Source organism: Aquabacterium sp., from assembly GCF_030652515.1.
Taxonomy (GTDB): domain Bacteria; phylum Pseudomonadota; class Gammaproteobacteria; order Burkholderiales; family Burkholderiaceae_C; genus Aquabacterium.
In genome coordinates this window covers 1-115,343 of record NZ_JAUSAR010000067.1, presented here as the reverse complement: position 1 = coordinate 115,343, position 115,343 = coordinate 1, and the positions used below count along the sequence as shown (strand labels likewise).

103 protein-coding genes and 1 pseudogene (1 of these 104 running past the window's edge) are annotated in these 115,343 nt (G+C 61.8%); 58 read left to right on the top strand and 46 right to left on the bottom strand.

Going from position 1 to position 115,343, the window contains the following annotated elements; translation table 11 throughout:
* Both greA and Q7V20_RS08430 read left to right on the top strand, forming a co-directional pair.
* Positions 1–11, top strand: partial view of a transcription elongation factor GreA gene (gene greA, locus Q7V20_RS08435; RefSeq protein ID WP_304789119.1) — the 3' portion only. 466 nt of this gene lie to the left of the window's left edge; the window shows 11 of its 477 coding nt (coding positions 467–477); its start codon lies off the left edge, out of view; the stop codon is at positions 9–11.
* Positions 12–20: 9 nt separating this feature from the next.
* Positions 21–464, top strand: a complete 444-nt coding sequence (locus Q7V20_RS08430; RefSeq protein WP_304789116.1) for a DUF4149 domain-containing protein — start codon at positions 21–23, stop codon at positions 462–464.
* A gap of 10 nt (positions 465–474) precedes the next feature.
* Here Q7V20_RS08430 and yhbY read toward each other — a convergent pair whose 3' ends face one another.
* On the bottom strand, positions 475–942 hold the full coding sequence (gene yhbY, locus Q7V20_RS08425; protein ID WP_304789113.1) for a ribosome assembly RNA-binding protein YhbY: 468 nt from the start codon (positions 940–942) through the stop codon (positions 475–477).
* 17 nt (positions 943–959) lie between these two features.
* Between yhbY and Q7V20_RS08420 the strand changes: the two genes are divergently transcribed.
* From Q7V20_RS08420 to glmM, 4 genes are all read left to right on the top strand, one after another.
* The gene (locus tag Q7V20_RS08420; protein WP_304789111.1) at positions 960–1,634 is read left to right on the top strand and encodes an RlmE family RNA methyltransferase; all 675 of its coding nucleotides are present in this window, start codon (positions 960–962) and stop codon (positions 1,632–1,634) included.
* 215 nt (positions 1,635–1,849) lie between these two features.
* Positions 1,850–3,757, top strand: coding sequence for an ATP-dependent zinc metalloprotease FtsH (ftsH, locus tag Q7V20_RS08415; RefSeq protein WP_304789108.1), 1,908 nt, complete (start codon positions 1,850–1,852; stop codon positions 3,755–3,757).
* Positions 3,758–3,849: 92 nt separating this feature from the next.
* On the top strand, positions 3,850–4,746 hold the full coding sequence (gene folP / locus Q7V20_RS08410; protein WP_304789105.1) for a dihydropteroate synthase: 897 nt from the start codon (positions 3,850–3,852) through the stop codon (positions 4,744–4,746).
* Positions 4,743–6,074, top strand: coding sequence for a phosphoglucosamine mutase (glmM, locus tag Q7V20_RS08405; RefSeq protein ID WP_304789102.1), 1,332 nt, complete (start codon positions 4,743–4,745; stop codon positions 6,072–6,074). The genes folP and glmM overlap by 4 nt, the downstream gene beginning before the upstream one ends.
* Before the next feature lie 14 nt (positions 6,075–6,088).
* Here the strand turns inward: glmM and Q7V20_RS08400 are convergent, their stop codons facing one another.
* Positions 6,089–6,604, bottom strand: a complete 516-nt coding sequence (locus tag Q7V20_RS08400; RefSeq protein WP_304789099.1) for a fasciclin domain-containing protein — start codon at positions 6,602–6,604, stop codon at positions 6,089–6,091.
* A gap of 230 nt (positions 6,605–6,834) precedes the next feature.
* Here Q7V20_RS08400 and pstS point away from each other — a divergent pair, with 230 nt between their 5' ends.
* The 7 genes from pstS to phoR all read left to right on the top strand — a co-directional run bounded on the left by pstS (position 6,835) and on the right by phoR (position 13,500).
* Positions 6,835–7,869, top strand: coding sequence for a phosphate ABC transporter substrate-binding protein PstS (gene pstS / locus Q7V20_RS08395; protein ID WP_370652426.1), 1,035 nt, complete (start codon positions 6,835–6,837; stop codon positions 7,867–7,869).
* A 169-nt stretch (positions 7,870–8,038) separates the two neighbouring features.
* Positions 8,039–8,998: a phosphate ABC transporter permease subunit PstC gene (pstC, locus tag Q7V20_RS08390; protein ID WP_304789096.1), complete on the top strand. Its 960-nt coding sequence runs from the start codon at positions 8,039–8,041 to the stop codon at positions 8,996–8,998.
* Entirely contained in the window at positions 8,995–9,855 is an 861-nt protein-coding gene (gene pstA / locus Q7V20_RS08385) for a phosphate ABC transporter permease PstA (RefSeq protein ID WP_304789093.1), read from the top strand. Before pstC ends, pstA begins: the two co-directional genes overlap by 4 nt.
* A gap of 40 nt (positions 9,856–9,895) precedes the next feature.
* The gene (pstB, locus tag Q7V20_RS08380; protein WP_304789090.1) at positions 9,896–10,681 is read left to right on the top strand and encodes a phosphate ABC transporter ATP-binding protein PstB; all 786 of its coding nucleotides are present in this window, start codon (positions 9,896–9,898) and stop codon (positions 10,679–10,681) included.
* A gap of 45 nt (positions 10,682–10,726) precedes the next feature.
* A complete protein-coding gene (phoU, locus tag Q7V20_RS08375; RefSeq protein ID WP_304789087.1) occupies positions 10,727–11,434 on the top strand; it encodes a phosphate signaling complex protein PhoU in 708 nt (235 codons plus the stop codon).
* A gap of 21 nt (positions 11,435–11,455) precedes the next feature.
* A complete protein-coding gene (gene phoB / locus Q7V20_RS08370; protein WP_304789085.1) occupies positions 11,456–12,154 on the top strand; it encodes a phosphate regulon transcriptional regulator PhoB in 699 nt (232 codons plus the stop codon).
* Complete coding sequence (gene phoR / locus Q7V20_RS08365; RefSeq protein ID WP_304789083.1) at positions 12,154–13,500, top strand: phosphate regulon sensor histidine kinase PhoR; 1,347 nt, start codon at positions 12,154–12,156, stop codon at positions 13,498–13,500. Before phoB ends, phoR begins: the two co-directional genes overlap by 1 nt.
* Before the next feature lie 18 nt (positions 13,501–13,518).
* On the opposite strand, the gene Q7V20_RS08360 is transcribed toward phoR, so the two are convergent.
* The 4 genes from Q7V20_RS08360 to trxA form a co-directional block, all read right to left on the bottom strand.
* Positions 13,519–15,204 carry a hypothetical protein gene (locus tag Q7V20_RS08360; RefSeq protein WP_304789082.1) on the bottom strand — a complete coding sequence of 562 codons (1,686 nt, stop codon included), beginning with the start codon at positions 15,202–15,204 and terminating at the stop codon, positions 13,519–13,521.
* Between the two features lie 131 nt (positions 15,205–15,335).
* Entirely contained in the window at positions 15,336–15,590 is a 255-nt protein-coding gene (locus Q7V20_RS08355; protein WP_230181053.1) for a type B 50S ribosomal protein L31, read from the bottom strand.
* Between the two features lie 91 nt (positions 15,591–15,681).
* A complete protein-coding gene (gene rho / locus Q7V20_RS08350) occupies positions 15,682–16,944 on the bottom strand; it encodes a transcription termination factor Rho (protein ID WP_304789079.1) in 1,263 nt (420 codons plus the stop codon).
* 262 nt (positions 16,945–17,206) lie between these two features.
* A complete protein-coding gene (gene trxA / locus Q7V20_RS08345; RefSeq protein WP_230181051.1) occupies positions 17,207–17,536 on the bottom strand; it encodes a thioredoxin TrxA in 330 nt (109 codons plus the stop codon).
* 119 nt (positions 17,537–17,655) lie between these two features.
* Between trxA and Q7V20_RS08340 the strand changes: the two genes are divergently transcribed.
* The 3 genes from Q7V20_RS08340 to Q7V20_RS08330 all read left to right on the top strand — a co-directional run bounded on the left by Q7V20_RS08340 (position 17,656) and on the right by Q7V20_RS08330 (position 25,757).
* The gene (locus Q7V20_RS08340) at positions 17,656–20,574 is read left to right on the top strand and encodes a PD-(D/E)XK nuclease family protein (protein ID WP_304789077.1); all 2,919 of its coding nucleotides are present in this window, start codon (positions 17,656–17,658) and stop codon (positions 20,572–20,574) included.
* On the top strand, positions 20,571–23,888 hold the full coding sequence (locus Q7V20_RS08335) for an exodeoxyribonuclease V subunit beta (protein ID WP_304789075.1): 3,318 nt from the start codon (positions 20,571–20,573) through the stop codon (positions 23,886–23,888). The genes Q7V20_RS08340 and Q7V20_RS08335 overlap by 4 nt, the downstream gene beginning before the upstream one ends.
* Before the next feature lie 111 nt (positions 23,889–23,999).
* Positions 24,000–25,757 (top strand): HDOD domain-containing protein, encoded by a 1,758-nt coding sequence (locus Q7V20_RS08330; protein WP_304789073.1) that lies wholly within the window; start codon positions 24,000–24,002, stop codon positions 25,755–25,757.
* Here Q7V20_RS08330 and Q7V20_RS08325 read toward each other — a convergent pair.
* Positions 25,754–26,788 carry a quinone-dependent dihydroorotate dehydrogenase gene (locus Q7V20_RS08325; protein ID WP_304789071.1) on the bottom strand — a complete coding sequence of 345 codons (1,035 nt, stop codon included), beginning with the start codon at positions 26,786–26,788 and terminating at the stop codon, positions 25,754–25,756. The genes Q7V20_RS08330 and Q7V20_RS08325 overlap by 4 nt on opposite strands.
* A 154-nt stretch (positions 26,789–26,942) precedes the next feature.
* Between Q7V20_RS08325 and Q7V20_RS08320 the strand changes: the two genes are divergently transcribed.
* The 4 genes from Q7V20_RS08320 to Q7V20_RS08305 all read left to right on the top strand — a co-directional run bounded on the left by Q7V20_RS08320 (position 26,943) and on the right by Q7V20_RS08305 (position 31,514).
* Complete coding sequence (locus Q7V20_RS08320; protein WP_304789070.1) at positions 26,943–29,291, top strand: Tex family protein; 2,349 nt, start codon at positions 26,943–26,945, stop codon at positions 29,289–29,291.
* A gap of 377 nt (positions 29,292–29,668) precedes the next feature.
* Positions 29,669–30,487: a hypothetical protein gene (locus Q7V20_RS08315; RefSeq protein WP_304789068.1), complete on the top strand. Its 819-nt coding sequence runs from the start codon at positions 29,669–29,671 to the stop codon at positions 30,485–30,487.
* Positions 30,488–30,490: 3 nt separating this feature from the next.
* On the top strand, positions 30,491–31,018 hold the full coding sequence (locus Q7V20_RS08310) for a hypothetical protein (RefSeq protein WP_304789066.1): 528 nt from the start codon (positions 30,491–30,493) through the stop codon (positions 31,016–31,018).
* A 25-nt stretch (positions 31,019–31,043) separates the two neighbouring features.
* Positions 31,044–31,514: a calcium-binding protein gene (locus Q7V20_RS08305; RefSeq protein WP_304789064.1), complete on the top strand. Its 471-nt coding sequence runs from the start codon at positions 31,044–31,046 to the stop codon at positions 31,512–31,514.
* 127 nt (positions 31,515–31,641) lie between these two features.
* Here the strand turns inward: Q7V20_RS08305 and Q7V20_RS08300 are convergent, their stop codons facing one another.
* The gene (locus Q7V20_RS08300) at positions 31,642–32,262 is read right to left on the bottom strand and encodes a hypothetical protein (RefSeq protein WP_304789062.1); all 621 of its coding nucleotides are present in this window, start codon (positions 32,260–32,262) and stop codon (positions 31,642–31,644) included.
* Between Q7V20_RS08300 and Q7V20_RS08295 the strand changes: the two genes are divergently transcribed.
* From Q7V20_RS08295 to Q7V20_RS08280, 4 genes are read left to right on the top strand one after another with little or no spacing between them, the layout of a single operon-like run.
* Entirely contained in the window at positions 32,255–32,485 is a 231-nt protein-coding gene (locus Q7V20_RS08295; protein WP_304789060.1) for a hypothetical protein, read from the top strand. The genes Q7V20_RS08300 and Q7V20_RS08295 overlap by 8 nt on opposite strands.
* A gap of 48 nt (positions 32,486–32,533) precedes the next feature.
* Positions 32,534–33,334, top strand: coding sequence for a glutathione S-transferase family protein (locus Q7V20_RS08290; protein ID WP_304789059.1), 801 nt, complete (start codon positions 32,534–32,536; stop codon positions 33,332–33,334).
* 17 nt (positions 33,335–33,351) lie between these two features.
* Positions 33,352–34,422, top strand: a complete 1,071-nt coding sequence (locus Q7V20_RS08285; RefSeq protein ID WP_304789057.1) for a phospholipase — start codon at positions 33,352–33,354, stop codon at positions 34,420–34,422.
* A gap of 16 nt (positions 34,423–34,438) precedes the next feature.
* On the top strand, positions 34,439–35,773 hold the full coding sequence (locus tag Q7V20_RS08280) for a hemolysin family protein (protein WP_304789055.1): 1,335 nt from the start codon (positions 34,439–34,441) through the stop codon (positions 35,771–35,773).
* Here Q7V20_RS08280 and Q7V20_RS08275 read toward each other — a convergent pair.
* Positions 35,743–36,879 carry an iron-containing alcohol dehydrogenase gene (locus Q7V20_RS08275; protein ID WP_304789054.1) on the bottom strand — a complete coding sequence of 379 codons (1,137 nt, stop codon included), beginning with the start codon at positions 36,877–36,879 and terminating at the stop codon, positions 35,743–35,745. The two genes, Q7V20_RS08280 and Q7V20_RS08275, sit on opposite strands and share 31 nt — an antisense overlap.
* A 197-nt stretch (positions 36,880–37,076) precedes the next feature.
* Here Q7V20_RS08275 and Q7V20_RS08270 point away from each other — a divergent pair, with 197 nt between their 5' ends.
* The 6 genes from Q7V20_RS08270 (at position 37,077) to Q7V20_RS08245 (ending at position 44,461) form a co-directional block, all read left to right on the top strand.
* The gene (locus Q7V20_RS08270; protein ID WP_304789052.1) at positions 37,077–37,850 is read left to right on the top strand and encodes a TetR/AcrR family transcriptional regulator; all 774 of its coding nucleotides are present in this window, start codon (positions 37,077–37,079) and stop codon (positions 37,848–37,850) included.
* A gap of 133 nt (positions 37,851–37,983) precedes the next feature.
* Positions 37,984–39,393, top strand: coding sequence for a 3-oxoacyl-ACP reductase (locus Q7V20_RS08265; RefSeq protein ID WP_304789050.1), 1,410 nt, complete (start codon positions 37,984–37,986; stop codon positions 39,391–39,393).
* 13 nt (positions 39,394–39,406) lie between these two features.
* Positions 39,407–40,267: a MaoC/PaaZ C-terminal domain-containing protein gene (locus tag Q7V20_RS08260; protein ID WP_304789048.1), complete on the top strand. Its 861-nt coding sequence runs from the start codon at positions 39,407–39,409 to the stop codon at positions 40,265–40,267.
* Positions 40,268–40,326: 59 nt separating this feature from the next.
* A complete protein-coding gene (locus tag Q7V20_RS08255; RefSeq protein ID WP_304789046.1) occupies positions 40,327–41,616 on the top strand; it encodes an acetyl-CoA C-acetyltransferase in 1,290 nt (429 codons plus the stop codon).
* Between the two features lie 151 nt (positions 41,617–41,767).
* A complete protein-coding gene (locus tag Q7V20_RS08250) occupies positions 41,768–43,528 on the top strand; it encodes an AMP-binding protein (protein ID WP_304789044.1) in 1,761 nt (586 codons plus the stop codon).
* A 72-nt stretch (positions 43,529–43,600) separates the two neighbouring features.
* Entirely contained in the window at positions 43,601–44,461 is an 861-nt protein-coding gene (locus Q7V20_RS08245) for a YbgC/FadM family acyl-CoA thioesterase (protein WP_304789042.1), read from the top strand.
* Here the strand turns inward: Q7V20_RS08245 and Q7V20_RS08240 are convergent.
* The 3 genes from Q7V20_RS08240 to Q7V20_RS08230 all read right to left on the bottom strand — a co-directional run bounded on the left by Q7V20_RS08240 (position 44,451) and on the right by Q7V20_RS08230 (position 46,875).
* Positions 44,451–45,449, bottom strand: a complete 999-nt coding sequence (locus tag Q7V20_RS08240) for an NRDE family protein (protein WP_304789040.1) — start codon at positions 45,447–45,449, stop codon at positions 44,451–44,453. The two genes, Q7V20_RS08245 and Q7V20_RS08240, sit on opposite strands and share 11 nt — an antisense overlap.
* 15 nt (positions 45,450–45,464) lie before the next feature.
* Entirely contained in the window at positions 45,465–45,770 is a 306-nt protein-coding gene (locus Q7V20_RS08235) for a DUF4936 family protein (protein ID WP_304789038.1), read from the bottom strand.
* A 121-nt stretch (positions 45,771–45,891) separates the two neighbouring features.
* Positions 45,892–46,875: a folate-binding protein YgfZ gene (locus Q7V20_RS08230; protein ID WP_304789036.1), complete on the bottom strand. Its 984-nt coding sequence runs from the start codon at positions 46,873–46,875 to the stop codon at positions 45,892–45,894.
* A 106-nt stretch (positions 46,876–46,981) separates the two neighbouring features.
* Between Q7V20_RS08230 and mltG the strand changes: the two genes are divergently transcribed.
* The 6 genes from mltG to Q7V20_RS08200 all read left to right on the top strand — a co-directional run bounded on the left by mltG (position 46,982) and on the right by Q7V20_RS08200 (position 51,322).
* On the top strand, positions 46,982–47,974 hold the full coding sequence (gene mltG, locus Q7V20_RS08225; protein WP_304789034.1) for an endolytic transglycosylase MltG: 993 nt from the start codon (positions 46,982–46,984) through the stop codon (positions 47,972–47,974).
* Positions 47,971–48,582 carry a dTMP kinase gene (tmk, locus tag Q7V20_RS08220; RefSeq protein ID WP_304789032.1) on the top strand — a complete coding sequence of 204 codons (612 nt, stop codon included), beginning with the start codon at positions 47,971–47,973 and terminating at the stop codon, positions 48,580–48,582. The genes mltG and tmk overlap by 4 nt, the downstream gene beginning before the upstream one ends.
* Entirely contained in the window at positions 48,579–49,604 is a 1,026-nt protein-coding gene (locus Q7V20_RS08215; RefSeq protein ID WP_304789030.1) for a DNA polymerase III subunit delta', read from the top strand. The genes tmk and Q7V20_RS08215 overlap by 4 nt, the downstream gene beginning before the upstream one ends.
* Positions 49,605–49,743: 139 nt before the next feature.
* Positions 49,744–50,124, top strand: a complete 381-nt coding sequence (locus Q7V20_RS08210) for a PilZ domain-containing protein (protein WP_304789288.1) — start codon at positions 49,744–49,746, stop codon at positions 50,122–50,124.
* Positions 50,125–50,173: 49 nt separating this feature from the next.
* On the top strand, positions 50,174–50,971 hold the full coding sequence (locus tag Q7V20_RS08205; protein WP_304789028.1) for a TatD family hydrolase: 798 nt from the start codon (positions 50,174–50,176) through the stop codon (positions 50,969–50,971).
* Between the two features lie 126 nt (positions 50,972–51,097).
* A complete protein-coding gene (locus tag Q7V20_RS08200; protein WP_304789026.1) occupies positions 51,098–51,322 on the top strand; it encodes a hypothetical protein in 225 nt (74 codons plus the stop codon).
* Between the two features lie 20 nt (positions 51,323–51,342).
* Here Q7V20_RS08200 and Q7V20_RS08195 read toward each other — a convergent pair whose 3' ends face one another.
* From Q7V20_RS08195 to Q7V20_RS08180, 4 genes are read right to left on the bottom strand one after another with little or no spacing between them, the layout of a single operon-like run.
* Entirely contained in the window at positions 51,343–52,383 is a 1,041-nt protein-coding gene (locus tag Q7V20_RS08195; protein WP_304789024.1) for an amino acid ABC transporter permease, read from the bottom strand.
* Positions 52,380–53,234, bottom strand: coding sequence for an ABC transporter permease subunit (locus Q7V20_RS08190; RefSeq protein ID WP_304789022.1), 855 nt, complete (start codon positions 53,232–53,234; stop codon positions 52,380–52,382). The genes Q7V20_RS08195 and Q7V20_RS08190 overlap by 4 nt, the downstream gene beginning before the upstream one ends.
* A gap of 1 nt (position 53,235) precedes the next feature.
* On the bottom strand, positions 53,236–54,276 hold the full coding sequence (locus Q7V20_RS08185) for an amino acid ABC transporter substrate-binding protein (RefSeq protein ID WP_304789020.1): 1,041 nt from the start codon (positions 54,274–54,276) through the stop codon (positions 53,236–53,238).
* 9 nt (positions 54,277–54,285) lie between these two features.
* Positions 54,286–54,774 (bottom strand): pilin, encoded by a 489-nt coding sequence (locus tag Q7V20_RS08180; protein WP_304789018.1) that lies wholly within the window; start codon positions 54,772–54,774, stop codon positions 54,286–54,288.
* 237 nt (positions 54,775–55,011) lie between these two features.
* Here Q7V20_RS08180 and Q7V20_RS08175 point away from each other — a divergent pair, with 237 nt between their 5' ends.
* The 4 genes from Q7V20_RS08175 to Q7V20_RS08160 are packed head-to-tail and all read left to right on the top strand — an operon-like array spanning position 55,012 to position 61,025.
* On the top strand, positions 55,012–58,227 hold the full coding sequence (locus Q7V20_RS08175; RefSeq protein ID WP_304789016.1) for a hybrid sensor histidine kinase/response regulator: 3,216 nt from the start codon (positions 55,012–55,014) through the stop codon (positions 58,225–58,227).
* Entirely contained in the window at positions 58,214–59,311 is a 1,098-nt protein-coding gene (locus Q7V20_RS08170) for a two-component system response regulator (RefSeq protein WP_304789015.1), read from the top strand. The genes Q7V20_RS08175 and Q7V20_RS08170 overlap by 14 nt, the downstream gene beginning before the upstream one ends.
* A gap of 28 nt (positions 59,312–59,339) precedes the next feature.
* A complete protein-coding gene (locus tag Q7V20_RS08165) occupies positions 59,340–60,596 on the top strand; it encodes a hypothetical protein (protein WP_304789013.1) in 1,257 nt (418 codons plus the stop codon).
* A 9-nt stretch (positions 60,597–60,605) separates the two neighbouring features.
* Positions 60,606–61,025, top strand: coding sequence for a hypothetical protein (locus Q7V20_RS08160; protein ID WP_304789011.1), 420 nt, complete (start codon positions 60,606–60,608; stop codon positions 61,023–61,025).
* Positions 61,026–61,043: 18 nt separating this feature from the next.
* Here the strand turns inward: Q7V20_RS08160 and Q7V20_RS08155 are convergent, their stop codons facing one another.
* Positions 61,044–61,601, bottom strand: a complete 558-nt coding sequence (locus Q7V20_RS08155; protein ID WP_304789009.1) for a hypothetical protein — start codon at positions 61,599–61,601, stop codon at positions 61,044–61,046.
* 264 nt (positions 61,602–61,865) lie between these two features.
* Between Q7V20_RS08155 and Q7V20_RS08150 the strand changes: the two genes are divergently transcribed.
* Complete coding sequence (locus Q7V20_RS08150) at positions 61,866–62,564, top strand: alpha/beta fold hydrolase (RefSeq protein ID WP_304789007.1); 699 nt, start codon at positions 61,866–61,868, stop codon at positions 62,562–62,564.
* Here Q7V20_RS08150 and Q7V20_RS08145 read toward each other — a convergent pair.
* Both Q7V20_RS08145 and Q7V20_RS08140 read right to left on the bottom strand, forming a co-directional pair.
* On the bottom strand, positions 62,510–63,931 hold the full coding sequence (locus tag Q7V20_RS08145; protein ID WP_304789005.1) for a DUF1501 domain-containing protein: 1,422 nt from the start codon (positions 63,929–63,931) through the stop codon (positions 62,510–62,512). The genes Q7V20_RS08150 and Q7V20_RS08145 overlap by 55 nt on opposite strands.
* Positions 63,932–63,946: 15 nt before the next feature.
* Positions 63,947–65,722 carry a DUF1800 family protein gene (locus tag Q7V20_RS08140; protein ID WP_304789003.1) on the bottom strand — a complete coding sequence of 592 codons (1,776 nt, stop codon included), beginning with the start codon at positions 65,720–65,722 and terminating at the stop codon, positions 63,947–63,949.
* Positions 65,723–65,884: 162 nt separating this feature from the next.
* Between Q7V20_RS08140 and Q7V20_RS08135 the strand changes: the two genes are divergently transcribed.
* Positions 65,885–67,831, top strand: coding sequence for a methyl-accepting chemotaxis protein (locus tag Q7V20_RS08135; protein ID WP_304789001.1), 1,947 nt, complete (start codon positions 65,885–65,887; stop codon positions 67,829–67,831).
* A 47-nt stretch (positions 67,832–67,878) separates the two neighbouring features.
* On the opposite strand, the gene Q7V20_RS08130 is transcribed toward Q7V20_RS08135, so the two are convergent.
* From Q7V20_RS08130 to Q7V20_RS08100, 7 genes are all read right to left on the bottom strand, one after another.
* Positions 67,879–69,006 carry a BMP family ABC transporter substrate-binding protein gene (locus Q7V20_RS08130; protein WP_304788999.1) on the bottom strand — a complete coding sequence of 376 codons (1,128 nt, stop codon included), beginning with the start codon at positions 69,004–69,006 and terminating at the stop codon, positions 67,879–67,881.
* 57 nt (positions 69,007–69,063) lie between these two features.
* Positions 69,064–72,279, bottom strand: a complete 3,216-nt coding sequence (locus Q7V20_RS08125; RefSeq protein ID WP_304788997.1) for a type I restriction endonuclease subunit R — start codon at positions 72,277–72,279, stop codon at positions 69,064–69,066.
* A gap of 25 nt (positions 72,280–72,304) precedes the next feature.
* Entirely contained in the window at positions 72,305–73,276 is a 972-nt protein-coding gene (locus tag Q7V20_RS08120; RefSeq protein ID WP_304788995.1) for a restriction endonuclease, read from the bottom strand.
* A complete protein-coding gene (locus Q7V20_RS08115) occupies positions 73,273–74,898 on the bottom strand; it encodes a restriction endonuclease subunit S (protein ID WP_304788993.1) in 1,626 nt (541 codons plus the stop codon). The genes Q7V20_RS08120 and Q7V20_RS08115 overlap by 4 nt, the downstream gene beginning before the upstream one ends.
* Positions 74,895–75,299: a nucleotidyltransferase substrate binding protein gene (locus tag Q7V20_RS08110; RefSeq protein ID WP_304788991.1), complete on the bottom strand. Its 405-nt coding sequence runs from the start codon at positions 75,297–75,299 to the stop codon at positions 74,895–74,897. Before Q7V20_RS08110 ends, Q7V20_RS08115 begins: the two co-directional genes overlap by 4 nt.
* Positions 75,296–76,879 (bottom strand): class I SAM-dependent DNA methyltransferase, encoded by a 1,584-nt coding sequence (locus Q7V20_RS08105; RefSeq protein ID WP_304788989.1) that lies wholly within the window; start codon positions 76,877–76,879, stop codon positions 75,296–75,298. The genes Q7V20_RS08110 and Q7V20_RS08105 overlap by 4 nt, the downstream gene beginning before the upstream one ends.
* 451 nt (positions 76,880–77,330) lie before the next feature.
* A complete protein-coding gene (locus Q7V20_RS08100; RefSeq protein ID WP_304788987.1) occupies positions 77,331–78,011 on the bottom strand; it encodes a hypothetical protein in 681 nt (226 codons plus the stop codon).
* A 397-nt stretch (positions 78,012–78,408) separates the two neighbouring features.
* On the opposite strand from Q7V20_RS08100, the gene Q7V20_RS08095 reads away from it, so the two are divergent.
* Positions 78,409–79,686, top strand: coding sequence for a lipase family protein (locus tag Q7V20_RS08095; protein ID WP_304788985.1), 1,278 nt, complete (start codon positions 78,409–78,411; stop codon positions 79,684–79,686).
* Between the two features lie 61 nt (positions 79,687–79,747).
* Here Q7V20_RS08095 and Q7V20_RS08090 read toward each other — a convergent pair whose 3' ends face one another.
* From Q7V20_RS08090 to Q7V20_RS08025, 14 genes and pseudogenes are all read right to left on the bottom strand, one after another.
* On the bottom strand, positions 79,748–80,119 hold the full coding sequence (locus Q7V20_RS08090) for a response regulator (protein ID WP_304788983.1): 372 nt from the start codon (positions 80,117–80,119) through the stop codon (positions 79,748–79,750).
* On the bottom strand, positions 80,116–82,803 hold the full coding sequence (locus tag Q7V20_RS08085; RefSeq protein WP_304788981.1) for a PAS domain S-box protein: 2,688 nt from the start codon (positions 82,801–82,803) through the stop codon (positions 80,116–80,118). The genes Q7V20_RS08090 and Q7V20_RS08085 overlap by 4 nt, the downstream gene beginning before the upstream one ends.
* A gap of 153 nt (positions 82,804–82,956) precedes the next feature.
* Positions 82,957–84,324: an oxygen-independent coproporphyrinogen III oxidase gene (gene hemN, locus Q7V20_RS08080; RefSeq protein WP_304788979.1), complete on the bottom strand. Its 1,368-nt coding sequence runs from the start codon at positions 84,322–84,324 to the stop codon at positions 82,957–82,959.
* A gap of 9 nt (positions 84,325–84,333) precedes the next feature.
* Positions 84,334–85,818, bottom strand: a complete 1,485-nt coding sequence (gene ccoG / locus Q7V20_RS08075; RefSeq protein ID WP_304788977.1) for a cytochrome c oxidase accessory protein CcoG — start codon at positions 85,816–85,818, stop codon at positions 84,334–84,336.
* Positions 85,819–85,825: 7 nt separating this feature from the next.
* On the bottom strand, positions 85,826–86,749 hold the full coding sequence (gene ccoP / locus Q7V20_RS08070; RefSeq protein ID WP_304788975.1) for a cytochrome-c oxidase, cbb3-type subunit III: 924 nt from the start codon (positions 86,747–86,749) through the stop codon (positions 85,826–85,828).
* The gene (locus tag Q7V20_RS08065) at positions 86,746–86,895 is read right to left on the bottom strand and encodes a cbb3-type cytochrome c oxidase subunit 3 (protein ID WP_304788974.1); all 150 of its coding nucleotides are present in this window, start codon (positions 86,893–86,895) and stop codon (positions 86,746–86,748) included. Before Q7V20_RS08065 ends, ccoP begins: the two co-directional genes overlap by 4 nt.
* Before the next feature lie 14 nt (positions 86,896–86,909).
* Entirely contained in the window at positions 86,910–87,494 is a 585-nt protein-coding gene (ccoO, locus tag Q7V20_RS08060) for a cytochrome-c oxidase, cbb3-type subunit II (RefSeq protein WP_304789285.1), read from the bottom strand.
* Positions 87,495–87,536: 42 nt separating this feature from the next.
* Positions 87,537–88,958 (bottom strand): annotated as a pseudogene (gene ccoN, locus Q7V20_RS08055) (cytochrome-c oxidase, cbb3-type subunit I); the annotation flags it as partial.
* A 42-nt stretch (positions 88,959–89,000) separates the two neighbouring features.
* On the bottom strand, positions 89,001–89,156 hold the full coding sequence (locus tag Q7V20_RS08050; protein WP_304788972.1) for a hypothetical protein: 156 nt from the start codon (positions 89,154–89,156) through the stop codon (positions 89,001–89,003).
* Positions 89,153–89,836 carry a sulfite exporter TauE/SafE family protein gene (locus tag Q7V20_RS08045; protein ID WP_304788970.1) on the bottom strand — a complete coding sequence of 228 codons (684 nt, stop codon included), beginning with the start codon at positions 89,834–89,836 and terminating at the stop codon, positions 89,153–89,155. Before Q7V20_RS08045 ends, Q7V20_RS08050 begins: the two co-directional genes overlap by 4 nt.
* Positions 89,837–89,846: 10 nt before the next feature.
* A complete protein-coding gene (locus tag Q7V20_RS08040) occupies positions 89,847–90,038 on the bottom strand; it encodes a hypothetical protein (protein WP_304788968.1) in 192 nt (63 codons plus the stop codon).
* Between the two features lie 48 nt (positions 90,039–90,086).
* Positions 90,087–90,254 (bottom strand): cbb3-type cytochrome oxidase assembly protein CcoS, encoded by a 168-nt coding sequence (ccoS, locus tag Q7V20_RS08035; RefSeq protein WP_304788966.1) that lies wholly within the window; start codon positions 90,252–90,254, stop codon positions 90,087–90,089.
* Positions 90,255–90,260: 6 nt separating this feature from the next.
* Complete coding sequence (locus tag Q7V20_RS08030) at positions 90,261–92,522, bottom strand: cation-translocating P-type ATPase (RefSeq protein WP_304788964.1); 2,262 nt, start codon at positions 92,520–92,522, stop codon at positions 90,261–90,263.
* Positions 92,523–92,529: 7 nt separating this feature from the next.
* Entirely contained in the window at positions 92,530–93,060 is a 531-nt protein-coding gene (locus tag Q7V20_RS08025) for a hypothetical protein (protein WP_304788962.1), read from the bottom strand.
* Positions 93,061–93,289: 229 nt separating this feature from the next.
* Between Q7V20_RS08025 and Q7V20_RS08020 the strand changes: the two genes are divergently transcribed.
* Positions 93,290–94,084, top strand: coding sequence for a Crp/Fnr family transcriptional regulator (locus tag Q7V20_RS08020; protein WP_304788960.1), 795 nt, complete (start codon positions 93,290–93,292; stop codon positions 94,082–94,084).
* Here the strand turns inward: Q7V20_RS08020 and Q7V20_RS08015 are convergent.
* Entirely contained in the window at positions 94,078–96,153 is a 2,076-nt protein-coding gene (locus tag Q7V20_RS08015) for a PAS domain S-box protein (protein ID WP_304788958.1), read from the bottom strand. The two genes, Q7V20_RS08020 and Q7V20_RS08015, sit on opposite strands and share 7 nt — an antisense overlap.
* A complete protein-coding gene (locus tag Q7V20_RS08010) occupies positions 96,150–96,884 on the bottom strand; it encodes a winged helix-turn-helix domain-containing protein (RefSeq protein WP_304788956.1) in 735 nt (244 codons plus the stop codon). The genes Q7V20_RS08015 and Q7V20_RS08010 overlap by 4 nt, the downstream gene beginning before the upstream one ends.
* A gap of 124 nt (positions 96,885–97,008) precedes the next feature.
* On the opposite strand from Q7V20_RS08010, the gene Q7V20_RS08005 reads away from it, so the two are divergent.
* The 3 genes from Q7V20_RS08005 to Q7V20_RS07995 all read left to right on the top strand — a co-directional run bounded on the left by Q7V20_RS08005 (position 97,009) and on the right by Q7V20_RS07995 (position 99,504).
* Positions 97,009–97,584 carry a hemerythrin domain-containing protein gene (locus tag Q7V20_RS08005; RefSeq protein WP_304788954.1) on the top strand — a complete coding sequence of 192 codons (576 nt, stop codon included), beginning with the start codon at positions 97,009–97,011 and terminating at the stop codon, positions 97,582–97,584.
* Positions 97,585–97,716: 132 nt separating this feature from the next.
* On the top strand, positions 97,717–99,264 hold the full coding sequence (locus Q7V20_RS08000) for a PAS domain-containing methyl-accepting chemotaxis protein (RefSeq protein WP_304788952.1): 1,548 nt from the start codon (positions 97,717–97,719) through the stop codon (positions 99,262–99,264).
* 15 nt (positions 99,265–99,279) lie between these two features.
* A complete protein-coding gene (locus Q7V20_RS07995) occupies positions 99,280–99,504 on the top strand; it encodes a hypothetical protein (protein ID WP_304788950.1) in 225 nt (74 codons plus the stop codon).
* Positions 99,505–99,514: 10 nt separating this feature from the next.
* Here the strand turns inward: Q7V20_RS07995 and Q7V20_RS07990 are convergent, their stop codons facing one another.
* Positions 99,515–99,889 carry a response regulator gene (locus tag Q7V20_RS07990; RefSeq protein WP_304788948.1) on the bottom strand — a complete coding sequence of 125 codons (375 nt, stop codon included), beginning with the start codon at positions 99,887–99,889 and terminating at the stop codon, positions 99,515–99,517.
* Between the two features lie 205 nt (positions 99,890–100,094).
* On the opposite strand from Q7V20_RS07990, the gene Q7V20_RS07985 reads away from it, so the two are divergent.
* Positions 100,095–100,649 (top strand): NADPH-dependent FMN reductase, encoded by a 555-nt coding sequence (locus Q7V20_RS07985; protein ID WP_304788946.1) that lies wholly within the window; start codon positions 100,095–100,097, stop codon positions 100,647–100,649.
* On the opposite strand, the gene Q7V20_RS07980 is transcribed toward Q7V20_RS07985, so the two are convergent.
* A complete protein-coding gene (locus Q7V20_RS07980; protein WP_304788944.1) occupies positions 100,630–101,286 on the bottom strand; it encodes a DNA-3-methyladenine glycosylase I in 657 nt (218 codons plus the stop codon). The genes Q7V20_RS07985 and Q7V20_RS07980 overlap by 20 nt on opposite strands.
* Positions 101,287–101,295: 9 nt before the next feature.
* Here Q7V20_RS07980 and Q7V20_RS07975 point away from each other — a divergent pair, with 9 nt between their 5' ends.
* From Q7V20_RS07975 to Q7V20_RS07930, 10 genes are all read left to right on the top strand, one after another.
* Positions 101,296–101,685 (top strand): hypothetical protein, encoded by a 390-nt coding sequence (locus Q7V20_RS07975; protein WP_304788942.1) that lies wholly within the window; start codon positions 101,296–101,298, stop codon positions 101,683–101,685.
* Between the two features lie 207 nt (positions 101,686–101,892).
* Entirely contained in the window at positions 101,893–103,182 is a 1,290-nt protein-coding gene (locus tag Q7V20_RS07970) for a diguanylate cyclase (protein ID WP_304788940.1), read from the top strand.
* Entirely contained in the window at positions 103,179–104,414 is a 1,236-nt protein-coding gene (locus Q7V20_RS07965) for a GGDEF domain-containing protein (protein WP_304788938.1), read from the top strand. The genes Q7V20_RS07970 and Q7V20_RS07965 overlap by 4 nt, the downstream gene beginning before the upstream one ends.
* 116 nt (positions 104,415–104,530) lie before the next feature.
* Entirely contained in the window at positions 104,531–105,058 is a 528-nt protein-coding gene (locus tag Q7V20_RS07960) for a prepilin-type N-terminal cleavage/methylation domain-containing protein (RefSeq protein WP_304788936.1), read from the top strand.
* A gap of 209 nt (positions 105,059–105,267) precedes the next feature.
* Entirely contained in the window at positions 105,268–106,932 is a 1,665-nt protein-coding gene (gene leuA, locus Q7V20_RS07955; protein WP_304788934.1) for a 2-isopropylmalate synthase, read from the top strand.
* 16 nt (positions 106,933–106,948) lie between these two features.
* Positions 106,949–107,419, top strand: a complete 471-nt coding sequence (locus tag Q7V20_RS07950) for a hypothetical protein (protein WP_304788932.1) — start codon at positions 106,949–106,951, stop codon at positions 107,417–107,419.
* A 73-nt stretch (positions 107,420–107,492) separates the two neighbouring features.
* The gene (imuA, locus tag Q7V20_RS07945; protein ID WP_304788931.1) at positions 107,493–108,200 is read left to right on the top strand and encodes a translesion DNA synthesis-associated protein ImuA; all 708 of its coding nucleotides are present in this window, start codon (positions 107,493–107,495) and stop codon (positions 108,198–108,200) included.
* 6 nt (positions 108,201–108,206) lie between these two features.
* The gene (locus Q7V20_RS07940; protein ID WP_304788929.1) at positions 108,207–109,538 is read left to right on the top strand and encodes a DNA polymerase Y family protein; all 1,332 of its coding nucleotides are present in this window, start codon (positions 108,207–108,209) and stop codon (positions 109,536–109,538) included.
* A complete protein-coding gene (locus Q7V20_RS07935; protein ID WP_304788927.1) occupies positions 109,535–112,699 on the top strand; it encodes an error-prone DNA polymerase in 3,165 nt (1,054 codons plus the stop codon). Before Q7V20_RS07940 ends, Q7V20_RS07935 begins: the two co-directional genes overlap by 4 nt.
* A gap of 92 nt (positions 112,700–112,791) precedes the next feature.
* Positions 112,792–114,465, top strand: a complete 1,674-nt coding sequence (locus Q7V20_RS07930; RefSeq protein WP_304788925.1) for a PQQ-binding-like beta-propeller repeat protein — start codon at positions 112,792–112,794, stop codon at positions 114,463–114,465.
* A gap of 4 nt (positions 114,466–114,469) precedes the next feature.
* Here Q7V20_RS07930 and Q7V20_RS07925 read toward each other — a convergent pair whose 3' ends face one another.
* Both Q7V20_RS07925 and Q7V20_RS07920 read right to left on the bottom strand, forming a co-directional pair.
* Positions 114,470–115,156, bottom strand: a complete 687-nt coding sequence (locus Q7V20_RS07925; RefSeq protein WP_304788923.1) for an RES family NAD+ phosphorylase — start codon at positions 115,154–115,156, stop codon at positions 114,470–114,472.
* On the bottom strand, positions 115,153–115,343 hold a 191-nt coding region (locus tag Q7V20_RS07920), incomplete at its 5' end, for an MbcA/ParS/Xre antitoxin family protein (protein WP_304788921.1). The genes Q7V20_RS07920 and Q7V20_RS07925, both read right to left, overlap by 4 nt.

Genomic DNA, 115,343 nt, shown 5'->3' with positions numbered 1-115,343 from the left:
GCTACCAATAAGACAAATACATGGCTTTTGCGTCACGTTTTCAGCAAGTGCTGGCCGCCATGTGGGCCGGTATTTTGTTGGCCGTCGGGGGCATGGCCGCCCCCAGCCTGTTCGCGGTGTTGGATCGAAGCCTGGCCGGTTTGGCGGCCGGGCGCATTTTCGCGATCGAAGCCTATGTCAGCCTGGTGCTGGCCATGGCCTTGTTTTTCATCGAGCGTCAGCGCACCCGCCAGGCGGCACTGCAGGCCGGCCAGTCGGTCATGTCGGCGGAGCTGATGTTGGTGATGGGCGCCTTGTTCGCCACCGTGTTGGGCCATTTCGCCCTGAGTCCGATGATTGTGGCGGCCAAGGCGGGGCAGGGGAGTTTGTCCTTCGGCACCCTGCACGCCATGTCGTCCAGCTTGTTCCTGTTCAAGGGGGTGCTGGTGCTGGCCCTGGCGTGGCGGCTCACTGGCCGCCGCTGAGTCGCCCGGATCAGCCGGGTTTCTTGGTGCTGGGAACGCGCTTTTTGGCGCGTTTGATCAAACCGCCGGCGGTCACGCGCTGGTTGCCCATCACGGTCACTTTCTTGACTTCCGGGCGGCGGGTGCCACTCTTGGAGAACTTCAGGATCTTGACGATGCGCGACCCATTGGCACCGTTGGAAGCCTCTTCAGCCTCTTTTTCCGGAATGGGGCGCCACAAAATCAGCAATTTACCGATGTGCTGGATCGGCGCGGCGCTCAATTGATCGCACAAAGCGGCGAACATCTCGTTGCGCGCGGTGCGGTCGTCTCCCAACACGCGAATCTTGATGAGCCCGTGGGCTTTCAATGCGTGGTCGGTCTCTTTGACGACGTTGGTGGTCAGGCCTTCGTTCCCGATCATGACGACGGGATCAAGGTGGTGTGCGTCGGCCCTCAGGGCACGTCGCTCGGCAGTTGTCAATTCAATAGCAGGCATCCCTCTATTATCGAGCCATGAAAGTCAAAACGAAAAGCAAAAAGGTCAATAAGGCCTGGTTGAACGACCATCTGACCGATCCTTACGTCCGAATGGCCAAAAAAGACGGCTTTCGGGCACGTGCGGCCTACAAGCTCAAAGAGATCGACGAAAGCCTCAATCTGATCAAGCCGGGCCAGTTGGTGATCGACTTGGGGGCCGTTCCCGGCGCCTGGAGCCAGTACGTCCGTCGCAAATTCGCCCCGAAAGACGCTGGTGTGGGTGGCGCCGCTGTGGGCGAACTCAACGGGGCCATCATCGCGTTGGACCTCCTGGAGTTCGACCCCATCGAGGGCGTGCAGTTCATCCTGGGCGATTTCCGGGAGGATGCTGTTTTGGCGCAACTCGACACGATGGTGGGTGGTCGCCCGGTGGACGTGGTCTTGTCGGACATGGCTCCCAACCTCAGCGGCATCGAGTCGTCGGATGCCGCCAAGATCGAGCACCTGGTTGAGCTGGCCGTGGAGTTTTCCATGGCGCACCTCAAGGCGGAAGGCGCCCTGGTCTGCAAGGTCTTTCACGGCAGTGGCTACAGCCAACTGGTGGAATTGTTTAAAAAGTCATTCCGGGTGGTCAAGCCGATCAAACCAAAAGCGTCACGCGACAAATCGTCTGAAACATTTTTGGTGGGCATCGGGCCTAAAAATCGATGAAATTTGAGTGTGATGTTGGTGATGAGACGTAAATCCTGGGGTTGTCGAGGGATTGGTCCATGCAAGCGGGGGCTTGACTCGCATAGAATCGTCCCCATGTACCGCGAAGACTGCGTGTTCAGTGGCTTGGATGCGGGGTTTTTTGAATCTGTTTCGGTTATCGGATTGCATCCTGCGCCGGCCGAAATAGAAGGTGAATGGCATAAGGAGCCGCGGTGAACAATCAATGGTTCTCGAAAGTTGCTGTTTGGCTGGTGGTGGCGTTGGTGCTGTTCACCGTGTTCAAGCAGTTTGATCGCGCCACGACGGCCGGTAACCAAATTGGCTACTCGGACTTCCTCGAAGAAGTCCGCGCCAAGCGCATCAAGAGCGTCACCCTGCAAGACAGCGGCGGTGGCGGCACGGAGATCATTGCGGTCACCAGTGACGACAAGCGTCTGCGCAGCACGGCCACCATACTGGACCGTGGTCTGGTCGGCGACCTGATCAACAACGGCGTCAAGTTCGACGTCAAGCCCCGCGAAGAGCCCTCGCTCATCATGAGCCTGCTGGTGTCCTGGGGCCCCATGTTGTTGCTGATCGGCGTCTGGATCTATTTCATGCGCCAGATGCAAGGCGGCGGCAAAGGCGGGGCTTTCAGCTTCGGCAAGAGCCGCGCCCGCATGCTGGACGACACCAACAACAACGTCACGTTTGCGGACGTGGCTGGTTGCGACGAGGCCAAGGAAGAAGTCAAGGAATTGGTCGATTTCCTGCGCGATCCGCAGAAATTCCAGAAACTTGGCGGTCGCATTCCCCGTGGCGTGTTGCTGGTTGGCCCTCCTGGCACCGGTAAAACGCTGCTGGCCAAGTCGATTGCCGGCGAAGCCAAGGTGCCGTTCTTCACCATTTCCGGCTCTGATTTCGTTGAAATGTTCGTTGGCGTGGGCGCTGCCCGTGTCCGCGACATGTTCGAGCAAGCCAAGAAGAACGCCCCCTGCATCATCTTCGTCGACGAAATCGACGCGGTCGGCCGCCATCGTGGCGCGGGCCTGGGTGGTGGCAATGACGAGCGCGAACAGACCCTCAACCAGATGCTGGTCGAGATGGATGGTTTTGAGACCAACCTGGGCGTCATCGTGATCGCCGCGACCAACCGCCCCGACATCCTGGACCCGGCCTTGCTGCGTCCTGGCCGTTTCGACCGCCAGGTCTACGTGACGCTGCCCGATGTGCGTGGCCGCGAACAGATCCTGAACGTCCATGTGCGCAAGGTCCCCGTGGGCCAAGACGTGCGCTCGGACATCCTGGCCCGTGGCACGCCTGGTTTTTCGGGTGCTGATCTGGCCAACCTGGTCAACGAAGCTGCCTTGTTCGCCGCACGCCGCAGTGGCCGTGTGGTCGAGATGCAGGACTTCGAGAAGGCCAAGGACAAGATCATGATGGGCCCTGAGCGCAAGTCGCTGATCATGCCCGAGGAAGAGCGCCGCAACACGGCCTACCACGAGGCCGGTCACGCCCTGGTCGCGCGCATGCTGCCCAAGACTGATCCGGTCCACAAGGTCACGATCATTCCGCGTGGCCGTGCACTGGGCCTGACCATGCAGTTGCCTGAAGGCGACCGCTACAGCATGGACAAGGAGCGCATGCTTGACACCATCTCGGTGTTGTTCGGTGGCCGCATCGCTGAAGAAGTGTTCATGAACCAGATGACCACTGGCGCCAGCAACGACTTCGAGCGCGCCACGGGCATCGCCCGTGACATGGTGATGCGCTATGGCATGACCGACGAATTGGGCCCCATGGTCTACGCCGACAACGAAGGCGAAGTGTTCCTGGGCCGTTCGGTCACCAAGACCACCAACATGTCCGAGCAGACCATGCAGACGGTGGACCACGTGATCCGCCGGATCATCGACGAGCAATACGGCGTCGCCCGCAAGCTCATCGAGGACAACAAGGACAAGATGCACTCGATGGCCAAGGCTTTGCTCGAATGGGAAACCATCGATGCCGAGCAGATCGAAGACATCATGAGTGGTCGCGAGCCTCGTCCTCCGAAAGATTGGGTTCCCCGCACCACGCCGCCTGGTGGTGGCACCAAGCCACCCGTGAGCACCGATGGTGCCCCGGCTGCGGCCTGATCCGCATCAACTGCGCCGACAGTCAGGCGTGATTCAATCAACGGGGCTTCGGCCCCGTTGTCTTTTCACCGAGCGTTTGGTCTCCACCACCCATGCTTTGGCACACCACCCGATTTCGCATCGATCTGTCCTCACCAAAGGTGATGGGCATCGTCAATGTCACCCCGGATTCTTTTTCAGATGGCGGCAATCATGCCGATGCCAGGTCGGCACTGGTGCATTGCGAACAGTTGTTGAAAGAAGGTGCTGACATCCTGGACATCGGTGGTGAGTCGAGCCGCCCAGGTGCCCCCACCTTGCGCGTTGAAGAAGAATGGACGCGTGTGGGGCCGGTTTTGTTGGAAGCGCTCAAACTGGGTGTGCCCATTTCGCTGGACACCTGCAAGGCTGAGGTGATGCAGCGGGCCCTGAACCTGGGTGTGGACATCATCAACGACATCCGTGCTTTGCAGGCGCCGGGTGCAGAGGCGGCAGTGGTGGCGCATGGCCAATGCGGGGTCTGCCTCATGCACATGCAGGGTGACCCATCCACCATGCAATCTCGCCCGCACTACACCGATGTGATTGACGAGGTGCGCACCTTCTTGCAGGGCAGGGTGCAAGCCTTGGTGGCCCAGGACGTTTCTCGAAAAAGGCTGTGCCTGGACCCCGGCATCGGTTTTGGCAAGACACCGCAGCACAACCTGGACCTGCTCCGTCGGCAGAACGAGCTTCTGAGTTTTGGGCTGCCCCTGTTGGTGGGCTGGTCCCGCAAGTCCACCCTGGGGCAGGTCACGGGCAAGCCCGTGGGCGACCGCTTGGCCGCCAGCCTGGCCGCCGCGCTGGCCAGCGTTCAGCAAGGCGCGAAGGTGGTGCGTGTTCACGATGTGGCCGCCACCGTCGATGCCCTGAAGGTTTGGTCCGCATCCGAAATCCCCCCAATTTCGTGGCCAACGGCGAGTCATTCCGCGCCACAATCCACCACCCCTCTCACTCCGCACAGCCCATGAGCAGACAATATTTTGGAACCGATGGCATCCGTGGCACGGTTGGTCAAACGCCCATCACGCCTGATTTTGTGTTGCGCTTGGGGCATGCCGTCGGGCAGGTTTTGCGGCGCTCGGAAGCCCGCCCCACGGTGCTGATTGGCAAGGACACGCGGATTTCCGGCTACATGCTTGAGTCGGCGCTCGAGGCGGGCTTTGCATCCGCTGGTGTGGATGTGCTGTTGACGGGGCCTTTGCCCACGCCCGGTGTGGCTTACCTGACCCGCGCCCTGCGTTTGAGCCTGGGGGCCGTCATCAGCGCTTCGCACAATCCCTTTGCCGACAACGGCATCAAGTTTTTCTCGGCTCAGGGCGAGAAGCTGTCGGATCAATGGGAGCAGGACGTCGAGGCCGCGCTGGAGGTGGCCCCCGCCTGGGTCGAGTCGCCCAATCTGGGCAAGGCGCGCCGCCTGGAAGATGCTCGCGGGCGCTACATCGAGTTTTGCAAGAGCACTTTCGCATCGTCCATGTCGCTCAAGGGCCTCAAGTTGGTGATCGATGCGGCCCACGGTGCGGCCTATCAGGTGGCTCCTGAGGTGTTTCACGAGCTGGGTGCCGAGGTCATCTCGATTGGCTGCTCGCCCAATGGCGTCAACATCAACGATGGTGTGGGGGCCACACATCCCCAAGCGCTGGTGCAAGCCGTCAAGGATCACCGCGCCGACTATGGCATCGCGCTGGATGGCGATGCCGACCGTTTGCAACTGGTTGACGCCGATGGCCGATTGTTCAACGGCGACGAATTGCTTTACGTCATGGTGGCCGATCGCCTGGCGCAGGGGCAGAGCGTGCCTGGCGCGGTCGGCACCCTGATGACCAACATGGCGGTCGAGCTGGCGCTGCAAGAGTGCGGCGTTGGTTTTGTGCGTGCCAAGGTGGGTGACCGCTACGTGCTCGAGGAATTGCTCAGCCGGGGCTGGCAATTGGGCGGAGAGGGCTCGGGCCACTTGATCGCCCTGGACCGCCACACCACGGGTGATGGCATCGTCAGCGCGCTGCAGATTTTGCAGGCGGTGGCCCGAAGTGGTCGCAGCTTGTCGACCTGGCTGGAAGGCGTGACCTTGTTCCCTCAGCGCCTCATCAATGTGCGCTTGAAGGCCGGGCAGGATTGGAAGAACAGCTCGGCGCTGGCGGCGGCCCAGGAAGCCGTCTTGCGTCAACTGGATGGGCGTGGGCGGGTGCTGATTCGCCCCTCGGGCACCGAACCGTTGCTGCGCGTCATGGTCGAGGCGCAGGATGGCAGCCTGGCCAACCGCTGCGCCGAGCAATTGGCCGAGGCGGTTCAGTCCTGATCAGGCTTTTTTGATCACTTCTTGACGGCGGGCATCAGCACGCGGTCAATGAGGTGCACCACCCCGTTGCCGACGATCAGGTCGGCTTGGGTGACCAGGGCTTCGTCCACCGTGACAAAATCGCCTGCTTTGGATGCCCCGATTGAAGCGCCATTCAGTGTCTTCAAGGAGCTGGTGGCACCCATGTTGGCCATCTTCGTGACGCCCGGCACCACGTGGTAAGTCAGCACCGATTTTAGATAATCCGGATCCTTGCCCAGCTTGTCCAGGGCGGCAGCGGGCACGGCCTTGAAGGCCTCATTCGTAGGCGCGAACACGGTCACAGGGCCAACGGCTTCCAGCGATGCGGTCAAGCCCGCTTGTTGAACCAGCTTGTAGAAAGTTGACAAATCAGGGGTGCGCGCAGCAACGACCACCACCGTCGTTGGCACGGGGCTGGCGGTTTGAGCCACGGCGTGGTTGCTCCACAGCAGGGGGGTGGCCAGCAAGGCAGTGGCCAGCAGGCTGCGTGTTTGGTGCGAGAGGGGCATTGGACTACTCCAGTCAATTCGCCCGCAGACCTCCTGGGGCAACCTGGCACCTTAAAAAAGTCATGTGACATTCACGTGAATCGACTGTGACGACCCGGCGTCAGGCTGGCATTTCGGACTGTCATGTGATTTGTGACAATCCTGCCGACCCTGTCATAGACTCGTCACAATGCCCACCTACAGTCCACCTTGAGAAATTTGTCTGTCACAGGTTTTTAAAAGGCGAACACATGAAATTCAAGATGATTCAAGCTGCGGTGGCTGTCACGTTGTCCTTGTCGACCGGCCTGGTGCTGGCGCAAGATGTGACCGGTGCTGGTGCCACATTCCCGGCCCCGGTCTATGCCAAATGGGCTGATGCCTACAACAAGGCCACCGGCATGCGCATCAACTACCAATCGGTGGGTTCGGGCGCTGGCATCAAGCAGATCAAGTCGAAGACGGTGGATTTTGGCGCCAGCGACATGCCCTTGAAGGACGAAGACCTGGCCAAGGATGGCCTGATGCAGTTCCCCACCGTGATCGGGGGCGTCGTGCCAGTGGTGAGCATCAAAGGCATCCAGCCTGGCCAGATCAAGATGACCGGCGAAATGCTGGGCAACATCTACCTGGGCAAGATCACCAAGTGGAACGACCCTGCGCTGATGGCGTTGAACCCTGGTGTGCCGCTGCCTGATGCCGCCATTGCCGTGGTTCGTCGTGCTGATGGCTCGGGCACCAGCTTCATTTTCACAAACTACCTGTCCAAGGTGAACGCCGAGTGGAAGTCCACGGTGGGTGAGGGCACGGCGGTGAACTGGCCGGCCGGTGCTGGCGGCAAGGGCAATGAAGGCGTGTCTGCTTTCGTGCAGCGCCTGCCTAACTCGATTGGCTATGTCGAGTACGCCTACGCCAAGCAGAACAAGATGTCTCACGTTGCCATCAAGAATGCGGCAGGCAATTTCGTGCATCCTGACGACCTGACCTTCAAGGCCGCCGCCGCCAGTGCCGAATGGGACAAGACTTTCTACCAGGTGTTGACCAACCAGGCTGGCAAGGATGCTTGGCCCATCAGCGGCGCGACCTTCATCCTGCTGCACAAGAGCCAGGACAAGCCCGCTCAAGGCACCAGCACTCTCAAGTTCTTCAACTGGGCTTTTGAAGGTGGCGACAAGACGGCCGCTGATCTGGAATACGTGCCTTTGCCCGCGAGCGTGAAGGACCTGGTCCGCAAGCAGTGGGCCACCGTGACCGACGCCGCTGGCAAGCCACTGGCTTACAAGTGAGCCGAAGAATCTGGTGATGCAAACCGGGCGCCACGTGGCGCCCGGCTTGTTGTTGAACAACTGATTGAACGCAGTACCCTTGGATGGAGGCACGCACGCCATGACTGCCATATTGCCCGCCGACTTTGACGGTGCCGATGGGACACCTTCCCAAGGACGAACATCCTTCATGAAAAATCCTGACCCCCGACGCGTGAGCCTCCCTTGGGCCGATTGGGTTTTCGCGATGTTGGCACGTGGTGCCGCCTTGCTGACCTTGTCGCTGCTGCTGGCCATCATCGGCTCCTTGATCGTGGGTGCCTGGCCGGCCATCCGTGAATACGGTCTCAGCTTCCTGTGGCGCACCGATTGGGATCCTGTCCAGGACAGCTACGGCGGTCTGGTCATGATTTACGGCACGGTGGCCACGTCCATGATCGCCTTGCTGATCGCCGTGCCGGTGAGCTTCGGGATCGCCCTGTTTCTGACCGAGCTGTCGCCCAGCTGGCTCAAGCGTCCGTTGGGGATCGCGGTTGAGCTGCTCGCCGCTGTGCCGTCCATCGTGTACGGCATGTGGGGCCTGCTGGTGTTTGGCCCCATCCTGGCCACCTATGTGCAGCAGCCCTTGCAGTCGCTGACCAACGGCATTCCCTACATCGGCGCGTTCTTCTCGGGCCCCCCGGTGGGCATCGGCATCTTGTCGGCCGGGATCATCCTGGCGATCATGATCATTCCCTTCATCGCCTCGGTGATGCGCGATGTGTTTGATGTGACCCCGCCCATGCTCAAAGAATCGGCTTACGGGCTGGGTTCGACCACCTGGGAAGTGGTGTCCAAGGTGGTGTTGCCTTACACCAAGACCGGTGTGGTGGGCGCCATCATGCTGGGCTTGGGGCGCGCATTGGGCGAGACCATGGCCGTGACCTTCGTCATCGGCAACATGAACCAGCTTAATTCCTTGTCGGTGTTCGAGGCGGCCAACAGCATCACCTCGGCCCTGGCCAACGAGTTCGCGGAAGCCGGGGAGGGCCTGCATCAGGCCTCCTTGATCTACCTGGGCCTGGTCTTGTTCTTCATCACCTTCGTGGTGCTGGCGTTCTCGAAGGTCTTGCTGGCCCGCATGAAGAAATCTGAAGGAGCACGTTCATGAGCACGGCTGAACTGTATGCCATGCGCCGCAAGCGGCACGCCAGCCGCAAGCGCGTCAACGCCCTGGCTTTGACCTTGTCGCTGGGGGCCATGGCCTTTGGCCTGGTCTGGCTGGTGTGGATTTTGTTCGAGACGGTTCGCCTGGGCATGGGGGGGTTGGCCTTGGCCACCTTCACCGAGATGACCCCACCACCCATGGAAGACGGTGGCCTGGCCAACGCCATCATGGGCTCGCTGATGATGGTCGGTCTGGCTACCTTGATTGGCACGCCCGTGGGCATCATGGCCGGCATCTACCTGGCCGAGTATGGCCAGAAGGGCTGGCTGGGCAGCGTCACGCGGTTCATCAACGACATCCTGCTGTCGGCGCCGTCGATCGTGGTGGGTTTGTTCATCTACTCCACCGTGGTGGCTCGCGCCAAGACGTTCTCGGGTTGGGCCGGTGTACTGGCCCTGGCCTTGATCGTGGTGCCGGTGGTGATCCGGACCACAGAGAACATGCTGTCGCTGGTGCCCAGTGCCTTGCGTGAAGCGGCTTACGCCTTGGGCACGCCCAAGTGGCGCGTGATCACCTCGATCACGCTGCAGTCGGCCCGTGCGGGTGTGGTCACTGGCATCTTGCTGGCGGTGGCTCGCATTTCTGGCGAGACGGCCCCGCTGTTGTTCACAGCCTTGTCCAATCAGTTCTGGTCGGCCGACCTGGGTCAACCGATGTCGAGCTTGCCTGTCACGATCTTCAAGTTCGCGATGAGCCCCTACGAGAACTGGCAGAAGCTGGCCTGGGCTGGCGTGTTCATCATCACCGTGGGTGTGTTGGCGCTCAACATCGTGGCGCGCACCTTGTTCCGCCAGCGCTGAAGCGTTGGCGCGTTGAAAAGAATTTCCGGAGATTCCAAAAATGGATGCCAAGGTTCAAAACCAAACCCCGTTGAAGTCCAAGCTGGCCGTTCGCAACCTGAACTTCTATTACGGCAAGTTCCACGCGCTCAAGAACATCAACCTGGAGCTGCCCGAGAAGAAGGTCACCGCTTTCATCGGCCCCTCGGGCTGTGGCAAATCAACCTTGCTGCGCACCTTCAACCGCATGTTCGAGCTCTACCCCGAGCAGACCGCCAAGGGCGAGATCCTGCTGGATGGGCAGAACATCCTGACCAGCAAGGACGATGTGTCCCTGATTCGCGCCAAGGTCGGCATGGTGTTTCAAAAACCCACGCCTTTCCCGATGTCCATCTACGACAACATCGCCTTTGGTGTGCGTTTGTTCGAAAGCCTGTCGCGCGTCGAGATGGATGAGCGCGTGGAGTGGGCGCTGAAGAAGGCGGCCTTGTGGAACGAGGTCAAGGACAAGCTGAACCAAAGCGGTTCGGGCTTGTCGGGTGGCCAGCAACAACGCTTGTGCATTGCCCGTGGCATCGCGATCAAGCCAGAGGTGTTGCTGCTGGACGAGCCTTGCTCGGCCCTGGACCCGATCTCGACCGGCAAGATCGAAGAGCTGATCCACGAGTTGAAGGACGACTACACCGTGCTGATCGTGACCCACAACATGCAGCAAGCCGCGCGTTGCTCCGACAACACGGCCTACATGTACCTGGGTGAAGTGATCGAATACGGCCCGACCTCGGACATCTTCATGAAGCCCAAGAAGAAAGAGACCGAGGATTACATCACTGGTCGCTTCGGCTGATCACGCGCCTTACCAGCACTGAACATTCCTGACGGAGAAGAATTCATGTCTGAAAAACATTTGTCCAGCCAGTTCGACTTGGAATTGGGCGGCATTTCAACGCGAGTGCTCGAGATGGGCGGCCTGGTGGAGTCCCAGGTGGGGCAGGCCATCTATGCCTTGACGCACTTCAATGGCGAAGTGGCCAGCCAGGTGCTGATCAGCGAAGAGCGGGTCAATCAGATGGAGATGGACATCGACGCCGACCTGTCGACCATCATTGCGCGTCGGCAGCCCACCGCTCGCGACCTGCGTTTGCTGATCGCGATCAGCAAGACCATCGGCAACCTGGAGCGTGTGGGCGACGAAGCCGCGCGCATTGCCCGCACGGTGCAACGCCTGATCAACACCGGCGTGTCCAGCCGCCTGCGCTTGCCGGTGAACGATGTGTCGTTCGAGTGCGAACTGGCCACGGCATCGCTGCGCAAGGCCCTGGATGCCTTTGCCCGCCTGGACACGCAAACCGCGTTGGAAGTCATCAAGCACGACAACGAGATCGATGCCGAGTTCGACGGCCTGATGCGCAAGCTGATCACCTACATGATGGAAGACCCCCGGACCATTTCGGCCTCGATCGACCTGGTGTTCGTGGCCAAGGCCATCGAGCGCGTGGGCGACCATGCCAAGAACCTGGCCGAGCAGGTCATCTACATCGTCAAGGGCACCGACGTGCGTCACAACACGCCCGATGCCGTTGAATCCATCATCAAATAACCCATCCAGTCAGGAGCCCCCATGAGCCGAGTACTGGTGGTTGAGGACGAACCGGCGATCGCCGAGTTGATCGCATTGAACCTGAGGCATTCGGGTTTCGAGGTGGTCGTGGCACCCACGGCGGATGCCGCCCAAGCGGAAATTGACCGTGTGTTGCCCAATCTGGTCTTGCTGGACTGGATGTTGCCTGGCCAAAGCGGCCTGTCGCTGGCCAAGCGCTGGCGCTCCGAGGCGCGCACCCGCGAGCTGCCCATCATCATGCTCACGGCCCGTGCCGAAGAGGTGGACAAGGTGGCTGGCCTGGACGCTGGTGCCGACGATTACCTGACCAAGCCTTTCTCGACGCACGAATTGATGGCCCGTGTTCGCGCGGTCTTGCGCCGCAAAGCGCCACAGGCCCTGGATTCAGCGGTGGAAGTGGCCGGCTTGCGCCTGGACCCGGCCACGCGCCGGGTGTCGCGCGGGGAGCAGGAGGTCAAGATCGGCCCCACCGAGTTCAAGCTGCTGCATTTCTTCATGACCCATCCTGAACGCGTGCACAGCCGTGCGCAATTGCTGGACCGGGTCTGGGGCGACCATGTGTTCATTGAAGAGCGCACCGTGGACGTTCACGTGAAGCGCTTGCGAGAGGCGCTGTCGCCCGTCGACCGATCGCAGCTGATCGAGACGGTTCGGGGTGCAGGCTATCGCTTGACTCAGCAAGTGGCCAACGCTGCGTGATGCTGTCTTCTGGCGTCGAGAAAACCAATTCCTGGTTGCTGTCCCGGGTCAGTGCTCGCCTGCTCACTGCAGCGGCGGGTGGGGCACTCGGTTGGTGGTTTGGCGAGCGTGTGGGGCACCCGACCATGCTGGCCCTGCTGTGCGCGGCGTCCGCCGTGTTGGCCTTGTCGGTGCTCGACACGCTGAAGGGTTACCAGATCCTGGACTGGCTGCGCACGCCTGAAGCCAATGCGCCGGAGATGCCAGGTTTGTGGGGAGAGATCGCCCACCGGGTCCAGCGGGTCATCCGGCAGCGAGATCAGCTCATCGCTGAAGAACGACGCCGCCTGGAGCAGTTCCTGTCGGGCATCCAGGCTTCGCCCAACGGCGTGATCCTGCTGGACGAGACCGAGCACATCACCTGGATCAGCACGGTGGCGGCCGACCATTTCGGGCTCGACCCTGTTCGCGATTTGCACCAGCGCGTGACCAATCTTGTTCGCCAGCCCACCTTTGTTCAATACCTGCAAGCGGGGGATTACCGCGAGCCGGTGAAGTGCCTGATGCCGCGTGGCGGGCAAGACTACCTGTCATTGCAGGTGCGACGCTATGGAGATGGACTCAAGCTGATTCTCTCGCAAGACATCACCGAGCGTGAGCGCTCGGACACCATGCGGCGCGACTTCGTGGCCAATGTGTCCCACGAGATCAGAACGCCGCTGACGGTGCTCAATGGCTTCATTGAAACGATGGGCTCCTTGCCCTTGACCGAGGTCGAGCGAGCCCGAGTGATCATGCTGATGGCCCAACAGGCCGAGCGCATGCAAACCCTGGTGGCCGACTTGCTGACCTTGGCACAGATCGAGGGCAGCCCCAGGCCATCGTCCGATCGGTGGATCAAGGTGGATGGCTTGATGCAACGCCTGGAGAACGACGGGCTTGGTCTGTCGCGCGGACGTCATCCCATGACGTTTTCAGTCGACGAGCCAGGGCTGCAAGCTGAAATCGCGGGCGTTGAAAGTGAATGGCTCAGCGCGATGGGCAACCTGGTGTCCAACGCCGTGCGCTACACCCCGGATGGGAGTGCCATTCAGGTTAGGTGGATCACCTTGCCCGAAGGTGGTGGCGAGTTCAGTGTGCAAGACAGTGGCATCGGCATCGACCCGGAGCACATTCCCCGTCTGACCGAGCGCTTTTACCGTGTGGACGGCAGCCGCTCACGCGAAACCGGTGGGACCGGGCTGGGTTTGTCCATCGTCAAGCACGTGGCGCAACGCCATGGCGGCGAGTTGCGCATCACCAGCGAGGCGGGCAAGGGCTCGACCTTCACCTTGTCGGTCCCGGCAGCGCGTGTGCGTGTGGCCTGACCAAAGCCCCGGTTTGCCTCAAGAGGCTCGGCGGTAGATTGCCACGGACTCGGAATTCTGGGTTCGCTGATTCTCGCGTGCGACCCGGCGCCAGCCTGGGAAAGAGGGGGCGGTTTGCCTGGCGGGCAGACTGTAGATCAAGACCGGGCAGGCCTTGGGAACCTTGTCTGGTGGCGTCAGGCCATCAACACGGTAGCGCCCGAAATACTCAAGCCCCGTCAACAAACCTGTCGAGGCGTTGGGCGCGGCGATGCACGTGCCCACCGGTACGTGGCGCTTGACGCGGTTGACCAGCAGGCGGTAGCTCAACGATTGATCCAGTGGGGGCAGCAGCAAGGTCATGGCCAGCAACCAGCACAGGGCAACACCGCCTGCTGGCAACACCAGGCTTTTCCACAAAGCATGGGACTGGCGGGCCGTGCGCCAGCGCACCAGTGCCAGCCACGCCGCCGTGGCCACGGCGCCCAGGATGAGCAAGGGCCATGAGAAATCGGCGGCATAACCCGGGACCAGCTTGGCGACATTGCTCGCCATCTTGGCGGGTACGCCGGTGTGCATGGCGCCATAGTGCAACCAGATCAGCAGTGCCGCCGTGGTGAAGAAGAACACCGAAAACCAATCGATGGCCGAACCCAGGCTGCGCTGCAGGATGGGCAAGGCGAAAGCGGCCAACACCGCCAAGGCGGGCAGCGCTTGCAACAGGGCCCGGTCGTTGGCATCCATGACAATGCAGGCCGCAAAGCCCACCAGCGCCGAAAACAGCGGCACGGCAATGTGCCTGCGCGCCACCTGGCGTCGCCAGTGCCAAACTGTCAGGGCCGCCAGCGGCAACACCGGCCAGGTGAACCAGGTGAACAGGCGCAAGGTCCGGCCAATGCCTGACCAGTGGTCGATGCGCAGGGCCCATCCCGGCAAACCGGTGGAGCTCAAAGCGCTGGCCAAGGCCGCTGCCAGCAGGCCGCTGGCCGCCACCCACTTCATGTGCGAGCGCATCACCGCGTCGTCGGACAAGGCACAGATCAGCATGCCGGCCGCGGCCAGTTCGATGGCGACGGTGGGGCTGCCGCTGGCTGCCATCACCGGCAGGCAAACCAGGGTGGCCAGGCGGCTTTGCCAAGGGCGGACTGACGCCGCGGCCAGGCCATACATGAACAAGGTGCCACCCGCCAGTTGCAGAAGCTCAGGGGTGGTTTCATGGCCCAATTGCAGCAAACCCAGGCTGGCAATCAAGGCCAGCACCGACCCATCGGCCACGGCCCTGGCGTAATCTTGCGGAAGGGCTTCGCCCCCAAAGGCCAAGGGCAGGGGCTGGGCGGCTTTGGTGCGTGCCAGGTGGTAGGTGGCGTACCAGGTGAGGCTCATGACCGAGACCAGCAGCAATGCGAACGGAATGCGCGCGGCAAAAGCTGGGTCGAGCCAGGGGCTGAGAAATGCAATGAACGCACCACCCAGCCAATAGGGCAGGATGCCGCCGCCAGCGGGCAGAACACCGCCCACGTTGGGGTGCAGCCAGGACGTCTGGCCGTCTGCCAAACTCCACATGTGCCCGAACGATGCGATGTCGATGCCCTTCCAGGGGTCGCGACCAAACAGCCCTGGCAGCACGTAGGCGATGCAGAACAGCAGCAGTGCCCAGCGTGGCAACCGCTTCACGGCTTTCTGGGTCACCAGCGCGGGGGTGACGGCCTGGGAGGAAGAGCTCATTCGGGTGTGGGCATCAGCGCGTCAGCGCCAAATCAGCGCAAATAAAAAGGGCAGCCGAAGCCGCCCTTTGATCAGTGATTGAATCAGCAGGCGTGCTATTCCGAAACCGGACGCACATCCTGACAGACCAATTACTTCTTGAGGTGCGCAAACTTGTTGCGGAACTTCTCGACACGGCCGCCCAGGGAGTCGATGCTCTTTTGGGTGCCGGTGTAGAAAGCGTGCGATTCGCTCGAGGTTTCCAGCTTGAACAGCGGCAGTTCGCGGCCGTCTTCCATCTTGATGGTTTCGCGGGCAGGCGAGCATGAACGAGTCACGAACTTGAAGCCGTTGGACTGGTCCACGAAGCAAACGTCGCGGTAGTTGGGGTGAATGCCGTCTTTCATCTTCTAACCTTCATGTGCTGTTGAGAATCGGAAGCCACGCGGCACCATGCACGCGCACTTTCCTCTCAGCCGGAAAACCCGACATTATACATTAACCACCACGACGCATCAAATCGAAGAATTCGTGGTTATTTTTGGTGGACTTCATTTTGTCGAGGATGAATTCCATCGCTTCGATTTCGTCCATCGGGTAGAGCAATTTGCGCAAAATCCAGCTTTTTTGCAGGATATCGGGCTTGAGCAGAAGTTCTTCGCGGCGTGTGCCCGACTTGTTCAGCAGGATCGACGGGTAAACGCGCTTTTCCGACATGCGGCGATCCAGGTGGATTTCGCAGTTGCCGGTGCCCTTGAATTCTTCGTAGATCACTTCATCCATGCGGCTGCCGGTGTCGACCAGGGCGGTGCCGATGATGGTGAGCGAGCCACCTTCTTCGATGTTGCGCGCCGCGCCGAAGAAGCGCTTGGGGCGCTGCAGGGCGTTCGAATCAACACCGCCCGACAGCACCTTGCCGGAGGACGGCAAGACGTTGTTGTAGGCTCTGGCCAGGCGGGTGATCGAATCCAGCAGGATGATCACGTCCTTCTTCAATTCGACCAGGCGCTTGGCGCGTTCGATCACCATTTCGGCGACCTGAACGTGGCGCTGGGCCGGTTCGTCAAAGGTGGAGCTGATGACTTCGCCGCGCACGGTGCGCTGCATTTCGGTCACTTCTTCAGGGCGTTCGTCGACCAGCAGCACGATGACGTGGACGTCAGGGTAGTTGTTGGTCAGCGCGTGCGCCAGGTTCTTCATCATCACCGTCTTGCCGCTCTTGGGTGGGGCGACGAGCAGGGCGCGCTGGCCTTTGCCCAGGGGGGCGATCAGATCGACGATGCGGCTGGTGATGTTTTCATCGGTCTTGATTTCACGCTCGAGCTTGAACTGTTCATCGGGGAACAGTGGCGTCAAGTTCTCGAACATGATTTTGTTCTTGTTGACTTCGGGCGACAGGCCATTGACCCGGTCGACCTTCACCAACGCGAAATAACGCTCGCCATCTTTGGGGACGCGCACTTCGCCTTCAACCATGTCGCCGGTGTGCAGGTTGAAGCGCCGCACCTGACTGGGCGACAGATAGATGTCGTCCGTGCTGGCCAGGAAGCTCATGTCGAGGGCGCGCAGGAAGCCGAAGCCATCGGGCAGCACTTCGAGGACGCCGTCGCCGAAGACTTGCTCGCCCGCCTTGGCGCGCTTTTTCATGATGGCGAACATCAACTCCTGCTTGCGCATGCGGGAGATGTTCTCGAGCTCAAGGGCTTCTGCCATCACTGTCAATTCGGTGATGTGCAAAGCCTTCAGTTCTGAAAGGTGCATGGATTGGGACCCTGTACGAAACCCTTCAAGCTGCTGCGGTTCGATGGCGAGCTGCGCAAACCTGGGGGTCAGATCGTGGGTGAATTCGAAGGGGGTAGAAAGAAAAGGCGCACAGGCCTTGGTGTGCAAGCACTGTTGCCTGGGACGGCATCAGCGCGGGCCTGTGGCACCCACCAGGTAGTTGGTCACTGCCCAGCTTGACGAGAACCAGCCACAAGAATATCAGCTGGTGGGCTCATTATAGGAAGGAAACGCCAATAAATCAGAGATTGGCGTCGACAAAGGCGGTGAGTTGAGCCTTGGACAGCGCGCCGACTTTGGTGGCCGCCAGTTGGCCGCCCTTGAAGATCATCAACGTGGGGATGCCGCGGATGCCGAATTTGGCGGGCACGTCACGGTTTTGGTCCACGTTCATCTTGGCGACGTTCAGGCGACCGCTGTAATCCGTGGCCAACTCGTCCAGGATGGGGGCGATCATCTTGCAGGGACCGCACCATTCAGCCCAGTAATCAACCAGCACGGGCTGGGCCGATTGAAGGACGTCGGAATCGAAAGATGCGTCGGAAATGTGTTTGATCAGGTCGCTGCTCATGGAACTATCCTTGGTGACTCCGGCGGTGCGTGAACTGCAAAATAACCACCAGAATGGTTGAGAAGATTCTGACACAGAAGATGTGGCCGTTGCAGCAGGCCACAAGAGACCATCACCCTATGACCGCCATAGTCAGCGACGAAAACGAGATTTTGCAGCCCACGGCCTGGCTTTGGGCGCAAGGGCGCCCCGCGCGCGATTGCTGGGATGAGTGGGCCCGTGCCGTTTCCGGGTGGTGTGCTGACAACAGACTGAGCCCCCGCGATGTGGTGGTGCTGTTGCCCGTGGGGGCTTTGCTGCCCGTGGTGCGGCAGGCCTGGGCCCGTACCGTGGGCGGGTGGTTGCCGCAGATCGAAACAGTGCCGACCCTGGCTCAAGCGTTGGCCTGGTCACTGGAGGCAAAGGCCTCTGCGCCGGTGAGTGCCGAATTGGGGCCCGCACCCACATTGGATGTGGTGCTGGATCGCCTATTGGTGACCCAGGCCCTGAGCGCTCAGACATGGGGGCGGCAATGGGCTCAGCGTGACCGAAGGGCGTTCGAGCATGCGGTGGCGCAGGTGGTGGATTGCGCTCACTTGTGGGTGCGTGTGGCACAAGCTTGTCCACCGCACAAGCGCCTGGCTTACTGGGCGACCTGCCGAGACGTGCTGAGCGCGGCCCATGCCGCCAGCACGGGGCCGGGCGCACGCGAACGCTTGCTGCTGGCCTGGGCACTGGAGTGGGCGGCCAGCAGCGACGATGGCCATTGGGCGACGGATGTGCTGTTCAGCCATCGGGCTGCCGCCTGGGTTGGCGTGACGGCGGGCGAGACCGTGGTGCCCGGCAGCGAGTCATCGGTGATGTTGGCCGTGTTGAGGCAGGCGGTGCTGTCGGGCGTGCCAGCCTTGTGGATGAACGCCGTGGCGGCGCCAGGGCAGGGTGATGCCGCGGGCGTGCCTGCATTGGCCCGCTGCCAGGACTTTGAAGATGAGGCGCAGCAAGCCACGGCCCAGGTGCTGGCGGCGGTTCAGAAAGCCCGGGCATTCGCAGGTGATCCCGTGGCTTTGATTGCGCTGGACCGGAGCCTGGTCAGGCGCGTGCGTGCTTTGCTGGAGGGGGCTGGTGCCACCTTGTCGGACGAGACGGGCTGGAAGCTGTCGACCACGCGCGCAGGCGCCGCCGTGACGCGCATGCTGGCGGCATCGCAGCCACGCGCTTCCACCGATGATTTGCTGGATTGGCTCAAGTCAGGCTGGGTGAGCTGGCCCGAGCTTGGGGCACCTGCTGAGTTGGATGCCGCCGTGGCCTCTTTGGAGACCTGGTGCCGACGGCATGGCTTGCTGGTGGCCTGGGGCTTGTCGGGACATGGCCAGGACATGGCCACGGACCTGGTGCCCGATGGGCGGCAGGCGATGCCCGAGCTTGCGCATCGATTGTGGTCGCGAGCTCGGCAGACCGTGCAATTGCTGGCGCCTTTGTGGGGCAGTGGTCGCGCGCCTTTGTCGATGCTGCTGGCGCAGGTGGCCGAGGCCTTGAAGGACTGCGGGGCCTGGCAAGCGCTGGCGGACGATGTGGCCGGGGTGTCGGTGCTGAAGGCACTGCACCTGAGCACCGAAGATGGCAGTGAAACTTCGGCATGGCCCTTGGTGACCCAGGACTTGCGCATGGATGGCCATGGCCTGAGCCACTGGGTTGACGATGTGCTGGAGGAATCCAGCTTCCGCCTGGAATCGGCGGCGGTAGGTGATGCCAAGGTGGATGTGGTGGTGACGCCTTTGACACGCGCCGTGCTCCGGCCCTTCAGCGCGGTGGTGATGCCGGGCTCGGATGAAGGGCAATTGGGTGCCATGAATGGTGTGCCAGGGTGGGTGCACGGTGCCTTGTCGGAGCAGATGGGCTTGCCGACCAAGGTGACCACCCGCGATGCGCAGTGGGCCTCGTTTGCCTTGCTGATGGCCCAGCCTGGCATGGCGTGCCTGTGCCGAGAAGCCAATGGGCGTGAGCCCTTGGAGCCCAGTCCCTGGTTCGAGCGGTGGTCCATGCACACTGGGCAGGCTCTGGGCCACCTGCAAGATGTTCGGCTGACGCAGATGGTGCCGGCTTTGCCGATGGACATGCCCCGTCCCCGCCTGCGGCATCTGCTGGCATCAGGTGTCGCCAGTGGTGGTTTGAAGTTGCCGCTGCCAGCGCAGATCACGGCCACGTCTTACGAGTCCTTGCGCCAATGCCCCTACCGCTTCTTTGCCCGCCATGTGTTGAACCTGCGGCAGCTGGACGAACTGGAAGAGGGCGTGGATCGGTCTGACTTTGGGGTGTGGTTGCATGCGGTGCTGCAAAGTTTTCACACACGCCGTGATGAGGTGTCGGACGCCAAGGTTGACGATGTGGCCCTGTGGGTGCAGGCCGCACAGAGCGTGACACAGGCGCAGGGACTGGACCGTGACAGCCGGCGGCCTTTTTTCTTGCCCTTTGCCGCCACGCTGGAACGCTTGGCCGTGAACTATGTGGCTTGGCTACATGGCCATGAGGGCCAGGGCTGGCGCTTCGCGAAAGCCGAAGAAGTGGTGCAGTGGCCCATGGCTTTGTCCTGCGAATCAGGCGAGGACGTGACGGTGACCCTGCACGGCCAACTCGACCGGCTGGACCGTCGAGGCCAGGGTGGTGAAGACGCTGCTTGGACCGTGATCGACTACAAGACGGGCTCGCTTGAGGGGCTCAAGCAGAAGGTCAGGCAACCACTGGAAGACACGCAGTTGGCCTTCTATGCCGCCTTAGCGCAACATGCGTCGGCCACGGTTGATCCTGGCGATCCGCAGCGGGTGACCCAGGCGGTTGAGGGCCTGTACCTTCAGATGGATGAAAAAGGCGTGACCCCGGTGGAACACCCTCATGTGATCGAGTCGGCTCAGGCCTTGGTGGAAGGGGTCCGCATGGACCTGACACGTTTGCTGGCCGGGGCCGCCATGCCCGCTTTGGGCGAAGGCGTGGCGTGCGACTACTGCGAGGTGCGCGGCCTGTGCCGGCGTGATCATTGGACTTTGGCGGAGGTGCTGCCATGAGTTTGGCCGCTTACCGCATCAACGACGACGCCGTGCCGCGCGAGCAGTTTTACCAAGTGGCTTGTGATCCCCAGCGCAGCGTGGTGGTCGAGGCCTGTGCTGGGGCAGGCAAGACCTGGATGTTGGTGTCTCGCATCTTGCGGGCTTTGCTGGATGGCGTGGCGCCTTCGCAGATCCTGGCCATCACCTTCACGCGCAAGGCCGCTGGCGAGATGCGCGAGCGCTTGCACGAATGGCTGCGCGAATTTGCCCACGCCGATGATGCCGAGCGCCAGAAACAACTGGTGATGCGCGGCATGCTGCCGTCGCAGGCCGTTCAGGCTTCGGCAGCCTTGGCCGATTTGTATCGACAGTGGTTGGAGGATGGCCGTGGGGTGGAAATTCACACCATCCACGGCTGGTTTTCGCGGCTGGTGCGTGCCGCACCGTTGGATGCTCTGGCCGAGCTGGGCCTGCCGCCGGAGTTGAACCTGGTGGAAGACAGCAGCGAGCTGTGGCCCGAGCTGTGGGGGCGCTTCCTCAGGCGCATGGACGCGCAGCAGTCGGCCACTGAATCAGATCCCAAAGCGCGCGTCGAACTGGACGCCTTTGTGGCCATGGTGCGTGACGTGGGCCGCTTCAACCTGGAGTCCTGGCTGCAATCGGCCTTGTCCAACCGGCTTGAAATCACCTTGGCCGATCAGGCTGGGCACCTGGAAGGCAGCGTTGAATCCGTGGGCCAATGGTCGGCGCAGTGGGCAGGCGTGAATGATCCGCTTGAGGCTTTGCTGAAGTCCGCCGTCAAGGATCAGTTCTGGGCCTTGGCGAAATTGTTGTGCCAGGCCAAAGGCGCGAAGGCACAAACCGCAGGCCGCGGCATTGAACAGGCCTTGGGGCAAGCTGATGTCATGGCGCAATACGACGGCTTGCGCCTGGCCTTGTTCACGGACAAGGGCCCTCGCAAACAACTGGGCGAGTTCGACGAACTGGCGTGGGCCGTGGCTTGGTTGTCCGACCTGGCCTTGGCGCTTGATCAGGCCCAGGCCCATGCCCAGCACCAGCGCATGTGCCTGTTGGCCCGCGCCTTGTTCGAGGAATACACCAGCCTCAAGGCCCAGCGAGGGCAGGTGGACATGGTCGATCTGGAGCTGGCTGCCTCGCACCTGTTGAGCGATTCATCGGTGGCGGGCTGGATCCAGGAGCGGCTGGACACGCAGGTGCGGCAGTTGCTGATGGACGAGTTCCAGGACACCAGCCCCTTGCAATGGCAGACGATGAAGTCGTGGCTGGGCGGGTATGCGGGGGCGGGTGGTGGCTTGAGCGGGCGCCAGTCCATGCAGGTGTTCCTGGTGGGTGACCCCAAGCAAAGCATCTACCGTTTCAGGCGCGCCGACCCGCGTGTGTTCGAGGCCGCCAAGCATTTCGTGCTGGATGGCTTGCAAGGTGATTTGCTGTCGTGCGATCACACGCGCCGCAATGCACCCGGTGTCATCGAAGTGCTGAACAGGGTGATGGACAGCGCCGTGTCAGAAGGCGCTTTCACCGGCTTCAGGCTGCACACCACGGAATCGCATGAGGCGGCCAAGGTGTCGGTGCTGCCCGATGTGCCGCGCCCAGCGAGCGAGCCTCGCGGGCAGGAAGCGGAGATCGCCTGGCGCGACACCCTGGTCGAGCCCCGTGAAGAGCCAGACTCTTCACTCAAGCAGCTTGAAGCCGTGCACGTGGCCCAGGCCATTGGCGAGTTGATCCGCGATCAGGGTCTGCAGCCTGAAGACATTTTTGTGCTCAGCCGCAAACGCGCCACCCTGGCTTGGGTGGGCTTGGCGCTTCAGGCGCAGGGCGTGCCCTATGTGGCGCCTGAAGACACGCGGCTCATCGACACGCCCGAGGTGCGTGACTTGGTGGCCCTGGTCGAAGCCCTGGTGTCGCCCCAACACGATCTGGCTTTGGCGCACGCTCTGCGCAGCCCGGTCTTTGGCTGGTCTGACGACGAGGTGATGGGCCTGGCCGCCCGAGCCCGGGCGGCGGGTGGCACCTGGTGGAGCGCCCTGATGGCATGGGGTGATGCGGGCCCGGCGGTGCTGCACGCGGCCCAGTCGCTGGCCCGTTGGCAAGCGCTGGCCCGGCACGCGCCGCCGCACGATTTGTTGGAAGCCATGTTGACCGAAGGGCGGATCCGCGAACGCTGGGTGGCCACCGTTCCGCCTGCCATGCGGGCGCAAGTCATGGTCCACATCAACGCCCTGTTGGCTCAAAGCCTGGACATGGATGGCGGCCGCGATGCCACGCCCTACCGGTGGATCCGGGCGCTCAAGCGCCTGCCGCTGGCCTTGCCAGCACGTGTTCACCCAGGGGCGGTGCAGTTGTTGACCATCCACGGCGCCAAGGGGCTGGAGGCGAGAGTGGTGTTCATCGTTGATGCGGATGCCCAGGAAGGGCGCCCCAACAACCACACCGTGATGGTTGATTGGCCAGAAAGCGAAGCCCGCCCGGTGAGCTGCGCGTTCATCCGATCTGAGGCCAACCCACCCCCCAGCCTGAGCCAGGCCATGGACCAGGAGCGCGCGGCCCAGCGGCGGGAAGAACTCAACGCGCTGTACGTGGCCTTGACCCGGGCCCGCGAACAACTGGTGTTCAGCCGAACGCAGCCTCGCACCAGCAACAAGCATGGCAGTTGGTGGCAGCGTTTGATTGATTCGCAGGCGGTCGGTGAGGCGCATGCCTGGGTGCCGCAACCGCCAGAGGCGGCATTGGCCCATGACGTGGATGTGTCAATGTCATCCGACGCCCGCTTGGCTGTCCTGCCGGTCTTGGACGCCCCGCCTTCCAGCCCAATACCGTTCACAACGCAGCCTGTGGCCGAGGATGCCGCCTCGTTGGGGCAAGTGGTCCACAAGGCCCTGGAGTGGTTGACCACGGTGGCCACCAGCCAGAGAAGCACGCAGCGTGTCCAGCAGGCGATCCAATCGGCCTGCCAAGCTTTGGCGGCCCCGGCAGCGCTGCTGGCGCGTGCCGAACCTTTGGTGGCCAAGATCCTGGGCAGTCAGGAGTTGGTGGCCTGGTTGGACCCCGAGCGCCTGGCTTGGGCGGGCAACGAGGTGGGATTGATCCACGACGGCAAGACGCTGCGGATCGATCGCCTGGTGGCGATGGACTCGGCCAGCGGACGCGAATGGTGGGTGCTGGACTACAAACTTCAGCATCGGCCTCAGGATCTGCCTGCTTACCAGGCGCAAATGCGTCAGTATGTGGAGGCCGTTTCACAACTGCAGCCTGGGGACATCGTGCGGGCGGCTTTCATCACCGGGGAGGGGCGCTTGGTTGAAGCGGTTTGAAAAAGGCCGTCTTCCCGCCTTTTGAAACACTTTCACACTGGCGCAACTGCGGTTCAATCGGACATGCCGGGGTGATGTATCACCCCATGAAAAAAGCCTCTTCCACTGCCCATGGCCGTCATCACGCCACCTTCGTCACCGCCGGTTCCGCACTTTGGCCGCTTTGAGCTGCGCCAATTGCTGAGCCGCAGTCTGGCGGCGACCACCTGGCGGGCGATGGACCCCAGGTTGCAGCACGAAGTGGTGCTGTGTGTGCCCCGCGCTCAGCCCCGGCCACCCCATGATCTGGAAGCATGGCACCAGGACGTTCAGGCCGCTGCCCGGCTGAAGCATCCCAGGCTGGTCGATGTGCTGGAGATCAGCATCCAGGACGGTTGGCCGTTTGTCAGCGCCCACCGGGGTGCGTCCGTGTCTTTAATTGAGCGCCTGGCCGCAGGTCCGACACCTACCTTGGTCGAGATGATCGGCTGGATGGTCGATGTGCTGGAAGGCCTGGCTTATGCGCATGAAGCGGGCGTGGCACACCGCGATCTGGGCTTGCACAATGTGTTGATTGACCCCAATGGCCGCGCGGGCGTGGCGGGATTGGGCGTGGGCTTCATGGCCGACGTGCCCGGCAAACCCAAAGCCAACGCGGGCCTGCAGCAGCAACGTGCCGCGGCCGAGCACGATGTGCTGATGGCCGGTTTGCTGATGTACCGACTTTTGGCGGGCAGTCCGGCCCTGGACGACCCCGACCTGTGCAGCGCAGCCCAGCGTGTGGGGCGCGAAATCGTGCGCCTGCCTTGGTCTGCCACTCAACCCGTGCCCGACACCCTGCGGGCCATCGTCAACCGTTCAACCGACCGCCAGCAACGCCAGCGCTACCTGAACGCCCGCACCTTGCTGGCCGCCTTGCAAGGTTGGATCAAGACCAACGAGCAGGAGTCCGGCGGGCCGCTGGCCTTGCTGATCGATCGGCTGAACACCGTGGGCAGCTTGCCCAGTCGGCCGCGCATGGGGCGTGCTTTCAGCCAGTCCCTGGGCAAGGACAACCTGCGCGTGGACGACATCGTCGACGTCATCGCCCGGGACCCCGGCCTGGTGTGGGAGCTGCTGCGCAGCGTGAACACAGTGCGGTTCCAAACTGGCATCAGCGATGACCGCGTGACCACGATCACCCGTTCTGTGGTGCTGATGGGGCAATTGGGTTTGCGCAATGTGGCCTCGGTGCTGCGTCCCTGGCCTGGCGCCTTGGCGGCGGCCGAATCTAAAGCGACCTCTGATGCGCCAACGCCACCAGCCCAGGCAGCCCTTGAAAACGAGTTGCGCCGCACCTGCATCGCGGGGCACATCGCGCGCTTGCTGGCCCCGTTTTCCATCAGCGACGAAGAGGCCTTGGTGGCCGCGATCTCGCAGCGCCTGGGGCACTTGCTGGTGCGCTACCACTTCCCTGATGAAGCCGCCCAGATCGACCGGCTCATGCAGCCCGGCCCACCGCCCGATGCGACCAGCCCACCCACCCCCGGCATGAACATGGAAGCCGCCGCCGGTGCGGTACTGGGTGTGGACATGGAAGAACTGTCGATCGCCGTGATGCGCTACTGGGGCATGGACGACAAGCTGCTGCAGGCCGCGAGGCCTTTGAACAAATCATCACCGGTGCGTCGGCCCGATGATGGCGGAGAAATGCTGCGTGCGGTGGCCAGCCTGGCCAATGAACTGACCATGGCCGTGGGGGCCGAACCCACACGTTTGCAAGCCCAGGTGAACCATTGCTTCACACGCTATGCCCGCGCGCTGGGCCTGAGCTTCAAGGATTGCCAGGAGGCGCTGGAGACGTCGATCCGGCTGGTGGATGCCCCTGTGACGCCTGCCAAAGCTGGTTAGCCCTTGAGCGCCAGCGCGCAATCGGTGACCAGTTCGGGGCCTTTGTAGATCAGGCCCGTGTAGATCTGGACCAGGTCGGCGCCCGCATCACGTTTGGCACGCGCGTCGGCGCCACTCATCACGCCGCCCACCCCAATGATCGGAAAACGTGGCCCCAAGGCGGCACGCAGCTGGCGGATCACCTGGTTGCTGGCCTCAAACACGGGCGAGCCACTCAGGCCACCGGTCTCTTCAGCGTGCGCCATGCCTTTGACGGCTTCACGGCTGATGGTGGTGTTGGTGGCGATCACGCCATCGATGCCATTGTTCTGCAAGGTGGCCGCGATCACGCCCACTTGGGTCTCATCCAGGTCGGGCGCGATCTTCACGAACATGGGCACGTGGCGCTTGTCGCGAGCCATCAATGCTTGTCGGCGGGTTTGCAGTGCGCCCAATAACTTGTCCAGCGCTTCATCGCTTTGCAGGCTGCGCAGGTTCTGCGTGTTGGGCGACGATATGTTCACCGTCACGTAGTCCGCCCAGGGGTACACGCCCTCCAGACCGATCAGGTAGTCATCGACCGCGTTTTCGATGGGCGTGCTGGCGTTTTTGCCAATGTTCAAGCCCAGGATGCCGCCTTGCTGGCGAAAGCGTGCGCGCCGCACATTGTTCACGAAAGCATCCAGGCCATCGTTGTTGAAGCCCAGGCGGTTGATCAGCGCGTTGGCTTGTGGCAGGCGGAACATGCGCGGCTTGGGATTACCCGGCTGCGGCTTGGGCGTGACCGTGCCCACTTCCACAAAGCCAAAACCCATGGCGCCCAGCCCGTCGATGCACCGGCCGTTCTTGTCCAGGCCGGCGGCCATGCCAATGCGGTTGGGGAACTTCAAGCCGGCGATTTCAACCGGATCACTGACCCGGCTGGCGCCCCAGGCGCAGTCCAAAGGCGTGTTCTGAAACCGTGCCAGGGCCCCCATGGTCAGTTCATGGGCAACTTCCGGGTCCAGGTTGAACAGGACGGCGCGGGACAGGGCGTAGGGAATCAGGGGCATGGACGGGCAAAAACACGTGGGTGCGGCGAGGCGCAGGTCCGGTATTGTCCCAGATTGCCAGGGGCTGGTGAGGCGGCCCGCCTATGGCAAACTGCGCCCCCTGATCGATGCAGATGCGCTCGCATTTTTCCGTAGATTTTCCTAGGGCACCCGCTTGAACAAGATCCTGATGCAAATCGCGGCCGAACTGAAGGTTCGGCCTGCCCAAGTCAACGCCGCCGTGGAGTTGCTGGATGGGGGCGCCACCGTGCCCTTCATCGCCCGTTACCGCAAAGAGGCCACCGACGGCCTGGACGACACGCAACTGCGCGACCTGGAAGCGCGCCTGACCTACCTGCGCGAGCTGGAAGACCGCCGCGAAGCCGTCATCAAAAGCATCGACGAGCAGGGCAAGCTCACACCCGAGTTGCGCGCCGCCATCGAGGCCGCGCCCACCAAGCAGGAGCTGGAAGACCTGTACCTGCCCTACAAGCAAAAGCGCCGCACCAAGGCCATGATCGCCCGCGAAGCGGGCATCGAGCCCTTGGCTGACAAGCTGTTCGCCGACCCATCGCTCGATCCACAAGCCGAGGCCGCCGCCTTCGTCAACGCCGATGGCGGCTTTGCCGACACCTTCGCCGTGCTGGACGGCGTGCGCGACATCCTGTCCGAACGCTGGGCCGAAGACGCTACCCTGATCGGCAAGATGCGCGACTGGTTGTGGGAAGAGGGCCTGTTCAAGTCCAAGCTGATGGATGGCAAGGACGAGCAGAACCCTGACATCTCCAAGTTCCGCGATTACTTTGACTACGACGAGCCGATCCGCACCGTGCCTTCACACCGCGCGCTGGCCGTGTTCCGTGGCCGCACGCTGGAGTTTCTGGACGCCAAGTTGGTGCTGGACGAAGAGACCGTGCCCGGCCAGCCCACGCTGGCCGAAGGCCGCATCGCGCGCCACCTGGGCTGGAGTCATGCTAAGCGTGCCAGTGATGACCTGATCCGCAAAACCGTCGGCTGGACCTGGAAGGTCAAGCTCAGCCTGAGCCTGGAGCGCGACCTGTTCTCGCGCCTGCGCGAAGACGCCGAGAAGACCGCCATCAAGGTCTTCGCCGAAAACCTGCGCGACCTGCTGCTGGCTGCGCCCGCTGGCAAACGCGTCGTCATGGGCCTGGACCCGGGCATCCGCACTGGCGTGAAGGTGGCCGTGGTCAGCGACACCGGCAAAGTGCTCGACACCAGCACCGTGTACCCGCACGAGCCGCGCAAGGATTGGGAAGGCTCGATCCACACCCTGGGCCGCTTGTGCGCCACCCACGGCGTCAACCTGATTGCCATCGGCAATGGCACTGCCAGCCGCGAGACCGACAAGCTGGCCGCCGACCTCATCAAGCGCATCCAGCAGCTGGCCCCGGGCACCATGATCGACAAGGTCGTGGTGTCGGAAGCCGGCGCGTCGGTCTACTCGGCCTCCGAGTTCGCCAGCAAGGAGCTGCCGGATCTGGACGTGACCTTGCGCGGCGCCGTCAGCATTGCCCGCCGCTTGCAAGATCCGCTGGCCGAACTGGTGAAGATTGACCCCAAGAGCATCGGCGTGGGCCAGTACCAGCACGACGTCAACCAGAGCGAGATGGCCCGCACCTTGAGCACCGTGGTCGAAGACTGCGTGAACTCGGTGGGTGTGGACCTGAACACCGCTTCTGCGCCACTCCTGTCGCGCGTGTCGGGCCTGAGCACCACGGTGGCCAACAGCATCGTGCGCTGGCGCGACGCCAATGGCGCCTTCAAGAACCGCAAGCAGTTGATGGACGTGGCTGGCCTGGGCGCCAAGACGTTTGAGCAAGCGGCGGGCTTTTTGCGCATCCGCGATGGCGACAACCCGCTGGACATGTCGGGCGTGCACCCCGAAACCTACCCGGTCATCGAGAAGATGATCAAGGCCACGGGCAAGCCGATCACAGAATTGGTGGGCCGCTCCGACGTGATCCGCACGCTCAAGCCCGAAGCTTTTGCCGATGAAAAGTTCGGCATCGTCACCGTGAAAGACATCCTGACCGAGCTGGAAAAACCCGGCCGCGATCCGCGCCCCGACTTCAAGGTGGCGCGCTTCAACGATGGCGTGGACGACATCAAGGACTTGCAGGAAGGCATGGTCCTGGAAGGCACGGTCAGCAACGTGGCGCAGTTCGGCGCGTTTGTCGATTTGGGCGTGCACCAGGATGGTCTGATCCACGTGAGCCAGTTGGCCAACAAGTTCGTGAACGACGCGCGCGAAGTGGTCAAGACGGGCGACATCGTCAAGGTCAAGGTGCTGGAAGTGGACCTGGCCCGCAAACGCATCTCGTTGACCATGAAGCTGGATGCGGCCATGCCAGCCAAGGGTGCGGGGGGCAAGGCTGACAACAACTACCGGCCGGCAGCGCGCAATGAACGGTTCAGTGCGCCGCGTGGTGGTTCATCGAACACCCAGCCGCAAGAGCAGTCGGCCATGGCGGCGGCGTTTGCGAAGCTGCAGGCCAAGCGCTGAGTCAAAGGCACTGGCAGGAAAAACGGGGGGAGCGGAGGCTCCCCTTTTTTATCTCCTCACGCGAGTGGTCAGCAGCAAATGACACACGCAGCCCGGTCTTCAGCACCAATATTGCTTCAGAACATTTCAGTATTTTTAAAGTTGTTTTTCGGTAACCCCCAGCCTGGAAGGTGTGAGTTGAAAAAAATCAATCGCTAGACTGCCTTGAAGTTTTTTTAAAAGTCACATCAGGGGCATTGGCGCATCAATTCGAATAGGCGAATGCAATTCCGTATTACTACGGGGCCTGTGCTGCCTAGCGACGGATTGGTCTCGTCTTTTTTGAATATTTCGCCTAGGCACTTTTTGTGGCTAGAGGCGCTTTCCATGGGATCAAGATGAATTTTTCAAATCGAATTCACAATGCGCTGCGCTGGATAGTTGCGCTGCTGACCCTTATAAGCATAGGCGCCTGCGCGGGGCTGACCGAACCTTCCTCGAAAGAGCGATTAACCAAGGCGCACGCGCTACTTGCTCAGCGCTGCCAGACCGCCGGAGTGAAGATCCATCGGACGGTCAAGAATGTCGATGGCATTTATTTACTCAAATTGAGACCTAAACTAAATTTTGGAGACCAATTTGCATTGACTGATCCTTATGGAAATGATCTGGAGGGAGATGCATATATAAAAAGTTTTTTGCGGGGGTTTTGGCGCAGTTCCTTTAATCAAAGCTCATCGGCGCATTCTGCGGGATATATGTATGTCGAAGCGATAGATCCAAAAGATGGTCAACGTTATCGGTATGTCGGCAATTTCCAAGAAGTTGAACGGGACGGCGGTACCCTGACGGGTGGGCCTCGTGGAAAATTTAAAACCACTACCTTCGAACTCACTAAAACCCTGGCCACTGGCCCCGCTCCGCGTTATGGCTTGATTTATGACGACATTTCAACGTGTGAAGAGCGGATTCATTGGATTGCAGGAAGTTCTTTGAAAGTAATTGATCTGCAGACTAATGAAGTATTGGCTGAGAGAGTGGGTTATATGATGGACTCGGGGCAAGGAAATATATCTGGCGGGCGATCTCCATGGTTATACGCCGCCAAGAATTCCTGTCCTTGGTTTGTTGGGGAACACCCCGAACTCAACCAAATCGGCCAAACAGAACGTTTTGTCGAAGAAGTTTTAAAGCCTGCAGCGATACAGGGAAATTAAAGCATGAGCACAACGAATTCGCCGCAGGTAAATGATTATTTGCAATATGCTAATCTGCAGATGGCTGCGGAAGCTTTTCTTAGAAATGGCGACACAAAATATTACCAAGGAGAGGCTTTAGGTGCAGCATTGGTTTTGGGAAATAATCATGCTTCCCGGTTCATTCGAGCTCAGGTAAATGAATTCTCAAGTAAATGGGATGTGATTGAGCAGATAGAAAACACACCGACTGGATTCAGTGGAACGTTGTTTCAGAATAAGAGTACACATGAATATGTAATCAGTTTTCGAAGCACGGAGTTCATCGATGACTCAGTTCGAGACAACAGGGCTACCCACATCATGGAAGTCAAGGAGTACGGATTTGCCTTAGGGCAGATTCGTGACATGGCAAGTTGGTATGCCAGTCTCAAAGAGGAAGGCAAGATTCCGGTTGGCCAGCAGATATCTGTCACAGGGTACAGCTTGGGCGGGCACTTGGCCACAGCCTTCAACATGCTGTTGGGCGGGCGACGGCGACGACTAGATTGATGGGGGCCTGGGTAACGAGACCATCTTGAGTGACAGCAATTACGCGGCTGGCCTCACACCCTGGTCTGGCAACGACAATGTCCATGGGGGCCTGGGCAATGACACATTGGTCGATTCGTCAACCGCGTCCAACGATATCTACATCTGGGGGCGCGACGAAGGAGCTGACACGCTGACGGATGATGGTGGCGCCGATCGATTGGATGTGCTGGCAGGCATGACCGCCGAACAGATCTGGCTGCGCCAAGTTGGCAGTGACCTGGAGTTCTCAGTCATTGGCACATCGGATGCTTTCACCATCAATGATTGGTACGCCTCGGCGGCGAACCAGGTTGAGAGCATTCGCCTGTCCGATGGCAAGACTCTGGCATCAGGGAATGTGCAGACTTTGGTAGACGCCATGGCCTCGTTCTCTGCCCCGTCCGCTGGTCAGATCAACTTGCCAGCCGGTTACCAGGAAGCGTTAAACCCTGTAATCGTGGCTAACTGGGCATGAAGTTCAGCTGAAAAATCGGCCGCGGCGGCCGTGTTTGCGAAGTTGCAGGCCACACGTGTTTGCATGCAAAAAGGGAGCTTGAGCTCCCTTTTTCTTTGTGCGTGATGGCGAGTGAACCTGGGCCAGATCAATCCGCCAGCGGCCGTGATTGGCGACGGCGAGTTGCGATGCCCACCATGCCCAAGCCCACCAACACCATCAGGTAAGTGTCGATCTCAGGCACCGCCACCGCCTGAACGGACAGCCCACCAAAGGTCACGGTGTTGGAGTAGTAGGGAACATTGGCCGTGTTGGTCGGATCGTCAGTGCGAACGAAGTCAAAGGCCAGTCGACCTTGAAAAGTCGGCAGATCGGCGGGCAAGCTGCTGTCACCCAGGAAATTGAACGCGCCACCGGTGATGCCACCTATCCAGTACAGGCGTACGTTGTTCAGCGTGTAGTTGCCGAGGGTGAAACCTTGCAATTGCCGCGCATAGTCCGAGGGCGGCGTGTTGGCGCCAGCCTTCAGCGTCGGATCGGAGGTCAGGGAGATGATGTCCAGCAGCGTGGCGCTGGGGGTGCCCGTGTTGGCATTACGGATGCTGGCCGTGCCGGCGATGTCCGAGAATTGATGGCCCCCCACCGATCCAGCCAGGCCAAGAACGGCCTGGGTCAGCGTGCCATTGGTGGCGTAGGTGCTGTAGCCGGGTTCAAAACCCAGGTCGCCTGACAAGCCCAGAAAAGGGGTGGCCGAGTTATAGGTGAACACGCCCGAGACCGACAGACCGCTCAGCAAGCCAGTGAGCTCAGCAGGGCCGGAAATCGGGGCGCCTGTTGAAAAAGTGTACGAAACGGGTGCGGCCATGGCTGGGGTCAGGCATGACAACAAGGCAGTGCACAAGCTGGCCGACGCGATTTTTCTCAACGACATGAAGTTCATCTCCCTGGATGATGATGACAAGACAGGAGGGGATTATCGCGCGGGAGCCTGATCAAGCGTCAATACCTCAGGTGGATGTCCCTGCGGTATCCTGACGCTGATGTCCACCGCCAGCCTGACCCTCTACACCTTCGCGATCTCGCATTTCAGCGAGAAAATCCGCTGGACACTGGACGCCTCAGGCCTGAGCTTCACCGAAGTGGTCATGACGCCAACCCTGCACGTGGTACCGGCCTTGCGCATGGGTGGGCAGGGCGAAACCACCTTGCCGATATTGGAAGTTCGGCAGCCGAGTGGTGCGGTCGAGCACATCCAGGACAGCACCCAGATCCTGCAATGGCTGGACCAGCACCTGGGCCCCTTGGCCGTGATGCCGCGCCATGTCGGTCTGAACGAAGAGATCATGGACATCGAGGAGCGCTTCGATGCCATTGGCAAAGATGTGGCCCGCTACCTGTACCACGCGACTTTGGACGACGACGACCGGATCATCGGCATGTGGACGCAGCACGCCAACCGGAACCAGGCCCGCCTGGTCAGGCTGTTTTATCCTTTGACCAGATGGATTTTCAGGCGGCGCCTGCGCATCAACGCGGAAGCCGCCGCGCAATCGGCCGAGCGCATCCAACAGGCGCTGGCCTGGCTCGATGGCAGGCTGAGTGATGGGCGCCACTACCTGGTGGGGCAGCAGTTCTCGGTGGCAGACATCACCGCGGCGTCCATCCTGGCGCCCCTGGCCTGTCCGGATCAGCATCCCATCTATGGCACGGCCCAATTCCGCCAAGGCGCAGGGCATTCGCCAGCCTGGCTGGGCAATCGGCCTTGCGTTGAATGGGTGCGGCGTGTTTACAAGGCTCACCGTCTGGGCCACCCGGGCCTGGAGGCGCAAGCCGTCGCTTGAGCTTGACGAAGACCACCATGAAAGCCTTGCACATCCACGCAGGCCCCGTTGCTCGCCGCCACATTGAACAACATGGGCTGAGCCCGCACGATGTCCGTTTGATCCCGGCGGCGGCGGGCGGCCCCAAAGGCTTGATCCTCACGCACCTGGATCGCCACCTGTTCGGCCAGTGGCTCACGCCCACCCGGCACACGCTGCACCTGGTGGGCGCATCCATCGGCGCCTGGCGCATGGCCACCGCCACCATGCCCGAACCAGCCAAAGCCTTTGAGCGCCTCGCGCACGACTACATTCACCAAAATTACGAACCGGAGGCCGGGAAAAAAATGCCATCGCCTCAGCGCGTCAGCGCCGGTTTCGGGCAGGCGCTGGACACTTTTTTTGGCGCGGACACCGATGGCATCCTGTCTCACCCGCGTTGGCGGTTGCACGTGGTCACCGCACGCGGGCGACAGCTCTTGCGTTCAGGCACCCGCATGCGCACCCCGCTGGGTTTTGCGGGCCTGGCTTTGGGCAATGCCTTGTCGCGCCGCAGTGTCGGGGCTTTCCTGGAGCGCAATGTGTTCTCATCTGCGGGCGAGGCCCTGCCCGTGGCCCTGCGCGACCTGCCCACCGCGCGCTGGGCCCTGACGGCCGAGAATTTCAAACCCGCCTTGCAAGCTTCCTGCAGCATCCCTTTCCTGCTGGACGCCGTGCGCGACATCCCGGGCGCCACAGCGGGCGCCCATTGGGATGGCGGCCTGGTTGACTACCACTTCCACTGGAACTTCAACTCCATGGACAGCGGCCTGGTGCTGTACCCCCACTTCCAGCAATCCATCGTGCCGGGCTGGCTCGACAAATCCTTCAAGCGCCGACACCTGCCCACGCCGGGCCTGAGCAACATGGTCTTGCTGGCCCCCAACCCCGACTGGGTCGCCCAACTGCCGGGCGGCAAGTTGCCTGACCGGGAGGATTTCACCCGTCTGGATTTCCCACAGCGCGTCCAGCTGTGGAGTGCGGCCGTGGCGGAAAGTGAACGCCTGGCTCAGGAGTGGCGCGATTGGTTGCAGCGAGGCTGTCCGATCGCTGAAGTCCGGGCCCTGTGATCGCTACACTGTTTTCATGGACTCCACCGTCAGCCTGATGCTGATCGCCGCGCTCATCGCGGTCAGCGCTTTTTTCTCAACCGCCGAACTGGCCGTGGCCGCCTCGCGCCGCGTGCGCCTGCGCCAGATGCTGGAGCAAGGCGATCTGCGCGCCCAGCAGGTCATGCACGTGCAAGACCACCCCGGCGACTACTTCACCGTCATCCAGATCGGCCAGAACAGCGTGGCCATCCTGGGCGGCATCGTGGGAGAGGGCGCGTTCTCGCCCTTCATCCAGATGACCTTGCGCACCTTCCAGGTTTCGCCCGAGCGGGCTGAAACCGTGGGCTTGCTGCTGTCTTTCGTCATCGTCACCAGCTTGTTCATCCTGCTGTCTGACCTGTTCCCCAAGCGCCTGGGCATGGTCGCGCCCGAGAAGGTGGCGGTGGCGGTGGTCGGCCCCATGCGCATCTTCCTGGCGGTGTTCAGGCCGGTGGTGTGGTTCTTCAGCCAGTTGACCGACGCCTTGTTCAAGCTGCTGGGCCTGCCCACCCGACGCGATGACAGCATCACCTCGGACGACATCCGTGCCATGGCCGAGGCTGGTGCCGAAGCTGGCGTGCTGGCCGCCCGAGAACATCAGGTGATCGAGAACGTGTTCGAGCTGGACACCCGCACCGTGACCAGCGCCATGACCGGCCGCGAGCGCATCGTGCACTTTCTGCAAGACGACAGCGAGATCCTGATCCGCGCCCGCATTGACCAGTACCCGCATTCCACCTACCTGGTCTGCGACGGCAGCATCGACCACGTGGTGGGCTATGTGGACGCCAAGCACCTGCTGAGTCGGGTGCTGAACTCGCTGCCCATTTCACTGCAGGCCGATGGCCTGATCAACAAGGTCCTGATCGTGCCCGATCGCCTGACCCTGTCCGAGCTGTTGACCCAGTTCCGCCAGGCGCAAGACGACTTCGCCGTCATCGTGAATGAATACAGCTTGGTCGTGGGCATCATCACCATCAACGACGTGATGAGCACGGTGATGGGCGGCCTGGTGATCTCGATGGACGAAGAGCAGATCGTGCAGCGCGATGCCAACTCCTGGCTGATCGACGGCATGACGCCCATCCCGGACGTGATGCAGGCGCTGGAGTTGTGGGAACTGCCGCTGCAGGAAGACTACGAAACCCTGGCCGGTTTCATGATGGTGATGTTGCGCCGCATCCCCAAACGCACCGATGTGGTGGTCTGGGGCGGCTTCCGCTTTGAGGTGATGGACGTCGACAGCTACAAGATCGACCAGGTAATGGTGACCCGCGAGGCGGCATCACCCACCGACGCTCACATCGATGCAGACAAGAGCTCGGCGTAATCTTCTGGTGTGGCGATGCGCGGGTTGGTCTTGTGGCAATGGTCTTTCATCGCGCCGTCGATCACCTTGTCGAACCACTCGCGCTGAACGCCCAACTCGCCCAGGCCCTTGGCCAGGCCCAATCGCGCATTCAGATCGCGGATGGCCTGGGGGATGTCGGAAGCGCTGCTCAAACCCATGGCGTGGGCCATGCGCTCCAGGCGGCGCTCCTTCTTGATTGATTCGGCCTGCGAGTTGAACTGGATGACGGCGGGCAGGAACATGGCGTTCAAAGTGCCGTGGTGCAGTTTGGGGTTCACCCCGCCCAGGCTGTGGCTCAGGCTGTGGACAGCGCCCAGGCCTTTTTGGAACGCCATGGCGCCTTGCATCGAGGCGCTCATCATGTTCAGGCGGGACTCGCGGTCGCCGCCGTCTTTTGTGGCGCGCTCGATGTGGTGCCAGGCGCGCTCCAGGCCGTCCAGCGCGATGCCGTCGGCGGGTGGGTTGAAGGCGGGCGCCATGAAGGTTTCCATGCAGTGCGCGATGGCGTCCATGCCGGTGGCCGCCGTGAGGGCAGGGGGCAGGCCCAAAGTGAGTTCCGGGTCGCAGATGGCGGCCTTGGGCATCAGGTTCCAGGAGTGGAAGCCCAGCTTACGGCCATCGTCCACGATCACGATGGCGCCACGCGCCACCTCGCTGCCCGTGCCCGCCGTGGTCGGCACGGCGATCAAAGGAGCGGCCTGCGCTGTGATCTTGGGCGAGCCACCCTCGATGGTGGCGTAGGTTTTCAGGGGGCCGGGGTGGGTGGCCATGATGGCCAGGCCCTTGGCCAGGTCGATGCTGGAGCCACCGCCCACGGCGATCAGTCCGTCGCACTTGGCCTGCGTCCAGACCGCGTGCGCTGCCCGCACCGACGCTTCGGTCGGGTTGGGTGGGGTCTGGTCAAAAATGGTGACGGGCCAGTCCTTCAAGGCGTCCAAAGCCTTTTGCAGCACACCGGCCGCGCGCACGCCAGCGTCGGTGACGATCAGGGGGCGCTTGATGCCGACCCGCTCGCACTCCGAGGCCAGCAGTTGGATGGCGCCGAATTCAAATTGGATCTGGGTGAGGTAAAGGATCGTGGACATGGCTTTGGATAGAAGGTGTCAAACGCGGGATACGGCGCACTTTACCCTGGCACCGCGCTGAAGCCCCCGCACTGAGGGGGAGGGTGGATTTTTGTTTAAAAACAGTTGCGCGGGCAGCCCAAAGGTGCAATACCATACGCACCCAATGAGATGAAACGGGCGTTTGAAACGTTCGTATCCCGGAGACCAACCTGACCATGCCGACGGCCGCCCCCCGCTTGTCACCCACGGACACCAAGTCCCGCATCCTGGATGCGGCCGAGGTCTTGTTCGTCTCCGGCGGTTTTGAATCGATGTCCATGCGCCAGATCACCACGGCGGCTGGCGTCAACCTGGCGGCGGTGAACTACCACTTTGGCAGCAAGGACGCGCTGATCCACGCGGTGCTGGCCCGCCAGCTCGACCAGCTCAATGCCCAGCGCGTGGCCATGCTCGAATGGTTTGAGAACACCCTGCATGGCGATTTGACCTGCGAGCACGTGCTGGTGGCCATGTTCCTGCCCGCGGTGCGCATTTTCCGTAGCGGAACACCGGCGGCCGAGCGCTATCTGCACTTCCTGGGTCGTGCCTACACTGACCCATCGCCCGTGGTGCGCGACTTCATCAACAACCACTACATCGAGACGCTGGGCCGGTTTTTCCTGGCCTTCCAGCGCACCTTGCCCGATCTGAACCGCAGCGAACTGGGCTTCCGCCTGCATTTCGCCATGGGCGCGCTGTCGGGCATTTTGGCCGGAGGCAACACCCAGCGCCTGATCCGCGACTTCACGCGGGGCGAGGGTGATGACGAATCCCTGATCCTGTCGCGCCTGGCGTCGCTGATGGTCGCGGCCTTGAAGGCCCCCCTGCCAGACGCCGAGCACGACACCCTGTTCGGACACATCTTGAAGATCCCCGGCTTTCCCAGCCAGGGCCTGTTCCCCATTTCGTCAGACACGCAGCCCAGTGAAGCTGCGAACTCGTCAGCCTGACCAGGCTGGTGAGGGTGCGGTGCGCGATGGATGCACCGACCAACGGTGGGGCAGCGTGGTTGCTGCCTCTTGATCCCAACCAGGCCGTGGCGGCTGTGCACGCCGTCCGGCTGTTTTTTTCGAAGCGATCAGTATGAAAGACGGTTACCTTGATTTCGCCAATTCGTCCATGGGTGCCAAGCTCATCAACGCCCTGGGCCTGCCCAAGCCGTTGCCGCTGGAGCGTTACAAAGAAGGGCAGCCTGTTGTTCAAGGCACCGTTCTGATCGGTGGCGCTGGCGAAACGCCGATGCTGGATTCGCTGGCCAGTTTCTTCAAGTCCATCTCGGCCCAGACCTTGGCGCACGCCAAGTTGCCGCAGTGGGTGGCGGTGGCCAACAAGGTGGGCTTGACGACCGGCCGCTGGGGCACGGATGGCAAGCCCGGAGAGAAGGTCAAGGCTTTGGTGTTCGACGCCACGGGTCTGGATGACAGCACGCAGTCTGATGCGCTGTACTGGTTCTTCCACGATGCGGCACGTTCGGTGTTGCCTTGTGGCCGCGTGGTCATCATTGGCCGCCCGCCCGAGCTGTGCAAGAGCCCCCGCAAGGCCGCCATTCAGCGCTCGCTGGAAGGCCTGACGCGCTCGCTCGGCAAGGAGCTGAAGAAGGGCATCAATGCCCAGCTGGTCTATGTGGCCGAAGGCGCTGAAGGCAATGTCGAGTCGACCTTGCGCTTCCTGCTGTCGCCCAAGTCGGCCTATGTGTCGGCACAGGTCATCCGGGTTGGCGCGATCGTGGGCCCGCAAGCCATTCCTGCCGACTGGAACAAGCCCCTGGCTGGCAAGAAGGCGTTGGTCACTGGCGCTTCGCGCGGCATTGGCGCGGCGATTGCCGAGATCATGGCCCGTGACGGCGCCGAAGTGATCTGCCTGGACGTGCCGCAAGCTCAAGCCGGCCTGGACGAAGTCGCCAAGAAGTTGAACGGCACGGCCATCGCGCTGGATATCGGCGCCGCTGACGCCCCTCAAAAACTGGTGGAGGCCGCCAAGGCCCAAGGCGGCTGGGACATCGTGGTCCACAACGCCGGCATCACCCGCGACAAGACCATCGCCAACATGAAGGAACACCTCTGGCAGTTGGTGGTCAACGTCAACCTGTCAACGCAAGAGCGCATCAACGACGCGCTGGTCGAATCAGGTGCCATCAAAAATGGTGGCCGCATCGTGTGTGTGTCGTCGATCTCGGGCTTGGCAGGCAACATGGGCCAGACCAACTACGCGGTCTCCAAGGCCGGTGTGGTGGGCATGGTGCAGGGCACGGCCCCGATCTTCGCCGAGCGTGGCATCACCATCAACGCCGTGGCGCCAGGCTTCATCGAAACGCAGATGACCGCCGCCATCCCTTTCGCCATCCGCGAAGCCGGTCGCCGCATGAACTCCATGAGCCAGGGCGGTCAGCCTGAAGACGTGGCCGAAGCCATCGCCTGGTACGCCAGCCCGGCTTCCAGCGGTGTCACCTCGAACGTGATCCGCGTGTGCGGCCAAAGCCTGATTGGCGCCTGACCGAGACCCCGTCATGAAGCTCATCGAAGTCAACAAGTTGGTCAACCCGCTCACGATGTACGTGCGGGCCATGCAGTCCAGTACCAAACGGCCGGGCGTGATCGAGTCTTTGCCAGAAGTGACTTACGCGCGGCCACGCGTCAGGGTTGAAGAAGCCCACATCGCCAGCTATTCGCGGGTGTGTGGCTTCAGCCGTGCGCATGGCGTGCCCATCACCTACCCGCAGATGCTGGCTTTTCCGCTGACGATGGCGTTTTTCGGCTCGAAGTACTACCCCTGGCCCGCCATGGGCACAGTGCACCTGGCCAACAGCGTCAAGCAACTCCAGCGCATCAATGTGGGCGACGAGTTGCGGATCGAGGTGGCCACCGGCCCCTTGATCGCCCATGAAAAAGGGCAGATCTTCACCCTCACGCAGCGAGCTTTGCGCAACGATCAGTTGGTGTGGGAAGGCACGCAGTATTTGCTGCGCGTCGGTATTCGTCAGCCCAAGGGCCAGGCTTTTGCCTCGGCCCTGATCGATCCGACGCCGCTGTCGCACCAAGCGGATTTCTTCGCTGCGGGAGGCATTGGCCGACGTTATGGCCGGGTGTCGGGCGACATCAACCCGATCCACCTGTCCGGCATCACGGCCAAGATGTTTGGCTTTCGCAAAGCCATCGCCCACGGCATGTGGACCAAAGCCCGCGCTTTGGCCACCCTGATGCCACGCGAGCCGGTTGAGCAGGCCGAGGCCATGGTCGAGTTCAAGACGCCTTTGTTCCTGCCCGCCCGCGCTTCGCTGTGGTCCGCCCGCCAGGAAGACGGCGCGCTGTTCGAAGTTCGCAACGCCAAGGGCGACAAGCCCCACCTGCGCGGCCGTGTCACTTACTGACCGTTGCCGCCTGATCTGATCCATCCATTTTTTGCATCTCACCTTCTGGGGATTCATCCATGAACACCATTCGCCGCGTCGCCATCATCGGTGGCAACCGCATCCCGTTTGCCCGCTCCAACACCGTCTACTCGCACGTCTCCAATCAGGACATGCTGACCGCCACGCTGCAAGGCCTGGTTGACCGCTTCAACCTGCATGGCGAACGCCTGGGCGATGTCGCCGCTGGCGCGGTCATGAAGCACTCGCGTGATTTCAATTTGGTGCGTGAGACGGTGCTGTCCACCACCTTGTCACCTGAAACGCCGGCCTACGACCTGCAGCAAGCTTGCGGCACCGGCCTGGAAGCCATCATGCTGGTGGCCAACAAGATCGCCCTGGGCCACATCGAGTGCGGTATTGGCGGCGGCGTGGACACGACGTCTGATGCGCCCATCGGCGTCAACGAAAAGATGCGCAAGATCCTGATGGAAGCCAACCGTGCCAAGGGCACCATGGCCCAGCTCAAGATCATCTCCAAGATCCGTCCGAGCATGCTGGTCAAGCCCGCCATTCCCAAGAACGGCGAGCCCCGCACGGGTTTCTCGATGGGCGAACACGCAGAGCTGATGTCGCGCGAATGGGGCATCGCCCGCGAAGACCAGGATCAACTGACCCTGAAGAGCCACAAGAACCTGGCCCGCGCCTACAACGACGGCTTCTTCGCCGACCTGATGACCCCGTTCAAGGGCGTCACCAAAGACAACAACCTGCGCGGCGATCTGACGATTGAAAAGCTGCGCTCGCTCAAACCTTGCTTTGACAAGAAGGTCGCGCCCGGCCAAGGCACCTTGACGCCCGGCAATTCCACGCCCCTGACCGACGGCGCCTCGGCCGTGCTGCTGGGCAGCGAGGAATGGGCCAAGGCCCACAACCTGCCGGTGCTGGCCTACATCACCTTCAGCGAAGTGGCCGCCGTGGACTTCTTCAACAAGAAGGAAGGTCTGCTGATGGCGCCGGCCTACGCCGTGCCCCGCATGCTCGACCGCGCCGGCATCAAGCTGCAAGACTTCGATTTCTATGAAATCCACGAAGCCTTTGCCGCGCAAGTGTTGTGCACGCTGAAGGCCTGGGAAGACGCCAAGTACTGCAAGGAGCGCCTGGGCCGTGATCAGCCCCTGGGCTCGATCGACATGAGCAAGCTCAACATCAACGGTAGCTCGCTGGCCGCGGGTCACCCCTTCGCCGCCACGGGTGGTCGCATCGTGGCCACCTTGGCCAAGATGCTGGCCCAGAAGGGTTCGGGGCGCGGCCTGATCTCGATCTGTGCGGCCGGTGGCCAGGGCGTGGTCGCCATCCTGGAACGGTAAAACTGGGGGCAATTTGCGAGGGGGGCCTTCAAACCTCCCTCACAGGTTGATACACTTGTCCGCTTAAACAGGCAACGCGAGGCAACCCTTGTCTCGGGAAAGCCCCTCCCGCCAGGCCATTGAGCTTGGCGGGCATACGAGGAGACATCAGATGACCACATCCGCAGCAGCCACGGCATCGGCACCTGTGCCCGGCCAGTCCATCGTCAACCCCGACGGCACCACCAATCGCATTTGGTTGTCCTCGTATGTCAAGGGCGTGGCCCACGACATCGACATCAACAAATACCAGTCGCTCACCGAGTATTTCGACGAGTGCATCAACAAGTTCCGCGACCGTCCCGGCTTTGTCAGCATCGGCACCGAGATGCTCAACTCCCGGCTGGACCGCCTGGTCAAGGAGTTCGCCGGTTTCTTGCAAAGCAAGGGTGTCAAGCAGGGTGACCGCGTGGCGATCATGCTGCCCAACACCTTCCAGTACCCGGTAGCCCTGTTCGCCGTGCTGCGCATTGGCGCGGTCGTGGTCAACGTGAACCCGCTGTACACCGCACGAGAACTGAACCACCAGCTGAAGGATTCTGGCGCCGAGACCATCATCGTGATGGAGACCTTCGCCAAGACGCTGCAAGACGCGCAAGCGGGCACCCAGATCAAGAACATCGTGCTGACGCAGATCGGTGATCTGCTGGCCGACGGCTTCTTCAACCCCAAGGGCTGGGCCCTGAATTTCATCCTGCGCAAGGTTCAGAAAATGGTGCCGGCTTACAGCCTGCCCACCGCCATCTGGATGCGTGAAGCGCTCAAGCAGGGCGCGCAGGTCAAGGTCAAGTCCGTGGTCGTCAAGCCCGATGACCTGGCCTTTCTGCAGTACACCGGCGGCACCACCGGCGTGGCCAAAGGCGCCATGCTGACGCACCGCAATGTGCTCACCAACTGCCAGCAGGCTTTGGCCTTTGCTGAAGGCCAGTTGACGGGTGAGACGGAAACCGTGGTCACTCTGATCCCGATGTACCACATCTTCTCGCTGACGGTGAACGGCCTGATCTTCATGGCGCTGGGTGGCCGCAACATCCTGATCGCCAACCCGCGCGACACCAAGCGCGTGATGATGATCCTCAAGAACGAGAAGTTCTCGGGCATCACTGGCGTGAACACCCTGTTCTCCTCCTTCCTGGAGGATCCGGCTTTCCGCAATCTCGACTTTTCCAAGCTGAAGCTGTCGATCGCTGGCGGCATGGCGCTGCAACGCAATGTGGCCGAACGCTGGAAGGAAGTCACCGGCAATGCCGTCGTCGAAGGCTATGGCCTGACCGAATGCTCGCCCATCGTGACCCAGGCCCCGGTCGACATCTCCAAGCCGGGCCCGACCTTCACCGGCTCGATCGGTGTGCCCGTGCCTTCCACTGAAGTGCGCATGCGCCGTGAAGACGGCACCTGGGCCGACATTGGCGAGCCAGGCGAGCTGTGCGTGCGTGGTCCGCAGGTCATGAAGGGTTACTGGAACCGCCCCGAGGCCACGGCCGAAGTCATCGACAAGGACGGCTGGCTGGCCACGGGCGACATCGGCATCATCGACGACAAGGGCTTCTGCAAGATCGTGGACCGCAAGAAGGACATGATCCTGGTCTCGGGCTTCAATGTGTACCCCAACGAGATCGAAGACGTGGTCGCCATGCACCCCGACGTCAAGGAAGTGGCCGCCGTGGGCGTGCCTGATGATGCTGCAGGCGAGCGTGTCAAGGTCATCATCGTGCCGCGCAATCCTGGCCTGACCAAAGAATCGGTGATCGAGCATTGCCGCAAGAACCTGACGGGCTACAAGATCCCACGCATCGTCGAGTTCCGCACCGAAGAGCTGCCCAAGTCGCCCGTGGGCAAGATCTTGCGCCGCGAATTGCGCGACAAGAAGTAAGCAGCCCACCGAAGCACCCCTGGCACTTGTGCCGGACAATGGCCCGCATGCTCACCCATGCGGGCTTTTTTCATGACGATTGAATTTCCGTTTCATCACCGATTGCGGGTGCGCTGGTCCGAGGTGGACGCACAGCGCGTGGTCTTCAACGGCCATTACCTGAACTACCTGGACACGGCGATTTCCGATTACTGGCGGGCGGTGGGTTTGCCCTACCCCGAAGGGCTGGCGCATCTGAAGGGCGACATCTTCGTGCGCCGCAATGTGCTGGAGTACCACGCGCCAGCCCGGCTGGACGATTGGCTGGACATCGGCGTGCGCTGCGAGCGCATCGGCCGTTCGTCCATCACCATGGTGTGGTCGATGCAGGCCAACGGACGCTTGCTGGTGACTGGTGAGACGGTTTACGTGTTCACCCAGCTGACCACCGGCCGCCCAGAGCCGGTGCCCGCGGCCGTGCGTTTGCAACTGGAGCGCCAGGCTCAGGGTGCCCCTGTTCATTCGCTGCATTGCGGAGACTGGGCCAGCCTGGCGCCGCTGGCCCGTGCCGTGCGCACCGCCGTGTTCATCGAAGAGCAGGCCATCCCCGAATCCGAAGAGTGGGACGAGGATGACACGCAGGCCTTGCATGCGGTGGTCGCCAATCTGGCGGGTTTGCCATTGGCCACAGGACGGCTGATCACCTCGGGCCTGCCTCAGGGCGAGGCCAAGATCGGCCGCATGGCGGTGCTGCGCAGCAGCCGTGGGGTGGGGCTGGGCGAACAGGTCTTGCAGGCCCTGATCGGTGCCGCGCGCGAGCAAAGCGTTCACACCTTGAGCCTGCATGCCCAGACCAGTGCCCAGGCGTTCTACCAGCGCGCGGGTTTTGCCCCGGATGGCCCGGTGTTCGACGAAGTGGGCATTCCCCACATCGTCATGACACTCAGGCTTTGACTGGCCGACTGGCCGCCGACTTGATCAGGCTGCGCGCGCGCGTTTTGCGGGCCACGGGCGTGGCGGGCAGGGCGTGGTTATCGTGCTCTGACACGTCGCTGCTTTCAAACGGCTCTTCCGGGCGCATCGCGGGCGGCGGCAAGGTGGCGTCCAGTCGCGCCAACTCGGAGGCGGCGGCCGTGTGCCTTGGCGGCCAGTTCTTCAAGGTCACGCGGCGCAACAAGGCCATGCTCGACTGGTTGGAGTAGGTGCGTTCCAGCACATGCGTCACCAGGCGTTTGTTGACCCGCTCGGTGATGACCAGGGTTGAGCAGCGCGTGCCGTAGTGGCCATCGGGCGAGCGCACAAAAGCGGCGGACAGCAGTCGCTCCCATTCCAGCGGCACACCCGTGAAGGGCAGCTTGTCATCGGGGGCGATGGTGGGGTCGGTCAGGGCCTCGAACAGGCGCACCACCAGGCCTTCCAGGTCGGCGGCGCTGTTCAGCGCGGTCTTCATGCGGGTTTTGAGCGCCTGCACCTTGGGCCACGGTGTGTTCAGCCCGGCGTTGGACACGCCATACAAGCCGCGCTCCAGGCGTTGCGGGTACAGCTTGGTGTTGTTCACCCAGTAGGCCTCGCCTTCGGCAAAGTCCACCGTCAGCAGGTTGAAGCCGTTGTAGCCCGTCATGGCCAGCCTTGGCCACAGCCGGTTCATGGGGGTGTCCCCCTGCAGCCACAGAGGAACGATTTCGCCACGCGAGGGCGCGGTCGGGTCCACTTGTGACGGGTCACGCACATTGGTGACCACGCCCAGCCTGCCGTGTGCCGTCAAGCCCAACCAGGTGCCGCCCGCCTGCAGATCGCGTCCACCCAGGATCGAGGGCGCGCTTTGCCCAGGCTCCCACCAGCCAAGCCGATTGGCGGGGCGGTCGAAGAACTCCTCGCGGTTGCCCGCCATCACAAAGGGAAAACGGCTGCTTTGATCCAGCGCCACGGCCACCAAGCACATCAGGCTGTGTCCTTCTCAGTCAATGTTGGTGAACATCTCGACGTGCCGATCACCGATCTGCCCAGCGGGCAAATCCTGCGCGGCCAACTCGATCAAGGTGGCCAGCAAGACGCTGACCCCTTCGGGATGTTCATAGGTTTCCATCCAGGTTGGCGCCGGCGCTTTCGCATCGGCACGAATCCACAGCCTGGCCGTCAGGTCTTCATGGGATCGGCGCAATGCGGTCTGCATTTGCCGAACCGCGTTTTCAAACGCCGGGGCGTGGGCTGGGTCCACCTTGTAGTAGATGAACAAAGCCTTTGCCGGGGCTGCATCTGCCATGGCCATGGGTTCCTGAGGCGGTCAAGTGTGATGGAGGTTAACCCCTGGATCGCGTGCGCGAAACAGCGCGCTGCAGGCATGCGCCCAAACCGAGGTTGATTGCCGTTAAGAAATTGCCAAATCAGTCGTCCGAGGTGCCCAGGGGCACTTCGTAGGGCATGGTGCCCAGTGCCAGGGCAGGTCCTTCAGCCGATCCAAGGTGCCATCCGTTCTCCAGGGCCTGCCATTTCAATTCGACCAAGGCGCTGAAAGCGGAGCTTGGCTGACCGTCGGCGGCAGGGATGGCCGCGGCATTGGCCACCAAGCCCGCAGGCTGACCGGGGTCGGCTGACGAGAACACCTCCTGCCCGGCTTGCATGAGCGCTGGGCCATGCAGCAGGAAGGTGCGCCGTTTGAGGGTGCCCCGGTATTGGCTGCGCGCCACGATCTCCTGGCCGGGGTAGCAGCCCTTTTGAAAATGCACGCCGCCCACCAGTTCATAGTTGACCATCTGCGGCACGAACTGATCGACGGTAGAGGGCTCGATGCGCACCACGCCGCTCATCACGTCCAGCCACTGCCAGGTGGCCAAGGGCAGGGCAGGCATGGTCTTGACCAGCGACTGAGCCGCATCAACCGGCCCGATCCACAGCCAGCGGGGCGCGCCCAGCACATCGGGCAAACGCACCACCTGGCCACCGCTGGCGGCATGGGGGCTGGCTTGCCAGGGATCGGCGGGAGCTGAGTCACCCAGCCATGCCTGCGCGCTCGGCCCCACCAGCCCCACGGCTGACAAGGTGCTGGCCGCATCACTCAATTTGGCCTTGGCCCGCAGCACGAACATGGACAGCCGCTTGAGTGCAGCTGGCAGCACTTGCGCATCCGTGACCAACCAGAAGGTTTCGGGCAGAGGTTTGACGACGATGAAGCTGGCCAGCATCCGGCCCTTGGCCGAGCAGAATGCGGCCAAGCGAGCCTGATGTGGCGCTTGGCCCGTCACATCCTGGCTCAACTGACCATGAAGGAAGCTGGCCGCGTCTGCACCTTCGGCTGAAATGATGCCCAAATGGGACAGGGCAACGGCACCATTGAGTGCCTTGGGGTCTGGAAAATGAAAGTCTTGCATGGGGGTCATTATCATCACGGTCGTCAATTCCATCATTGGTCCACGGATGATCCCGACTAAGCTGCTATCAAACCACCCCAAAGCCAAGCGACAACAAGGCGGCGTCATGGGCATTTTGCTCGGATTGCTGCTGATGGCCGCATTGGCATGCGCGGGTGCCGTGTTCTGGTGGGTGCACCAGCCTTTGCGCATGCACGGCGAAGACATCGAGCTGGCCATCGAGTCGGGCACCACGCCCCGCGAGATTGCGCGTGGCTGGGTCGAGGCAGGAGTCGACGCCTCGCCGGTGATGCTCTACCAATGGTTTCGCTGGTCGGGCAAGGCGCGGCAGATCCGGGCGGGCAGCTACATGCTGGAGCGTGGCGCCACGCCACATTCCTTGTTGCGCATGATGGTGATGGGCGATGAGCGCCTGGCCGTGGTCAAGCTCATCGATGGCTGGACCTTCAAACGGTTTCGGGCCGAGTTGGCGCAAGCCGATGGCCTGCAGCCCACCACCGCCAAGCTGAGCGATGCGCAGCTCATGGCCCAGCTGGGCAACCCGGGCTTGTCGCCAGAGGGGCAGTTCTTTCCGGACACTTATTCATACGCCAAGGGCAGCACGGATCTGGCGGTGCTGAAACGTGCCCACCGTGCCATGCAAAAGCACCTGAGCGACGCCTGGACCTTGCGTGGGCCCAGCAACAGCTGCCCCCTGAATTCGCCGCAAGAGATGCTGATCCTGGCCTCCATCGTGGAGAAGGAAACCGGCCTGGCATCCGACCGCCCGATGATCGCCGGTGTTTTCTGCAACCGCCTGCGCGTGCGCATGCCCTTGCAGACCGACCCCACCGTGATCTATGGCATGGGCGACGAGTTTGATGGCAACCTCAAACGCAGCCATTTGCAGACGGACACGCCTTACAACACCTACATGCGCAACGGCCTGCCGCCAACGCCCATTGCCATGCCCGGCAAGGCGGCCTTGCTGGCGGCGGTGCACCCGGCCGAGACCAATGCCTTTTACTTTGTCTCGCGTGGCGATGGCAGCAGCGTGTTCAGCAGCACCCTGGCTGAGCACAATCGCGCGGTCAACCAGTACCAGAGAAAGCGCCCATGAGCCGGTTCATCTCGTTTGAAGGCATTGATGGCGCGGGCAAGACCAGCCACCTGGATGCCTTGGAAAGCCAGCTGCGCCAGGCGGGGCGCGACGTGGTGCGCACCCGCGAGCCAGGCGGCACGCCCCTGGCCGAGAAGCTGCGCCAAAGCGTTCTGCACGATCCCATGGACGCGCTGACCGAATCCCTGTTGGTGTTCGCCGCGCGCCGCGATCACCTGGTCCAGGTCATCGAGCCTGCTCTGGCCCGAGGCGCCTGGGTGTTGTCCGACCGATTCACCGATGCCACCTTTGCCTACCAGGGCGCGGGGCGGGGCTTTGACTTGAGTGTCCTCAGCACGCTTGAGCAATGGGTGCAGGGCCAACGCCAGCCCGACCTGACTTTTTTGTTCGACTTGCCGCCCGAGGTGGCAGCCGCCCGCCTGTCGGCCGCCCGCCAGCCTGATCGCTTCGAAGCCCAGGACACCGCGTTTTTTGAGCGGGTGAGGGCCGGGTACCAGGCGCGTTTGCAAGCCGATGCCCAGCGCTTCGCCCTGATTGACGCCAGCGCCAGTCCGGCTGATGTGGCGCGCCAGGTCGATGCCGCGCTTCAATCCAAAGGCTGGCTGTGAGCGATTTGCTGCCCTGGCTTCAACAGCCCCTTGCCCAGGCCCTGGCGCAAGCCCATGGCCACGCCACCCTGGTTCACGGCCCTCAAGGCGTGGGCCAGTTCGAGTTCTCCATGGCCCTGGCGCAGTCCTGGCTGTGCGAGGCCCAGGCCCCTGGCAGCCTGTTCAAACCGGCATGCGGTGTGTGCGGCAGCTGCCACCTCATCTCGGCGCGCTCGCACCCGGACCTGGTGGTGGTCGTGCCCGAAGCCCTGCAAGCCGCCCTGGGCTGGACCAGCTCGGGCGATGATGAGGAGGGTGCGTCCGAAAAATCCGGCAAGACCAAGAAGCTCAGCCAGGACATCAAGGTTGAATCCATCCGCGCGGTGGTGCAGTTCTCACAGCAAACACCCTCGCGTGGCCGGGCCAAGGTCGTGGTGGTGCACCCGGCCGAGCGCATGAACATGGTGTCCAGCAACACCTTGCTCAAGACCCTGGAAGAGCCGCCCGGCATGTTGCGCTTCGTGGTCAGCGCCGGTTCGCTGGACGAATTGCTGCCCACGGTGCGCAGCCGCTGCCAGGCCTGGCGCCTGCCATTGCCGGACAAGGTAGCCGCTATCGCCTGGCTGCGCGAGCAGATCAATGGCTTGAGTGAAGCCGATGCCAGCGTCTTGCTGCAAGCGGCCGGAGGCCAACCGCTGACGGCGCGCGACCGTCACGCCATGGGCCTGGATGCCGTGCGCTGGCCGCAGATTCCGCGCGACGTGGCGCAAGGGCAAAGTGGTGCGATGGCGGGCTGGCCCTTGCCCTTGGTGGTCGAAACCCTTCAAAAGCTGTGCCACGACCTGGCGTGCATGGCCACCGGTGCCTCGCCCCGGTATTTCCCTGAAAGCAGCCTGCACCGGGATGGTGATCTGACCCGGCTCACGGCCTGGTCGGGCGAGTTGCGCAAGGCCAGTCGCACTGCCGAGCACCCTTGGAACCTCAATTTGAGGGTGGAATCGTTATTGCAACAGGCTCGGTTGGCCTTGCGTTTCAACAAGTAAAGGGGCTTGTCCCGCGCTTAAATTCACGTTTAATGCGGGCGGCCGACGTTACACTTTCACCACGATGAGCGAATTCCACACCACAGCCCTGCCGTCTGCCTTTGCCAATTCCGGGCCGGGCAAGGCCAGCACGACCCCCATGGGTGGTGTTGTGGCGGGTGCGGTGCCGGCCGCCGGTGTGGCCCGTCCCAGTGTCATTCAACTGGTGTTCCGTGAGAAAGGCGCGCTGTACGCGGCTTACATCCCGGCCTTTTCTGACGGCGGCTTGTTCGTGCCCACCACGCGCGACTACAAGCTGGGCGACGACATCTACCTGCTGCTCTCCCTGCCTGATGAAGCCCAGCGCTACCCGGTGGCGGGCAAGATCTCCTGGATCACCCCGGCCAATGCCTCGGGTGGCCGCACCCAGGGCGTGGGCGTGCGTTTCCCGTCTGACGAGAAAACCCGCCTGCTGCGCATCAAGATCGAGCAGATCCTGGGCACCTCGCTGTCATCCAACAAGCCGACCCAGACACTTTGAGGCAAGATCGGGGTTTGCTTCACGCAACCCTCGCTTTCAGTCCTCATTCATGTTTGTCGATTCGCACTGCCACCTCAATTTCCCCGATTACGCTGACAAGCTGACCCAAGTGCGTGCCGAGATGGCACAGGCCCAAGTCGAGCGCGCCTTGTGCATCAGCACCACGCTGGAAGAGTTTCCGCAAGTGCATGCTTTGGCCATGCGCTTCGACAATTTCTGGGCCACTGTGGGCGTGCACCCCGACAACGAAGATGTGCAAGAGCCCACTTTGGCCGACCTGGTGGAGCGCGCGGCACTGCCCCGCGTGGTGGGCATTGGCGAAACCGGTCTGGACTACTACCGCCTGGGCGAGCGCTCGGTGGCCGACATGCACTGGCAGCGCGAGCGTTTCCGCACCCACATCCAGGCGGGCCTGGACACCCAGCTGCCCCTGGTGATCCACACCCGCCAGGCCAGCGATGACACCATTGCCATCCTGACCGAATCGGGCCAGCACCGATCCCGGGGCGTGTTCCATTGCTTCACCGAAAGCATGGCCGTTGCGCGGGCTGCGCTGGACCTGGGTTTCTACATTTCCTTCTCCGGCATCCTGACCTTCAAGAACGCGGCCGACCTGCGCGAGGTGGCCAAGTTCGTGCCGCTGGACCGCTGCCTGATCGAAACCGACAGCCCCTACCTGGCCCCCATGCCGCACCGGGGCAAAACCAACTCCCCCGCCTACGTGGCCCTGGTCGGCCGTTTCCTGGCCGAACTTAAGGGGGTTGAACCCGAAGACTTAGGCCGCATCACCACGCGCAATTTCGAGCAATTGTTCGCGATACCGCCGCTTGTCGCAGCCTTGAACTGAACCGGAGTTCAAACCCTTGTCAGACAATTTCTGACAGACGGTTTGGATTTTCGGCGACTACCGCCCCCGGACCGTGAAGCCTAAAGTCAGCCCATCGAAACGGCACTTCTTCACACCGGAGTCAGTATGCAAAACACAGGTCTTTACGCCAATCCCTTCGCCCTCATGATGGATCCCCAAGCGGTGATCGAAGCGATGGAGCGATCAGAGCGTCTGAACCACCTGCAAAGCCGCATCTGCCGCCCGCTGGACAAGCCCCTGATCCCCCACATCAACGGCGACACCAACGCGTACGACCAGGAAGTGGACAGCGCGCCCGATGTTGAGAACGACATCCTCGGCGCAGACTGATCAACTGATTGACGACGGCGTCATTGCTGGCCCCCGGTGGCCAGCCAGCGTCGCTCAACGCGACTGCCCGCGCGCGACAGGCTCAGGCACATGGCGGCGTAGATGGCGGCCACGAATAAATAGCCTTCCAGGTAGTAGGGACGCCACTGCGGGTCTCCGCCCAGGCTCAGAGACAAAGCCCCGGTGAGTTCATGCAGGCTCACCACCATCACCAGCGAGGTGTCCTTGAGCAGGCCGATGGCGTGGCTGACCAAGGCCGGCAGCACCGCCCGCAAGGCCTGCGGCAACACCACCAACCTTTGGGTCTGCCAGCCTGACAGGCCCATCACCTTGGCGGCATCAAACTGATCAGCCTCCACGGTTTGCAAACCGCCTCGAACAATCTCTGCCAGGTAGGCGGCCGAGAACAAGGTCAAGGCGATCATCACGCGCCACAACAGGCTGACCTCGAAGCGGGCAGGGATGATGGCCGGCAGCATGAATGCCGCCATGAACAACACCATCACCAATGGCACACCCCGGGTGACTTCAATGAACCCGGTGCAGGCCCAGCGCACCCAAGACCATCGGGCCCTGCGGCCCAAAGCCAAAGCAATGCCCAGCGGCAATGACAGCGCCATGGTCAGGCCAGCCAGGATCAGGGTCAGCGGCAAACCGCCCCATTGATCGGTGGGCACCACCACCAGGCCCGCCACCCCCCCGTGCATCAGCACGCCCACGGCCAGTGACAGCAGGCCAGCGCCCCACACCACCCCCCGCAGTGACAAGGCCCAGGGGCGCCAAAGCAAGGCCCCGGCGCCCACCAGCATCAAGGGCAGGGCCAGTAAGGGCCGCCATTGCTCGTCATGGGGATAGCGGCCAAACAGCAGTGGGCGGATTTTCTCGGTGATGACGCCCCAGCAGGCGCCGGAGCGCTCCAGGGCATGACAAGCGGCCTCGTCGGGCCGGAACACCGCGTTCAAGACACCCCAGTCCAGCAGCCTCCAGGCGGCATAGAGCAGCACCGCCCAGAAAAAGGCGGACATCGCCGTGGACATGGCTCCAGGCTTCTTCGCCATCATGACTGGTCCTTGAGCGCATGCCGCGCATTGAACCAATTCATCAAGGCCGCGGTCAGCAGCGACAGTGTCAGGTAGATCGACATCATCACCAGGATGCATTCCACCGCGCGGCCGGTTTGGTTCACGGCGGTGTTGCCCACCGAGACCAGGTCAGGGTAGCCCACGGCCACGGCCAATGACGAGTTCTTGATCAGGTTCAGGTACTGGTTGGTCATGGCCGGGACCATGGTGCGCAGCGCCTGCGGCAACACCACGCGCAGCATCACCTGGTGGGGGCGGGCACCCAGGGTATGGGCGGCCTCGCTCAAGGACTTGGGCACAGACTCCAGCCCCGAGCGAACCACCTCGGCCGTGAAAGCCGCCGTGTAGGTGACCAGCGCCATGAACACCGCCAGGTATTCGGGCGTGACGGTGGCCCCGCCGGTGACGCTGAGCCCGTCCTGGGCCGGGATGCTCCAGAACCAGCTACCTTGACTTGCCTCCAACCAGGGAAAGCTCAGGCCGCCCTTGCTGAGCGTGACACCGGGCACCCATCCCAGGGCCAGGGTGGTGTCCGGCAACCAGTCCAGCAACAAGAAATACCACATCAGCAATTGCACCAGCAAAGGCACATTGCGCACCGCGTCGATGTAGACGTTGCCTGCGGTTCTCAAGCCAGGGTGCACTGAGCGCCGTGCCAGTGCGATCAAGATGCCCAGCAGCGTGGCGAAGACCAATGCGGGCAGGGACACCCGCAAGGTGTTGCCCAGGCCCACGGCCATCGCGCGCCAAAGGGGCTGGCTGGCGTCGTAGACCAGCAGCCCCGTCTCGCCAATGCCGAAGCCCGCCGGCTGGTTCAGAAAATCCAGCATGTCAGCGGATGGGGGGTGCGTACATCAAGCCCCCTTGGCTCCACAGGCGATTGGGCCCACGGGGCAGCTTCAGCAGGGAGCCCGAGCCCACGTTGCGCTCGTAGATTTCGCCATAGTTGCCCACGGTTTTGACCACGCGGTAAGACCAGGCTTTGTCCAGCCCCAGCAACTTGCCCATGTCCTCGCCCGTGCCCACCAGGCGCTGGATCGAGGGCGATTTGCTGGTGCGAAAGCCGTCGATGTTGGCTTGCGTCAAGCCCAGCTCTTCGGCCTCGATCAAGGCGAACACCGTCCATTTGACGATGGCGAACCACTCGTCGTCACCGCGCCGAATCAAGGGGCCCAAAGGCTCTTTGGAGATCAACTCGGGCAGGATCATGTAGTCCTCGGGGTGGGGCGCCTCCTTGTTGCGCACGATGGCCAGGCCCGACGCATCGGTGGTGTAAGCCTGGCAGCGGCCTGAGAAAAACGCCTTGAAGGCGGCCTCGAACGAGTCATAGACCACGGGCTTGAACGGCACGCCTTGCGAGCGGGAAAAGTCCGACAGGTTTTTCTCGGTGGTGGTGCCTGACTGGATGCAAACCTGCGCATTGCGCAATTGTTTGGCGCTGCTCACCTTGAGCTTCTTGGGCACCAGGAAACCCTGCCCATCGTAGTATGTAACCGCCGCGAAGTGAAAGCCCAGCGAGGCATCACGCGTCAAGGTCCACGATGTGTTGCGTGACAGCAGATCAACCTGGCCTGATTGCAAAGAGGTGAAGCGCTGCTGCGAGTTCAGCGGCACAAAATTGACCTTGTCGCCATCGCCCAGCACCGCGGCGGCTAAGGCGCGGCACACGTCCACATCCAGCCCGGTCCAGCGGCCCTTGCTGTCAGGTGCCGAGAAACCGGCGACCCCGGTGCTGACCCCGCATTGCACTTTGCCCCGATCGCGGATGGCGTCCAGCGTCTTGCCTGCCCAGGCCGGTGCGTTCAGGGTGCCGCCCAGCGCGGTGATGACCACGGCGGCACGGCCAAAGCGTTTCAATGTCGTCCAGCGCATGTGGTGAGCTTATTTGGCCTTGCAGTTGATCGGCAAAAAAGCCGGGGGGATGTCTGTTTTGTCGGCTCCCTTGAGGGTCATTTTGTCTGGGGCTGCGGCATGGCCGCAAACCCAGGTCACCGGCACGATCTGCGCGTCTTCGATCACCGCCGGGCGCAAGGTCAGGACCTTGCCCTTGATGGCCCCGTTCACGCGGTTGCCAAACGTGATGTGAATGGCGCCATCGACCACCGCCACATTGCTGACCACGTTGTTGACGATCTTGTCGGCGCTGGGCAAGCTGGCCTCAGCGTTGTCGGCGGGCAGCACCTTGGACATGGCCCATGACGCGGCCACCGGCGTCTTGGCGATGGCTGCCAATGTGACGCCCTCGGCGATCTGGTCCCGGATGATCTTGCCCTGGTAGCTCGGCATGGCGACCAAGGCCAGGATGGCGATGATCGCAATCACGACCAGCACTTCGATCAGGGTGAAACCACGATGCTGAGCCTTGGTCATTGCGGAGCCGTTCGGTGCGTTGCAGAGTTGCCCATTGTGCCAAGTCGGCGGCGCAAGCTGTGGCTGGGCCAGGCATGTGACGATTTCGTCACGAAATGCCCGTGAAGTTGAGTGCGTAGCTGGGGATTGAGGGCGCCTGGACTTCAGCCGTGCGCGCAGCGTCCGATACCCTCCCATGGCCTATTCTTGCCTCACAGGATTTGCTTTGCCCAACAACCCGAGACTCGGAGCGCTCGGGTGAAACTGAGAACCGTTTCGCACAGCATGTTCCTGGGCGTCATCTTGGCGTTGATGGCCAATTTTGCGTTCCTGGTGCTGATCCGGTCGGCGTATGAAACCAGCCCACGCGTCGCCTTGCAGCGCGAACAGACCACCCGTGCGTTGGAGCAACTGCGGCTTGAAACCGATTTGCTGCGGCGATTGGTGCGCGCCTACACCGCCACTGGTGATGTCAACTACCTGCTGACGTATTACGACATCTACGCGATTCGCCAGGGAGAGAAAGCCGCCCCCAGCACCAACGATATCAGCGTTTACTGGGAAGACGTGATCGCCAAACGCAAGCCACACACCTTGCCCGAAGGTGGTGCACGTGTTTCCTTGGTGGAGCGCATGAAGGCCTTGAACCTGAGCCCGGCCGAGCTGGCCTGCTTGCAACGCGTGCTGGCCGCCACAGAGCAACTCAAGAAGACCGAGCAGGTGGCCTTTGCCGCCACGCAGGGCTTGTACGACGCTCAACGCCACGTGTTCGTCTCGGAAGGCGAGCCCAACCTGGCCTACGCCACCAAGTTGGTTTACTCCAAACCCTATGAGCAAGATGGTGCAGACCTGACCCGCGCCATTGCCGACCTGACCCGCCTGGCCAATGCCCGAACCGAAGCTGCCGTGACGCAAGCCTCAGCACGGGTGTCGCGCTTCATCGCCCTGGCCGTGGCCGTTGATTTCTTGCTCCTGCCCGTGATGGGCGTGGCCTTGCTGGTCATGCGCCGACGTGTGCTCCAACCCATCAACGCCTTGAGCGACCAGGCGCGCGCCTTTGCGAAAGGCGACTATTCGTCCCGTGGAAACCCCCGCTCGCACGCGGTCCGTGAGGTCTTCGCCCTGGGCGTGACCATGGACACCATGGCGCAATCCATTGAGGAAGACCTGGCCGCACGTGCGCAAGTTCAAGCCGACTTGCAGGCCGCCCGCGACCAGGCCGAGTCAGCCACCAAGGCCAAATCGCTGTTCCTGGCCAACATGAGCCACGAGATCCGAACCCCGATGAACGCCATCATCGGCATGACGCACCTGGCACTTCAAACCCCCCTGACCGAACAGCAGAAGGACTACCTCGACAAGGTGCTGTCGGCATCGCAGATCCTGCTGGGCGTCATCAACGACATCCTGGATTTCTCGAAGATCGAAGCAGGGCGCCTGTCCCTGGAACGCGCACCTTACCGAGTTGAAGAGGTGGTGGGCAACGCGCTGATGCTGGTGCGCCAGAAAGCCCAGGAGCGCGAAATCGAGCTGCTGTGCGAGTTCACCGACCCGGCCTTGCTGAGTGATGCGGGCGTGGTGCTGGGCGACATGCTGCGGGTGGGCCAGGTCCTGACCAACCTGCTCTCCAATGCCGTCAAGTTCACGCACAGCGGCCACGTCAAGGTGAGGGTGGGCCTGGACGACCGCCGAGGCCTGCAAGCCACCTTGCGCTTCGAGATCTGCGACACCGGCATCGGCATGAACCGCGAGCAGCAAAGCCGCCTGTTTCAGGAGTTCACGCAGGCCGATGACAGCACCACGCGGCGCTACGGCGGAACGGGCCTGGGCCTGAGCATCTGCCAGCGCCTGACCACGCTCATGGGCGGACAGATCACGGTGACCAGCCAGCACGGCGCGGGATCCGTCTTCACCGTCACCTTGCCGGTGAGCCTGGTGCTGGAACCAGCATCGCTGGCAGCGTCACTCCCGCCTACCCCGATCGAAGCACTGCGCGTGTTGATCGTGGACGACCAAAGCGAAACCCGAGCTTCCATGGCAGGCCTTTTGACGATGATGGGCGTGGGCAAACACGCCGATGGCGAGCATGGTGGGCTCGTGGCCACCGCCGAGAACGGTGCCCAGGCACTGGCCATGGTCACCGCGGCCGATGAGGCCGGCCACCCATTCGACATGGTGCTGCTGGACTGGGTCTTGCCAGACATGGGTGGTGCCGAAGTCACCAGCCGCTTGCGCCAGGTCCATCCCGGTGTGGACGTGGTCGTCATCTCGGCCTATGGCTGGGACAGCCTGCAGGCCAATGTTACCCAGGCAGGCGCCGACACCTTCCTGCCCAAGCCCATCCTGCCCGATGCCTTGCGCGGCCTGTTCGGCAAGCTGACGGGCATCGACACCTCCAAGGCCCATGCGCAGCAGTCGCCAGACGCGGCCATCAGCCTGGACGGCCTGCGTGTTTTCCTGGTGGAAGACAACGCCTTGAACCAGCAACTGGCGATCGAATTGCTGAGCCGCCGCGGCGCCATCGTGAAATCGGTGGACAACGGCTGCGAAGCGGTGGAACACCTGCGCATGAGCGGCCCCACCGCCTACGACGTTGTGCTGATGGACCTGCACATGCCGGTGATGGATGGCCACGAAGCCACCCGCCAGATTCGGGCCGATGACCGTTTCAGAGCCTTGCCCATCCTGGCCATGACCGCCCATGCGCTGGACGAGGAGCGTGACCTTTGCCTGGCCATTGGCATGCAAGACCACATCAGCAAACCACTGGAGCCCAAGAAGCTTTACGCCACGCTGGCCCGCTACCACCCCTTGAACAGGATCGCCCCCGCGCGTGTTGTCGAACCTGTTCAGCCAAACACTGCAGCCGGCAAGCTTCCTCATGCACCTGGCCTTGACTCACGCCAGGCATTGACCAGGCTGGAGGGCAACCTGAGCTTGTACATCCGCGTGCTGAATGGCTTTGTCGATCACGTGATGACGACTGGCGGCTCGGCGCTGGCCATGGCCGCCCAAGCCCGCGACTGGCCTAGCCTGGCGCGCGAAGCGCACACCTTGCGCGGCCTGTGCGCCACCATCGGCGCGAACGACATGGCCCGCCTGTGTGCGGAGCTGGAGCGGGCCATCAAGCAACAGTCTGCCGAACGCACCCAATCCCTGGTCGATGCCTTGAAGGAGGCCACAGAGGCCTTGCTGCTGGTGCTGATCCCTCAACTGCAGGTGGGCCTGGCCCCCTCGGACACCCCGGACGACGACGTGGATGCCGATGCCATCCAGACGCAAACCGAAGCGCTTGAACGCCTGGTCCATGACAGCGACAGCGCCGCGATCAGCCTGTGGCGCCAACAACGCAAGGTGTTCATGAATGCATTCGACCCCGTGATTTTCAGCCGACTGGACGCGACCATCGAAAGCTGCGATTTCGACGCGGCCCTGGCTTTGCTGCAAGAAAGGCTCGACGATGTCACCCAGTGAAGCGCCTGTCCACACCCCGACCATCCTGGTGGTGGACGATGCACCCACCAACCTGACGCTGCTGGCCGGCCTGCTGGACAAGACCTACCGCGTCAAGCTGGCATCGTCCGGCGCCAAGGCGCTGGAGTTGGCCCAACGCTCACCGCCTGATCTGGTTTTGCTGGACCTGATGATGCCGGGCATGGACGGCTACGAGGTGTGCCAACGCCTCAAGCAAGACCCTCGCACCAGCCACATCCCCGTGATCTTCCTGACAGCCATGCAAGAGCCGGAAGACGAAACCCGAGGCTTTGAAGTGGGCGGGGCCGACTACATCCACAAGCCCATCAGCCCGGCGGTGGTCAAGGCGCGTGTCAAGACGCACCTGCAGAACAAGGCCTTTCACGACTACCTGAACAACCGCAACGTCAAGCTTCAAACCCAGCTGGAAACGCAAATGGCGCAGCTGGACAATCTGCGCGATTCAACGCTCTTCATCATGATCTCGTTTGCCGAGTTCAGAGACGAAGACACCGGCAACCACGTCAAGCGCACCCAGGAATACGTGCGTGTGCTGGCCACGCAACTGTGGGGGCAGGGCCTGCACCACGACGCGCTCAACCCCGACAGCATCCAGCTGATCGCCAAGTCGGCACCGCTGCACGACATCGGCAAGGTCGCCATCCCTGACAGCATCCTGCTCAAGCCGGGCAAGTTGACGGAGGAAGAATTCGCGGTCATGAGAGGCCACCCATTGCACGGCTGGGACATGCTCAACCGCGCAGCCTTGCGCATGGGCGAAGAAACCGACTTCCTGGCCTACGCCATGGAGATCGCTCGCTCCCACCATGAAAAGTGGGACGGCTCGGGCTACCCGGACGGGCTGCGAGGTCAGGCCATTCCCTTGTCGGCCAGGTTGATGGCCGTGGCCGATGTGTATGACGCCTTGATCAGCCGCAGGCCCTACAAGGAACCCTTCAGCCATGAAGTGGCCATGACCTTCATCGAGGAAGGGCGCGGCAAGCATTTTGACGGCGACATCGTGGACGCTCTGCATGCCACGCAAGCGATGTTCATCGACATCGCCAGCCAGTGGAAAGACTGACACAACCGTGAACCAGGACCGACTGCACATGAAAAGCAACGATCGATCTCTTCCGAATGCAATGGCCTTGGCACTGATGGTGTTCACCAGCACGGCGGCCCAGGCTCAGGATTTCTCCTATTCAGCCTTTGGCACCATCGGCGGCGCCATCTCCAACCAGGACTACCGCTACCAGCGCTTCATCGATTCTGATGGCAGCCTCATGCGCGACACCGTCTTGGGCGCGCAACTGGATGTTCAGTTCACGCCCGAGCTGTCGGCCACCGTTCAAGGCAAGCTGGCGCCATCGGCTCGCAACGACCGGGATTGGGACCTGACCGCCAGCTGGGCCTTTGCCTCCTGGCGCCCGAACAACGACTGGTTGCTGCGCGCGGGCAAGGTGCGCATCCCTTTGTACCTGTCGTCTGAAAACCTGGACGTGGGGCAAAGCTACGAATTTGCCCGCTGGCCCACCGAGATGTATTCCATCGCCCCCACGACCGATGTGACCGGCTTGTATATCACCCGCAACTGGGCCTTGGGCAACTCGGACCTCAGCCTGGATGCCTACAGTGGCCAGGCCAAGGTCTGGGTTCGCTTGAACACCCGTGACACCGGAACCTCATTCAACAAATACGACACCCGTGTCAGTGGCAGCGTGTTGACCTGGCGTGCGGAAGACACCATGTTGCGTCTCAGTGCGCACCATGCCGTCACCCGACCCGATGGTGGGCCCCTCAATCCTGTCAGCACCCAGTCCATCACCACGCCTTTTGGGCCGATTTACGATTCCAGCGGCACCACGCCCAAGATCAGGAACGACATCATCACCGTGGGCATTGACCAGAAGCTGCCTGGCAACTGGCGGATCATGTTCGAGGCCGAGCGCAACATCCAGCACGACACCGACCTGGGCGCCAACACCGCGGGGGGCTACATCGCCGTCTTGAAAAGCATGGACAAGTGGACGCCCTATGTGGCGGCCTCGGTATTGAAAACCGTGGGCGCCCCGGCCCGGGCGCATGAAGCCTTGAGCCAGTCATCGGTTCCGGACCTGGTGCCCGGCGTGACCGACGTGATCAACGCTGGCCAGCGCCGTTTTGCCGACAGCATCCCTTTCTATGACCAGCATTCACTGGCCATCGGTACCTCGTACGCGCTCACCCCCCACAGCAAGTTGAAAGCCGAATGGCTGCACACCTGGGTGCGCAAAGGCTCAGCGATGATCGACTCGCCCAGCGCGGGCCCTGCGGTGTCCAACACAGGCATCGACGTGCTGTCCATCAGCTACAACTTTGCGTATTAAGGAGTGCCCATGACACGCCTTAAATACACCTTCGCAGGGTTGCTGCTGCTGGCCTGTGTGCCCTGGTGCCAGGCAGCCGACCGCATCGTGGTCATCGGCCACCCCAATGTCCGCAAGATCGACCTGACCACGGTTCAGCGCATTTTCATGGGCAAGACCATCGAGGTTGATGGGGTGCGCGTGCGGCCTGCCAACGGCGCCCCCAGCCTGGTGGCGCGCCAGCGCTTCTTGAGCCAGTACCTGCAAACCGATGAAGACCAGTACGTGGCCTACTGGACTGTTCGCCGCTATGTGGGCAAGGGCACCCCGCCGCACGAGGTCAAGCAGACGGCCGAGATGATCGAGTTCGTGAGCAAGACGCCTGGCGCCATTGGCTATGTGGATGAAGCGGATGTCTTGCCGGGCATGAACGTGCTGCTGCGCAAGTAGTGGCAGTGGCGGCCCTGATCAGGCGGACAGCATGCGGAAGAAGTCCCGCGAGAAGTCATCTGCCGGAAAGAAGGTTTCAACCCGAAGCTCTTCGGCGGTGATGTCCAGCGCGGTGCCAAACGTGGACACCATGGAGAACAACTTCAGGGTGTGCTCGCCCAGGTCGTATTCCAACGGAAAAATAGGTGGCGGCATGGGCAGCACCCACCCTTGGTGATGCCAGGTCTCCGGCACGCCCGGGAACTGGCAGACGTCGGCCAGCACTTGCCGCAGCGCCAGGTGCGTCGGGTCTGCCGCCACCTCACGCTGAAGCCGCGACAGCAACAGCGGGGCCACCTGGGCCCAATTTCTCAAGCGGGGCTGCATGCCCTGCGGGTGGAAGGTCATGCGCATCACATTGCGGCCACCACTGGGGTCGACAAGGCGCCAGAGTGCATCCGGCTCGCCCAGCATGGCCGTGAAGCGCTGGGCCGGGCCATTGCTCATCACCATGTCCCACTGCCGGTTGACCACCAGGGCAGGGTAAGGCTCGTGATGCTGGAGCATCAACTCCAGGGCTTCGCGCACCGCTTTCATCTCGTCGTTTTGCAGCGCCCGTTGCTGAAAGATCGGGGCGGCTCATGGGGGCTTGGGCGCAGAGGTTCGGCATTCGTCATGGGCAGCAGTATCTCTTCCCCGGTGGGTCGTTTCAATGACCTCCGAGGTAATTGCCCGATGTGATGGGCGCGCAGAACATCCATGCGCCATTGGCCAACACACCGGAGAGCACCATGAGTTCACTCAAAACCATCCACCTGCCGCAAGGCCCGCTTCAATACCTGGACCTTGGGCGCCCATGCCATGGCCATGAAGCCCGATGCGGATCTGTCGGTGCCGGGTGTGGCCCGGCTCATTGCCGATTTCATCGCAGCGCTCGATCTGAGGGACGTGACCTTGGTGGGCAACGACAGTGGCGGGGCCTTGGTGCAGATGGTGTGCGCGCGACACCCCGAGCGCATTGGCCGGGCCGTGCTGACCACCTGCGATGCCTACGACGTTTTTCCGCCGCCAGCGTTTGCCACGCTCAAATGGTGGGGGCACGTTCCGGGCCTGGCCTGGATGTCTGCGCAGTTGCTGCACCATGTGCCGGTGCTGAGGCGGCTGCCCATCGCCTTTGGCGATCTGACAGAAGCACCCTTGGCCGACGTCCTGATCGAGCAGTGGCTCAAGCCCCTGCGCACAGATGCTAGCGTGCGTCGCGATGTGCGTCAGTTTTTGCGCAGCGTCTCCACCCGTTTCACGGAAGAAGCCGGGTTTGCACTACAGGGATTCAACCGGCCGGTGTTGCTGCTGTGGTCCACCCGTTGCCGGCATTTTCCAAAGCGGCTGGCAGAGCGATTGCTGCGCGAGTTGCCCCATGCCGAGCTGCAATGGATTGACAGCTCGGGGGTCTTCTTGAGCCTGGAGCATGCGGGGCAGGTGGCCGGCAGCATCAGGCGCTTTCATCAAGTACCAGCCGCGAACAATCCGCCCAGTTCACTGGCACCAAAGCGCTTGTAGCGCGGCGCCACCAACTCCAGGTTGGTGGACGACACGCCCATCCAGCGGCCCAACTCTGCGGCCAGTTGATCCACCGACAGCGACGGCAGCAAGCGGCCTTGGCCGACCTGGTCATTGGCACCCAGGCCGGGCTCAGGCAAGGTGCCATGCAAATGCCCGCCAGTCACAGCCCCGCCCATCACCAGGTGGTGTCCACCCCAGCCATGGTCAGAGCCATCGCCATTGCTGGTCAGCGTGCGTCCAAAATCGCTGGCCGTGAAGGTGGTCACCTGGCGGTCCACGCCCAATGAGTGCATCGCCGTGTCAAACGAAGCCAGCGCTTGCGCCACCTGATCCATCAGCCTTGGGTGGTCAAGCATCAGGCGATCATGCAGGTCAAAGCCGCCCAGGGACACGAAGAAGACCTGTCGCTTGAGCCCCAAGGCCTGGCGTGCCGCGATCGTGCGGGCCACCATCAACAACTGCTCGGCCAGGCGGCGGGGTTTGCCGTCCACCGTGGTGGTGAACATCGAAGGCAGGTTGCTGGGGGCGGTCAGCAAAGCCTCGCTCAAGGTTTTCTGCCCCTCCATCGCACGCTTCATCACGTTGGCGTGCGTGCGGGCCAGCAGCACTGGGTGATCCTGGCGCGTGACCAGGGACTGAAACACCTCAGAAGCGCGGCTTGATCCAAACAAACCTGTCGAGCGGCTGGCCAGCAAAGGTGCCGGGCCATCGGGCGCCAGGGCATAAGGCACCACCGTGTCCCCCGCCAGGTACACCGCGTTGCCGGCCACGTTCACACAGGTGAAAGCCGCCTTGCCGCTGCTGTTGGACGACATCAGCAGATCGCCCACTCGGCCGCCCCAGCCCACGGTGCCGCCTTCAGGCTGGTAGGACTGCCACACGGCCTGCTGATCGTTGTGCGAAAACAGCTGCGGGGGCAGTTGAATGTTGCTCCTGAAGTCAGCCAGGGTGGTCGGTTGAAGCAAGGGCCCGATGTTGAGCAGCATGCTCAACCGCCGTTTCTCGAACAAATCCTTCAAGGGCGCCCACTCTGGTGGGAACGCCACCTCACGGCCGGAGGGCAGGACATGGCGCGGTGTCAGCTTGGTGTTCAGCAGTTCGTCGGCGGTGCGTGCCAGGTTCTGGCGGGCGGCTGCGTAAGCCTGATGGCCATCGGCATCGCAAGGGATCACGGTGTTGCCGTGGTCGTTGCCGCCATTGAGGAAAACGCAGACCAGGGCCTTGTAGCCATCATTGCCCGAGGAGGCTGCAGCGGCTTCGGCCATGGTGGCCAGGCTGGCGGCCCAGGGCGCGGCCGCGCCCATCAGCGAGAGGGCGCCGGTGCGGCGCAGAAAAGCCCGGCGGCTTGAATCGTGGTGTGACATGGCGTTGTTCAATCCTCAGCGCTGAACCAGGAAATCCGGGCTGCACAAGATCAGGTAGACGGCGATCAGAATGCGGGCGCGCCGACCGGTGACGAAGACCGAGCCCGTGGGGCTGTCCACCGCGTGGATGGCGGCATCAAGCTGGGTGATCGACTCGACAGCACTGACGATCAGTGCCACGTTCTCGGGCAACAGGCTGCCACCGGTCAGGGCGATGTTGAGCCAGGCCACCAGTTCTGCTGGCGTGGCCGCCCGATCCTCCCAACCGTTGGCGGTGTAGTTGGGCTCGACCTGTTGGGCGCCAAACCCGATCACCGTTTGCATGAAGTTGGCGTAGGCGATCACGGTGGCATCGTCGGTGATCTGGAACTCCGGGGCGACCATGCCCTGACACGTCAACTCGCTGTTGGGCGGCACGTAGCCGGGCCGGTAGAAGTTGAACACCGAAGGCGCGCGCAGGGGGCTTTGGCCCAAGGTGGTGGTGGTGGCCAGGTTGGGCACCAACCAGTTGCCATCGGTGGATACAACGTTGAACAACCTGGCCCAATGAACCAGGCGCAAGATGGGCTCGCGCAACTTGCCGTGGTAGACCAGTCCGGCGGCGCTGGTCAGTGGAGGGCGGGCTTCAGGGTCAAGGACGATGGCCCGAATCAAAGCCTTGATGTCGCCACGCACACCTTCGCCGTTGTTGGCAAACTTGCTGGCAACCCGGGCCACGTAAGCTGGGCTGGGGTTGCTGGTCACCAGTTGCTGGATCAGGCGCCGGCTGATGAAGGGCGGCACATTGGGGTGCTGGAAAATCGCATCGAGCGCTGCATCGAGTGCCTGCTCGCCATCCTTGTCTGCACCGATGGTGGTACCCAGGAAGGATTTGGTGCCTTCGGAGAACTCCGCCGCGTTGTGGACCATGGGGCGGGCCAGGTGATCGGGGTTGTCTTCGCTGAACCCGTCAAAATCCCAGCCTGTGAAGACCGAGGCCAGGCCGCTGATGTCGTCGTTGCTGTAGTTGGGCACGGGCTTGCCAGAGGCGCCCAGCACTTCGCTGCCATCGGGCCTCAATTGGTTAAGCCCGATGGTGAACAGCTGCAGGATCTCACGCGCGTAGTTTTCGTCGGGCTGGCGCCTGGTGAGGGGATCGGCCTTGCGGCTACCGCGCATGTTCAGGTACACGCCCATGGCGGTCGACAGCGTGATCGCCTTGAGCAGGCTCTTGAAGTTGCCCAGGCCATGGGTTTCAAGCACGTCCCAATAGGCCATGGCCGCGAACTGGCCCCAAGGTGTGGCCATGTTGCTGGACGAGACCACGAAGATCTGGGACCAGGCCAAGGCCATGCGCTGGCGCACCACGTCGGGCCGACCCAGCAGGCGCGACCACAGGGCGTTGTCAACCCCCCGGTCTGTGCCGAAATTTTCTTCGTCGGCAAACCCCTTGTTTTTGGCCCAGGCAAACACCGTGGGCCCCTCCAGCGGGAGGTTCAATTGCGCGTTCAGCCAAGTGGTGTAGTTGCCATCGGTGAAGATTTTCTGCGCATCGGGGATGGTGGCGCCCAGGCCGATTTGCGCCAGGAAGCGCGAAGCCATTTCACGCGTTGGAGCGGGCAGTGGGGCGCTGGCATCGACAGGCAAGGCCGCGGCCTGTGCCGAGCTTGCGGGGCACTGGGGTCCCAACCCTTGCGGGTTGTTTTTGGGGTCATTGCTTTTGCCGCCCCCGCCACAGGCCGTGGCCAGAATGGTCGTGCCTGCCGCGGCCACCCAGCCGGCCACGTTGATGTTTTTGTCTTCCCTGCTCATTGATGCGATCACCCTGGTGCCATGACAACAGCACGCTTCGGGGGACTCTAGCCGGGAAGGTTCAGGCGCTCAAGAACCCATTCAAGGGGTTTTACGGGGTAACACGGCTGCTTGCTGATGCTGCTCACCTCAAGGCAGGGCAATTTCATCCGATAAAAACGGATGCACACCAATTCCTTACCTGCGTCAGGCCTGTTTTCACGCCTGTCTCTCAACGCCAAACTCTGCTTTTCGGCCAGTGTCTGCGCGGTGGTCAGCTTGCTGGTCACCGGCGTGACCACGGGTGTCCGCAGCAGCCAGGTCGCCGAAGAAAACGCAACGCAGAGCGCCCGTGCCGACAGCCGGGCAGCTGCAGAAAACGTCCAGGCGCAACTGGATGCCACTTTCAAAGTCGTCCAGACCCTGGCCAGCACGCTGGAGGTGAGCAAGCAGGCCGACGCGCCCATCGCGCGGGAGCAGCTTGATACCACGCTGAAACAGGTGCTGGCGCAGCACGGCCATTGGTTGGCCTTTTATTCCGGTTGGGAGCCTAACGCGCTGGACGGCCATGACGCCGAACACGTGAGCAAAGCACCACAAGACGATGCCACTGGCCGCTTCATGTCGTACTGGAACAGGGCCAGCGGCACCATCGCCGTCGAGCCGCTGGTGGATTACGAGAAGGCCGGCGCCAACGATTGGTACGACCTTCCCCGCCGCACCGGCAAAGACGCCTTGATCGAACCCTACCTGTACAAGGTGGGCGGCAAAGAGGTGCTGATCACCTCTCTGGTCAGCCCCATCATGGCCAACGGCAAGTTCGTGGGCATTGTTGGCGTGGACTTTTTGTTGACTGGCCTGCAAGACCAACTCGCCAAAGTGCGAAGCGTCGATGGTGCCAAGGTGGCGCTCATTTCGGCGGCGGGTGTGTACGTCAGCCATCCTGATGGCAGCAAAGTCGGCAAGCCGGCCAATGACCTGTCGGATGAGGCTTTGTCCAAAATCAAGGCCGGCCAGGCGCACGAGTACATCGATGCCAACGGCCAAGTGCGCATGCTCACCCCGGTGCGCGCAGGCCGCGACACCGCAGCCTGGAGCTTGTGCATTGAATACTCGCAAGACGCCGCGCTGGCCCCAGCCAGGGCGCTGATGCGCCTGACCGCCCTGATCGCCGTTGCGTGCGCCATCGTCGCCACCATCGTCATGTCTTTGGTGGTCACCGCTTTGATGCGCCCGGTCGGCCGCCTGGCCGCCACCATGGAGTCGCTGGCCAGTGGTCAGAGCAATCTGCGGGTTGACCTGCCGGTGAATGGCCGCGATGAGTTGGCCCGCATCGCCGATGCCTTCAACCGCTTCATGGCCAAGTTGCGTGGCGCCTTTGAAGAGGTGCGCGAAACCAGCGGCGGCGTGGATGTGGCCGCCCGTGAGATCTCCAGCGGCAACACCGACCTGTCGGCGCGCACCGAGCACCAGGCCTCCAACCTGGAAGAAGTTGCGGCCTCGATGGTGCAGTTGTCGCAAGGGGTGCGCAACAGCGCGCAGACCGCGCAACAGGCCGAAGCGCTGACCCGCCAGACTGGTGAGAACGCACGCCGCAGCGAAACGGTCATGTCACAAGCCATGAGCGCCATGGAAGGGGTCAGCACCTCCAGCAAACGCATTGCCGACATCACCACGGTGATCGACGGCATCGCCTTCCAGACCAACATCCTGGCGCTGAACGCGGCCGTTGAAGCGGCGAGGGCGGGCGAACAGGGGCGGGGTTTTGCGGTGGTGGCCAGCGAGGTGCGCACGCTGGCTCAACGCGCGGCCACCGCAGCCAAGGACATCAAGGGCCTGATCGATGAATCGGTCTCGCGCGTTGAGCACAGCACCGGCCTGATGCGTGACACGGGCGCGGCGGTGACCCAGTTGGTCAGCGCGGTGGACGAGGTGACTGGCCTTGTGACATCGATCAGTCATTCAAGCCACGAGCAGGCCTCGGGCATTGCGCACGTGGAAGTTGCGATCTCTCAGCTGGATGAGATGACACAGCAAAATGCCGCGCTGGTGGAAGAAGCGGCCGCGGCAGCGGGCGCCTTGACGCAGCAGACGCAGAGGCTCAGTTCGACTTTGGATCAGTTTGTTTGAATTTTGAAAATGGGGCCTGTTGTCGCCTCGCTCATCTGAAATCGTGGCTACTGCCAGGGAGCAGGCTGAACACCTTTGATGAAGAAGTTCATCCCTTGAAGCATCTCATCGGATGCCGTGACACCTTCCGCCAGAACGGCCTGTCCCGTGATTGTTTCCAGCGGGCCTGTCCAGATCATCAATTGACCTTGACGAATTGCATCCCCCGCGGCTTTGACACGCAGTGCAACACTCCGAGGAATGTCCGGTGCAAGAGAAGCCAATTCAACGGTGCCGTCTTTCAGGCCCAACCACTTGGATTCGGCATGCCACTTGCCCTCCAGTACGTCATTGACTGTCCTGACGTACAACGGCGCCCAGTTGACGATGGCAGAGGCCAGATGGGCTTTTGGTGCGGCTCGACTCATGTCGGAATCCCAACCGATGGCACGCTTGCCCAGTGCTTGCGCGGTTTGCAATACAGCCTCTGAATCAGTGTTTTGAAACAAGACATCTGAACCTGCGGAAATCAGTGATCGCGCTGCAGCAGCCTCCCTGGGCGGGTTAAACCACGAACCAGTCCACACAACCTTGACCGTCACCTTCGGGTTGATTGACTGCGCACCAAGTGCGAAGCTGTTGATGTTCAACATGACTTCGGGAATCGGCATCGGAGCTACCAGCCCCAACTTGTTGGTCCGCGTGACACTTCCGGCCAGTACTCCAGCCAGGTATGAACTCTCGTAGGAACGGACGGCATACGTCCCCACGTTTTTTGAGGTGGCCAAACCTGTGGCATGTTCAAACATGACATTGGGGAACTCAGATGCCACCGTGGTCAGTGGTTTGACGAAACCATAGGTCGTGGCAAAGACAAGCGTGGCGCCGTCGTTAGCCATGCCTCTAAGAACCCGGGCACCGTCGTCTTCCGACTCCGGAACATTCTCAACGTAGCGTGTTTGCACCCGTTCGCCGAACTCGCGCGCCACGGCTTGTCGCCCCATCTCGTGAGACATGCTCCAACCACTGATGCCTATGTCACCAACATAAGCAAAAGCAATCTGCAGGGGCGGTTTAGGCTTTTGTCCCGGTGGCTCTGATGAGGGGGCGGGTAACACCACCTGCGCCTGCTGCACAGACTCCGTCGAAATCTTCTGATCAACGGCACATCCTGTCAGTGCGGCCAAAATGGCCACTAAGGGGGCATGAATTGGAACTCGCACTATTTGGTCCTTGATAAACACACCATGGCTTTAGCCACGCGGAGGTTGCCATTCTGCTGACAAGGCCTCCGCCTGCTGCAGCACCAGCTGAACCGCTGAATCTTGCAAGTCCGGAGGGTAACCATACTTCCGCAAAATGCGCCGCACCAACACCCGCATTCGGGCTCGCGCTGACTCTCGATGCGCCCAATCGACGGACACGTTCTCTTTGAGGCTGACCAGCAGTTCGTGCGCAATGACCCTCAACTGCACATCGCCCAGCACGTCGATGGCGCTTTCGTTTTCAGCCAACGCGTCATAGAAAGCGATCTCAGCCTCGCTCAGGCCTTGCTCTTCACCGCGCTGCTTGGCGGCGCGGATGTCCTTGGCCAGCGCAATCAGTTCTTGCAGCACTTCCGCCGTCGTGATGGCGTTGGCGTGATACCGGGCAATGGCGTCTTCCAAGCGCTCGGAGAACAACTTCGTTTGAACCACGTTGGTCTTGCTGCGTGAGCGAATCCCATCGTTCAACAGCTTGCGCAAAGCCTCCAGGGCCAGGTTCTTGCGCTCCATCTGCTGGACTTCGGCCAAGAAGTCATCCGACAAAATCGAGATGTCTGGGCTCTTGATGCCCGCGGCGGCCAGGATGTCCACAATCTCGGTGGACACCACCGCGCGGCTGACGATCTGTTGCACCGCCAACTCCCGGTCATGCTGGCTCATGCCGGCCGATGCGCTCGATTTGACCAACGCTGCTCGGATGGCCTGGAAGAACCCGACCTCTTCACGGATCATGCGTGCTTCGTCACTCCCCCCGGCCAGGGCATACGCCTTTGACAGGGCCAGCACAGCATCCTGGTATCGGCGGTGAGCAGCCCTTTTACCTTCTTGTGTTTTTTCTCTCTCGGCTTGGTGGAGCTGCCAATCCAGAATCCACTCAATGGCCCCGGCCATCATCACCAGCCGCTCATGCGGTGAACCACCCAGCGCGGTGGCGTAGTTGAAGCCGTGGTACATGTCCCGCACCGACTCGTACTTCTCCAGCATCACGGCAATGGCCTGTGATTCATCTACGCCGGTCTGAGCCTGGTCGGGCTTTGAGTAAACCTGCAAGGCCGACTTGAGGTTCTGCGCAATGCCGATGTAGTCCACGATCAACCCGGCGGGCTTGTCGCTGAACACGCGGTTGACCCGCGCGATGGCCTGCATCAAACCGTGCCCTTTCATGGGCTTGTCGATGTACATGGTGTGCATGCTGGGGGCGTCAAAGCCTGTCAGCCACATGTCGCGCACGATCACCAGCTTGAGCTCATCTTTGGGCGCTCGCGCCCGCTTGGCCAGCAAGTCGCGGCGGGTTTTGCCCGTGCCCTTGCCAACGTGCTGCTGCCAATCGGGGCCATCGCTCGCAGCTCCGGTCATCACCACCTTGAGTGCACCCGCGTTGTCGTCATCGCTGTGCCAATCGGGGCGCAGCTTGATGAGTTCGTCATACAGTTTCACGCAGATGCGGCGGCTCATGCACACGATCATGGCCTTGCCGTGCAGAGAGGCCACGCGGTCCTCAAAGTGCTGGACGATGTCTTTGGCCACCAAGGCCATGCGCTTGTCGCTGCCCACCAGGGCTTCCACGGTGCTGAACTTCTGCTTGGTTTTCTCCTGCGTGCTGGCCTCTTCGTCTTCCAGCACCGCCTCGATCTCGGCATCGATCTTGGGCTTTTCGTCCTCGTCCAGCTCTATGCGGGCCAGGCGGCTTTCGTAATAGATGGGCACGGTGGCGCCGTCTTCCACGGCGCGGCTGATGTCGTAGATGTCGATGTAGTGGCCAAACGTGGCGGGCGTGTTCACGTCGTCCGCCTCAATGGGCGTGCCCGTGAAGCCGATGAACGACGCGAAGGGCAGGGCATCGCGCAGGTACTTGGCAAAGCCGTAAGAGATCACACCGGTCTTGGCCGCCACCTTGGCCTTGAAGCCGTATTGACTGCGGTGCGCTTCGTCGGCAATTACCACCACATTGCGCCGCTTGGTCAGCTCGGGGTAGGTCTGCTCGCCAGGCTCGGGCGAGAACTTTTGAATCGTGGTGAATATGACGCCGCCTGATGCACGCTCCAGCAGTTGCTTCAAGTGGTCCCGGTCGTTGGCTTGCACGGGCGTTTGGCGGAGCAGGTCTTTGCACATGGCAAAGGTTGAGAACAGCTGGTCGTCCAGGTCATTACGGTCGGTCACCACCAGCAGGGTGGGGTTCTGCATGTCAGGGTGCTTGACCAGTGCCCCGGCATAAAAGGCCATCAACAGGCTTTTGCCTGAGCCTTGGGTGTGCCAGATCACGCCCGCTTTGCGGTCGCCTGCGGGCTGGTCCTTCACGCTGGGCAGGCCGTACACGGCGGGGCTTTCGCCGAAAGCTTGCTGGCTGGCTCGCAGGGTCGATGCCACCGCCAGGCGCACCGCGTGAAACTGGTGGTAGCCCGCGATGATCTTGGCCAGGCCCGAACCGGTGTCACAAAACACCGTGAAGTAGCGCATCAAATCCAGAAAGCGCTGCTTGTTGAAAACACCTTCAACCAAGGTGGACAACTCCGGTGCGCCCTTGGGTGCGATCAGTTCGCCATCGGTGGTGCGCCATGGCATGAAGCGCTCCAGATCGGCCGACAACGAACCCAGCCGGGCCTGGATGCCATCAGACGTGAGCAGCACGGCATTGGTGTGAAACAGCGCGGGGATCTGCGCCTTGTAGGTCTGCAACTGCTTGTAGGCGCCGATCAAGGTGGCGCTTTCATTGCCAGGCGCTTTCAGCTCCACCACCGCCAGGGGCAGGCCGTTGACGAACACCACCACATCGGGCCGACGCTTTTGCTGGCCCTTGATCACCACAAACTGCTGCACCGCCAGCCAATCGTTCTGGCCGGGCCGGTCATCAAAGTCGATCACCGTGACCTTGCCTGCGGTCAAGGTGCCATCGTCGGCAAAGTACTCCACCTCGATGCCATCGGTCAGCAAGGTGTGCAGGCGGCGGTTTTCTTCCAACAGGCCAGGGAAGACAGACTGCGTGAGTTGGCGGCAGGCATCTTGTTGGGCTGATTCGGGCAGGGCAGGGTTCAGCCGTGCAATGGCGGCGGACAGCCGCTTTTTGAGGATGACTTCATCATGGCTGTCGCGCTCGGGGCTGGGGCCGTCGGGGCCGATGAAGTCGTCGCTGGTGCGCGCAAAGCCCAGCGTGGTCAGTTGGTTGAGCAGGGCTTCTTCGACTGCTGCTTCTGATAAAAATGCCATCCCTGTTCCTTGTGATTGACTCAGCTCATGTCCTGACCAAACCGGGTTTCAGGCCCAACCGGTCTCTGAACTCGGTTGGAATGTCTGGCCAATGTTCTATCAGCAGGTCTACCAACTGGCGCCCGTTGACCAAGCCGATGCGAGGAAAGCCTGGCTCCAGGGCCACATCAGCCGCCGCGCTTTGAAAATCAGCCGTGGTGATGAACGCGCCTTGCCCGCCGAACGGAATGGCTTGCCGGAGTTGACGCACTACACCCGCGTTGATTTTGGTGCCCACTTTGTAGCGTTTGGCCTGCACAAACACCTTCACCTTGGCCAGGTTGCCCACGTTCAATTCGCCCGTGGCGTCCACGCCGCCATCGCCTGTTTTACCCGTCACTTCCGAGCCCTCAAAGCCCAGAGCGGTCAGCAGGTGCCCCACCAGGATTTCAAATTCCTTGGGGTCCAGCTCCAGCACCTGGTCCAGCACGACCCGATACGGGTCATAGGCCGTGACCACATGCTGGGCCACCAGATCAGAGCGGCCAATGGCGGCCAGAAACTCGTCTTGCTGAGAAACGGCAAAGACTGTCAATGAGGACCGGATGGTGTTTTGAAAAGGAACCGAAAAATCTGCCCGCTTGATGCGTTGCGTGGCCCAGGTAATGCGGCGCCGGTGGGGATAGGGGCAGCCATCGTTTGCCGGCGCATAGACGTAGGACGGATCGGGCTGCACGGTGCCGTGGTGCAGCCATTCGGTGTCTGAAGCTGGCGTGATGACGTGATCGCCGGCTTTAATTTCCAGCAGGAAGCGGGCGATCTGCCCGACTTGCTGGCCGATGACCACATTGCTGGTGTCATCGGGGTGGGCCTGTTTGTAGAGCGCGTACAGGTCGTCTCTGGCTCGGACGTTGGACAGGTCAGTGCCAGGAATCCAGCCAATGGCCACATAGCCGCCATCGACAAAATGCCTGGCGTAGGTGCCGAAATCGGCGCGGACACACCAGACTTTGCTCATGGGGCGACCTCTGTCAGAAATGCTTTGGGGTTGGGGATGCGCAACTCGCCAGAGATGAGCTTTGGCAGCAATAAGTCACGCATGGCGCTCAGCGCTTTGTTCTCATGCGTATTTGAAATGATGACTTCAATCAGAGGATGAACCAGGTGGTCATATGCTTGTGCAACGTCTGCGGTTGGCAAGGTAATGCTGTAGCTACCCATGATTGGCCAGTTGGTCCGAGGCATCTTGGTTCCTGTCGAGCTTTTGTCAGTGAATGCAACGAAGTCTGAACTGGAGACGCACATGCGAACAAAAGAAGCCCAGGGGGCCTGCCTTTCACGTATGACGACAATATCGGTCGAACAAATTCCATCTAGCGGAGCAATCCCAACTTTATGGAAATAGGGGCGTAGTTTTCCAAAGAGGATGTCGCCTTTTCGGAAAATTGACTTGTTGCTTGATACTTTTCCCGCCCCTTCCCAGGCATCTAAAGCTATGGAGCAACGAGGCATATGCTCCAAACCAATATATGGCGTAGATTCGTCAACACTGGCTGGCTGGACGCCCTCGCTGCGAGATGATGCGACATCCGAAAGTCTTCCTGATTGCCAACCGACTGGCACTCCGTCTTCATCGCCTTCCTCGGGGAACAGTGACCAGATTTCTGGTGCCAAGTAGGGCGGCAGCCCTTCCAGTTTGGCGCGCACCGGGCCGAAATCGATGAACCAGTCTTTGAACAGCGCTCGGGCCATGGCTTCGAGCGTGTCGTTGGTACGGCGGTTGAGTTCGATTCTGTCGTCGATGGAGCCGAGGATCTGACCAATTGCTCGTTGCTCATTTGGCGGCGGCAGCGAAAGGGAGATTTGACGCAATGAGCTTAGTGGCTGACCTATGCCAGGCGTGCCTACTTGCGACGCATTCTTTAGTAGCTCGTGCTTCCCAGCAGCAGACCGGAAGTAGTAATACAGAAAAAGAGAATGGGCCTGAAGTTTGTCACTTCTAAGCATCATCAAGCTGGATGACAGCAGGTAGCGGTTGCGATCGGCTGGAACGATTCCCACCTCACCGATTGATCCGCGATGCGGAAACACGAGGTCACCCGCAAACACATTGCTGCCCTTGAGTTCGTCGGCCTTTTCCTCTGAAACGTATACCCACTCACCTGAGAAACTTCTGCCCCCAGTGATGTTCGTTCCTCGAATCACAGGCACGCCAGTATCCGTATAGCAGTCGCTGGTCATTCTTGAGCCGAACGGACCAATGGCAATCCTCTCGGCAATGTCTTCGATGGTCACATCTCGCCAGCGATCTGCCTGGCCTCGCTGGACAACCACCTTATCCCGATCAATGATCTTCCTGAATGTCTCACTCGTCGTCGCCCAATCCACGACATCCACCTTCCAAGGCAGATCCGACTCGGAAAAATCATCTGCCAGCGCCGCGCTCACTTCCAAAGGCAAGGGCTGATAACCAATCACCGCCAAATCAAGGTCCGAATAAGGTTTGGCCGTCCACTTGGCGCGCGAGCCAAACGCCCACACCTCACACTGCGGCACATGCTTTTGCAAGATGCCTTGCACGATGGCCCAATGGTCCGGGCGGATGTCAATCAGCGGCACTTCAGCGTTGTCGCCGCTCATGCCTGACGCTGCTTCAACTGTTCGCGCAAGAACTGGGCTTCGGCCAGCATGGCCGGGATCACGGCCACCACTTCAAGCGCCTTTTGCTCGTCGTAGGTGTGGCTGGTCTTGGCGCGCATCTCGCGGTAGGTTCGCCAGTTGGGCCATTCGCCCAGCAACAGTCCTTGCTCGTTGCCTGCCCGGATCAGGTCTTGAAACGGCATGCTGTCGTATTCTTCTGGCGTGGCAGAGGCCTGCTCCAAGTAGCGCTTGAGCATCTTGTGGCTGAGCTCGTAGGTGAACTCAAAGCGCTGGATCAAGCCATCGCGGATCTGCGTGTCCGTGATGTCTTGCTGGTAACGGGCCAGGCCTTCTTCCAGGCGGGCAATGGCCTTTTCAAATGAGCTGAGTTCGAGTGTCATGGTTTGCCTATCGTGCCACCGAGTTTGGTCAGGTTCTGCCGGATGATGCCTTGCAGGCGAACGCCTTCCTTGAACTGCGCATCCAGTGTGGCTTGCAGCTCGGCAAAGCGTTCAGCAAAGGGCACGTCATCTTCCAGCGCGGCCTCGGCGCCCACGTAGCGGCCAGGCGTGAGCACGTGGCCGTGGCTGCGGATCTCGTCCAGGCTGGCGGCTTTGCAAAAGCCGGGCACGTCTTCATAAGCGGCCAAGCCAGGCTCGCCGCGCCAGGCATGGTAGGTGTCGGCAATGCGGGCAATGTCCTCGTCAGACAGCTCGCGCCGGGTGCGGTCCACCAGGCTGCCCATCTTGCGCGCATCGATGAACAGCACCTGGCCCCGGCGATCGCGCCAGCCTTTGCCGGGGTTCTTGTCGCGCGCGATGAACCACAGGCAGGCGGGGATCTGCGTGGAGTAGAACAACTGGCCGGGCAGGGCGACCATGCAGTCGATCACGTCGGCCTCGACCATGGCTTTGCGAATCTCGCCTTCGCCTGATTGGCCGGACGACATGGAGCCATTGGCCAGCACGACACCGGCCGTGCCCTTGGGCGCCAGGTGGTGGTGGATGTGCTGCAACCAGGCGTAGTTGGCGTTGGCGGCCGGGGGCACGCCAAACTGCCAACGCACGTCTTCGCGCAGGCGGTCGCCACCCCAGTCAGAGATGTTGAAGGGCGGGTTGGCGATGATGTAGTCGGCCTTCATGGGGGCGCCGTCTGAACCACGTTGCGCCCCGAATTCGTCTTTGTGGAAGCTGCCTTCGTTGTTCCAGAAGATCTTGGAATCAATGCCGCGCACGGCCAGGTTCATCTTGGCCAGGCGCCAGGTGGTGTAGTTCGATTCCTGGCCGTAGATGGCGATGTCGCCAATGCGTCCACCGTGTTCTTCCACAAACTTTTCGGACTGCACGAACATGCCGCCGGAGCCGCAACAGGGGTCGTAAATGCGGCCCTGGTAGGGTTCCAGCATTTCGACCAGCACGCGCACCACGGAGCGCGGCGTGTAAAACTCGCCGCCGCGCTTGCCTTCGGCGCCGGCAAACTGGCCCAGAAAGTACTCGTACACGCGGCCCAGGATGTCCTTGGAGCGGTTGCTGTCCGCCTTCATGGCAATGCCAGAGATCAGGTCGATCAACTCGCCGAGCATCACTTTGTTCAGCGCTGGGCGGGCGTAGTCCTTGGGTAGCACGCCTTTGAGGGATTCGTTGTCTTTCTCAAGCGCACGCATGGCGTCGTCGATCAAGACGCCGATGCTGGACTGTTTGGCATTGGCCTTGAGGTGTGACCAGCGCGCGTCTTTGGGCACCCAGAACACGTTTTCGGCCAAGTATTCGTCTTTGTCTTCGGCGGCGGCTGGGTCTTCGGCCAGCAAAGCGTCGTGCTTGGCTTCGAAGGCGTCGGAGATGTACTTCAGGAAGATGAGGCCCAAAGCGACGTGCTTGTAGTCAGAGGGCTCCATGTTGCCGCGCAACTTGTCTGCGGCCTTGAACAACTCGGCCTCGAATCCAAGGGAGTCGGAGTTCTTATGGGTGTCTGCACGTGCCATGGGCCGCTGGTACTTTCTGATCCGCTGAAAGGCTGTATTTTCAGCGGTAATCAGCTTGGCACGAACATCTTGTTTACTTGTGACGATGTATATTATGTAAACTCACAAAGCACTCAGAAAGATGACTGCTCTGCTGGGGAAACTGGCGCGAAGCTTAAGCAATTGGGCCCTGCGCCGATTTCCTATCCATGCTGAATCGACTACCAAAAAATACGCGGTCTTTTCAAGCATTGCTTGAGGACATAGGGAGCCCCAGCGACAAAGCCGTAGCCAAGGCGCTGGGTGCCACAACTAGGACCTTGAGTGATCACCATGCAAGACATGACATGATTGGCTTTGCACCAAAATTATGACGAGGTCCTTTTCAGAACTGAGTTCTTGTCGCAATTCCTGCGACGCAATGTTAGGTTCTGCGTGGCTTAGAGGCCGACGACACAAGACTCAAGTGGACTCAAGCCGTCGCATTCCTGCGTGCCTTCACTCCCGCGACCATAAGCAGCCCACATGCCGCAAGCCATAGAAGATTAGGTTCTGGAATCGCGGGAATGGCAGCGTCTGAGTTGTACCAGACCTTTCCTGTGACTGCACGTAAGCCAATGGGCGTAAATACGGTCGATATCTCAAAACTGGCTGCAAAGGACGTGACTTTGTTTTTTTCGTCACGCTTGAGGTCAAAGATCTCAAATTTGCCATCAATATTACCCGCTGCACCACTGGTGTCTGTGAGTTCGAGGCCAGGATAGCCTGCTACCTCATAAGGGAACTGCTGCGCATCTTCATACACTCCGATCTCAAGCGGCTTGCCCAATCGCATGGTTGAGAAATAGACGTCAATCCATCGAGCCTCTGGATCGGAAAATTTCTTGAACGTGATGAATGAAAACATCAAATTCTGATCGGCAGTCTCGGAATAAATCGACTGAACATTGAACCTGCCATCGTCTGTGGTGAACACTTCAGTCAGTTTTGCCCCGGGAAACCCATAACCATCTCCATACGAGGTCATTTCCAATCTAGTGGTAGCGCCTGCACCCAAGCAAGCTGCCATCAATACAACCCCCGAAAGAACACTCTTAATAATTTTCATGTTAATTTTATTTCTGGAATTTCCAATTCCCATACGTGGCAACATCACCGCATTCCTTGGCTACGCCAAAGTAAAACATGCTCACTCAGGTGTTCGGGGTCGTCAATCCCTGAGTTGTATGGGCAAGACTCTGTCCGCACACTCGTCACCTGCTTACTGTAGTGGCGCAACCGGACGGCCCTGTGCGATCCGGCACTGCGCGAGGCATGCCTGACACGCGAAAACTGGTGGCTGGTCGCCTGGGGTTAACTCTGTCATCGCAAACCCCGCCTATGTCCATGAACAGACATTCGGTCAAGCCCTCCTTGAGCACCATGAGCGCATGCGTTGCGGTGCGTCCAGCCCTGTGACGCGTCAAGCAATCCCCACCTACAACGCGAGGAGAAACTGAATGTCATTCCGCCCAACCACCACGCAACTGCTGGCCGTAGCCCAGGCTGCCTTGGCCGCACTCACTGTCACCGGCATCTCGAGCGCCAGCGCCACCACCACCACGCCTGATCCGTTCTACCAATACACAGACAGCACCCCCTTGTCCAGCATCGAGCCAGGCACGGTTCTCAAGACGCGCACCATTTCGCTCACCGTCGTGGGCATCAAGACGTCGGTGAAGGCCCTGCAACTGGTGTACCGCTCGACCGATGCCTTGCAGCGGCCATCCACAAACGTCACGACCGTGATCCTGCCCAAGTGCACGTCCACCTGCCCGAACAAGGACAAGGTGATTTCATATCAGTCCTTCTACGACTCGCTGAATCCGGAAGACTCACCTTCGCGGGCATACGCTGGTGGCAAAAGGTTTCAAGACCTCATTCCGGGACTCGAAGCGTTGTTGGTCTCGCCCTATCTGCAGAAAGGGTTCACCATCGTCATCTCCGACATCGAAGGCCAGAACGCCAACTTTGCGGCTGGCCCGGAGTACGGCTACAACACGCTTGACTCGATTCGTGCCGCGCTCAATGCGCCAGAGGCAGGCCTCACCAGGAATGCCAAGGTCGCGTTGATTGGTTACTCGGGCGGTGCGATCGCCACCGAATGGGCCGCCGAACTGGCGCCGAGCTACGCTCCAGACCTCAACCAGAACCTGATTGGTGCCACTTTTGGCGGCGTGCTGGTGAGCCCCGAGCACAACCTCGGCTACGTCGAAAACGCGCCACTCTGGGGCGGTGTTCTCGAGATGGCCTTCATTGGCATCGCACGCTCCTACGAGCTGGACATCACCAAGTACCTGTCCGACAAGGGGCTGGAGATCTACAACAAGATGAAGACCCAGTCGATCATGAACGTGCTCGGCCAGTACCCGAAGGTCACCTGGCAGGGCATCGTCAAGCCAGAGTATTGGGACCGCACGAAGGTGCCTGAATATGTCACCTCGGTGAATAAAATCATCATGGGCACTGGCGGCACACCCACCATCCCACTCCAAATTGGCCAGGGAACGGGCGGGATCTGGGAAGGCACGAAGACATCGCCGATCTATGGCAAGGGCGATGGTGTGATGCTCGCTGGTGATGTCCGTGCACTCGCGCGCCAGTATTGCGACCAGGGCGTGAAGGTGCAGCACAAGGAGTATGGATCGAGCCACTTCATCACCGCCATCAGCTGGCTGGCAGGAGCGACTCCCTGGATCAATGACCGGTTCGATGGCAAGCCTGCTCCGGAGAACTGCGCAAGCATCGCGCCCGGCAATTCGCTGGCGCCGCTTGTTTACACGCCCTGAAAAACAAGGCTTGACTTGGCCCCGCGTCCAACGGCCGGATACGCGGCCAGGTTCATCGCCGTCATGGAAGGCAAGACTGCACCTGCGAGATGAAGGTCGACACATTGATGGGCTTGGAGATGTAGCCATCGCACCCCGATGCGATCATTTTGGCCTCGTCACCTTTCATGGCGTAAGCCGTGAACGCCACGATCACGATGCCGGAGGTGGCTGGGTCGGCTTTGAGCCTACGGGTCAGCTCCAGGCCATCCATGTCGGGCAGCTGGATGTCCATCAAGATCAAATCGGGTTGGAACTCCGGGATGCTGTTCAATGCCGTGACCGCTCCACTTTCCACCTTCACGATGTACCCATTGGCCTCGAGCATGTAGGACACCAGCTCGAGGTTCATGTGGTTGTCATCGATGATCATCATGCGGTGGGCCGTCATCATGCGTCCTTGTCATCGTCGGCCAATGCTGCGGCTGTTGTCGTCGTGGCCAGCGGGCCTCTCCAGCGACGCAGGTCGTGCAGCAAGGCTTCAAGGCTGCCACCGCCTTTGCTCAGGATCGCCAAGGCGGAACGTGCCAGGTGCGCGTATTCCTCGGGGGTCAACAGCATGCTGGTCCAGATGAACACGGGCATGTCCTTCCATTCGGCTTGTCGGCGCAGTTCGTCCAGCATTTCAAAGCCGTCCATGCCGGGCATCATCAGGTCCAGGATGACCGCGTCGGGTCGATGCTGCGCCATCTCGTCAAGCGCCCGGCGGCCGTCAGACAAGCCGATGAACCCGATGTCGAGCTTGTTCAAAGTGGCTTCCATCAGATCCAGCGCAAGCTGGTCGTCGTCCACCACCATGACGCGCGCGCCGCTGCGCTGGGTCAGGCCTAAATTGCCCAGTGCCATGCCGAGCTGTTGGGTTTCCAACGGCTTGCTCAGCACGTCGGTCACGGGGAAGTTGGCAGCCTTTGAGGATGCTGTCCGCATGGACACGGCCACCACGGGCGATTCGCGACTCGGCCCCTTGCTGCGGATGGCCGAGAGCGCTTCCAGCCCACTGCAATCCGACAAGATCAGGTCCAGCGTGATCGCGTCGTACGGATGGTTGCGGGCATGTGCCACAGCTTGATCGCCGGTCGTGGCATGGTCCACCTCAACGCCCACGGCCAAGAGCGCATCGGCCATGAGGATTTGCTCGTCCGGGTTGTCCTTGATCACCAAAAAGCGATGCCCGCTGCCAAATGCCGGGCTGGGCAACGCCTCGCGCGAGGCGTTTTTCAGGTTCAGGATCAGGTGAAACACGCTGCCAACCCCGAGCGTGCTGCGCACTCCAATGTGCCCTCCCTGAGCTTGAACCAGTCGGCGCGTCAACGCCAGCCCCAAGCCTGTGCCTTGGTGGCGTTTGGTGTAGCCGCTGTCCAGCTGTTGAAACTCCACAAAGAGCTTAGACAAATCTTCGGAGGCAATCCCGACGCCGGTGTCTTCCACTTCAATCCGGAAGTGCGCATGGCCCTCTGGCATGGCCCGCAAAGTGACCTGCCCGCCTGGCCGCGTGAACTTGATGGCGTTGGACAGGTAGTTGTAGAGCACCTGCTTGAGTCGCGCAGGATCAATGTGAAGCTGGGCCACACGCTCATCGACCTCGGTACAGATGGTCACCCCTTGCCGGTTGGCCGAGGTCTGAAGGATCGCGGTGACTTCCTTGACCAGCAATGCCAGGTCCACGGATTCAGGGAAAAACTCAAGCTTGCCAGCTTCGACCTTGGACAGGTCCAGCACATCGTTGATCAGTTGCAGCAGGTGCTGACCGCTGGTTTCGATGTAGCCCAGGAAATCACGATGCTTGGGTGATTCAGCAGGGACCGCGCCGCTGTGCAACAAGCCTGCGAAGCCAATGATGGCATTGAGCGGTGTCCTCAGCTCATGCGACATGTTGGCCAGGAACTCGCTCTTGAGTCGATTCGCTGCGATGATCTGGCGGTTTTCAGCCTCCAGCCGTTCGGCGTCCAGGCGCATTTGCTCCACGCGCTTTTGATTCGTGATGTCCCTTGCAATCTTGGAGGCACCAATGATCCGGCCTTGCGCGTCTCTGACCGGAGAGATGGTGACCGAAACATCGACCAGATCGCCATTTTTGGCTCGGCGCACCGTGTCGAAGGCCGTGACCTGAGCACCCGCCGACAGCTCGGCCAGGATGGCCATTTCTTCAGCGGCGCGGTCCGGCGGCAGCAGCATCTGGATTTGCTGGCCAATCGCTTCTTGGGCGGTGTAGCCAAACAGCTTTTGTGCTGCGCTGTTCCAACTGGTGATGCGCCCTTCCAGGGTCTTGCCGATGATGGCGTCGCCGGAGGACTCGACAATGGCGGCCAGCTGATTGGCTTTGACTTCGGCCTGATTGAGCACGGTCATGTCGCGGAAAACCATGGCCAGCCCCCTGACCTCGCCGTCCGGCAGATAGGTCAAGGAGGCCTTCACTTCCACCGCGGTGCGCGTTTGATCGCGGCGGATGGCCACCACCTGGTGCGCGGCGTCAATGGTGACCCCGGTGTCGATCATGACATCGACCGGATTGCGGCCCAGGTAGGAATCTGGCCGGTCCTCGCGTTTGAAAACTTCCCAGAGGGGCTGGCCCAATGCCTGGGATTGGGTCCAGCCGGTGACCTGCTCGGCCACGGCATTCATGCGGCTGACACGGCCCTCGCGGTCGGTGGCCAAAAAACCCGCGCCAATGCTGGCCAGCGCGATGACGAGGGCTTCCTGGGTGTCTGCCAAATTTTCTTCTGCGGTACGCCGCTGCTTGATTTCAGCCTGCAGCGCCTGAATGCTGGACTGCAGCTGGCCGACCGAAGGGATCTTGAGCGCCTTGGGGATCAAGGGCCACAGGGCCACGGCGGTGATCAGCGAGATGATGGCCGTGGCCACTTTGCTGATGGCCTGCCAACCATAAAGCGGCTGCCAAATGGTGACCACATCCATCACATGGGTGATGCCGCAGGCAAAGATGAAGGCTGAAAAGAGCCCGATCAGCCAGTTCAGGGACGATTCGCCCCGTTGGCGGACAAAACTCAGCATGGCCAGGGGTATCGAGAAGTAGGCGCCGGCGATGACCAGGTCCGCCGTCACCATGGACCACAACAACTGCGGTTGCCAGGTAAAGCAATAGCCATGGGGCAAGTACCCATTTCGCCCTAGAAACGAAACGATGTCATCCACTGACCAGCCCTCCACTAAAGGGCGATGATCGACCGTTTCGCGAGCGGCTGTCAATGGGTGGCGTAGGCGCCACTGTTTTCAGCCGAGGTAGCGGTCAAACACCATGGACACGTTTCGCACAAAATGCCAACCCAGTGGTGTCAACTGCACTGCGCGGGGCTCGATGACCAGCATGCCCTCCTCGGCCATGGCCTGCAATCGGGCCAGTTCGGGTTTGAAGTAGTCGGGCACCTTGATGCCGCAAGTCTTTTCGATCGCATCGAAATCCAACCGGCCTTGGCACATCAATGCCATGACGACCGTGCGGCGAATGAGGTCATCGCTGGACAACCTGAGGCCCTTCTCGGTAGGGAAATGCCCGTGCAGCAGCGCGGCCTCGTACTGGTCCAGCGTCTTGGCGTTCTGCGAATAGCTGGCTCCGACGCGCCCGATGGCAGACACCCCCAGCGCCACGATGTCGCAGTCAGGCTGGGTGCTGTAGCCTTGAAAATTGCGCTGAAGCCTGCCCTGCCGCTTGGCCACGGCCAGCGAATCGTTGGGCAGTGCGAAGTGGTCCATGCCAATGTAGTCATAGCCTTCGGCCTTGAAGCACTTGATCGCCTGCTCCAGCATGTTGATCCTTTGCACGGGCGTGGGCAGGTCTGGCGTCAGGATCCGGCGCTGTGGCTTGAAGCGCTCTGGCATGTGGGCGTAGCCGTACAGCGCAATGCGGTCGGGGCGAAGCTGTGCCACCTGTCCCAATGTTCGCGCAAACGATTCAGGCGTTTGCTTGGGCAGGCCGTAGATCAGGTCCATGTTGATCGAGCCATACCCCAGCGATCGGGCGCTTTCCATCAGGTCTCGCACAGACTCGAAGGGTTGCAGGCGGTGAACGGCGGCTTGCACCTGCTCGTTGAAGTCCTGCACACCAAAGCTGAGTCGGTTGAATCCCAGATTGGCCAGTTTGGCCAGTCGTTGGGGTGTCACGGTTCGTGGGTCGACCTCGATCGACATTTCAGCATCAGGCGAGAAACTGACCGCGCGGCGCAAGATGGACATCAAGCGGCTGATCTCCGCATCGCTCAGAAACGTGGGGGTTCCACCACCGAGGTGAAGTTGCGAGGCTTGCTGGGGTTGTCGCCACGCTCGCAAATGCAGCTCGACCTCCCGCTCGATCATGTCAAGGTACTTGGTGGCCCGAGTGTGGTCGCGCGTGACGACCTTGTTGCAGGCGCAGTAATAGCACACTGATTCGCAGAACGGCACATGCACGTACACAGACAAGGGCGAGATGGCCAGCCCTGCCTCCAGGCCATCGGCGCGCTCTCTCAACGCCAGTTCATAGTCCTTCGACTTGAAGCGATCATGGAAGCGGTCGGCCGTGGGGTAGGAGGTGTAACGCGGACCACTCTTGTCCAGGCGTTGGAGCAATCGTGAATCCAGCTCCACAGACGATGAACTGCTCATGAACGACTTTCAACGAGGGATGACGAAGGTGGACTTCTCCACCACGCTGGCGTTGTCGTCTTGGCCATCACTGGACAGGCGCTCGATTCGAAACTGAATCGGATGGGCCCCGGCGCTCAATTGCCGGGCAGACTCATGCGGCACCTGAACCACGACCGGGAACCAGCGTGCTTCGGTGGCCTCGACCTGAACCTCTGCCAGACCAGTGACCTTGGCGCCCGGCAAACCGGTGACCTGCACTTGCAGCCGCTGGGATTGCTCCGTGGCGTTCATCAGTTGCAGGCGGTAGACGTTTTCAACATGGCCCTCCCCTGCGATCCGCGCGAGGGAGCCGCGGTCTCTCACCACATCAACCTTGAAGGGGCTTTTCATGGCCAGGCTGGCCACCAGCCCCAGTGAGATGGCCGTCAGGATACCGCTGTAGATGAGGATGCGGGGCCGCAGCATGCGCGCCATCATCTGGCGCGAAGTGAGCTTCTGTTCCATGCCGGTCTGCGTGGCGTACTTGATCAGTCCGCGCGGATAGCGCATCTTGTCCATCACGCTGTCGCAGACGTCAATGCAGGCGGCGCAGCCAATGCACTCGTATTGCAGGCCGTTGCGGATGTCGATGCCGGTGGGGCACACCTGCACGCACAGGCCGCAGTCGATGCAGTCGCCCAGGCCCAGTTGCTGAAGGTCGGCACTGCGGGCGCGGGTTCCACGAGGGTCGCCACGCGCCTGGTCATAGCTGATGATCAGGGTGTCGTGGTCAAACATCGCACTCTGGAAGCGTGCGTAAGGGCACATGTACTTGCAGACCTGCTCGCGCAGATAACCGGCATTGCCATACGTGGCCAGCCCATAGAACAGCACCCAGAAGGTTTCCCAGGGCCCCAGGTTGAACTGAGTGACCTCGGCGGCCAGGGTTCTGATGGGGGTGAAGTAGCCCACGAAAGTGAAGCCCGTCCACAAGGCAATGGCGCCCCAGGTGAAGTGCTTGCCAAACTTGCGCCAAAGCTTTTGCCAGCCCCAAGGCCCGGCATCCAGCTTGAGGCGTTGGTTGCGGTCGCCTTCGAACAGGCGCTCGGTCCACAGGAATATCTCGGTGTAAACAGTTTGCGGGCATGCGTAGCCGCACCACAGGCGCCCGGCCACGGCGGTGAACAGGAACAGCGCAAAGGCGCAGATCACCAACAGGCCCGTCAGGTAGATGAAATCCTGCGGATACAAAACCAGGTCAAAGATGAAGAAGCGCCTGGCAGTCAGGTCAAACAACAAGGCTTGGCGACCGTTCCAGGGCAACCAGGCCAGGCCGTAGAACAAGGCCTGGGTCAGCCAGACCAAGGTCCAGCGCCAAGCGGCAAACCAGCCGTGCACCGCGCGTGGGTGGATCTTGGGCTGCTTTTCATACAGAGACACCAGCTGCGCTGCATCACCCCCAGCGCCGCCGTTGGCCACAGGAACGATCGGGATGACACGTGCCGACGTCGCTTTCTTGTCCGTTCCAGCCATGGTGTCTTTACCGTTGCAGGGCAACGCTCTCCACCTTGGGTTGAGACATCTGCCAGACATACGCCGCCAGGACGTGGATCTGCTCGGCACTCAGGCGGCTGCCATGGGCAGGCATCTGGTTGGTCTTGCCATTTTTGATCATGCTCATGACGGCCTCTTCACCCCAGCCATGCAGCCAGACCTTGTCGGCCAGATTGGGCGCACCCATGGCTTGATTGCCTTTGCCATCTGCACCGTGACAGGCTGCGCAGGCCGCGAATGACGACCGGCCCAGTTGCGCCGCGATGTTGTTGTGAGCACCACCAGACAGGCTCAAGACATAGTGGGCCAGGTTACGCGCATCGGCTTCGGAGTCCACTGCAGCAGCCATGGGCGGCATCATGCCAATGCGTCCTTTCGTGATGGTTTCCTTGATTTTCTCGATGTCGCCACCGTGAATCCAGTCGCTGTCGGTCAGGTCGGGGAAGCCTTTGCTGCCCCGAGCGTCCGAGCCGTGGCAGGTGGCACAGTTGTTGACGAACAGGCGCTCGCCAATGCCCATCGCCTGAGGATCTTTCGCCAACTGGTCGGCGGGCAGACCTGCGAACTTGGCATAAAGGGGGGCACTCAGCGCGCGGGCTGCTTCCACTTCGGCGGCGTGCTGACCGTTGGTACTCCAGTCAAAGTAGCCGCGTGCGCTGCCCAAGCCAGGATAGAGGGCCAGGTAGGCAAAGGCGAACACCACCGTTCCGATGAACAGCCCCATCCACCACCGAGGCAGCGGGTTGTTCAACTCACGCAGGTCTTCGTCCCAGACGTGGCCGGTGGTGTTGTCGCCAGGAATGACCTTGCGCCTTGCGGCGATGACCAACAAGGCCAGGCAGGCCAGCAAGCCAATGATGGTGGCTGCGGCAACGTAGACGGACCAGCCGCTGCTGATGAAATCACTCACGACTGTGGCTCCTCGTCGCTGAAAGGCAGTTGTGCTGCGGCATCGAAATGGGCACGATTGCCTGGCCAGCAGGCCCACACGGCAATGCCGCCGAAGCTGATGAAACTGGCCAGGGTGACCAGGACGCGTAACTCATTGAGGTCCATGTGGGGTCTCCTTGTCACTTCAGTTGGGTACCCAGCACCTGCAGATAGGCGATGAGCGCATCCAGCTCGGTCTTGCCCTGCACGGCCTCGGACGAACCATCGACCTCGGCTTGCGTGTAAGGCACGCCCAGTCGTTTCATGGCGGTCAGGCGCGGCGGCATGCTGGCAGGATCGACTGGCTTGGTGGCCAACCATGGGTACGCCGCCATGTTGGATTCAGGGACCAGGTCGCGGGGGCTGGTCAGGTGAATGCGGTGCCACTCATCGCTGTACTTGCCGCCCACGCGCGCCAGGTCAGGACCTGTGCGCTTGCTGCCCCACTGGAAAGGCCGGTCGTAGACGAACTCGCCCGCCAGGGAGTAGTGGCCGTAGCGCAGTGTTTCCGACTGCAGAGCGCGGATCATCTGCGAGTGGCAGTTGTAGCAACCTTCGCGCAGGTAGATGTCACGGCCGACGAGTTGCAAGGCGGTGTAGGGCTTGACGCCTGCCACAGCTTCGGTGGTGGAGCGCTGGAAGAACAAGGGCACGATCTCAACCAGACCACCCACGGCCACCACCAGCAGGATGAGGACGATCATCAAGCCATTGTTGGTCTCGATTTTTGCGTGTCCGCGTGCGGGGGTGCCGTGCTCTTCATGTTTGACTGCCGGAACCTGCGCAACAGCTGGTTTGCCAGCGCGCACGGTCATGATCACGTTCCACGCCATCAGCAACATGCCGCTGAGGTACAGCAGGCCGCCCGCCAGGCGAACCACGTAGAACGGGAAGGTGGCCTTCACGCTTTCAATGAAGCTGTACACCAAGGTGCCATCCGGGTTCACCGCACGCCACATCAAGCCCTGCATCACACCAGCAATCCACATGGCCGCGATGTAGAGGACCACGCCCAGTGTCGCGATCCAGAAGTGGATCTCGATCGCCCTGACGCTGAACATGCGAATCTGGCCAAACATGCGGGGAATCAGGTAGTACAGCGAGCCCATGGTGATGAAACCAACCCAACCCAAGGCCCCGGCGTGCACGTGGCCCACCGTCCAATCCGTGTAGTGCGACAGCGCATTGACGGTTTTGATGGACATCATCGGGCCTTCGAAGGTGGCCATGCCATAGAAGGACAAGGCCACGATCAGGAACTTGAGGATGGGGTCGTCGCGCAGCTTGTACCAGGCGCCCGACAAGGTCATCACACCGTTGATCATGCCGCCCCAGCTGGGCGCCAGCAGCACCAGCGAGAACACCATGCCCACCGATTGCGCCCAATCGGGCAAGGCGGTGTAGTGCAGATGGTGCGGGCCCGCCCACATGTAGGTGAAGATCAGCGCCCAGAAGTGAACGATCGACAAGCGATACGAGTACACCGGCCGCTCAGCCTGTTTGGGGATGTAGTAATACATCATGCCCAGGAAGCCGGCAGTCAGGAAGAAGCCGACGGCATTGTGGCCGTACCACCATTGCACCATCGCGTCTTGCACGCCTGCGTAAGCCGAGTAGCTCTTCCACAGGCTCACGGGCATGACGGCACTGTTGACCACGTGCAGCAAGGCCACGGCCAGGATGAACGCCCCAAAGAACCAGTTGGCCACGTAGATGTGCCGAACCTGGCGCTTGGCGATGGTGCCAAAAAACACGATCGCATAAGACACCCACACCACCGTGATCAGGATGTCGATGGGCCACTCCAGCTCGGCGTATTCCTTGCCTTGCGTGTAGCCCATGGGGAGTGTGATCGCAGCCGCCACGATGACGGCCTGCCAACCCCAGAACGTGAACCTGGCCAAGGCCGGGGCGAACAATCGAGTCTGCCCCGTGCGTTGAGCCACGTGGTAAGACGTGGCGAACAGTGCGCAGCCGCCAAAGGCAAAGATCACCGCGTTGGTGTGCAGGGGGCGCAGACGCCCATAGCTGAGCCAGGGGATGTTCGCCGTCAGGTCGGGCCAAGCCAGTTGGGCAGCAATCAGGACGCCGACGGTCATGCCGACCACGCCCCACAGCACCGCCGCCAGCGCAAACTGTCGAACGGGCCAGTCGTCATAGCTGACCACGGCAGATTTTAGAGCGGCCATTCGGCGCGTCCTTTCGTTGTTTCTTGCTTGAGATGGAAGGGTCTACCGGGATTGTTGGGTAGAAGGCTCATTGGGGCCTTGACGCTGATCAAGGCTGAGCGCGGCGGCCCGCTCATCGTGTTCATTCAGCCCTGCCGCCACCAGCACGCCGGTGGCGCCCAAGGTGGCCAGGACAAAGGCAATGGCTTGGATCATCATGTGGTGGTACACCAGGTTGCGAAGCGGTACCAGAGGTCGTGCGTCAAGGCCCACCCGGAGGCGAGCACCAGGCCGATCCCGGCGATGCGAAAACCGTTCAGCGAAAGCTGTCCGGGAGAAATGGTGGTGCCGTGATGGGCCTGCCATCGCTTCCACGCCCAAGGCGCGAGCAGCAGGCCAGGCATGGAGGCCACCGAGAAAGCGCCCATCACCAGGGCACCGGCGAAGGGTGTGTTGGCCAGTGCTGCCAAGACCAGCGCGCCTTGCAGTGCTGCGCAGGGCCAGGCCGCCCACGCCAGGCCCGACAAGCCAGCGCGCAGCACGGGCGAATGGCGACCGGGCATGCGGATGACGGACACGGTGTCATCGCGCCTCATCCACGCGGGCTGCTCGCCCGTGAACAACCACCACAAGCCCAGTCCCAGGCAGGCCAGGTGCAAAAGCGTCCACAACGGACGAAGCGCAGGCACCGTTTCGCTCCAGACGCCGAGGGTGGACACGCTGTAGGCGGCCAGTGCGCCCACGAGCATGTAGCTGATCAGGCGCCCCGCCTGAAAACTGGCCGTGCTGTGCTTGTCGCCGCGCGTCAAGGCCGCACAAGGTGTCGCGCACATGACCGCGCAATGCGGTGTGGCGGCCACGCCCATGGCCAAGCCAGCGAGGATCAGTGGCCACTGCATGGCGTCAGCGTCAACGACGAAAAGCCTGCGAGGCAGATCCTGGATTGGGCACAGGCTGGTCACCGCCGTGAATGGCCAATGCCAGCGTGATGAAGCCAGCGACCACGACCAAGGCCGGGCCGCCAATCACCAGCCACACCATGCGGATGCGCCACCATGGCAGCGTGGGTGGCCCCATGATTGTTTGTGTGTTGTCAGCCATCAAAGCCTCTGCTTTCTTGCTCAGCAGAGATTGTTCGATGAAGTGCCTTCAGTCGCCTTGATGCAGATCAATCGCTTCTTGCGCGGCATCCAGAATTTGCTCGCCGTGCTGCTCCACATCGTCAAACTGACCGGAATACAGTGCCCAGGCAAAAACACCCAAGATGACCAGCACCAAGACCGACGACAGGGGAATCAACAGATAGAGGATGTCCATGCCGGGTCAGCGCGAAAGGCGCAAGGAGTTCAACACGACCAACAGTGAACTGGTGGCCATGCCCAGACCAGCAGCCCAAGGCGGCAACCAACCCATCAGGGCCAACGGTATGCAGGCCGCGTTGTAAGAAGCAGCCCAGATGAGGTTTTGGCGCACGACGCGCAAGGCTTTTTTGGCGAGGGCGCGTGCGCGAACGACATCCTGCAAGTCATTGGTGACCAACACCCCATCAGCCTGGGCCCGGGCAATTTGCGCCCCCTCCCCCATGGCAATGGAAGTGTCGGCTTGCGCCAGAACGGGCGCGTCATTGATGCCATCGCCCAGCATGGCGACATGCTGCCCCCGCGCCTGAGCCTCGCGCACCGCGCTCAGCTTGTCTTGAGGCGCCATGCCGCCTTGGCAGCCACTCAGGCCCAGCAAGCGGCCCACATGATGAGCACGCTCCACGCTGTCACCCGACAACAAGATGACTTTCACGCCATCCTGTTCAAGGCTGCGGACGGCCTCCATGGCGCCAGGACGCAGTGTCTCGGTGAACCGGAAGCAAGCCACCGGTTGACCATCGCGGCTCAGCCAAGTTTCCGCATCATGGCCATCGTTGGCCGCCACTGGCACCACGGAGGATGCGCGCCCCAGTTGCCAGCGCGATCCGTCGCTGGCGCAACCCTCAATGCCCTGGCCCGGCGTTTCACGCAGACCATGCCATGCCGTTGCGGATTTGGCTGTCTCTTGTGCCAGCACCTTGGCCAGGGGGTGCGTGGACCAGGCGGCGAGCGAGGCGGCTTGTTGGCGTACCGCATCATCGGTCCAATGCTCATCCAGGCCGGTGCGGATCATGGTGGCCTGCTGGCGCTGCGCCTCGGTCAAGGTGCCGGTTTTGTCGATGAACAAGGTCTGCATGCCAGCAAGGCCTTCAATGGCCTCGATCCGGCGCAACAGCAGGCCCCGCTTGCCCAGGGCCATGGCGGCCGACAGCATGGCGGAAGGCGCCGCCAGTGACAACGCGCATGGGCAAGTCACGATCAGCACGGAGACGGCAACCCAGATGGCCCGGGAGGGATCGATCACGCTCCACACAGCCGCTGCTCCGGCCGCCAGCACCAGGATGGCCCACAGGAACGGCGTCGCCCAGCGGTCACCCGCCGTGATCGCCGAGGGGCGCTGGGTGCGGGCGTCGCGCATCATGGCCACGATCGCCTCGTAGCGGGTGTCCGCCCCCACGTGCTCGACCCGCATGGCGACCGGGGCGCCCAGGTTCAGGCTCCCCGCCACCACCGCATCGCCAATGGTCTTTTCGACGGGGGTTGACTCACCTGTCAGCAGCGATTCATCTGCGCGCGTCTGGCCTTGGGTCAGGACACCATCGGCACAGAATGCCCCGCCCACCGGCACCCGAACGGTGTCGCCGCGCTGCAGGCGCAGCACGCTGATCGCGGCCACGCTGCCATCCGGGTGCTCGCGCAAGGCCACCTCGGGCAGGCGCCCAATGGTGTCCTCGAGCGAGCGTTCAGCATGGTGGCGGGCCCGCATTTCGAGGTACCGCCCCCCCAACAGGAAGCTGACGAACATGGTCAGCGAATCAAAGTAAACCTCGCGGCCAAAAACGCCTTCCGGATCGAAGGTGGCGCCACTGCTGGCGATGAAGGCCACCAGCATGCCCAGCGCGGCTGGCACGTCCATCCCGATTCGGCCATGCCGCAATGAGCGCCAGGCGCCGGTCAGGAAGGGCGCTGCTGCGAAGATCATCACCGGCAGCGTGAGCAGCCAGCTTCCCCAATCCAGCAACTGTTTCAAGTCGGGCGCGAGTTCGCCAGTTGCACTGACGTACGACGGGGTGGCCAACATCATCACCTGCATGGCGCAAAAAGAGGCCACGAACAGGCGCCAAAGCGCATCGCGCGATTCCTTCAAGCGCATGGCCCGAGCGCCGGCCACGGTGTCTGGTGAAGCGCGATAGCCGGCTTGCTCGATGGCCTGCACCAGCGCTGAGGGGCGGGTCAACTCAACATCCCAGGAGACGGTCGCGCACTGCCCTGCGGCGCTGACGCGCACCTCGGTCACGCCGGGCACGGCTCGGAGCGCATGCTCGATGGTCGATGCGCAAGCCGCGCAATGCATGCCGCCAATGCGCAAGGATGACTCGCCCAGTCGCCGACCATTGGCCACGGATGTCCAGCGGGTGAATCGCGCAGCCTCCACCTCGTCATCGAGCACCGCCACCTGGGCCTCGGGCATGGAGGGCGGTGGAGGCTGGGGCTGGATGTTCATGGGATGGTCAGCGCAGGGTGCTCAGCAACACGGCTTGAATGAAGGCTTCGCGGCAACCATGGTCATCATGGGCCGTGCCGGCCACGTGCGCCAGCGCCTGATGCCTCATGCGATCGAATTGTTTGAACGCCTGATGGCTGCTGGCGCCAATGGCGTTGTAGACCACGGTGCCGGCATGTTGTGCCAACTGTTCAACCACCTCGCCATCAACCCCCTGGCACTCAACCGCGTCATACAGCCTGCCCAGCATTCTGGCCGTGGCGATGAGCTCAGCCCCTGGCCTCAGGCCTGCATCACCCGAGCGGATCCGTGCCACGCGTGCGCCCAGGCTGGTGGCGGCATGCTCGAAAGTGCTGGCATCTTCCGGATCCGATGACCCGTAAATGAGGGCAATGTTCTTGCCACGCAGCAGCATCTGGGGCGCGCCGCCAGTGCCTGGCCCAGCCAGACTGTCCGCCACACAGCACAGGGCCTCGGCCTGCTGTTCGTTCAGGCCGGTCGGGATGTTCAGCGCGTTGAAGTCGAGGTAGATGCTCACATTGGGCGGCCATGAGGCATGGCATCGGAATGATGTTCTGCCGAGGTCGGAGGCTAAGCGGCAACCCGGCCGCCGTGCTTGACGCAGGTCAAACGATGCCGCCTTGATACAAGCCGTTTACGCAACGTTACGGAGCGCGACAGAGCGTTGGCACGTCATTGATCCGCGATTTCTAGACTGAGCAGCATTGACAGACACCCTCCAACGCACCGCCCTGAGAAAGCCGCAGATGACCACCACTTCCACCCACACTTCTGCCCTGCCCGCTCACCCGCCCTTCGCCGTCCCGGCGATGGCCGATCTGGGCTGGAGAAACACGGATGCCACGGTGGTGAGCGAACGGATTGCGGGTAGCCTGCGTTTGCTGCAACAAGCCGTGACCATCCAGCGGCGCCTGGTGCACGCGGGCGACAAGATCTATGAGGCCGGGCAACCTTTCAAGTACCTGTACGTGCTCAATTCGGGCATCTTCAAGACCATCAATGCATCGCAGGATGGCCGTGAACAAGTCGTCGGCTTGCACTTCAAGGGTGATTGGCTGGGCTTTGACGGCATTGCACGTGGCCGCTATGGCTGCGACGCCGTCGCGATGGACACGGCTGAAGTCTGGTGCCTGAGCTACGAAGCCTTGTGCCAGGCCGCCGCTGCGCAGCCAGCGTTGCTGACCCTGCTCCACGAGTCCATGAGCCGTGAAATCACGCGTGACCGGGATTCGCTGTTGTCGCTGTGCACCTTGTCCGCCGATGCCCGGGTGGCCGACTTCCTGCGGTACTGGGCCGAGTCACTGGCCCAGCGCGGCTTGCGCACCGACCAGATCACATTGCGCATGACCCGCGCAGAAATTGGCAATTACCTGGGCATGACGCTGGAAACCGTCAGCCGCGCCTTGACCCGATTGGCCAGCAAGAGCCTGATCGGCTTCACGGCCAAAGGCCGACGCGACATCCTGATCCCCGACGTGGCGCAACTGGTGGCTTTCATTGAAAGCAGCTTGCCTGCCACCCGCACGGCCACGCTTCAATGAGGTGATGCCGAGGTGACCCTGGCGATGGCATTGGCCAGCTCATCTCGGCCGTAAGGCTTCTGGAGCAACTCCCAATGCTCGGGCGCGTCGCGGTTGGCGTCCAGCAGTTCGGATGAGAAACCCGACATCAGGATGATGGCCAAAGCGGGCCAGCGTGCTTGCGCGATCTTGGCCAGCTCCATGCCGCGCATGCCCGGCCCCAAGGCGATGTCGGTCAGCAGGAGTTGAGCATCCTCACCGGCATCGAAACCGATCAATGCCTCTTCCGCACTGGCGAAAGGCGTGACCCGGCAGCCCAGTGTTTCGAGAAAACGCTGAACAACGGCTCTGACCTCCGCGTCGTCTTCAACCAGCACCACCCTAAGGTTCACTGGCACCAGGTGTTTGGACGTGGCGGGTGACAACTCCGGCTCATCCTTCTGAGGTGTTGCGGGGATGTACAAGGTCAAGGTTGTGCCAACGCCGATGGTGCTGTCCATCGCCACCGCACCCCTCGATTGCCGGGCAAAACCGTAGACCGTGCTCAAGCCCAGCCCCGTGCCTCGACCGGCTTCTTTGGTCGTGAAGAAGGGTTCGAACGCGCGCTTCTTGACCTCCTCGGACATGCCCGTGCCCGTGTCTGTCAGTGATATTTCGACAAAGGGATGGGTCGTGGCCTGGCCATCCGCATCCACCACCTCGGATTGAATATCGTCTGGCAAGGTATCGCAGGCTTTGCAGGCGATGGTCAGCGTGCCACCATCGGGCATCGCATCGCGCGCATTGATGGCCAGGTTGAGCAGTGCGGCTTCGAGTTGGCCCGGGTCGGCCAGGCAAGGCGGGCACGACTCATCCACCTCCAACCTGATCTGAATGCGCTGGTCCAAGGTGCGCCGCAACATGTCGGCCAATGAGTACAGTTGAGCGACCACATCGACTCGCCCCGGCTGCAGCACTTGCCTGCGAGAAAAGGCCAGAAGCTTGCTGGTCAACTCGGCACTTCGCTTGCCCGCCCTCAACGCCGCGCCAAGCAACTGCTGGGCATGTGGATCGCCGGTGATGGCGGGTAGCTCTTCCAGCACCTGGAGGTTGCCCTGGATGACGGTCAGGAGGTTGTTGAAATCGTGCGCGATGCCGCCGGTGAGTTGCCCGACGCTTTCAAGGCGCTGTGAATGCCGCAAGGCCTCTTCGGTTTGCGCTCGTTGCAAAGTGCTGGCCAGCAGATTGCCGACCGACTCCAGGAAGCGGGTTTCGTCTTCACCAAAACGTGCCGCTTGCGTGGACCTGACGACCAGCACACCCACCGTCCTGCCACGATCGGAAAGCGGCACGGCCAAGCCACTGATCAGCCCGGCCTCCAGGTAGGCGGGCAACACGGTGACGCGCGTTTCAATGCGCCCATCGGGCACCAGCAGCGGTGCATTGGTGGCCAGAACATGGCCCGGAATGCGATCAGGCGTGCAGGGAATCAGGGTGCGCAGCGGCTCTTCTGCCACCAAGCCCACACCGCTGGCCACCTGAAAATGCAAGCGGCTGTCATCCAGCAGGTACACCGCGCTGGATTCGACCTGCAAGGCATCCGTGGCCATCACCGGCACCTGCTGCATGAGCTCCTGGGGGTCACGCATGTCCACCGCCAGCCGCCCCAAACGAGCCACATAGTCGCTGTACCGGGCGCGCTGCAAAGCCTGCTTGACGCGTGGGTAGGCCCCGATGCCCCGGATCGCAGTCACGACATAAGGAAAGCCGAAGTCTTTGAGCGGGCTGAGCGCAATTTCGACCATCACCTCCGAGCCGTCTTTGCGTTTGGCCACCAGGTCCATCTGCGTGCCCATTGGGCGGGCATGCGGTTTGTGGCTATATTCTTCACGGTAGTGGGCATGCCGAGGGCGAATGGCATCGGGTACCAAGGCATCAACCGCGAGCCCCACCAGTTCACCCATGCCGTAACCCAGCAGCTCGGTGGCCGCCGGGTTGGCCATCACGATCGTGCCGCCGCCGTCCACCAGCAACAGGGCATCGGGATACGCCTTGAAGATGGACTGGAATACCGAGACCTGGTCCAGACCTGCGGGCAAATGATGGTTCATGATGCGGCGCTGACGATCGGCACGAAGACGTACCCCGCCCCGCGGACCGACTTGATGATCTTGGGATCCTGCGAGTCTTCTTCGAGCTTCTTGCGAAGGCGCCCCACCTGCACATCGATCGTGCGGTCGAAGGGCCCCGCCTCACGCCCTCGGGTGTGTTCCAGCAGGAAGTCGCGGGACAACACGCGCCCGGGATGCTGCAGAAACACTGCCAGCAAATCGAACTCGCCGCTGGTCAGTGGCACCTCGTCGCCTTGCGGTGCCAACAAGCGGCGGGCACCTTGGTCAAAGGTCCAGTTCAGAAAACACCATGCGTCATGAACCTGGGGCGCGGCCTGCAGGGCAGGCTCGGTCGCGGGCGGTGCGATTCGGCGCAAAACCGCCTTGGTGCGGGCCAGCAGTTCGCGCAGATCAAAAGGCTTGGTGACATAGTCGTCTGCGCCCAGTTCAAGGCCCACCACTTTGTCCACCGGGTCGCCCCGGCCGGTCACGATCAAGAGGCCACAACGCCAGTTTTCGCGAATCTGCCGGGCGATGCCCAAGCCGTCCTCGCCGGGCAAGCCCAGGTCCAGCAGCACCACCTGAGGCGCATCAATCGCCATCATTGCCATCAAGGCCGCGCCGGAGTGGAGCGTGCTGACACGGAACCCATGACCGGAGAGGTAGTTGCCCAGCAATCGGGTGATCTCGGGCTCATCATCGACAACGGCAATGTGGACTGGGCTTGACACGTTGATTTCTTGATCTGGCGCAAAGGGATTCGAGGGCCGTCGTCTATTTTCATGGGTCTGACGGCAGCCCGGATGGAGATGATTATGAACCCATTGCGCTGGCCGCATTGAAAGCGAGGACGCCATGACGCACTCACCCGATCGGCCCCTTTCCCACGCGCAAGCGGCCTTCTATGCCCCGATGCCTTTTGACGTGCTTGACAGCTGCCATCAGGAAATCCTGGCCATGCTGGAAGACCTCCACACTTTGATCGAGCACGTGAGCGCGCAGGGTGTCGATGCCTCAGCCAGAACGCTGGCGCGGAGCATCCATTTGTTTTTCACCACCACGGGCCTGCCGCACCACCTGGATGAAGAGCAGCACGTGTTTCCCATCTTGCTGAAAAGCGGTGACCCTGACATGGCCCGCACGATCGAGCACCTTCGGCATGACCATGTCGAGATCGAATCGCTATGGCTGAGTCTGGTGCCCCACCTGGACATGATGGCCCGAGGCTACAACCACCCTCACCTTGGCGAGCTTCGATCTCTGGCCCATCGATTCACTTCGCTTTGCCGACAGCACATCGAGGAGGAAGAGCGTTTGATCTATCCCCGTGCCAAAGCGAATCAGAGTTCGCAAGATCTCCATGTCATGCGCAGGGAGATGGCCGAACGCCGTGATGGGCTGCTGAATCCTGGCGAGGAAAAAGCGCCCTGAACGCCCGAAATGGGGCTCGAATCAAATCTTCTTAAGAAAATCCTGGATCGGCCGAATATGCAAACATTCAACATGATCTTGCCGGCGGATCGAACGCTGTGACCGGTTCCTTTCCTCAGTAAATGGTGGCACATGCGCGACAACCAACCCGTGACTCAACGAGCGTTTGAGTTCCCCGACGATGCCACATTGATGTCCACCACGGACACCCAAAGCCACATCACTTACGCCAACGACGCTTTTGTCTCCGTGAGCGGCTACACGCGTGAAGAGATCCAGGGCCAGCCGCACAACCTGGTGCGCCACCCTGACATGCCCAAAGAGGCCTTTGCCGACATGTGGGCCACCCTCAAGGCAGGTGAGCCATGGACGGCACTGGTCAAGAACCGCCGCAAGAATGGTGATCACTACTGGGTTCGTGCCAATGCCACGCCGGTGGTGCGCCATGGCCAGCAGACCGGCTACATGTCGGTTCGCACCAAGGCCTCCAATGAAGAGATTGCAGCGGCAGAAAGCCTGTACCGCGATTTCCGCGAAGGCAAGGCCGGTAACCGCCAGTTCCACAAGGGTTTGATCGTGCGCACCGGACTGGCTGGGTGGACTTCAATTTTCCAGACCATGCCTGTGCGTTGGCGTATCCGCTCCACCCTGCTGTTGCTGGCGCCCGCGCTGGTAGGCGCAGCATGGGCATTGGGCCTGGCCAGCGGTGTGGCATTCTTTGGTTTTGCTGGCACGGTTGCGGCGTTGTCGCTGCTGGCCAATTGGGCGCTTGAAAGCCAGATCGCCAGGCCGTTGGAACAAATGCGCGATCAAGCCCTGCGTGTGGCTTCGGGCGACATGCAAACAGCCTTGCACATGAACCGTGTGGATGAAATCGGCATGACGATGCGCACGATCGGTCAACTGGGCCTGATGTTCCGCTGGATCATCGACGATGTCCGCGGCCAAGTGCTGAGTGTGCAAACGGCCACCAACGAAATCGCCCAAGGCAACAACGACCTGAGCTCACGCACCGAACAGGCCGCAGCCAGTGTGGAAGAAACGGCCTCGTCGATGGAGCAGATGACCGTCACCGTGAAGAACAACGCCGACACGGCCAGCCAGGCCAACACGCTTTCCGGCTCGGCCAGTGAGGCGGCTGCCAAGGGTGGTCGCGCCGTGGCGGACGTCGTGGCCACCATGAACGACATCACGCACAGTTCCAAGAAGATCACGGACATCATCGGCGTGATCGACAGCATCGCCTTCCAGACCAACATCCTGGCCTTGAACGCTGCCGTTGAAGCCGCACGGGCTGGCGAGCAGGGCCGAGGATTCGCGGTCGTGGCCAGTGAAGTGCGAAGCCTGGCGCATCGCAGTGCAGGCGCCGCGAAAGAGATCAAAACCCTCATCAGCGAAAGCGTTGACAAGGTGGAGTCAGGCTCCAGGCTGGTCAACGATGCGGGCCAAACCATGGACGACATCGTCACCCAGGTTCAGCGGGTGTCGGATCTGATCGCGGAGATCAGCTCGGCCACGCATGAGCAAAGCGCAGGCATTGCCCAGGTAGGCCAGGCCATTGGTCATCTGGACCAGATCACTCAGCAGAACGCGGCCCTGGTGGAGCAAGGTGCGGCGGCGTCTGAAAGCGTCAAGCAGCAGATGGCCTGCCTGGCCGATGCCGTGGGCGTGTTTCGCTGAGAAAATCGGCGGGGCATGCAGTACCTCAAACAGTTGACCCGCTTTTTCTCCCCTCGTCCCGCGCGTTCTGAAGAAATGCAGCGGGCGCAGTCGTTGATCAAGGCCATTGACGATGGCGGGGTGCCGCTCAACCCGGGCAAGGTCAACGACATCGCACGGCAACTGGGGCTGGAAGTCTCCAGCAAGGCGCCCATGGATCAGACCATTCAGCGCATCCGCGAGGCGCTGGCGCGCATGTAAGGTGCCAGGTTCAGGAGCGCTGGGGTACCAAGCTGCTGACGATGTCGATCAGGCGGGAAAAATCCACGGGTTTGGAGATGTACTCATTGCAGCCCGCTGCCAAAGCCCGTTCGCGGTCGCCCGGCATGGCATGCGCGGTGACCGCGACCACCGGGATGCCGCAAGTGGCTTCGATGCCTTTGAGCTCACGCGTGGCCGACAGGCCATCCATGCCCGGCAGGTGACAGTCCATCAGCACCAAGGCGGGATGGGTATCGCTGATCATGGTCAGCGCTTCTTCTGCCGTCGTGGCCTCGACAACCACATACCCTTGTTGCTCCAGCACCAATCGCAATAGCTCGCGATTCAAGGCGTTGTCGTCCACGACCAATACCGTCTGTTCCATGGGAGCCTCATACAACTGCTAACAAGTATCTTCGGCTCACAGAGGCGTTCCTTCTGAAGGCGCACTTAAATATTCCTGAAAACGCATGCTTTGGCAGACCGTTAAACCTGCTGGCTGACAGGGTTCACCACAAGTTCATGCAGCCCGATCGCAATGACGCTTTAATCAAGGCCGAATCCAGCAAGCCAAAGGCAAAGGAGCTTTCATGAGTCAAATCAAAATCGCGGTGGTGGTGGGCAGTTTGCGCAAAGCGTCGTTCAACCACCAGTTGGCCATCGCACTGGCCAAGCTGGCCCCGGCGGACTTTGCTTTCGAGCACGTCCGAATTGACGATCTGCCCCTGTACAACCAGGACGACGATGCCAATCCGGCGGAATCCGTCAAACGGTTGAAGGCGGCGGTCAAGTCGGCCCAAGGCCTGCTGTTCGTCACGCCGGAGTACAACCGTTCTTTTCCCGGTGTGTTGAAGAACGCCATTGACCACGCCTCGCGCCCCTACGGGCAAAGCGTGTGGGGTGGCAAGCCGGCGGGGGTGATCGGTGTCTCGGTGGGCGCCATTGGCACGTCGCTGGCCCAGCAGCATCTGCGCAATGTGCTGGCCTACCTGGATGTGCCTACGCTGGGCCAACCCGAGGCGTTTGTTCAAGCCAAGGAAGGCCTGTTCGGCCCCGATGGCAGCATTGCCAACGAAGACAGCAGGAAGTTCCTGCAGGGCTGGGTGGACCGCTACGTGGCCTGGGTCAGGAAGCTGGCCGTTTGAGGGGCTTCAAGGCAGCCCGCGCGGCCGATGCTGCATTTCGCACGCTGCAGCCTTCGACGTGGTCATTGACCATGCCCATGGCTTGCATGAAGGCGTACATGGTGGTGGGGCCCACGAAAGTCCAGCCGCGCTTCTTCAAGTCCTTGGACAAGGCCGTGGCTTCGGGGGCGATGGGCATGGCCTTGAACGCCTCAAACGTCAGGCGCTTGGGGCGTGCCTGCGATGTTGGTTCAAAGCGCCAGAAATAGCTGGCCAACGAACCAAACTCGTCGCGGATCTCGATGGCCCGTCGGGCGTTATTGATCGTCGAGACGATCTTGCCCCGATGCCGCACGATGCCCGCATCCAGAACCAGCCGCTCGATGTCGCTGTCGCCAAATCGGGCCACTTGGTCCACGTCGAAATGAGCGAAGGCTTGCCGAAAAGCCTCGCGCTTGTTGAGGATGGTCAACCAGCTCAGCCCGGCCTGAAAGCCTTCCAGGCACAGCTTCTCGAACAACTGCCGGTCATCGGTTTCCGCGAAGCCCCACTCCTGATCGTGGTAGCGCTGGTAGGCGGGTGTGGCCTGGCACCAAGCGCAACGCAGGAAGCCAGAGGCGTCGGAAGAGTCAGAAAAGAGTCCTGAAAGCTTGGTCATGGTGAGTCGGTGTTCGGCACAAGCCCTGAGGTTAACCCGAGTGAACTGGCCATTCAAAAGCGCTTTTATCTTGTGTTCATCTGTAACCAGGCTGGGTACGCTGGCTTCCATATGAAAACGCCACCCCTACCCCATCCAGTCGAACGCTCCGCTCAGTCGGCTCAGGGCTTTGTGCAGTGGGATGACACGCCCTCCCTGGCCGATTCCTTGTCCTGGCGCTTGCAAAGAGCGGGTGATGGCAATGGGCCCGTGGTGAATTTTGCAGACACCGTGCCAGCAGCGCTGCTGCCAGCGCAGCCCGCAACGCCGTTTCTCGAACCGGTCGATGGCCTGTCAGTGCGAGAAATCACAGACGATGACCTGTTTGTGCATTTGTTTGGAAAAACGGACGCGGAATAGGGTCTTCAAGACGATGCATTGATGCCTTTTGTGGCAAAAATGCACGTGAATTCGCCCCTGTATCCCGAGCTTCAAGGGGGAAAATCTAGTCTCAAACCATGGTGATTGATTGATGATGGCGGGCCCAGGCACCACCTCAGCCATTCGTGACCATGTTGTATGTTCGACGGTTTTAAGCAGCAAACGCCTGGATCTGCCTCGGTGTCCATGAGCCCTATCGCGCGCGATTTCGTCCCCACGACCGGCTTTGGGGCGATTGATCTTGCGCCAGTTGATTACGGCCCGGTCTCAGCGGGCTCTGCCGAGCAAATTGACCAATTGCTGTCAAACGGCTTTCCCACATTGCGTTTTCCTGCTGAACTTGAACAGCGCTTTCAGCACGACACGGCCGCTGACCGCCTGAGGGTCATCATCATCACAGCGGCACTGGTCGTCATTTTGTTCAATGGCTACCTGCTGACCGACCTGTTGATGATTCCGGATGTCTTTGCCGAAGCGGTGGCGCTGCGCACAGGCTTGTTCACACCCGTGACCCTGATCGGCCTGTACGTGCTGATCAAGACCCCCCACCCCTTGTTCCGAGAAGTTTTGGTGCTGTTGGCTGCCGTGCTGGCGGCGAGCATTGTTCTGTATCTGCCCAGCATCAGCAAGGATCCTTTGGCCGGCCCCTACCTGGTCGGCCTGGCCATGGTGGTGATGTTCAGTCATTCCGTGGCGCAAATGCGTTTCTGGATGGCTATCGCGCTGGACATCTTCATTGCCATTGGCACGGCGGTGGCCTTGCATTTCATCCCGCCCGCGCCCATCGAGGTCATGATCCCCTCGGCCCTGGTCCTGATCTCGACGGTGACCTTCACCTTGTTCGGCTGCTACAGCCTGGAGCGCGACGAGCGCCAGAACTGGCTACTACGGATCCGCGAAACCAATCTGCTAGCCGCCCTGAAAACCGCCAACGAGCGGCTGGACAAGATTTCGCGCTCGGACTTGCTGACCCAGGTGGCCAACCGCCGACATTTCGATGAGTTCCTGACGCGAGTCTGGGAGCGTGCCGAGGTGGACGGCAGCGAGGTGTCCTTGATCATGATCGACGTGGATCACTTCAAGGCCTACAACGACCACTATGGCCACCCTGCCGGCGATGAATGCTTGCGGCAGGTCGCCGGCACGCTCAAGCGTCGGCTGCGGCGCCCTGGCGATTTGGTGGCCCGATTTGGCGGTGAAGAGTTCATCGCCGTCCTGACCGGCACCACCTTGCCGATTGCCTTGCAGGCGGCCGACCGCATCAAGGTGGCCATCGAGCGGCTGCGCGTGCCCCATGTGGGATCGCCGACCAGCTCGTTCGTGACCGTCAGCGTGGGCGTGGCGTCCATGCGTCCGATTGACCGTGGTACCAGTCAGAAAACCTTGTTGATCAAAGCCGATGAGGCGCTTTACCGCGCCAAGAACAGTGGGCGCAATCGGGTCTGGCCAGACCCTGATGCCGAGGGCGCCGCATGAGCACGGCCCAGGCCTCGATCGAGGTCGACAAGCTGCGCATGAACCAGGTGCAGGATCTGCTGAACCTGGGCTTTCGGTGGATGAAGTTTCCGGCCGCGCTGGAGCATCAGTTTCTCAGCCAGGATCCTCAGCAGCGTTTGCGGCATTTCATCATCAGCGGCTTGATTTCGCTGATGGTGTACGACGGTTTCCTGATCGCGGACTACCTGATGATCCCCGATGTGTTTTCCATCGCGGTCCAGCTGCGCCTGCTGATTTTCACGCCCATGGCCCTGATCGCCTTGCTGGTGCTCTGGTTGAATCGGGACAAGCCTTTGATGCAGCATCCGGTGGTGCTTGATTCTGCGGTCTTGATCAGTGGTTTGTTAGCCGCAGCCACCCTGGCCTATGCCCTGTCGATCACCCGCAGCCCTTTGAGCGATTTTTACCATGCGGGATTTGCCGTGGTGGTGATGTACGGCAACCTGGTTCAGCGTCTGCGTTTTTGGTCGGCGGTGGGCTTCTCGCTGGCCGTGCTGGCCATCCAGGTCGTTGGCGTGGTGGTGCTGCCCAACTTCAATCCCCGGCTGGTGTGGCCCATCTGCTCACTGACGGCTGCCACGGTGGCCTTCTCGCTGTGCGCCAACTACGTCATGGAGCGAGACAAGCGCCGCCGCTACCTGCTGAGCGAACGTGAGCGTGCGCTGGTCAAAGACTTGAGCGAGGTGAACCTGAAGTTGCAACAGCTGTCCCGGGTGGATGTGCTGACCGCGCTGTTCAACCGCCGCCACTTTCAGGAATACCTTCAAGACCTGTGGCAACGTGCCAAACATGGGGGCACTGAAATGGTCATCATCATGATGGACGTGGATCATTTCAAGCCCTACAACGACCACCATGGCCACCCTGCAGGAGACGAATGCCTGCGCCAGGTGGCCAGCGTGATGCAGAACAGCCTGCGCCAGCCAGGCGACATGGTGGCCCGTTACGGTGGTGAAGAGTTCATTGCCGTGCTGCCCAACACCTCTTTGGCGCTCGCCATGCAGGCGGCCGGGAGGCTTCGCAAAGCGGTGGAAGACCTGGCGATACCGCATGAAACATCGTCCACGTTGCCGGTGGTCACGGTCAGCCTGGGGGTGGCCTGGTGCAATGCGGCCACACCTGGCGCCACACCCGATGGCTTGATCGCCAGGGCAGACCGCGCGTTGTATGACGCCAAACGCCAGGGGCGTAATCGGGTTTGCGCGCTTTAAGACACGACATTGTTCGTGTGAAATGCCCTGAATGGGCCTCAAGCCACCACCAGATCAGCCGAAAACGGAACCATGAGACCTCCTCAGGTCGAGTTATACCCGTTGAAGGAATGATCGTGACGTGCACTACTCATCAGAACAAGAAGCAAACTGGGCTCACCATTCTGGAAGTGGCTGTGGTGGTGGCTGTTCTGGGCCTGGTCTCGGGCATGGCACTGCCAAAGATCAACAGTTACCAGTCCAGTCATCGGATTTCCAAGCTCATGGATGTGCGCGGATCGGTGGCGGCCGCGGCGGCCATCACGCACAGTTCAGCGGTGGCGCAGAAGAAGCTCGGTAGCAAGCAGGCCTGCACGGCCAATGGCGAGATGGCAGTCTTGTCCAAAGAAGGCCATGGCCATTTGTGCACGGAGTCGCACACCTTGGTGGCCTTTACCCACACCTACCCTTCTGCCTCGATTGAGGGCATTGTGGCTGCCGCTGAAATTGACACCCATGAGCATGAAGTGTTGGTGGCAGGCAGCTCGGTCACGATTCGCTTGGCTGACAGCCCCTCGCCAGAATCCTGCCAATTCACTTACACGGCCGCGACAGCCGCCAGCACCATTCCGATCTTGAGTGCGGCCAATACATCCGGTTGCTGAATCAGTGCTTGACTTCAAGCTGATTGACAAGCCACACTGCACCCATGAACTTGTCGATGACCACCCTCGCCCTGCTATCGCTAGCCACCCCGGCTGGCATGGGTGCGAGCGCGTGCGTTGAGTCTGGTTGACCTTTCAGCCACACCAACCTCCAACACCCCTCCAGCCAGCTTTCGAGCTGGCTTTTTCATTTCTGGAGCATTTTTATCATGTTGAAAGACCCCTCTCAAAAATACCGCCCAGCCCCCACCGTTGACTTGCCAGACCGCACCTGGCCCCAACAGCGCCTGACCCAGGCACCTGTGTGGATGAGCACCGACCTGCGCGATGGCAACCAGGCGCTGTTCGAACCCATGGATGGCGCCACCAAGCTGCGCCTGTTCAAGACCCTGGTCAAGCTCGGTTTCAAGGAAATCGAAGTGGCGTTTCCTGCGGCCTCGCAAACCGATTTCGACCTGGTGCGAACGCTCATCGATGATGGGCACATTCCCGATAACGTGACCATCGAGGTCATTACCCAGGCTCGGGAGGACCTGATCCGCCGCACGTTCGAAGCACTGCGCGGTGCACCGCGCGCCATCGTCCATCTTTACAACGCCACGGCACCCGCGTGGCGCCAATGGGTGTTCAACATGAGCCAGACCGAGGTTCGGCAATTGGCCGTCAACAGCGCCCGCCTGATCAAGCAGTTGGCCGACGATCATCCCGAAACCCATTGGACGCTTCAGTACAGCCCCGAGACCTTCAGCACCACCGAGCTGGATTTCGCGTTGGAGGTTTGCAATGCCGTGACCGAGGTCTGGCAACCCACACCGGAGCGCCCGGCCATCATCAACTTGCCGGCCACGGTCGAGGCATCCACCCCCAACGTCTACGCCGACCAGATCGAGTGGATGCACCGCCACCTGGCCCGCCGTGATGCCATCGTGCTGAGCGTGCACCCGCACAACGATCGAGGCACCGCCGTGGCCGCGGCCGAGCTGGCCTTGATGGCGGGCGCGCAACGCGTTGAAGGCTGCTTGTTCGGCAATGGCGAGCGCACCGGCAATGTCGATCTGGTGACTTTGGCGCTCAACTTGTACAGCCAGGGGGTCAGCCCAGGCCTTGATTTTTCGAACCTGCACGCCTTGGCGCGCGAGGTGGAGCAATGCATCTCGCTGCCCGTTCACCCGCGCCATCCTTATGCGGGCGACCTGGTCTTCACGGCGTTTTCGGGCTCGCACCAGGACGCCATCCGCAAAGGCATGACGGCCCAGGTGGGGCAAACCTTGTGGGCCGTGCCCTACTTGCCCATCGACCCGGCCGATGTGGGGGGCAACTACGAGGCGGTGGTGCGGGTCAACAGCCAATCGGGCAAAGGCGGCATCACTTATTTGCTGGAGTCGGCCTACGGGCTGGTGTTGCCGCGCCGTGCGCAGATCGAATTCAGCGGCATCGTGCAACGCGTGGCCGATGACACGGGGCGTGAGTTGACCTCCAGCGTCTTGTGGGATTTGTTCCGCGGCGAGTACCTGGAGCGCAGCACGCCGCTGGCGTTGGTGAGCCATCAGCTTGAAACGCATGAGGCCGTGACCCACGTGAGCCTGGCCATGAAGGTGGATGGGCAGACACGGCACCTGGTCGGCCAAGGCAATGGCCCATTGGATGCCGCCTGGCATGCCTTGCAGGCACTGGACCTGCCGCCGGGCGTGCAATTGCAAGGCTATGAAGAGCACGCCACAGGCCAGGGCTCCGACGCGTCGGCCTTGGCCTGGGTTGAGCTGGGCGGGCCGGGCGTGGCGGGCAGCGTGCACGGTGCGGGCTGGCATCCCAACCTGGTCACGGCCTCCTTGCAAGCCCTGGTTCAGGCGCTCAACCGGCTGAACCGGACGTGAGACGTAAGATCGGCAGATGACTGAAACGACACCTGTGAAAGAAGCCCGCCTGTGGTCCGACAACGGCTGGACGGCCCGCGTCATCAAGAACAACGATGACGACGGCTGGGCCGTGGAGATGCTGAAAGACGGCCAACCCGAGCCCGCCCTCGTAGGCCCCTGGACCATGGGGCGGGACAAGAAGAACCCCAAGCCGCTGGACACGGCGGCCTTCAACACCTTGGTCAAGACGGCCTCGGAGGTGATCCGCCGCCACGAGCAGCAACTGCACGCCACCTTGCACAAGGAGGTGGTGGTGACGGTGGCTGCCCACCAGTGGCGCGTGACGCTCGATATCGTGGCCGACGAGTACGAGCCCCATGCGCTGCTGGCCGCTCACGACGATGGCGGTGACCAGGTGGCGCAGGTGCGGGTGTCGGCCAGCTTCAAGCTGAACATGGCCTCCGCCACAGCGTGGATCGAGGACGAATTCAGAAAACCCCGCTGACGTCACTTTTCTCAACACGGCATGGCAAGGCTGCGGTACGATACTGTACAAATAAACAGTATTCATGCCTTCCATGTCACTCGTCCACCGGTCCCTTGCCTTGCCAGACCACATCGCCCAGACGGTGTGGCGTGGCAATGCGCTGGGCGGGCAGGCCACACCGGTGTTGTCGACGGGGCACCCGGCACTCGATGCTGAACTGCCCGGAGGTGGCTGGCCCTGCCAGGCCTTGACCGAGGTGCTGCAGGCGCCGGGGGTGCATGCCGAATGGCGCCTGCTGTCGCCTGGGCTGGCCCGGCTCGTCTCGCAAGGCGGCACGGTGTTGCTGGTCAACCCGCCGCACAGCCCGCACCTGCCGGCCCTGCGGCGAGAAGGCCTGCGCGAAGATCGCCTGGTCTGGATTCAAACCCGCACCCCCACCGAATCCCTGTGGGCCACGGAGCAAGCCTTGAAGTCGCGCAGTGTCAGCGCCGTCCTGGCCTGGTTGCCCCAGGCCCGGTCTGAGCAACTGCGGCGATTGCAGGCCTGCGCCATGCACCACCCTGCGCTGGCCTTCATCTTCAGGCGCCTGGCTTCACGCACAGAGGCCTCGGCCGCACCGCTTCGGCTGGAAATCAGCGTCAGCGGCTACCCGCCCAAACTGCCGCCACCGCTGCGGGTGAACATCCTGAAGCGGCGCGGGCCCTTGCTCGACCGCATCATTGAACTGCCCCATTGGCCTGCCGGGCTGGAACCCTTGATCCAGCGGTCCGTGTCAATCAAGGGCTGCGGCCCGTGGTGATGGCCCATGCTGCTCTGGATCGCGCTGCTGCCCGAAGAGGCCTCCTCGTCGCCTGACGACAACCTGGATGCCTTGTCGCTCGCCTGGTGGGCCTTGCAGTTCACGCCCCGCGTGGCCTTGCTGGACGAGGGCGTGGTCATGGAAGTGCAGGCCAGCCAGCGTCTTTTTGGGGGCTCTCAGAGCCTGAAGCGACTGGTGGTGGAAGGCGCAGCCCCCCTGGGGTGGACGCGGTGGGCTTGCGGCCCTACCGCCTTGGCCACGCTGGCGCGGGCCCGCTACGGGCGCCCCACCAAAGGCAAAAGCAACCGCCTGGACGAGCTGCCCTTGTCCACCATCAGCGCCGTGCACGCCCACGAGGCCACCTTGTCCAGACTGGGCTGCCAGACCCTGGGCGACGTTCGCCGCTTGCCTCGGCATGGCATGAGCCGCCGCTTCGGCGCGGCCTTGCTGCTGGCGCTGGACCAGGCGCATGGCACCAAGCCCGAAGCCTTTGAGTGGGTGCAGGCCCCAGAGCGCTTCGACTTGCGGCTGGAGTTGCCAGGCCGGGTGGACAACGCCGCCTCGCTGGTGTTCGCGGCCAAGCGCTTGCTGCAGCCCTTGTGCGCCTGGCTGGCGGGTCGCCACAGTGGCGTCAGGGCCTTGACTTTGCGCTGGCAGCTTGATTTTCACCGCCGCGATGTGGCCGGCCAAGGTGAACTGATCATGCGCCTGTCCGAGGCCTCACGCGACATCAACCGCCTGCACCGGCTGCTGGCCGAGCACCTGAACCGCACCACGCTGGGCGGCCCGGTGGGCGACCTGAGCCTGCACGTTGACGAGGTTGAAGCGCTGGCCATCGACAGCGATTGCCTTTTCCAGGAGCACAGCACGCTGGGCCTGGGCGCCGGGCCGGATGCCCTCGCCTCGCCTGCCGCGCAGCGCCAACAACGGCAGGCCTTGTCCACGCTGCTGGACAGGCTCTCTGCCCGGCTGGGCAAGGAGCACGTCAGGCAAGCGGTGGTGCAAGCAGACCACCGGATCGAGCACACCCAACACTGGGTTGCGGCCGTGGATGCACTGCCTTCTTCGAGCAACACCGGCGCTGTCCCGGTTCAGCCCATCGCCGACCACCCCCAACCCGCCTGGCTGCTGCCACAACCTCAAGCCTTGAGCTTGAGCCCCCTGCAATGGCTGGCCGGGCCCCATCGGGTCGAGGCCGGTTGGTGGGATGGGCAAAGCGTGGCCCGCGACTACTACCTGGCGCACAACGACCAGGCCGGGCTGTTGTGGGTCTTCCGTGAGCGGCATGTGCAGGAAACCCAGTCCAGCCCCTTGTTCCTGCACGGCATCTTTTCATGACGACGGGCCGGCCCAGCCGGGCAGCCCTGCCCGCTTACGCCGAGCTGCATTGCGTGTCCAACTTCAGTTTTTTGCGAGGCGCGTCGCACCCAGGTGAGTTGGTGGACCGTGCTTTGGCCCTGGGCTACACCGCCCTGGCCCTGACCGATGACTGCTCCGTGGCCGGCGTGGTGCGTGCTCACCTGGCCTTGCGCAAGGTGCACGAACAGGCCCTGGCCGATGGCAAAGATCCACCCGATTTCAAGTTGATCATCGGCAGTGAGTTCACTGTGCAGGCCGAGCCTGATTTCAAGCTCGTGGTCCTGGCCTGCGACCTTGAAGGCTATGGTCGGCTCTGCGAGTTCATCACCCGGCTTCGGCGTGCCACGCCGGGCAAGGGCCCCGATGCGCTCATGCTGCAAGACATCCCGTCCTCAAGCCTGGAAGGCTGCCTGATCCTGATGGTGCCCCACCGCCGCACGCCATGGCCCCAGTTGCAGCACCAAGCCCAGTGGCTGCAGGCTCACTTCGAGGGGCGCTGCTGGCTGGCGGTTGAACTGCTCAATGCCCTGGACGACGCCTGGTGGCTGCGCCGCCTGCGCGAGCTTGGCGAGCAAAGCGGCGTGCCCCTGCTGGCCAGTGGCGATGTCCACATGCATGTGCGCTCTCGCAAACCTCTTCAAGACGTGCTGACCGCCACGCGCCTGGGCAAACCTTTGCCAGACTGCGGCCTGGACCTGCAAGCTCACGCTGAACAGCACCTGCGCAGCCGCTTGAGGCTGGCCCGCCGCTATCCCGCCGACCTGCTGGCCGCCACACAAGACGTGGTGGCACGTTGCCACTTCAGCCTGGACGAACTGAGCTACGAATACCCCGAAGAGATCGTGCCACCCGGCGAGAACGCTGCATCACACCTGCGCCGATTGACACTGGAGGGATGCCTTGGGCGCTTCCCGGATGGCGCCCCCGCCGAAGTCACAGACCAGATCGAGAAAGAGCTGGCCCTGATCAGCGAACTGGGCTTTGAAAAATACTTCCTCACCGTTCACGACATCGTTCGGTTTGCCCGGTCCCAAAACATCCTTTGCCAAGGGCGCGGCAGCGCCGCCAACTCCACCGTGTGCTACTGCCTGGGCATCACCGAGATCGACCCGGCGCGCAACACGCTGCTGTTCGAGCGCTTCATCTCGCGCGAGCGCAACGAGCCGCCCGACATCGACGTCGATTTCGAACACCAACGCCGCGAAGAAGTCATCCAGTACCTCTACGGCAAATACGGCCGCGACCGCACCGCCCTCACCGCCACGGTGATCACCTACCGCACCCGCAGCGCCTTGCGTGACGTGGGCAAGGCTTTGGGGATCAAAGCCGAAGTGATCGAACGCGTGGCCGAGAACCACCAGTGGTGGGACGGACGATGCATCGACCCGCAACGTTTGCTTGAACTGGGCATTGAGCCCACCGAACGCCGCATCCAGCAATGGCAGGAGCTGACCTGCATCCTCGTCGGCTTTCCACGCCACCTCAGCCAGCACACGGGCGGCTTCGTGATCGCCCGCAAAGCGCTGACCCAACTGGTGCCGATTGAAAACGCCACCATGCCCGAACGCTCGGTGATCCAATGGGACAAGGACGACCTGGACGCCTTGCGCATGCTCAAGGTCGATGTGCTGGCGCTGGGCATGTTGTCGGCCTTGCGGCGTGCCCTGGATTTCATCAGCATCCGGCGGGGCCACACCTTTGCCTTGCAAGACATCCCTGACAAAGACGAGCCCACCTTCGACATGATCTGCCAGGCCAACACCATTGGCGTGTTCCAGATCGAAAGCCGTGCGCAGATGAACATGCTGCCGCAGTTGCAACCGCGCACCTTCTACGATCTGGTGGTGGAGGTGGCGCTGGTCAGGCCAGGGCCCATCCAGGGGGGCATGGTCAAACCCTATCTCTTGCGCCGATCCGGACAGGAGGCCAACGATTGCCCTGAATTGCTGAAACCCGCCCTGGCGCGCACGCACGGTATCCCGATCTTCCAGGAGCAGGTCATGCAGGTGGTCATGATCGCGGCGGGCTTCACCCCCGGCGAGGCCGATGACCTGCGCCGGTCCATGGCGGCCTGGAAACGCCATGGCAGCGTCGATAAGTTCCACCAGCGCATCACCCAAGGGATGACCAGCCAAGGCTACACCGCCGAATTCGCCGAACGCATCTTCCAGCAGATCGAAGGCTTTGGCGCCTACGGTTTCCCTGAGTCGCACTCGGCCAGCTTTGCCTTGCTGGTCTACGACAGCGCCTGGATCAAATGCCACGAGCCCGCCATTTTCCTGGCCGCGCTGCTCAACGCCCAGCCCCTGGGCTTTTACTCGCCCAGCCAACTGGTGCAAGACGCCGCACGCCATGGCGTGACCGTTCTGCAGCCGGATGTGGTGCACAGTGGCCTGGAATGCACCCTGGTTGACCTCACCGATCAGAGTCGGCAACCTTCTGTTCGCCTGGGCCTGGCCATGGTTGGCGGGCTGTCATCGGAGGCCGCCACGCGCATTGTCGAGGCGCGACAGACAGGCCCTTTCACGAATGTGGAGGAGTTGTCGCGCCGCGCCCGGCTTGACCAGTCGGACATGCGCCACTTGGCCGCCGCCGATGCCCTGATCAGCCTGGCTGGCCACCGCCGCCAGCAGGTCTGGGAAGCCTCTGCACTGCACCGTGCCCCCGCCCTGCTGCGGGAAGCGCCCGTCCATGAAGACCTGCTGACCCTGCCCTGCGCGCCCGAGGGCGAAGAGATCGTGTTCGACTACGCCTCGCTGGGACTGACCCTGCGCCGCCATCCGCTGGCCTTGTTGCGCCCCAAGCTCGACCAGCAACGCCTGATGTCCGCTGAAACCTTGCGTGAACTCGCCCACGGCAAACTGGCCCGCGCCTGCGGCATCGTCACTGTCCGGCAGCAGCCGCCCACGGCCGGTGGCGTGGTCTTCGTGACCCTGGAAGACGAAACCGGCACCGTCAACGTCGTCGTCTGGAAGCACCTGCGCGACCGCCAACGCCAGGAGTTGCTGCACGCGCGGCTTCTGGCCGTCTACGGCGTATGGCAGCGCGAAGGCGAGGTCCGCCACCTGATTGCCCACCATTTGCGGGATTTGAGCCCTTTGCTAGGCAGGTTGACCACCGAAAGCCGGGATTTTCACTGAAGCCAGGGATTTCCACGATTTAACGCCAACCATTCATCTGTCATTCTGCCCAAATGTGATAACAGCTGTTTCCTAATTTAGAAAGAAGCACCATGACCTTCTGCCTGAGTCGACTCCTCACCATGGCCTGCGTGGCGACAGCCGCACTCGCCGCTGGCCACGCCCAGGCCGCCAAGTGCACCGACACCATCAACACCAGCTCTGCACTGCTGTCCAATGGTTTCGCGTTCAACACGGCCAACACCCGCAACCAGGCGTCATCGATCAATTCGTCCAATGTGGCAAGCCTGACCCTGGCCTACACGCACGTGGCCGAAGGCACGATCGAGAAAAAGGGCGCTCCGGCAGTCACGCAGCAAACGGTGTACTTCTCTGAAGGCCGCGATATCGTGGCGGCGAACCGTGTCGGCGGCTGCGAGTACTGGCGCTATTCAGGCCTGGACAAGACCACCCCTTTCATCGGCTCGAACGCCATCCGATCCTCGTCGGTGTACTTCCTGCCTGGCACCCTGTTCAGACCTGCCATGGTCTATGGCGGCGACTTCTACGGCAACTTTTATGGCGTGAACGCCAAGACCGGCGCCCTGGTCTGGAAAGCCTTCGTGGGCACCGACGCGGGCCGCCATTTCATCACCGGCTCGCCCCAGGCCTACAACGGCACGCTGTTCATCCCCGTGGCCACCAAGGAAGTCATCACCACGGTGGTGGACCTGCTGACCGCCTGCTGTTTCACCCATGGCTTGTTGCAAGCCGTGGACCCGTACACCGGCAAGGTCAAGTGGACATACCACACCTCGGCCGACGCCAAATACAACCCCAACACCGGCACCCGCGGCCCCAACGGCATGAGCTTGTGGGGCACCCCCATGATCGACGCCGCCAATGGCTCCATCATCATCGGCACGGGCCAGAACCTGAGCCTGCCCGCCACCACCAACTCCGACTCGATCATCGCCCTGAACATCAACACAGGTGCGGTCAAGTGGGTGTATCAATCAACGGCGGGGGATGCCTGGAACGCGGCCTGCCAGGCCCCATCCGGTCTGGACAGCCATTGCTCGCGCCCTGAAGGCGGTGACTTCGACTTTGGCGCGCCTCCGATCCTGGCCACCTTGCCCAATGGCAGCAAAGCCATCATCGCTGGCGCCAAGAACGGTGCGGTCTATTCGCTGAACCCCAAAACTGGCACCCTGAACTGGACCAGGCGCCTTGGCGCCGGTGGCAGCCTGGGCGGCATCCACTGGGGCATGGCCGTTGACACCAAGAACGTCTACGCCGCCGTCACCGACATCTGGGTGAACAAGATCCAGCGCCTGTCGATCGCCGACCTGCTGGCCCTGCAAGGCGCCATTGGCGACAACATGGGCCCGGTGCCCAATGCCAAGCCTGGCCTGTATGCGCTGGACTTGAGCACTGGCAACCTGGTCTGGGAAAAGCACCTGACGCACGACTACCAAGGCACGCCATACGCCACCTTGTTCTCGGCCGCGCTGTCGGTGACCAACGATGTCTTGCTGGCGGGCAGTCTGAACGGTGAAGTCAAGGCCTTCCGCACCAGCAATGGTGAAGAACTCTGGTCCTACAACACGGCCGTGGGCGTCATCGACGTCAACGGCGTGGCGGGCAAAGGCGGCACGATTGACTCCGTGGGCGCTGTGCCTGCGGGCAAGGACCTGTTCGTGAACTCGGGCTACGGCAGCTTTGGCGGCCTCAATCCATGGCAAGCGGGCGAAGGCAACGCGCTGTTCGTGTTCCGCCTGCCCTGACAATTCATGCGCTCAGCTTTTCGTAGACATCAGCAAAAGTCTGGCCATTCCAGACGTACAGCAGATGTGCCGCGTGCACGCACTGGCTGGCGCCTTTGGGCTTGAACAGGCCGACGCACTCGCCACCCGGATGGCGCACGCTGCGGTAGGCCACACCCGCCGATCCTTGCTTGCGCAATTGCTTGCCCAAGTCTTGTGATGCGACGTAGCTTTCAGCGGCGTGCACACCGACACCATCCGGGTCCAGCGGACGCAGATCGTGCACTTGCGCGCTGATGCGCACGGCGTAGAGGCGCATCGGCAACTGCATGGCCGGCTGCTTGGTGGCGGCCAGGAATTTAGCGTGGTGGTATTGGGTCTCGGCCACGGCGGTGTCTTTGTCGTGCGCGGCATAGAACACACCGTAGCTGCCGTCTGAAAACCGGCTGCCTTCCGGATTGAGGTGGGTGAAGGCCGCCATCACGGGGCCGGAGCCTGGGCCGACCAGCCGGTCTTCTTGCGCCACCAGGTCCACTTGGCCGACTTCATCGCGGATGCGCTCGTTGGTCAGGGACTCAAGTGCATACAAGGCGTCAAAATCTTCAGACTCGGCCACGCGGTCAAACAGGTACACCGTGGGGTAGCGCGTGGGCACGATGCGATGGGCTGGCTGCCAGCGCAAGCGCCGGACTTCAGGAGCTACCGGGCTCATGCCCAGCCGCCGCTGCGCACCGAATCCAGGTAACGGCGAACCAGGTTCAAATCACTGACATTGCCTGCCAGCATGCGGTCCAGGGCCGAGCGGCCACCGAACAATTCGGCCGTGTTGGGTTGGCGTACCCAGGCGTCGGCCGCCTGCGGGTCGGGCAGCAGGATCTGCAAAGACTTGTAGATGCCCA

Excerpts from the sequence above, each read along its gene's own strand:
- Q7V20_RS08430 (WP_304789116.1), top strand. The coding sequence starts at position 21 with ATGGCTTTTGCGTCACGTTTTCAGCAAGTGCTGGCCGCCATGTGGGCC.
- yhbY (WP_304789113.1), bottom strand. The coding sequence starts at position 942 with ATGCCTGCTATTGAATTGACAACTGCCGAGCGACGTGCCCTGAGGGCC.
- Q7V20_RS08420 (WP_304789111.1), top strand. The coding sequence starts at position 960 with ATGAAAGTCAAAACGAAAAGCAAAAAGGTCAATAAGGCCTGGTTGAAC.
- folP (WP_304789105.1), top strand. The coding sequence starts at position 3,850 with ATGCTTTGGCACACCACCCGATTTCGCATCGATCTGTCCTCACCAAAG.
- glmM (WP_304789102.1), top strand. The coding sequence starts at position 4,743 with ATGAGCAGACAATATTTTGGAACCGATGGCATCCGTGGCACGGTTGGT.
- Q7V20_RS08400 (WP_304789099.1), bottom strand. The coding sequence starts at position 6,604 with ATGCCCCTCTCGCACCAAACACGCAGCCTGCTGGCCACTGCCTTGCTG.
- pstS (WP_370652426.1), top strand. The coding sequence starts at position 6,835 with ATGAAATTCAAGATGATTCAAGCTGCGGTGGCTGTCACGTTGTCCTTG.
- pstC (WP_304789096.1), top strand. The coding sequence starts at position 8,039 with ATGAAAAATCCTGACCCCCGACGCGTGAGCCTCCCTTGGGCCGATTGG.
- pstA (WP_304789093.1), top strand. The coding sequence starts at position 8,995 with ATGAGCACGGCTGAACTGTATGCCATGCGCCGCAAGCGGCACGCCAGC.
- pstB (WP_304789090.1), top strand. The coding sequence starts at position 9,896 with ATGGATGCCAAGGTTCAAAACCAAACCCCGTTGAAGTCCAAGCTGGCC.
- phoU (WP_304789087.1), top strand. The coding sequence starts at position 10,727 with ATGTCTGAAAAACATTTGTCCAGCCAGTTCGACTTGGAATTGGGCGGC.
- phoB (WP_304789085.1), top strand. The coding sequence starts at position 11,456 with ATGAGCCGAGTACTGGTGGTTGAGGACGAACCGGCGATCGCCGAGTTG.
- phoR (WP_304789083.1), top strand. The coding sequence starts at position 12,154 with ATGCTGTCTTCTGGCGTCGAGAAAACCAATTCCTGGTTGCTGTCCCGG.
- Q7V20_RS08360 (WP_304789082.1), bottom strand. The coding sequence starts at position 15,204 with ATGAGCTCTTCCTCCCAGGCCGTCACCCCCGCGCTGGTGACCCAGAAA.
- Q7V20_RS08355 (WP_230181053.1), bottom strand. The coding sequence starts at position 15,590 with ATGAAAGACGGCATTCACCCCAACTACCGCGACGTTTGCTTCGTGGAC.
- rho (WP_304789079.1), bottom strand. The coding sequence starts at position 16,944 with ATGCACCTTTCAGAACTGAAGGCTTTGCACATCACCGAATTGACAGTG.
- trxA (WP_230181051.1), bottom strand. The coding sequence starts at position 17,536 with ATGAGCAGCGACCTGATCAAACACATTTCCGACGCATCTTTCGATTCC.
- Q7V20_RS08340 (WP_304789077.1), top strand. The coding sequence starts at position 17,656 with ATGACCGCCATAGTCAGCGACGAAAACGAGATTTTGCAGCCCACGGCC.
- Q7V20_RS08335 (WP_304789075.1), top strand. The coding sequence starts at position 20,571 with ATGAGTTTGGCCGCTTACCGCATCAACGACGACGCCGTGCCGCGCGAG.
- Q7V20_RS08330 (WP_304789073.1), top strand. The coding sequence starts at position 24,000 with ATGGCCGTCATCACGCCACCTTCGTCACCGCCGGTTCCGCACTTTGGC.
- Q7V20_RS08325 (WP_304789071.1), bottom strand. The coding sequence starts at position 26,788 with ATGCCCCTGATTCCCTACGCCCTGTCCCGCGCCGTCCTGTTCAACCTG.
- Q7V20_RS08315 (WP_304789068.1), top strand. The coding sequence starts at position 29,669 with ATGAATTTTTCAAATCGAATTCACAATGCGCTGCGCTGGATAGTTGCG.
- Q7V20_RS08310 (WP_304789066.1), top strand. The coding sequence starts at position 30,491 with ATGAGCACAACGAATTCGCCGCAGGTAAATGATTATTTGCAATATGCT.
- Q7V20_RS08290 (WP_304789059.1), top strand. The coding sequence starts at position 32,534 with ATGTCCACCGCCAGCCTGACCCTCTACACCTTCGCGATCTCGCATTTC.
- Q7V20_RS08285 (WP_304789057.1), top strand. The coding sequence starts at position 33,352 with ATGAAAGCCTTGCACATCCACGCAGGCCCCGTTGCTCGCCGCCACATT.
- Q7V20_RS08280 (WP_304789055.1), top strand. The coding sequence starts at position 34,439 with ATGGACTCCACCGTCAGCCTGATGCTGATCGCCGCGCTCATCGCGGTC.
- Q7V20_RS08275 (WP_304789054.1), bottom strand. The coding sequence starts at position 36,879 with ATGTCCACGATCCTTTACCTCACCCAGATCCAATTTGAATTCGGCGCC.
- Q7V20_RS08270 (WP_304789052.1), top strand. The coding sequence starts at position 37,077 with ATGCCGACGGCCGCCCCCCGCTTGTCACCCACGGACACCAAGTCCCGC.
- Q7V20_RS08265 (WP_304789050.1), top strand. The coding sequence starts at position 37,984 with ATGAAAGACGGTTACCTTGATTTCGCCAATTCGTCCATGGGTGCCAAG.
- Q7V20_RS08260 (WP_304789048.1), top strand. The coding sequence starts at position 39,407 with ATGAAGCTCATCGAAGTCAACAAGTTGGTCAACCCGCTCACGATGTAC.
- Q7V20_RS08255 (WP_304789046.1), top strand. The coding sequence starts at position 40,327 with ATGAACACCATTCGCCGCGTCGCCATCATCGGTGGCAACCGCATCCCG.
- Q7V20_RS08250 (WP_304789044.1), top strand. The coding sequence starts at position 41,768 with ATGACCACATCCGCAGCAGCCACGGCATCGGCACCTGTGCCCGGCCAG.
- Q7V20_RS08245 (WP_304789042.1), top strand. The coding sequence starts at position 43,601 with ATGACGATTGAATTTCCGTTTCATCACCGATTGCGGGTGCGCTGGTCC.
- Q7V20_RS08240 (WP_304789040.1), bottom strand. The coding sequence starts at position 45,449 with ATGTGCTTGGTGGCCGTGGCGCTGGATCAAAGCAGCCGTTTTCCCTTT.
- Q7V20_RS08235 (WP_304789038.1), bottom strand. The coding sequence starts at position 45,770 with ATGGCAGATGCAGCCCCGGCAAAGGCTTTGTTCATCTACTACAAGGTG.
- Q7V20_RS08230 (WP_304789036.1), bottom strand. The coding sequence starts at position 46,875 with ATGCAAGACTTTCATTTTCCAGACCCCAAGGCACTCAATGGTGCCGTT.
- mltG (WP_304789034.1), top strand. The coding sequence starts at position 46,982 with ATGGGCATTTTGCTCGGATTGCTGCTGATGGCCGCATTGGCATGCGCG.
- tmk (WP_304789032.1), top strand. The coding sequence starts at position 47,971 with ATGAGCCGGTTCATCTCGTTTGAAGGCATTGATGGCGCGGGCAAGACC.
- Q7V20_RS08210 (WP_304789288.1), top strand. The coding sequence starts at position 49,744 with ATGGGTGGTGTTGTGGCGGGTGCGGTGCCGGCCGCCGGTGTGGCCCGT.
- Q7V20_RS08205 (WP_304789028.1), top strand. The coding sequence starts at position 50,174 with ATGTTTGTCGATTCGCACTGCCACCTCAATTTCCCCGATTACGCTGAC.
- Q7V20_RS08200 (WP_304789026.1), top strand. The coding sequence starts at position 51,098 with ATGCAAAACACAGGTCTTTACGCCAATCCCTTCGCCCTCATGATGGAT.
- Q7V20_RS08195 (WP_304789024.1), bottom strand. The coding sequence starts at position 52,383 with ATGATGGCGAAGAAGCCTGGAGCCATGTCCACGGCGATGTCCGCCTTT.
- Q7V20_RS08190 (WP_304789022.1), bottom strand. The coding sequence starts at position 53,234 with ATGCTGGATTTTCTGAACCAGCCGGCGGGCTTCGGCATTGGCGAGACG.
- Q7V20_RS08185 (WP_304789020.1), bottom strand. The coding sequence starts at position 54,276 with ATGCGCTGGACGACATTGAAACGCTTTGGCCGTGCCGCCGTGGTCATC.
- Q7V20_RS08180 (WP_304789018.1), bottom strand. The coding sequence starts at position 54,774 with ATGACCAAGGCTCAGCATCGTGGTTTCACCCTGATCGAAGTGCTGGTC.
- Q7V20_RS08170 (WP_304789015.1), top strand. The coding sequence starts at position 58,214 with ATGTCACCCAGTGAAGCGCCTGTCCACACCCCGACCATCCTGGTGGTG.
- Q7V20_RS08165 (WP_304789013.1), top strand. The coding sequence starts at position 59,340 with ATGAAAAGCAACGATCGATCTCTTCCGAATGCAATGGCCTTGGCACTG.
- Q7V20_RS08160 (WP_304789011.1), top strand. The coding sequence starts at position 60,606 with ATGACACGCCTTAAATACACCTTCGCAGGGTTGCTGCTGCTGGCCTGT.
- Q7V20_RS08155 (WP_304789009.1), bottom strand. The coding sequence starts at position 61,601 with ATGAAAGCGGTGCGCGAAGCCCTGGAGTTGATGCTCCAGCATCACGAG.
- Q7V20_RS08150 (WP_304789007.1), top strand. The coding sequence starts at position 61,866 with ATGGCCATGAAGCCCGATGCGGATCTGTCGGTGCCGGGTGTGGCCCGG.
- Q7V20_RS08145 (WP_304789005.1), bottom strand. The coding sequence starts at position 63,931 with ATGTCACACCACGATTCAAGCCGCCGGGCTTTTCTGCGCCGCACCGGC.
- Q7V20_RS08140 (WP_304789003.1), bottom strand. The coding sequence starts at position 65,722 with ATGAGCAGGGAAGACAAAAACATCAACGTGGCCGGCTGGGTGGCCGCG.
- Q7V20_RS08135 (WP_304789001.1), top strand. The coding sequence starts at position 65,885 with ATGCACACCAATTCCTTACCTGCGTCAGGCCTGTTTTCACGCCTGTCT.
- Q7V20_RS08125 (WP_304788997.1), bottom strand. The coding sequence starts at position 72,279 with ATGGCATTTTTATCAGAAGCAGCAGTCGAAGAAGCCCTGCTCAACCAA.
- Q7V20_RS08120 (WP_304788995.1), bottom strand. The coding sequence starts at position 73,276 with ATGAGCAAAGTCTGGTGTGTCCGCGCCGATTTCGGCACCTACGCCAGG.
- Q7V20_RS08115 (WP_304788993.1), bottom strand. The coding sequence starts at position 74,898 with ATGAGCGGCGACAACGCTGAAGTGCCGCTGATTGACATCCGCCCGGAC.
- Q7V20_RS08110 (WP_304788991.1), bottom strand. The coding sequence starts at position 75,299 with ATGACACTCGAACTCAGCTCATTTGAAAAGGCCATTGCCCGCCTGGAA.
- Q7V20_RS08105 (WP_304788989.1), bottom strand. The coding sequence starts at position 76,879 with ATGGCACGTGCAGACACCCATAAGAACTCCGACTCCCTTGGATTCGAG.
- Q7V20_RS08100 (WP_304788987.1), bottom strand. The coding sequence starts at position 78,011 with ATGTTGCCACGTATGGGAATTGGAAATTCCAGAAATAAAATTAACATG.
- Q7V20_RS08090 (WP_304788983.1), bottom strand. The coding sequence starts at position 80,119 with ATGATGACGGCCCACCGCATGATGATCATCGATGACAACCACATGAAC.
- hemN (WP_304788979.1), bottom strand. The coding sequence starts at position 84,324 with ATGAGCAGTTCATCGTCTGTGGAGCTGGATTCACGATTGCTCCAACGC.
- ccoG (WP_304788977.1), bottom strand. The coding sequence starts at position 85,818 with ATGGCTGGAACGGACAAGAAAGCGACGTCGGCACGTGTCATCCCGATC.
- Q7V20_RS08065 (WP_304788974.1), bottom strand. The coding sequence starts at position 86,895 with ATGGACCTCAATGAGTTACGCGTCCTGGTCACCCTGGCCAGTTTCATC.
- Q7V20_RS08050 (WP_304788972.1), bottom strand. The coding sequence starts at position 89,156 with ATGATGATCCAAGCCATTGCCTTTGTCCTGGCCACCTTGGGCGCCACC.
- Q7V20_RS08045 (WP_304788970.1), bottom strand. The coding sequence starts at position 89,836 with ATGCAGTGGCCACTGATCCTCGCTGGCTTGGCCATGGGCGTGGCCGCC.
- Q7V20_RS08040 (WP_304788968.1), bottom strand. The coding sequence starts at position 90,038 with ATGGCTGACAACACACAAACAATCATGGGGCCACCCACGCTGCCATGG.
- ccoS (WP_304788966.1), bottom strand. The coding sequence starts at position 90,254 with ATGGACATCCTCTATCTGTTGATTCCCCTGTCGTCGGTCTTGGTGCTG.
- Q7V20_RS08030 (WP_304788964.1), bottom strand. The coding sequence starts at position 92,522 with ATGAACATCCAGCCCCAGCCTCCACCGCCCTCCATGCCCGAGGCCCAG.
- Q7V20_RS08020 (WP_304788960.1), top strand. The coding sequence starts at position 93,290 with ATGACCACCACTTCCACCCACACTTCTGCCCTGCCCGCTCACCCGCCC.
- Q7V20_RS08015 (WP_304788958.1), bottom strand. The coding sequence starts at position 96,153 with ATGAACCATCATTTGCCCGCAGGTCTGGACCAGGTCTCGGTATTCCAG.
- Q7V20_RS08005 (WP_304788954.1), top strand. The coding sequence starts at position 97,009 with ATGACGCACTCACCCGATCGGCCCCTTTCCCACGCGCAAGCGGCCTTC.
- Q7V20_RS08000 (WP_304788952.1), top strand. The coding sequence starts at position 97,717 with ATGCGCGACAACCAACCCGTGACTCAACGAGCGTTTGAGTTCCCCGAC.
- Q7V20_RS07995 (WP_304788950.1), top strand. The coding sequence starts at position 99,280 with ATGCAGTACCTCAAACAGTTGACCCGCTTTTTCTCCCCTCGTCCCGCG.
- Q7V20_RS07990 (WP_304788948.1), bottom strand. The coding sequence starts at position 99,889 with ATGGAACAGACGGTATTGGTCGTGGACGACAACGCCTTGAATCGCGAG.
- Q7V20_RS07985 (WP_304788946.1), top strand. The coding sequence starts at position 100,095 with ATGAGTCAAATCAAAATCGCGGTGGTGGTGGGCAGTTTGCGCAAAGCG.
- Q7V20_RS07980 (WP_304788944.1), bottom strand. The coding sequence starts at position 101,286 with ATGACCAAGCTTTCAGGACTCTTTTCTGACTCTTCCGACGCCTCTGGC.
- Q7V20_RS07970 (WP_304788940.1), top strand. The coding sequence starts at position 101,893 with ATGAGCCCTATCGCGCGCGATTTCGTCCCCACGACCGGCTTTGGGGCG.
- Q7V20_RS07965 (WP_304788938.1), top strand. The coding sequence starts at position 103,179 with ATGAGCACGGCCCAGGCCTCGATCGAGGTCGACAAGCTGCGCATGAAC.
- leuA (WP_304788934.1), top strand. The coding sequence starts at position 105,268 with ATGTTGAAAGACCCCTCTCAAAAATACCGCCCAGCCCCCACCGTTGAC.
- Q7V20_RS07950 (WP_304788932.1), top strand. The coding sequence starts at position 106,949 with ATGACTGAAACGACACCTGTGAAAGAAGCCCGCCTGTGGTCCGACAAC.
- imuA (WP_304788931.1), top strand. The coding sequence starts at position 107,493 with ATGTCACTCGTCCACCGGTCCCTTGCCTTGCCAGACCACATCGCCCAG.
- Q7V20_RS07940 (WP_304788929.1), top strand. The coding sequence starts at position 108,207 with ATGCTGCTCTGGATCGCGCTGCTGCCCGAAGAGGCCTCCTCGTCGCCT.
- Q7V20_RS07935 (WP_304788927.1), top strand. The coding sequence starts at position 109,535 with ATGACGACGGGCCGGCCCAGCCGGGCAGCCCTGCCCGCTTACGCCGAG.
- Q7V20_RS07930 (WP_304788925.1), top strand. The coding sequence starts at position 112,792 with ATGACCTTCTGCCTGAGTCGACTCCTCACCATGGCCTGCGTGGCGACA.
- Q7V20_RS07925 (WP_304788923.1), bottom strand. The coding sequence starts at position 115,156 with ATGAGCCCGGTAGCTCCTGAAGTCCGGCGCTTGCGCTGGCAGCCAGCC.